Raw genomic sequence first — 115,343 nt, 5'->3', positions numbered from 1 at the left:
TAAATTTTAAATCAATTTATAATTCAACATTTAAAATTTAACATTATTAATTACGTAATGGTTTCCCAGTCTTCAACATATGCTGAATACGCTCTAAGGTTTTACGTTCTGTACATAAGCTTAAGAACGCTTCACGCTCTAGGTCTAATAAGTAATCTTCACTTACGAGTGTTGGTTCAGATAAATCACCACCAGCCATTACGTAAGCAAGTTTGTTGGCAATTTTATGATCGTGTTCACTGATGTAGTTACTTGCTTCCATAGCGTCCGTTCCTACTAAGAACATACCTAATGCTTGTTTTCCAAGAACTTTTACATCTTTTCTTCGAACTGGTTGTGTGTATCCAGATTCTGCCATCAATTTAGCGTGTGCTTTTGCTGTTGCGATTTGACGATCTTTGTTGACAACAACTATATCTTTTCCTTTTTGTAAGATTCCCATATCAAAAGCTTCATAAGCAGACGTTGCTACTTTCGCCATTCCGATAGTAAGGAAGTTTTCTTGTAATACGTTTAGTTCGATATCTCCTTTCTTGAAAGTATCAGCAGCACGTAATGCCATTTCCTTAGAACCTCCACCGCCAGGAATTACTCCAACGCCAAATTCAACTAAACCAATGTACGTTTCTGCAGCAGCGACAACTTTATCAGCATGCATAGAAAGCTCGCATCCACCACCAAGTGTCATTCCGTGAGGCGCAACAACTACAGGAATAGAAGAGTAACGTGCGCGCATCATTGTGTTTTGGAACATTTTGATTGCCATGTTCAATTCGTCATATTCTTGCTCAACAGCCATCATGAAAATCATTCCAATATTAGCTCCAACAGAGAAGTTTGCTGCTTGATTTCCAATTACTAAACCTTGAAAGTCTTTTTCAGCTAAATCAATTGCTTTATTGATTCCTTGTAAAACACCACCACCAATCGTATTCATTTTTGATTGGAATTCTAAGTTGATGATTCCATCACCTAAGTCTTCAATAACTGCTTCACTGTTTTTCCAAACTTCATTCGATTTACGAATATTATCTAGAATAATGAATGCATCTTGCCCAGGTTTTTTAGTTTGCGCTTTCGCTGGAATGTCATAATAATAGGTTGCTCCATCTTTTACTGTGTAGAATTTCGTTTCTCCAGCAGCAATCATTTCAGTTACCCAAGCAGCAGGTGCTAAACCTTCTGCTTTCATTAATTCAACTCCTTTTTCAATACCAACAGCATCCCAAATTTCGAAAGGACCATTTTCCCATCCAAAACCAGCTTTCATTGCATCATCAATTCGGTATAATTCATCAGAGATTTCAGGAATTCTGTTTTGAACGTACGCAAACATAGCTGCGAAGTTTTTACGGTAGAATTCGCCCGCTTTATCTTTTCCACCAACTAATACTTTGAAACGATCAATTGGTTTGTCAATAGTTTTTGTTAATTCGAGCGTCGCAAACTTGGCTCTTTTTTTTGAACGATATTCTAACGTATCTAAGTCTAAAGAAAGGATTTCTTTTTTTCCTTCTGCATTTACTGTTTTCTTATAGAAACCTTGTTTTGTTTTGCTACCTAACCATTTGTTTTCCATCATTTTTTCGATGAAATCTGGTAGTTTAAACAAGTCGTGAGCTTCGTCGTCTGGACAGTTTTTGTAGATTCCGTTCGCTACGTGTACCAACGTATCTAATCCGACAACATCAACCGTTCTGAAGGTAGCAGATTTTGGACGACCGATTACTGGACCAGTTAATTTATCAACTTCTTCAATAGTTAATCCAAGTTCTTTTACTTGGTGGAACAGACTTTGAATTCCGAAGATTCCAATTCTATTTCCGATAAATGCAGGTGTATCTTTTGCTAATACAGATGTTTTTCCAAGGAACTTTTCTCCATACATCATTAAGAAGTCTGTTACTTCTTGCTTACAATCTGGTCCTGGAACAACTTCAAATAGTCGTAAATATCTTGGAGGATTGAAGAAGTGCGTTACTGCGAAGTGTTTTTGGAAATCTTCGCTACGACCTTCGTTCATAAATTGAATAGGAATACCAGAAGTGTTCGATGTGATTAGTGTTCCTGGTTTTCTGTGTTTTTCAATTTGTTCAAATACTTTTTGTTTGATGTCTAATCGTTCAACAACAACCTCAATAATCCAATCGACATCTTTAATTTTATGGATATCATCTTCTAAGTTTCCTGTAGAAATTCTGTTTGCGAATTTCTGAGAATATATAGGAGATGGTTTTGACTTAAGTGACGCTTTTAGATTATCATTTACCAATCTGTTACGTACAACTTTATCTTCACGTGTCAAGCCTTTTGCTTGTTCTTTTTCGTTAAGTTCAAAAGGTACTATATCTAATAGTAATACCTCGACTCCGATATTTGCAAAATGACAGGCAATTCCAGAACCCATTATCCCAGAACCGATTACTGCTATTTTGTTAATTGGTCGCTTCATCTTTTTTTCAATTTTTAATGTGTTAATCAAAATGTACTCTTAAGTAGATTTCAAGTATGTTTTTTGGTTATTTATTAGTTTCTATGCTAACTTCCATTTCGGAATTATAGATTTTTTTATTGCTAATTAATTCCAGAATAACTTCTGAAACTTCATAGAAATTTTTTAGTTTTTCTTCAGTTATATTAGCTCTAATGGCGTCATTAAAGCGTAATACGGTAGTTTTAGAAACATCTCGCATTTCTTTTCCGAATTCTGTTAAACAGATTAATACGCTACGTCCATCTTTAGGATTCTTTTTTCTGTAGATGAGCCCTTTTTCTTCCATACCTTTTAAAGTACGTGATAGGCTAGTAGCTTCCATTCCCATTTTTGGGCCTAGTGCTGTGGATGGTGTTCCTTCTTCTTGATCAATACTTAGTAATGTAAAACCAGTGGCCATGGTACTACCATATTTTCCTGCCTCCTCATTATACATTTTAGAGATGGCTTGCCAAGTGGCTCTCATTACATGATCTATTGTTTTTTCTTTCATTATAGTTGTTTGTGCTTCAAATATATGAAAAAAATACTATGCATGCATAGTAAAATGGAAAATAATTTTATGAATTTGCTAAAATATTAGCAAGATGAATAGGAGTATTGTAGAAAAATGGCTCTTTATAGAAGGTTTTATATTTTTCTGATGTAGAAATATACAAAAAAAACCGCTCAAAAAATTGAGCGGTTTTAATTTTATGCACGATCGTAGATACGTTCGCAACAATCTTTATAAAGTTCTTTGATGACTTTTCGTTTCATTTTCATGGTAGGCGTTAATTCGCCACCATCAATAGACCACACTTTTGGAATAAGTTCAAAACGTTTGATTTGTTCCCACTTACCAAAATTACTATTGGCTTCATCAACTTCTTTTTGAATACGGGTAATAATTTCTTCAGAAGCACAGATTTCTTTTTCTGTTTTTCCAATATTTTTCCCTTTCTTTTCTATCCAATCTTTAATGAATTCAAAATTTGGTTGAATTAATGCAGCTGGCATTTTTTCACCTTCTCCAATTACCATAATTTGCTCAATAAAGCGTGATTGCTTGAATCTGTTTTCTAATAATGCAGGAATTACATATTTTCCACCAGATGTTTTGAACATGTCTTTTTTACGGTCTGTAATTTTTAAGAAACCTTCATTACAAACTTCTCCAATATCTCCTGTATGGAAATACCCATTAGACATTACGCTTGCTGTTTTTTCAGGATCTTTATAATAACCTTGCATTACGTTTGGTCCTTTTACAAGAATTTCTCCGTCTTCAGCAATTTTTACTTCTACATTATCTATGACACGCCCTACAGTTCCAATTCTGAAACCTCCATTTCGTTGATCGTTTACAGATACTACAGGCGATGTTTCTGTCAATCCATATCCTTCCATTATAGGAATTCCTGCTGCGGCAAATACACGTGTTAAACGTGCTTGTAATGGCGCACTACCAGAAACCATTAATTCTAAGTTACCACCTAAACCTTCTTGCCATTTGCTAAAGATAAGTTTACGTGCAATTTTTAATTGGAATTCATACCACCAACCATTTTGTCCGTATGGTTCGTATTTTAATCCAAGCTCAATCGCCCAGAAGAATAATTTCTTTTTAATACCTGTTAAGTCAGCTCCTTTTGCATATATTTTGTCATACACTTTTTCATACAAACGCGGAACAGCTGTCATGACATGTGGTTTGACTTCTTTTAAGTTATCACTAATTTTTTCAATTGATTCAGCAAACACAATTTCAATTCCACAATATTGGTATAGATATAAAATCATACGTTCAAATACGTGACATACAGGTAAGAAGCTCAATGCTTTTGCTTGTCCATTGTGTAACGGAACTCTTTTTTCACTATCTAAAACGTTTGAAACTAAGTTGTTGTGAGATAACATTACACCTTTTGGTTTTCCTGTAGTTCCAGATGTATATATTAAGGTTGCTAAATTTTCAGGAGTAACAGCATCTTTTCGTGCTTGTAATTCATCATCATTGCTTGTGTCTTCTCCTAGTTTTAAAACTTCTGACCAATTTGTTTCACCAGTAATTTGATCAAAAGTATATATACCTTTTAGTTTGGTATTCCCTTTGATGGCATTGAGTTTTTCAATGATTTCACTATCAGAAACAAAACAATAAGTAGATTCTGAGTGATTTAAAATATATTCGTAATCTTCTTTTGCAATTGTTGGATAAATTGGGACATTTTGTGCACCAGTTTGTAAAATACCGATGTCCATAATGTTCCATTCCGTTCTATTTGTTGTAGATATTACTGCAATTTTATCATTTGGTTGTATGCCTAAACGTAATAAACCTCTACTGATGGCATTTGCTTTATCTATATATTCTTGTGTTGAAGTTGAAATCCATTGCCCTTCACTAAAAGAAGTTAAGGATTTCGCTAAGGGATAGTTTGCTAATTGGTAGTAAGGAAAATCAAATAGTCGCGTTACATTAGTCATTCTCGTGATTTGGTTTTGTATGAAATTGCAAATTATGAAATTTGTCAACCATTTTCAAAAGTAATGTTAAAAAAGCATGGGATTTTATGATAATTATATAATTACAATAACAATATACTTGTGGATTTGTTAAATTTTTGTACGGTATCATTTTTTAGTTAATAGATTCAAGTACAAATACTTGTTTCTAAAATCGGCGTATTTCACGTAGAAAAATACTATTTCTTTTTGTGTTATTTGATTGTAGGTGTTTATGGTATTTTTATTCATACACATCTAAAAAATAATATTAACCTTTTTAAACTTTTACATTATGGGAATACAAATGCTTTACGGAGTAGGTATTAGAGAAGCCATTGCCTCTAACAGCTTAGAGAAAATGAAAGCTGTAGCTGCACAAGCAGAAGTGACATTGAAAGCACAAGGAGATATAGGCGCAGCTTATGTTGAATTGAGAAATGCTATTGATGCACTTGAAGGCAAGTAGAAAAACAAGTTTTTGAAAGTTTGAGAAGAATTTTCCTTCTCAAACTTTTTTTAATCCCAAAAAAAGAAAATTATGGAAGCATTAAGCTCAAAAAGATATCGTGTTCGTGATGATTTTAAAACGGCACGTCCTGTATATGTAGTTTGGGAAATTACATTAGCCTGTAATTTAAAATGTACGCATTGTGGATCAAGAGCTGGGAAAGTTCGCCCTGGTGAATTGACAACAGACCAGTGTTTTGAAGTAGTTGATAGTTTAAAGAAACTTGGAACTCGAGAAATTTCTATTATTGGTGGCGAAGCATTTTTACGAAAAGATTGGTTAGATATTATTAGAAGAATCGACAATCAAGGGATGGAATGCTCTATGCAAACTGGCGCGTACAATCTTACCGAAAAACGAATTACTGATGCCAAAGAAGCAGGAATTAAAAATATAGGTGTTTCTATAGACGGTCTGCCCGATGTACATAATGAAATTCGTGGACGAAAAGATTCTTTTGAACAAGCAATTAGATGTTTAGGGTTGTTAAAGAAGCATGATATAGTTTCTAGTGTAAATACAACGATTACAAAGAAAAATAAAGATCAACTCAATGAATTGTTAGATATTTTAATTGAAAATGGTGTCAAAAATTGGCAAGTTCAGTTGGTAGTAGCTATGGGAAATGCGGTTGATCATTCTGATGAATTGATTATTCAACCTTATGAATTGATTGAATTTTATGATAATTTAATTCAAATTTATAGAAAGGCCTTAGCAAATAATGTTTTAGTACAAGCTGGAAATAATATTGGATATTTTGGTCCGTATGAGCATATTTGGAGACAAGGAACAGTTGGTTATTACTCAGGTTGCGGTGCAGGACATACCGCTTTAGGTATTGAAGCCGATGGCGTTGTAAAAGGTTGTCCTTCCTTACCAACAACAGACTATACAGGTGGAAATATTAAAAATATGAGTATTGAAGATATCTGGAACTACAGTGAAGAAATGTTCTTTTCTAGGTATCGAAATAAAAACGAAATGTGGGGCGGATGCAAAGGTTGTTACTACGAAACTTCTTGTTTAGCTGGTTGCAGTTGGACGAGTCATGTACTGTTTGGAAAACGTGGAAACAATCCGTTTTGTCATCACAGAGCATTAGAATTACACAAAAAAGGACAAAAAGAGCGTATCCGTAAAATAAAAGATGCCGAAGGAACTTCGTTTGATTATGGTTTGTATGAAGTTGTTGTGGAAGATTTTAATGGAAATATCATTGAAGTGCAAACGCCAACATCAACACCAACTATTGTAAATGACTATACAACCAGAATTCCAAGAGATCCAGAACCGTTGAAGTTATGTCAGTCGTGTAAAAATCATATATATGAATCTTCAGATGATTGTGATTTTTGCGGTGAAAATTTTGAAGTATCTACCGCTAGGTATGAAAAAAAATTGGCTGAAGCTAAAAATGTGCTAGAACGACTAGAAAGTTTAATTAGTGCACAAGAAATGATTGATAAATAATATAAAAATCATGCAATAGACATTTTCTAATAAAGAGAATTATGTTTTCTATAACTTCCCAATGAATACTAATTTATTGCTATACAAAAACCTGTTTTATGGCAGGTTTTTTTTATATATAAACATTTCAAATAGAATTACTTATTCTTTACTTCAATTCGCAATTAAGTATCTGCAAATCCTTCAAGCAATGGAGAGATTTTACTTTTCCTTTATGCTGTGTAATTTGCTTAATACGAATTAAATAATAGAAAGGGATAAGCTAAATTTTTGTTTTTCAGTTGTTTATAAAGTTTATTTAAATTTAATCTAAATAAACTTTGATATTAAGATCTAGTCAAATACATTTGTGCTTTAATTAAGATTAAATCTAAATAAGAATAATAATGAGAAAACTAGGCAAACTAACCTTGCTATTAACGTTGGCTTTTACATTGTTTAACTGTTCAAGCGATGATAATACAATTACAACCTCAACAACTGCAATTACCAAAAGACAAGTAATTGATGTATATGCTAATATTGTATATGAAAATTATGCAAAAGCGTTGACAGACGCACAAACATTCCAAACAGCAGTAACTACTTTCACAACAACACCAAACGAAGCAAACTTTACAGCTACTAAAAATGCATGGCTTTCTGCAAGAGAATCGTATGGAACTACAGAAGCTTTTAGAGAGTGTAATGGACCTGTTGATACAGATCAAAGCGCTTCAACTCCTTGGGGAATTGGAAATGAAGGACAAATGAACGCATGGCCAATTGACGAAAGTTATATTGATTATGTTGCTGCAGGAACTGAACCATACGCAGGAACTTACGGAGCAGGAAGTATTATAAATGATACAAGTATTACAATTGATGTTGCAACTTTGACTGATCCAAATACTTTTGGAGGAAACGAATCTCAAAATGATAAATCAATCAGTACAGGCTGGCATGCTATTGAGTTCTTATTATGGGGACAAGATAATTCTGCGCCAGCAGATGATATGACAGGACAACGTCTATTTACAGATTATACAACTGCTACAAATGCAGATAGAAGAAGACAATATTTAAATGTTGCAACACAATTACTAATAAATGATTTACAAGCATTAGTAAATACATGGAATACTGGCGGAACATATGCTAGCGTTTTTGCAAATTTAGATGAAGATGTTGCTTTGCGTCAATTAATAAATGGTGCATTTTTTATTGCTGGAGATGAATTAAGTTCTGAGCGTATTATAGCGCCTGTTGATTCAACAGATGGTGTTGATGGTTCTGGACAAGAAGATGAGCATTCTTGTTTTTCGGATAATACACACAGAGATATTTTTGCAAATGCAAAAGGAGTTTACAATGTTGTTTTTGGAGAATACGGATCAATTTCGGGAGCTTCTTTTTATGATTTAGTAAAGCAAGTTGATGAAACACAAGCGCAAAAATTGAAAGATGCAGCCGATGAAGCTATGTTAAAAGTAAATGCAGTAGCAAACAATGCACAGCCTTTTGATTATTTGATAACACAAGAAAGTTCAACAGATGCAACATTAGGAGTTGTGATGCAAAGTGTAAAAGCATTACAAGATTGGGCTGATGAAATTAGCGCATCTGCAACTGTAATAGGAATCAATTTACAATAAAAACTATTTCTAAACGCACTTCTGCAAGGTCTTTGTGAAGGTTTAGCATGTGATTTATAGAGAAAGATAAGTGCATTTTTAATCTCGATTATCGAGTGAAATAGTAAATAACAAAACTTCAAATCTTGGATATTTTATATTCAAGATTTGTTGTTGTTTATAGATATGAGACAAAAAATAATATTATTTTCATTAGGGACATTCTTATTTTTCAGCAGTTGTTCCAAAGACGATGAAGTATACGTAGACATTCCGACCTATGAAGTAGGGGAAGAGTTTTTAACTGGAAATTTAGGTGTGTTTTCTACAAGTGGAAATGCTTTTGGTTTTGAAATTCCAAATTTATCATTTCAAGAACAAGCCAAATTTGCTTCAGGAAACTCCTTATTTAATCAATCTTGGGTTTCTGCTCCAGCCTCTACAACTGCCAGAGATGGATTAGGTCCAACCTTTAATGCAAGAGCTTGTGCTAATTGTCATTTTAAAGATGGTAGAGGTCGTCCATTAGTTACAGGTGAAAATTCAGGTGGATTTTTAATGCGTGTTAGTTTACCAACAACATCAACTACAGAAGCTCCAATTGCAGTACCAGGTTATGGAACGCAAATTCAAGACAGAAGTAATCCTACAATTCCTTTTGAAGCCAAAGTAGAAGTGACATATCAAACAATTACTGGAGCTTATGCAGATGGAACTTCCTATGAGTTACAAAAACCTATTTATACTATTACAAATGAACAATTCGGTTCGCTAGCCAATGTGCAAACTTCACCAAGAGTTGGACAGCAAACCATAGGTTTAGGGTTTGTTAGTGCATTGCCAACTAGTGAAATTTTACAGTTTGAAGATGAATTTGATATGGATAGTGATGGCATTTCTGGAAGAGCTAATTATGTATTTAATGAAGAAACACAACAGTTAGAAGTTGGAAGATATGGTTGGAAAGCAAATACACCAACATTGAAACAGCAAATTGCAGGCGCATTTCATGGCGATATGGGATTGACTACTTCTATGTTTTCAGAAAACGATTGTCCGTTACCACAATTAGATTGTCAAAATGCTCCAAATGGAGGTGATCCAGAAGTGACCGATGTTCAATTGGATAGAGTATTGTTTTATCAAACAACATTGTCTGTTCCTAATAGAAGAAATGTACAAGAAGAATCTGTATTACGAGGAAAAGAATTATTCAATACAATGAACTGTATCGGCTGCCATCAAATTAATCAAACTACAGGGAGTTTTTCATATTTACCAGCTTTAGAAAACATTACCATCAAACCCTATTCAGATTTTTTATTACATGATATGGGAGATGATTTAGCAGATAATCGATCTGATTTTAAGGCCAATGGAAATGAATGGCGAACACAACCTTTATGGGGATTGGGATTGATCTCTACCGTAAATAATCATACATTTTTATTACATGACGGAAGAGCTAGAAATATTGAAGAAGCAATTTTATGGCATGGAGGAGAGGCAGCAAACAGTAAAGATCAATTTATAAACCTTTCCGCAGCAGCGAGACAACAAGTACTAGACTTTTTAAATTCATTATAATGAAAAACATATACAAAATTGGAACTGTATTTATTGTCTTGATGATTTGGGCATGTGCAAGTGATGATAATTCAGCAACAACTGAAATGCTTGATTTTCAAGTAGAAACTTTATTGAGAGATGTGACGAATAATCATATCATAACAAATGTTGCTAGATTCTCAAATCAAGTAAATATTTTAGAGTTGGAAATTAACAATTATGTTGCAAACCCTACAGAAAGTCAATTAACAGCTGTTAGAAATCAATGGAAATTAGCAGCACAAGCGTATGGAAAAATATATGCTTTTAATATAGGACAAGTACGCGATCAGTTTATGCATCAAGCTTTATACAATTGGCCAATTACAACAACGGCTGTAGAAAATTTTATTTCTGATCCAGTTGAAATTACGGAAGCGTATGTGGAAAATTTGAGTCCGCAAGCAAAAACGTTGTCTGCGTTAGAATATTTACTTTTCAAAACAACAGATGTAGCAACTACTAATATTGAATATATAAATTCTGAAAATAGAAGAAAATATTTAGAATTTACAAGCAAAGAACTCAAAACGCAAGCAACACGTTTAGTTAATATTTGGAGTGTATCGGGTGATAATTATAGTACTACTTTTATAAATAATACCAATACAGGAATTCAAGGTTCGTTCAATTTATTATACAATGGTTTGTATAACTTAATTGATACAGGAAAAGTGACCAAAATTGGAAAGCCTGCTGGTTTGGAAAATTCTCAAAATACAAATCCTGAACTCACACAAGCATATTTTAGTAATACTTCACTAGCTATTTTAATGAAAAACATTGAAAGTGTAGAAGAAGTATATTTTAATACACAAGGATTGAGTATTGCTAATTATGTATCGCATGTAGCTGATAATGAAATTTTAAATACAGCTGTTCAAACCAAAATTAATGAAGTTAAAACAGCAATTAACACGATTCAAATTCCGTTGTTTGATGCTATAACCTCAAATCATGATCAAGTAACAACGTTGTATGAAAAATTAAATGAATTAGGAATATTGTTTAGTGTAGATGTGCGTAGTGTATTATCAATTACGATTACGTCTACCGATAATGATGGTGATTAACTGGAAGTTAGTTAGTTTCAGTTGTTTTAATGGTCAATCGAAAAAGACCTGCTTTTCGGCAGGTCTTTTTTATATAATTATTTTTATTAGAAACTACTTATTCTTTGCTTCAATCCACAATCTAGCATTCACAAATGCTTCTAGCCAAGGCGAAACTTCATCTTTTCTTCCTGTTGGATAGTTTGCCCAATTCCATTGGAATGTAGAACGTTCAATATGTGGCATTGTTACCAAATGTCTTCCTGTTGCATCACATAACATGGCAGTATTAAAATCGGAACCATTTGGGTTTGAAGGATAACCTTCATAACCGTATTTGGCAACAATATCATATTTACTCTCTTCATACGGAAGCTTAAATTTTCCTTCTCCATGCGAAATCCAAACACCTAAAGTTGTTCCTGCCAAGGTTGATAACATTACTGAATTATTCTCTTCAATTTTTACAGAAGTAAATGCACTTTCGTGTTTTTGAGAATCGTTATACGTCATTTTTCCATGTTCGTCATGATCAGGATTAATCACTTCTAATTCCATAAATAATTGACAACCATTACAGATTCCAATGGATAAAGTATCTTCTCGTTTAAAGAAATTTTTCAATGCTGTGTTAGCTTTTTCATTGTATAAAAATGCACCAGCCCAACCTTTTGCCGAACCTAATACATCTGAGTTTGAAAATCCTCCAACAGCTCCAATAAATTGAATGTCTTCTAATGTTTCACGACCAGAAATTAAATCGGTCATATGCACATCTTTTACATCAAAACCAGCTAAGTACATTGCGTTAGCCATTTCACGTTCACTGTTACTTCCTTTTTCTCGGATAATAGCGGCTTTTGGCTTCTCGACTGCGCTCGAAGTGAAATCTTTTAATTTGCCAGTAAAGTGACTTGGGAATGTATATTGTAAAGGTTGAACTGCATAATTATCATAACGATCTTGTGCTAATCCATTTGCCGTTTGCTTTTGATCGAGTAGGAAAGAGGTTTTATACCAAGTATCTCTTTTTTGAGCAACATCAAAAGTAAAGTTATCTTCATGATTTTTGATAGTTACCGTTGCCGTATTCGTTACATTTCCAATATTGAAAAACTCGATATTATTCGCGCCAAGCGTATCTTCAATGCTAGCGTCTGCTTGGAAAACAATTCCTGCATTTTCTGCAAATAATACTTTTAATGAATCTTCTTCTCCTAAATTTGAAATGTTTAGGTCTGCGCCTAAATTAACATCAGCAAAACACATTTCAAGCAACGTTGTAATCAATCCGCCTGAAGCGACGTCATGACCCGCTACAATTTTATCTTCTTTAATTAAATTTTGAATCGTATTGAAAACAGTTTTTACATAGACTGCATCTGTAACGTTTGGTGCTTCATTCCCTATTGTATTTAATGTTTGGTTGAATGAACTTCCTCCTAATTTGAAATCATCTTGAGAAATATTAATATAATAAATATTTCCACCATTTTGCTGTAAAACTGGTTCTACAACTTTACTAATTGCATTGCAATTTGCTGCTGCAGAAATGACAACAGTTCCTGGAGAAATTACTTCATCATCAGCATATTTCTGTTTCATTGATAACGAGTCTTTACCAGTAGGAACATTAATTCCTAAATCAATAGAAAACTCAGAAATTGCTTTTACGGCTTCATACAAACGTGCATCTTCACCTTCATTTTTACAAGGCCACATCCAGTTAGCAGATAAAGAAATACTTTGTAAATTATCTTTTAATGGCGCCCAAATTATATTAGTTAACGCTTCTGTAATGGAATTACGACTTCCAGCTACTGGGTTTATCAAACCAGAAATAGGCGAATGTCCAATAGACGTAGCAATTCCTTCTTTTCCTTTGTAATCCAGCGCCATCACGCCAACGTTGTTTAATGGAATTTGTAACGGACCAACACATTGTTGTTTGGCAACTTTTCCACCAACACAACGGTCTACTTTATTTGTTAGCCAGTCTTTACAAGCAACCGCTTCTAATTGCAATACTTGATCAAAATAGATTTGTATATTTTTAGTCTTATATCTTGGGTTCTTATATTTTCTTTCAATAGTAGCATCGGTCATGATGGTTTTTGGAGAACTTCCAAACATATCACTTAATGCCAAATCCATTGGTTTGTCACCTTTTGTTGCTGATTCAAATGTAAAACGGTCGTCGCCAGTTACATTTCCAACAGTATACATTGGAGAGCGTTCACGTTCTGCAATTTTATTCAAGGTTTCAATATGTTCATCGGCAATAACAAGTCCCATACGTTCTTGCGATTCGTTTCCGATGATTTCTTTAGCAGAAAGTGTAGGATCGCCCACAGGCAATTTATCCAAATCAATTTTCCCACCAGTTTCTTCTACCAATTCAGATAAACAATTTAAATGTCCACCAGCTCCATGATCGTGAATAGAAACGATGTAGTTTTCATCACTTTCTACCATTCCACGGATGGCATTTGCTGCACGTTTTTGCATTTCAGGATTTGAACGTTGTACTGCATTTAATTCAATTCCTGTAGAGAAAGCACCAGTATCTGCAGACGAAACTGCCGCCCCGCCCATTCCGATTCTATAATTTTCTCCTCCAAGAATTACAACTTTATCTCCAGTTTTTGGAGTATCTTTTATAGCTTGAGAAGCTTTTCCATAGCCAATTCCACCAGCTTGCATGATTACTTTGTCATACCCAAGTTTTCTTGCTTTCGCAGTACTTGATGATGAATTTTCTTCGTGTTCAAATGTTAAGACAGAACCACAAATTAACGGTTGTCCAAATTTGTTTCCAAAGTCAGAAGCTCCATTAGAAGCTTTGATCAAGATATCCATTGGTGTTTGATATAACCATTTTCTGGCATCGAATTTTTCTTCCCAATATCTACCTTTTTCTAAACGTGAATATGAAGTCATATACACAGCAGTTCCTGCTAGTGGTAATGAACCTTGTCCACCAGCCAATCGGTCTCTAATTTCTCCTCCCGAACCAGTTGCAGCTCCATTAAAAGGTTCTACTGTTGTAGGGAAGTTATGTGTTTCCGCCTTTAGCGAGATTACAGATTCAAATTCTTGCGTTTCGTAAAAGTCTGGCTTATCTGCTGTTTTTGGAGCAAATTGTTCCACTTTTGGGCCTTTTATAAAAGCAACATTATCTTTATATGCTGAGACAATATCGTTCGGATTTTGTTTTGAAGTTTCTTTGATCAGTTTGAAAAGTGACGTAGGTTTTTCTTCACCATCAATTACAAATGTGCCATTGAATATTTTATGTCTACAGTGTTCTGAATTTACTTGTGAGAATCCGAAAACTTCTGAATCTGTTAGCTTTCTTCCTAATTTTTTAGCAAGTTCTTCTAAGTATTCAATTTCTTCTGCACTCAGTGCTAAACCTTCTTGTTCATTGTATGCAGCAATATCATCAATATCTAAAATTGCTTCAGGCTCAATGTCAATGGTAAATGTATCTTGGTGTAAACCACTAAACTTTTGAGAAATCATCGGATCAAACTTTGAGAAATCTTCAGCGACAGCTTTAAATTCTTCAATTCTGATAATCCCTTCAATGCCCATATTTTGGGTAATTTCTACGGCATTTGTACTCCAAGGTGTAATCATTGCGGCTCTAGGACCAACAAAAAAAGCATCCAATGATGCTTGTTCTATTTTAGACGTGTTGCCAAAAAGCCAGTTTAGTTTTGCAACGTTTTCTGTTGATAATTCTTTTACTGTTTGTACAGCAAATACTTTGCTGTGTGCGTTTCCAAAGAAATGAATCATTATGTAGTTTTTGTGTGTTGTTGTTTTAAAAATGCAAATTTAATGTATTTGCTGGTAATTTAACTCAAATTTTACACTATAATTTTGGAGTTATTCACTAGGTTTTGAACAGAGAAGAATGTGAAGCGTTTTGTATCGTTTTGCTCTTAGTTTGTTGTTTTTTTGTTAATTCGTCTATTTTCAGAATTATTCATATCCAAGACCTAAAACCAAAACCGAATAACAGTTTTGAATCTTCAATTTTTCAATTGAGTGAAGCAATTTATCCAGCTGCTTCATAGGCTTCTTTGAGCCAAGATTTTACATTTTCAGAAATCTCTTCAATATTCGTTAAACGAATTCTGTGTGAACACATCGCATTAAAGCTTCCTGAGTTTTCTAAAATATCTTCAGCTTCTTTCCCTTTTAAATTTAGCCCTAAATCTAAACGTGTTTTAGTTGATGGTTGAATGATGGCAAATTGTTTTTTTCTACGAACACTTACATACGCTTTCTTAGGTGCAAATTCAACATCACTACCAAATGTTTTTATGTAGGATGTAAGTATATCGTAAATAGGTTTTAAGTCTTGCTTTTTTTCATATTGAATAGCAATTAAGTCTACTGTTTTTGTTTTGTCTTCTTTTGATAAATGCACAATTGTATTTGCAAAACCATGTGTTACATCATATTCTTTTTTTAGAAAATTTACCGCTTCAGAATGTTTTGTAAATGTTTCTTTTTTCAGAATGATAAGCCATTCTTCAAGAGATTTTCCTGTCTTTTCAGGCATATTACCAATCATTGTTTCTAAAGCTTTGTCCATGATGAGAAGTTTTTCATAATTAAACAAGAAAGATATTAATTCTTATCAAAATTAGAAAACAATAGTTTGAATGCTTTTTGTATCTTTCTAACATAACTTTCAAATCAACTTATGTATACAAGACGAATATTTCCCATTGCGGGCGTTTTAAAATGGACGCGTCGTCATATTTTATTTTTCTTAATTCTTGCTACAATTCCAGTAATTTTATTTGATGTTTTAGGCATGAAATGGTTTCGAGTACCTTGGTTGCCACTAGGAGTATTAGGTACAGCCGTTGCTTTTATTGTTAGTTTTAAGAATAACGCTTCCTATGATCGCTTATGGGAAGCTCGAAAAATTTGGGGAGGTATTGTAAATTCATCGCGTTCATGGACAATAATGGTGAAAGATTATATTACAAATGATTTTGCTTCTAATAAATTAGTCGAAAATGAATTACATACTATTAAGCGCGAATTGGTGCATAGACATGTAGCTTGGTTGACAGCGTTGCGTTATCAGTTACGAAAAGATAAACCTTGGGAAATGCACTTAAAAAAGAAACGATCTAATAAAGAGTTTCGTTCCAAACAATACAGAGTTTGTGAGGATGTAGAAGCAATTTCAGATGTCATCAAACCTTATATTTCGCAAGAGGAATACGATGAAATATTTGCAAAAGGAAATCAGGCTTCTCAGTTAATTGGAATTCAATCTAAACGATTAAAAGAGCTGAAAACAAAAGGGTTGATTGATGATTTTCGTCATATGGAAATGACCAATATGTTGGTAGAGTTTTATACACTACAAGGAAAAAGCGAACGTATCAAGAACTTTCCATATCCACGTCAGTTTGCAACATTGAATTATATTTTCGTGTGGATTTTTATCATCCTATTACCATTTGGAATAATGGATGGTTTTGAAAGTATTGGCGATCATATACTAACAGACTTAGCTTCGCATACTTCAAGTTCGTCCACAATTCATCAAATTCAAGAATTTATAGCGAGTCATTTTGAATGGTTTTCCATACCATTTAGTACCTTGTTAGCTTGGGTTTTTCATACAATGGAAGCTATTGGAGAAAATACTGAAAACCCTTTTGAAGGTGGTCCAAATGATGTGCCAATTACCGACATGAGTCGTGGAATAGAAATTGACATCAGACAATTAATTGACGATACTGATATTCCTGCTCCATACGAGTGGAAAAATGATATTGTGATGTAGGTTATGCTTTGTGGATTTGTTTTTAACCCCAAAATCCTATTTACTTCCACTCCGTGTTTTCCTTCATTTATACCGTAAAAATACGTGTTTATGTCACATTTTTCTTTTAGGGATGTTTTTTTTAACTACATTGATTTAGAATAAAAAACTACCTAAAACAAATATATTATGTCTAGCAAGAAAGAAAGTGAAAAAAAGAAATGTTGGGGAGATTCGAGTTTCCATGATGATCCAAAAATGATTTTGAAGCGTTTAAAAGACGGAAATAAACGGTTTGTTACAAATAATCTAGAACGTCCAAACCAATCAACGCAACGTAGAGCATGTACTGCAAATAATGGACAACGCCCCTATGTTATTGTATTGAGTTGTGCTGATAGTAGAGTGCCGCCAGAATTAATTTTTGACACAGGAATTGCTGATATATTTGTAGTGCGTGTGGCTGGAAATATAGCAAATACTTCTTCTATAGCAAGTATTGAATTTGCAGTAGCTGTTTTAGGATGTCAGTTTATTCTAGTTTTAGGACATGAAGGTTGTGGTGCGGTTGCTACTGCTATAAAAGGAGGAGAAGCGCCTAGTGAAAGTTTAAGACATTTACTTGAAGAAATAAAACCAGCAGTAAAGAAGTGTAAATGTGGCAATGGAATTGATGAGAAAAAAAAGAAAAAGAAATGGAAAACACTAAAAGATGAATGTAAAAATGAAGCTTTGTCAGCAGAAGATACGAATGCTGGTTGTTTGACAAAAGTAACTATTGAAAACGCGCATCATGCAGCAAAACAGCTTGTTAAGAAATCAAATATTTTAAAAGAAGCAGCGGCGTCTACCGATATTGCAAAGAAGCTTACAATTCACACAGGATTTTATCATTTAGCAAGCGGAAAAGTAGATTTTGATATAAAATCTGGTTGTAACTAATTTTTATAACATATTAAAAATAAAAAAACCGTACTAAAATTCTTAGTACGGTTTTTTAATATATGTTAGTTAGAAACAATTATTTCATTGCTCCAACCATATTTTCTGGTTTTACCCATTCGTCATATTCTTCTGGAGTTACATAGCCTAAATTTACAGCTTCTTCACGCAACGTAGTTCCGTTTTGATGTGCTGTATTTGCTATTTCAGCCGCTTTGTAATAACCAATTTTTGTGTTTAAAGCAGTTACTAGCATTAATGAGTTGTTTACCAATTCAGTAATTCTTGAATGGTTTGGCTCAATTCCTGCCACACAGTTTACATCAAAGCTCACACATGCATCTCCAATCAATTGTGCTGATTGTAATACGTTTGCAATCATCATTGGTTTGAAAACATTTAGCTCGTAATGTCCTTGTGTTCCTCCAACAGTTACCGCAACATCATTCCCCATAACTTGTGCACAAACCATAGTAATAGCTTCACACTGTGTAGGGTTTACTTTTCCGGGCATAATAGAACTTCCTGGCTCGTTAGCTGGGATGATTAGTTCTCCAATTCCTGAACGTGGTCCTGAAGCCATTAAACGAATATCATTTGCTATTTTATTAATAGAAACCGCTAATTGTTTTAATGCTCCATGTGTTTCCACCATAGCATCATGTGCAGCCAACGCTTCAAACTTGTTTTCAGCAGTAATAAATGGCAATTCTGTAAAACGTGCGATAAATTCAGAAACACGTTTAGCATATCCTTTTGGAGTATTTAATCCTGTTCCAACAGCTGTTCCACCAAGTGCAATTTCACTTAAATGTGGTAATGTGTTTTCTAAGGCTTTTAAACCGTGATTTAATTGAGAAACATATCCAGAAAATTCTTGTCCTAATGTTAATGGTGTTGCATCCATTAAGTGTGTTCTACCAATTTTTACAACATTTTTGAACTCCTCTGATTTCTTCTTTAAAGTATCACGTAATTGTTCAACGCCAGGAATTGTATTCTCAACAATTTTCTTGTAGGCAGCAATGTGCATTCCAGTTGGAAAAGTATCATTTGATGATTGTGATTTATTTACATCATCATTTGGCTGAATTGTTTTTTCACCTTCACCAATCTTTTTTCCAGCTAACTGATGTGCTCTGTTTGCAATCACTTCATTTACATTCATGTTTGATTGCGTTCCAGAACCTGTTTGCCAAATAACTAATGGAAACTGATCGTCGTGTTTTCCTGCTAAGATTTCATCGCAAACAGTAGCAATTAAATCTCTTTTTTCAATTGGTAATACACCTAATTCACAGTTTGTAAAAGCAGCGGCTTTTTTTAAATAAGCAAAACCGTATACTACTTCTAGTGGCATACTTGCCGGTGCACCAATTTTAAAATTATTTCTAGAGCGTTCTGTTTGTGCTCCCCAGATTTTGTCTGCAGGCACTTTTACTTCGCCCATGGTATCTTTCTCAATTCTATATTCCATGTGGATTGATTTTTTAGCAGTGCAAAATTAAATATTTTACATGGAGTAACGTAGTTTTTTTGTCTTTTTTATGATTAATTATACACATAAAACCATCATTCTTATTACTAGAATAGTAGCTGCTTATACGTCAGATAAACAATTTGTTGCATATAAATCACGTGAAAGTACTTGTATTTGTTTGAATGTGTTTTTAGTATCTTGTGCATTAAATACGTAACCAATTAAATTTACAAAAAATGAAAACTATCTTTTTGTATGCTTTACTTCTAAGTCTATTGTTTTTTGGGTGTAAAGGAAAGTCAGATACTAAAAACGATCCAACTTCAGATACAAATGTGGAAGCAAAAGCTGGAGCAGCTGTAGAAATAGCTAAGACATCAACAACTGCTACATTTTTGTCATTGTCAGATGTGCATGTAGATGTAGATTTAAAAGAAACTACTTTCGGTTCTTCTAGTATAAGTGTAACAAGTGATGTTTTGTGGAATAAAACAAAAACAAAGATTGAAAGTGTTGTAAAGACTGAAGAGCCACAGTTTATGGTATACTTAGGCGATTTGCCAGGTTATGATGATAATGAAAGAAGAGAGAATACACATTCAATGCTTGAAAATTTAAGAAGCTTGCAAGTAGGAATTCCTATTTTATATTTACCTGGAAATAATGATTCATTAGAAGGAGATTACCATTCTTTTACAAATGCTAATGGAAATAGTGTTTTGACTAAAGATGCAGACCCAAGCAATCCATGGCCAATTCTTAATGGTAGTTCTACAGTGACACGACCAACAAATTTAGATTTTAATAAAGAGTTTGGATATTATTCAGTAGACTTAGTAAATAACGGAAAAACATTAAAAGTAATCGCATTAAACACTGTAATTTTTTCAAATAGCGGAAGTCATCCGTATGTTGGAGATGATGGAGTTTCACAGCAAAAAGCGACACAAGATCAAATGCATTGGTTTGAAACTACGATGAAGAATTTAGCTGCTAATGATCGTGTTATGATTATGATGCATATTCCTATTGGAATAGATGGTTATGGAGGATCGCCAATGTGGAAACCGTCACTTACGTATACGGATCTTTCAGGAACTTCACATACATTAAATAATGGGTTTATAGATATTCTTGAAAAACATCAAAAAAATATCACAGGCTTGTTAAATGGACATACACATACAGATGGTTTGCGACGTATTTACAAATCGCATACGTCTGATAAAGTTGCAGATATGATTTCATATTCCATTTCAACGCCAGGAATAGCAGTAAATCATGGAAACAATCCAGCATTTAAGGTATTTACATACAATACTGTAAATTTTGATTTGCTAGATTTTAAAACGTATTACGCAGCTCCAACGAATAGTGCAAAGAATGGAGATTTTCAATATAATAGTAATCAGACATATACATTCAAAAACGTTTATAAAGCTCTAACTGTAGGAGAAACTATTTTTACTACGTTATCAAATGACTCACAAACAGAAGTCGTACAGTATGTAAATGAAACCTTAGGAACAAAAAGTAATCAAGGTGTAAAATTGAATTTTGATAACGCTGTAGATGTTCACAAAAACTAATAGGAAATTGTTAATAATTCTCAATGTTTCTATATGAATATTGAATTTATTACAATATCTTTGCTGCTGAATTCGATAAATTCCGGAAAATATGTTTGAATTTCAACAATATTTAGGCTTTTTAGCTTTCCTTACAATCTTAACCATTGGGTTTTGGTTGATGATACTTTTATTAACATTTATAGTACCTTATTGGGTAACTGGAGCGTTAAAAGAGCGTTTTGACGAATGGAGAGCAGCAAAGAAAGAATCCTAAATACGAAAAGGACAAAGACAAAAAGGGAACTCATTATGAGCTCCCTTTTTTTGTACTATAAATTTATAATTCTCTATTTCAGTTTTTCTAGTAGCAATTCAGCTACCTTTTCAGAAGATGCAGGATTTTGCCCTGTAATTAATAAACCATCTTCTATAGCATACGCATTCCAGTCTTCTCCTCGTGAAAATATGCCACCATTTTCTTTTAGCATATCTTCAACTAAAAACGGTACAATTGCTGTCAATTCCACAGCTTCTTCTTCCGTATTAGTAAAACCTGTTACCTTTTTACCATTAACTAGCGGAGTTCCATCAGTATTTTTTACATTTTTAAATACTGCTGGAGCGTGGCAAACAGCAGCTACAGGTTTGTTATTGTTGTAAAATGCTTCAATAAGTTTGATAGAATTTGGATCTTCTGATAAATCCCATAATGGTCCATGTCCACCAGGATAAAAAACAGCATCATAATCCGCTTCTTTTACGTTTGCCAATTGTAATGAATTGGCTAAAAGCTTTTGTGTTTCTTTGTCTTCATTAAAACGCTTGTTAGCAGGTGTTTGAAAATCTTCACTTTCACTTTTTGGGTCAATTGGTGGTTGTCCACCTTTAGGAGAAGCAATTGTAATTTCAACACCTTTATCTTTTAAAGCATAATATGGAGCTGCAAATTCTTCAATCCAAAACCCCGTTTTTTCACCAGTTTTACCAAGTTCATCATGACTTGTGAGTACAAATAGTACTTTTTTCATTTTTATATTTTTTGTTTCGTTAATTCCTGTATTATTGGGAGGTTCTTTACTTTTCATATTGCACGCAGTTACTAAAACGATTACTGCTAATGCACTCATTATATATTTCATAAGGGGAGAGATTGTTTTAAGAAAACAAAACTATAATATGTTTCAGAGAAAAAAATTGATGTATGTTAAGAACTACTTTTTGCAATTTCTTTTCGAATACGGCTTAAACTTTCTGTTGTAATTCCAAGGTAAGATGCTATATGATAGTTTTTTACGTATTGTTCAATGTTTGGGTAATCCTGTGTGAAGTTGAGGTAACGCTCTTTGGCAGATTGTGATAAATTGGCAAGAATCCGCTTCTGGAAACTTACAAACGAACGTTCTAGTTTTTTACGAATATAACTTTCTGTTTTAGGAATCTTTGTATAAATTTCTTCCATATCATTTCGTGAAATTTTATACAAAACGGCATGTTCAATACATTCAATATTTAACACAGATTTTGATTGTGAAAAGTATCCTATATAATCACTAATCCACCAATCTTTAATGGCAAATTGAATCGTGTGTTCTTTTCCAGATTTTGCAATAAGATACGTGCGTAAACAACCTTCGGATACAAAATATTGATATTTTACATGTTCATTGGCACGGAGAATTATAGTGCCTTTCTCAAAGAGAACACGTTCATATTTTTGTTCAATAAAGGAAATCTCTTCTTGTGTAAAGGAGAGTTTTTTTGAGAAAATTTCGTGAACAATGGAATTAGATTCCTTCATGTAAAAATAGTGTAAGTTTAAATTTACGTATTTTAAAACTAAATTTCTTAAGTATTTTATATTTTTGAATGATTCTATACTAATATATAAAGCAAAAATACCAATGCAGACTTATTGTCTACATTGGTTTTGAAGTTTGTTTATAAGATATTCAAGTTGTTTTATATGCATACTAAAAAGTATAGCCTATATGTACAGTTACAAACATCGTAATAGGAGCAATGTCATATTCTGAAGTTCCAAGTGTATTACTTCCAGATAGCTTCGTTGTATATCCAATTCCCGCCCAAGGTTTTATGTACAACTTATTTTTAAAGGGTTTTAGTGTATATCCAGCATATACCATCGCTAACAAATTTGTGAACTTTTCATTGCCCAAAATTGTGCCATTTTCAAGTGTAAATTCTTGAATTCCAATTTGTGTACCAACAAACCACTTTTCATTGACTTTCGTAAAATGGTGTTCACCAAAAACACTGTATCCTTGATTGATGCTAATATTCCAACCTTTATCTTTATTCTTACTATTAAAATTTACCAAAGCATCTGGAAAATCTAACGCATAGGTTCCAAAACCAGCTAGTAAGTGATTACAGCCTTTTGGTTGTATTCTCATATGAAAACTATATCCGTTAAATGCAAAAGTTGCCGGATCAATTTCTATACTAAACTTTGTTGTTTCATTTTTTGTGTTAGAATCGTCAGTTTGAGCAGAAACATAATGACTCATTCCTAAACTGATGATTAAAGTGATGATTCCTTTTTTGATTTTTTTCATTAATTACATTTTAAATGATTATACTATATATTTATTATATATAGTTAAAAATAAAAAAATATCAATCGTTCATTTCAATCAATATTTCTTCTATTGTTTTTTGATGCAATACAGCTTTCATTTGTTGCTCTGCATCGGTTAATAATTTAGAAATAGACTTTTGCGCGTTATCAGGTCTTTTTCCTTCTGCTAAAATATTGAATGTAGTTTGAAACAATGGTTTACCGGTTTCCAATGCATTTAAAATATCCAAAATTGTAATCTGCGACGGTTTTTTCAACAATCTAATTCCACCTTGTTTTCCTTCTTTAGTTTCAATAATTCCATGTATGGAAAGGCCTTGTAAAATTTTCACCAAAGTTGGTCTAGGAATATTTAATATTTCCGAAATAGATTTTGTAGATAAAAATTCAAACTGTCCTTGCCGTATTTTATCTGAAATAAAAATAACAACCAAAACAGCTTTCGAAAATGATAATGGATAACTCAAACTATATATTCTTTATATTTAGTATGCAAATATATTTATAATTTTAAGAAATCCAAATAAGAGCGTGTAGAATAGAAAAAGCAGGCAATCTAAAAAAATGATTACCTGCTACATGAAACACTGTAATTGTACTATTCTTTTCGTGTGCTAATTCCGAAAATGCTATATAAGGGGCAAAAATTAATGAAACTTGTTAAAAGTAAAATAGCTGCAATAGTTATCAATACAATTCCTAAAGTTCCAGAAATAACATTAGTAAAGTGAAGTATTGTTACAATGATCGTGATTAGTATTCTGATAATGCGGTCAGCATTTGCCATGTTTTTTTTCATCTTTGAAATCTTTAAAATGATATAAAAACAAAGATCAAGACTTCTAAAAAGCTATGCAGTGACTAAAGTCACAAGGAGTGAATTTTAATACCATCTGACGTTTGTGAAATTTTACCTTCGGCTTCTAATTTTTTCATGACACGACTAATAACTTCTCTGGCAGTCCCAAGCTCATTGGCAATTTCACCATGTGTGATTTTAAAAGATTGTTGTTGCGTAACTTTCGATTTTTGGAGTAAGTAGTCATATAAACGCTTGTCCATTCTATTAATCAAAACATGTTGAATAGTATCAAGCAATTCTGAATAGCGTAAATCGTATTGTTGGTAAAATAAAGCATTAAATTTCGGGTATGATTTTAACCATATCGAAATGTTGGTAGCTGGAATTAGCAATATTTTTGAATCTTCTTCTGTAATTGCAAATACCTTACTTGGTTGTTGATTTAAACAAGAAGAAAAGGACATTACACAACTTTGAACAGGTTGAATGTAATAGAGTAGGAGTTCTTTTTCGTTAAAACGAGAAAACACTTTTACAGAACCCTCCAATACAACTGGCAATACCTTTATATATTGCGCTTCTCTCAAAATTTGGGTTCCTTTTGAAAACTTTTGAATACTGGAAGTTGTAATAATTTCTGAAACCAATTCAGGTTCTAAAAAAGCTAACTGTTGCTGTATTGTTTGCATTTTGAAAAGTATCTGTATCAGATCATAAAAATAAATGAAATCTATTAGATATAAATAGTAAAAAAGATAAAAGTTATGTGCTTTTTCTTAATTTCGCAATCTGAAAAAATAACACATGATTACAGTAGATAATATTGCCGTAGAGTTTAGTGGAACAACTTTATTTAGTGATGTAAATTTTGTCATCAATGAAAATGATAAAATTGCTTTAATGGGAAAGAATGGGGCTGGGAAATCCACAATGATGAAAATTGTGGCAGGCGTTCAGAATGCTACACGCGGAAAAATTAGCGCACCAAAAGATACTGTAATCGCGTATTTACCACAGCATTTACTGACGGAAGATAATTGTACCGTTTTTGAAGAAGCATCTAAAGCATTTGCACATATTTTTACTATGCGCGATCAAATGGACGCGTTAAATAAAGAACTGGAAACACGTACTGATTATGAAAGTGATGCGTATATGAAAATCATTGAGCAAGTTTCTGAATTAGGAGAACAATTCTACGCTTTAGAAGAAATAAACTATGATGCAGAAGTTGAAAAAGCACTAAAAGGACTTGGATTTAAACAAGACGATTTTCAACGAATGACTAGTGAATTCAGTGGTGGATGGCGTATGCGAATTGAATTGGCTAAAATATTACTTCAAAAGCCTGATTTAATTTTGTTAGATGAGCCAACTAATCATATTGATATCGAATCTGTAATTTGGTTGGAAGATTTCTTAGTAAACAAAGCAAATGCCGTAATGGTAATTTCGCATGATAGAGCGTTTATTGACAACATAACAAATCGTACGATAGAAGTTACAATGGGACGTATTTACGATTACAAAGCAAACTATTCACATTATCTAGAATTACGAAAAGATCGTAGAGCGCATCAAATAAAAGCTTACCAAGAACAACAAAAATATATTGCAGACAATCAGGCATTTATCGATCGTTTTAAAGGAACATTTTCTAAAACTAATCAAGTTGCTTCTCGTGTGCGAATGTTGGAAAAACTACAAATTATTGAAATAGACGAAGTTGACAATTCTGCTCTAAAGCTAAAATTTCCACCTGCGCCACGTTCTGGAGATTATCCAGTTATTGTGGAAGATTTGACAAAGAAGTATGACGCGCATATCGTATTTCAAGATGCTAGTTTTTCTATTGCACGTGGTGAAAAAGTATCGTTTGTTGGACGAAATGGAGAAGGGAAATCTACCATGATTAAATCTATTTTGGGAGAAATAGAACATGAAGGAAATTGCAAACTAGGACATAATGTAAAAGTGGGATATTTTGCGCAAAACCAAGCATCTTTATTAGATCAGGACTTGACAATTTTTCAAACAGTAGATGAAGTTGCAAAAGGCGATATTCGTACACAAATCAAAAATATATTAGGTCAATTCATGTTTAAAGGAGATGATATTGATAAAAAAGTTAGTGTGCTCTCTGGAGGAGAAAAAACACGTTTGGCAATGGTGAAACTACTATTGGAACCCGTAAATCTATTGATTCTGGATGAACCTACAAACCATTTAGATTTACGTTCCAAAGATGTTTTAAAAGATGCACTAAAAGCTTTTGATGGTACATTAATTTTAGTTTCTCACGATCGTGATTTCCTGCAAGGATTATCTCAAAAAGTATTTGAATTCAAAGAAAAGCGTGTTATAGAACATTTTGAAACGATTGATGCTTTCTTAGAGCGTAATCGAATTAAAAGTATCAAAGAAATTGATTTAAAAGCTTAATCTTTCATTTCAAAAATTGGCGTACTCGCTTTCGAATCTGAAATCAAAATTGCATAATCTAAAAAGTCAGTGGTAGACATGCCTTTTACCCTTTCACTATTCGATTTCTCATCTTGCATGATCACATCAATCAAATCTGGCATATTGTCGGAATATGGTGTGTTTTTTCCATTGATTTGAAATAATGTTTGATCCGATATTTTGGTTTGTTTCAAATTGTCAATTCCTCTAAAATATTCCTTTTCATAATCACCAATTCCAAAACCAGCTTCTGTTGTAAAACCTTTGTATTTGCCATCATCATCATATAATTCATCCCAAACTACTTCACTATTTGTTAAGTAACCAATCACTGTAACAATATCTTTTTTTGTATAAATATTATTTTCAATTAAGCGTGTAAAAAAGTATGGATACCCTTTTTCTCCTTCTCTAGATTTTTCAAGGTGAGAAAAGCCCATACGTAGAAATTGTGCTTTATTTTCAAAATCGTAACGTTTGCTTAGATCTAGATAGTTTTGATAAATTGTAGGCTCACGTAAACGACTAAAATCAGTAAACGAAACTTTGATGTTCTTCACAATATGATTCCAACTAACAGTATCCTTAATTACGTTATTATAATCAGTAGTATGTGTTTCGACATCTTTTAAAAATCGTTTCAAAACACCTTTTGAATAACTGTCATAACGCGGTGAATAATCAGTAGTATCTAATTGTATCATTTGCTTCAGTTCGGCTAATGCTTTAGATTTAATTTGATTGGTGTCTAACAATTCAAGTAAATGTTTTGAAGTATATTTATAAGTCGTCAATAAATCAATTCCGACAACTTTAAATTTTTTACTATCAGGTAATTGATCATTTATTTTTTTTAATTCTTTCCACTTTTTGTATACTGAAATGGTACGTTCTTGCGGAACATTAGTTCCGTAATGAATAACCAAATCTTTCAATAAAATTGTATCTCCACTTTTTAAAAATTTATCAAAATAATGCGCAATGCTATAATCAGTTTCTGGTAAATAATAAGAAATTGTGGTGGTTCTGAGTAACGAACGTAAAAGATTTAAAGAGGTAGCTTCAGTTTTTACACTTCCGTGATAAGCGCCAAATCCAATAATTTTAAACTCTTTTTGAGGAAATTGAAAAGTTTCATTGTGTAAATCAAATCGATGTTGTTGTAAGTATTCTTTTTTTGATTGTGCAGAAATACTAAGTGAAATTAGGAATAAACAAATAAGAATACTTTTTTTCATGAGTGTTATTTTTGTTTAAAAGAGCATAGAATTTTAGTTCTGTTACACTTTGAATAAAAAAATATTATTCCATAAAAATTTTACTGTCACTATCAATATTCGTTTTCTTGTTGAATTTAAATTCATAGAAATCGGCTTCTCCTTTTTTAGCAGTAATGATTTCCTGGGTTCTTCCCATTTCTAAATCATTGTTATCAAAAACTTTCAAATATAAAGTATCATTAAAATCGAGGTCAAAAATTAGATATACATTCAACATATTATCACGGCCGCCAGCTGTACTTCCAAGTGTTATTTTTCCAAAGGAAACTCCTTTGTTTTTTATGTTTTCGTTTGTGTTAATTTTGATTTGAAATGTTTCTTCAACACCTTCAGTAACACCTTTGCTAAATTCTCCAACGGATTCTCCTACAATTTTTCCACCTTCTTTGATGGCGCTTTTAGTTTTTTCTTTGACTTTTCCGCAAGAGAAACAAAGAAAAAGTAGTAAAAATATCGATAGAATTGGTTTCATGAAGAATGATTTTAATTAAAAAACTAGATATGAAAAATACAGATAATTTCTGAGCTTTTTAAGTTTTATAGATATGATTTTTTTGAATCATTAAATATGCTTTTTATTAAAATATACAAGCCTATAATTCGATAATTATTGTTTTGAGAGTTTGTCTTTAATTTATTGATTATTAGTGGTTTGAAATTTTTGTTTTTGCGTTTCTTAAAGCATTTTTTTAAAATTAAGTCTTTAACCTTGAATTCGATAATACAGGTTTACATAATTATTTTCTTTGCTTTTTTTGAAGTTAGTTTGCCCTGTAAATCATTAACAATTTTAAACTATTAGATATGAAAAAAAAGAGTATTAAAACATTAAAGTTAAACAAAGAATTAATTTCTAATGTACAATCAGATGTTGTTGGAGGAAAAAAAGAAGCATTTTCATTTTTTTGTACTGTCTCATTAATAACAAGAGCTTGTTTTACACAAGTCGGACATTCATGCGACCTTGGATGTTATTCAAACCCTTGTGAAGTATAAATATGATATGTTAAAAAGCAGACAAAGATATTTGTCTGCTTTTTAAGTTTATATAAGTTTTTATACATTCACCCAAGAAAAATGCTTGGTAGTAATAGTTTCTTTTTCGATTTTTAGATATTCAATAAATGCGCTTGCAACAGGTGAAAGCGATTTGTTCTTTAACCATACAATATTCCATTGTGTATTAATAGGTAATCCTGGATAATCAATCACTTTAATAGCGCCAATATCCACTGCATTTTTAATTCCAATCATAGGCATAATAGAATAGCCTAAACCAGCAATCACAGCTTGTTTTAAGGCTTCATTTGATGTTAGTTCAATTTTTTTTGTCACAGAAACATTTCGTCCATCAATAAAGGCTTCCATAGCATTTCGAGTTGCCGAACCTTTTTCACGATAAAGTAGTGGCTCATTTTGAAATATTTCTGAAATTTTACCTTCATTATGTAATTCTCGTGTTGTCCCACCAACAAGATGTAAACTATTTTTTAATAACGGAATCGTTTCTAATGATAAGTGTTTGGGCAAAACCGACACCAATGCAAAATCAATTTTATTTTGTTCTAAATCACGTACTACATTTTGTTTATTGGTAACATCAATAGAAAAATCAACGCCCGAATGTTGGTTTACAAAGTCAGAAATATAATAGGGCATCACATATTTTCCTGTTGATACACACGATATTTTGAGTTTTCCAGCTAATTTTCCTTGGTATACTTTTGTTTTATGATCAATAGTAGCGACTTCATCTAAAATTTTTTGAGCCGTTATTGCGATTTCTCTACCAAAATCTGTGACATATAATTTTCGTCCAATTACTTCTGTAAGTGGCAACGGAAACTGATCTTGAAACTTCTTTAACTGAATGGAAACTGCTGGTTGTGTTAGGAAAAGCGCTCCTGCAGCTTTTGTAATACTTTCTTTGGTAACAATCTCAACAAAGACTTTTAATTGATGTAATGTATAGTTCATAAATGTTATTTATGTTTTTGATAATAAATATAAATAAAAATATATGAATATTAAGTCTAATCTTTGCATTGTTAAAAAATTACAATTCAATAGTATGACAACAACAGAAGTAACGCACAAAGTACAATTAGTAGACGGGAAATTTACAGCTATGGAAGCTTTAGACGTAATCAATTCCTTATTAGATGAAAAGATAAATTTTCATAAAATTCACAGGTTAGCTATGTGTGAAGGTAATATAGATAGTGATACTGGTTTTGATGATAGTCGTATGGCACAATTATTAAGAGAAAAAGAAAATTTTAGTGCGATGTATCAAGAAGCAAAACGTGCTGGAAAGCAGTTTAGAATTAATGGAATCTTAGAAGTAGAAATCATTGACTAATTAGTGTCTTATTTAAAATTTAGAAATGGATTTACATTTACTCTTTGATAATTTAACAAATCCTGCTTTATTATTTTTTGGTTTGGGAATTATTGCAGCTCAAGTCAAAAGTGATTTAGAAATTCCAAAAAATTCTTCCAAATTCATTTCTTTATATCTCTTGCTTGCCATCGGGTTCAAAGGCGGGCAAGAGCTTTCCCATAGCGAATACACAGCTGATATTGGTTGGTCTATTGTATTCGGAATTATTATGGCAACGGTTGTACCTTTATATACCTATTTCATTTTACGATTGAAATTTTCAGTAGAAAATGCAGGTGCTATTGCTGCTGCATACGGATCGGTGAGTGCGGTAACTTTTGTAACAGCAGTGAGTTTTTTAGAAATGAAAAACATTGAATTTGGCGGGCATATGGTTGCAGTAATGGCATTAATGGAAGCGCCTTCCATTATTATTGGTGTATTACTAATGCGAATTTATTCGAATGGAAAAAAATCGTATAAAGAAATATTTGGACTAGTAAAGCATGGAATAACCAACGGAAGTGTTTTATTAATTTTGGGAAGCTTGGTTATTGGTTTTATGGCGAGTGATGCACAAGCAGCAGGAATTAAGCCATTTACAACTGATATTTTTAAAGGATTTTTGGCAGTTTTCTTATTAGATATGGGAATTACCAGCGGGAAGAAAATAGGAACCTTGGTAAAGAAAGGTTGGTTTGCTTTAGCTTTCGCGATTTTAATTCCGTTAGCAAATGGAATTACGGTTGCATATTCATCAATACATATATTATCAAGTGATGGAGATCGATTATTGTTAGCAATTTTAGCAGCAAGTGCTTCGTATATTGCAGTTCCAGCGGCGATGCGAATTGCTGCACCAAAAGCGAATCCAAGTTTATATTTGCCAATGGCATTAGCCATTACATTTCCACTAAATATAACACTAGGAATGCCAATTTACATGTGGTTTATTCAAGGTTCATAACATACATTATACACATATAAAAGGCGTTACTTTTAATAAAGTAACGTCTTTGTCATTATTTGTTAAATAGTTTACTAGTTAGGTACTACTAGTTGTGAATCCTAATAAAAATATCCGTAAAGTTCTTGAGTATAACCATCATCTGCCGTTGTATAAAGAGCTATATATACATAAAAATTTTCTGTTCCACACCTCTAGCTATTCTTTAACCATAACTGATAAAATTTTGTTTTATATGTAATGGTGGAATGCCGTTTGGTGTATTTGGATTAGATTGGACAGCTCTATTTCTTTCAAGAATATTAGCCCTAAATGTACTAAAAACGGTGTCTCCATCTCAGTCTTAATTCCATACAGAATTACTGCATCATCCGAATTCTACTGAATAGACGTAGCTCTAAATGCTACATTATCACCAATATTAGCTCGAAACTAAGGTCAGCTGTTCCTTGTACACTAACAATACCTCTTAGACTATAACAAATCGTATATTGACTATCATGATTTATACCAACTGGAGAACCTTCTTTTGGATTTTCTTGTTTTGAATATCTACTTTTAATATACTCTGTGTCTATTACAAAGAGTACATCAATTTGTTCAGTTGATGTACTAAAATTAATATCATTACTCATAATTTTTATTGGAACCCGATTTTAATAAGAAACAAACAGATATGATAACTATAGAAAAGTGTCTTTAGATTTACTTTCTATATATGAACATGCTACTTTCTTAATAAGTATTAAGAAGAGTTTCTTACAGAAACCTTATTTTTACACTTCTAGATCAAGTCAAATGCATCAAAATTTAGTAGCATATATACATAGATATGTAGAAATGTCCGATACGGAAATTGAAGTGTTCAATCGTTATTTAATAAAGCGGAAAATCTCTAAAAGAGAACATCTTATTGAAGCTCAAAAAGAAACATGTACAGCTCGATATTATATTGTAAAAGGATGTGTTCGTTTATATTATTTTGATGAAAAAGGCAATGAACAAATTATACATTTTGGAATTGATAATTGGTGGATTAGTGATTATGAAAGCCTTGTAAATCAATTACCAGCAAAACTTCATATACAAGCAATAGAAGATACAGAACTTCTAGAATTAACAACAGAAGCATTTGAACAATTATCTAAAAAACTACCCAAAGTTGAGCGTTTATTTAGGATAATTATGGAAAAAACAACGGTAGCTTTTCATAATAGAATTGCTTATATGTTGAGTTCATCTGGAGAAGAATTATACACTACATTCATCAATGCAAATCCTGGGTTCTGTCAACGAGTCCCGCAATACATGATTGCATCTTATCTAGGAATGACACCCGAATTTGTAAGCAAAGTACGTTCGCGAACTAAAAATAACTCATAATAGCTACCAAGTTTTTATAAATAAACTTCTTAATCATGATTAAGGAGTATTGCTTTTTAGAGTTATAATTTTGTTCATATCATATAAAATAAAACAGAAATGGACACAAATTGTAAAGTGTTATTGACTTCACAAGTCAATGAAAATGTATCAGCTGAACTCATGGTATTTCTAAAAGAAAACTTACCCAAAGTTAGAAACTTTAATGGTTGTATCAGCGTAGAAATACTATTCAATGTGGAAACTAACAACATGGTATTTCATGAAGTATGGAAAAGCAAAGTACATCATGTAAAATATATTGAATTTATAACAGCGAATGGAATCATGAATTCGCTTGCAAATTTCTTAGTTGCAAGTCCTGAGATTCAATACTATACTATAGAAAATATATAACATTATGAAAAACATACTATTGAGTTGTATAACAGTATTAATACTATTGAGTTGTATAACAGTATTAATACTAATGAGTTGTGCAGAAAAGGAAGAACATACAAAAACTGATACAAAAATAAATACGAAAGAAACAATAATGACACATAAACACTTTAACACCGATTTACCAACAATAGGAATTTTACTATTTGAAGGTGTAATTGTAAATGAAGTAACCGCGCCTTTAGATGTATTTTCAAATACGAACGCTGAAGGAAAAGAATTATTTAATGTAATTACTATTGCCAAGGAAAACAAAACCTATGCAACTGCACATGGACTTAAAATACAACCAGATTTTATCATAGGAGAAGTTCCAGAATTAACAGTATTAGTCGTTCCGAGCTCATACACGCCAGAAAAACAAACAACTGATAAAGTGTTAGTAAATTTTATAAAAGAACAATACAGCCAAACAGAATACATAGCTAGTCATTGTGCAGGAGCATTTTTATTAGGAGAATCAGGAATTGCAGATAACAATGAAATCGTAACCTATGTCACAGGAGGAGAAGTATTACAAGCGTCATATCCAAACTTGAAAGTTGCAGACGATAGTAAAATTTCTGTTGTATATGATGGAAAAATAATTTCATCCAACGGAAGCTTGGTAAGCTATATAGCTTCTTTTGATTTGTTAGAAAGAATGACAGATGAATCGCATAGATCATATGTAGAAGAAGCTATATTATTCAATAGATTAAAAGAATAATTGTACATCAAAAAAGTAAAATCAAAAAAATAATATCATAATTAAAATTGTGTTTTCCCAAAAAGTTTTTACATTTGTAGACGACTGGTCTAATTTTTAACGATGAAAAAACAAACAGTAGACAATATTTTAGCGATTGGAACGGAATTGGTTTTAAAAAAAGGATATAATAACCTAGGTATTCAAGAAGTCCTTACAACAGCCAAGATTCCCAAAGGATCTTTTTACTATTACTTTAAAAGTAAAGAGGATTTTGGTGTGCAATTGATAAAATATTATTCTGAATATTCATTAAAAATTTTAAACCGTTACCTAAAAGATGAAGCTAAAAATCCAAGAAAACGAATACTAACATTCTTCAATGATATGAAAAATGTGTATTCTGCAAATGGATTTAAAGAAGGTTGCCTTTTAGGAAACTGTAGTTTAGAATTATCGGATCTTTCAGATACGTTTAGCAATGTTATTGCTTCTGAGTTAGATAAATGGCAAAACTGTTTTGAAGAATGTATAGTAGAAGGACAAACTTCTGGAGACATTCGTTCAGATAAAGAAGCTACAACTATCGCAAACTTTCTATTATCGGGATGGGAAGGCGCAATTTTAAGAATGAAATCTTCAAAGAATGACGATTCAATAGAAGTATACATTCAATTTGTTGCCGAATACATCATCTAATTTTTTTTAAATAGTTTGTAGTTGACTGGTCTAATATTAATTTAATTTAAATCAAAAAAAATGAAAAACGTAGTAATTACAGGAAGTAGTAGTGGGTTTGGATACTTAGCTTCCTTAACATTGGCTCGAAAAGGATATAAAGTATGGGCAACAATGCGAAATTCTGAAAGTAAAAATTTAGAAAAAAAGAAAGAACTATTACAAATTGCCCAACAAGAAAATTTACATATCGCTGTGGTTGATATGGATGTAAATTCAGATACATCTGTAGCAGCTGCCATTCAAACTATTGTAGATGTTGATGGAAAAGTAGATCACTTGGTAAATAATGCAGGATACATGTTTGTTGGTATTACGGAAGCATATAGCATTCAGCAAGCAAAAGATCAGTTTGAAACTAATTTCTTTGGGATTTTAAGAACTACAAAGGCAGTAGCACCACATATGCGTGCTCAAAAAGAAGGATTGATCATTAATGTAACTTCATTAGCAGGTCGTTTGTCGTTTCCATATTTCGGAATCTATTGCGCTAGTAAACATGCCGTTGAAGCATATTCGCAAGCTTTACGTTATGAATTGGCACCTTTTGGAGTAGAAGTAAGTGTTGTAGAACCAGGTCCATTTGGAACGAACTTATTATTTACAGGACCTAAAGAAGCTGATCAACAAGTATTTGAAGCGTATGGCGATTATAAAGAAACGCCGCACGCTATGTTGAAAAACTTTGAAGGATTCTATGAATCTGAAAATGCGCTAGATCCACAGTTGGTTGCGGATGATATTACACAATTAATTGAAGCTGCACACGGAACTCGTACAGAAAGAGTTGTTTCAGGAATTGATTATGGTTTAAAAGAACTCAATGAAAAAGTAGCACCAATTCAAAATGCATTAATCAAAGATGCTTTGCAAATGGAACATCTTTTAAAAGTTGCAAATCATAGTAATTAACATAATTATAAGAACAGCATAGTAATAACTTTTGTTGCTATGCTGTAACTTTATTGCTCATAATATTTGTTTTACAAACTATAAAAACATGAAAATAAAAGATTCAAAAATTTTAATTACAGGCGGAAGTTCAGGAATAGGAAAAGAAACCGCAAAATTGTTAATTGAAAAAGGCGCTACCGTAATTATTACGGGTAGAAGCAAAGAAAGGCTTGAAAAATCAGCAACAGAAATTGGAGCTATTCCATGTGTGTTTGATATTTCTGATTTATCAAACTTTAAAGAAAATACAGAAAAGTGTATCTCATTATTAGATGGAAAAGTGGATGCGTTGATCAATAATGCAGGAATTGGTGTTTTTCCTAAAATGGGAGAAATTACATTGGAAAATTTTCAATCTATATATGCTACAAATGTTTTTGGATTAGCGTTGCTTACGCAAGAAATAGCTCGAATTTTCATCAAACAAAATTACGGAAGTATTATCAACATTGGCTCCACAGCAAGTCAAAAAGGTTTTGTTGGCGGAACAGTATATGCTTCTTCAAAATTTGCGGTTCGAGGCATGACACAATCTTGGCAAGCCGAATTGAGAAAGCATAACATTCGTGTTTCATTAGTTAATCCAAGTGAAGTTACAACTGCTTTTGCCGATGAAAATAGGGTAGAACGTACTGATGTAGCAAACAAACTTTCAGCTACGGAAGTTGCACACACTATTGTGTCTACATTAGAAATGAATGATAAAGGTTTTGTACCAGAAGTAACGCTTTGGGCAACAAATCCATTTTAAAGAAATTGCATGATTTTAGCACATGAAACTCTATCCTTATATGATAAAATGCTTTTTGAAAAGGCAGTAGTACAAGCACCTTTTCAAAAAGCAAATCCAATGACAAATGAAGCGTGTTTTTTATATATTTTAGAAGGCGAAAATAAAACATATTCAGAATTAGAACGTACGCACATAAAAGTTGGAGAATCAGTATTGATGAAGTGTGGAAATTTCATGTCAACACTACTTCCAGATAAAAATGCGGGAACCTATGAAGCTATTGCGGTTCATTTTTATCCCGAAATTCTAAAAAAAGCTTACGGAAATAATTTGCCTTCTTTTTTACAACGTCACGCAATTCAACATTCATCTAGTTTAGTAAAATTAGAAGCCATAACACTAATTCAAAAATATATTGAAAGTATACTTTTTTACTTTAAAAACCCAAGTTTAGTCAATGAGGATTTATTAATATTAAAACTTAAAGAGATCATTCTACTTTTATTACAAACAGACAATTGTAATAAGATAAAAAAAGTATTAGCCAATCTGTTTACAGAGCAAATATTCGATTTTAAAGAAATTATAGAAGCGCATTTGTTTTCTTCTATATCAGTTTCAGTTTTGGCCGAATTGACAAATAATAGTCTATCATCTTTCAAACGAAAGTTTAAAAAAATATACAACGATTCGCCTAATAATTATATTAAAAATAGACGTTTGCAAAAAGCTTCAAACTTACTTGTTGTTACAGAGTTGAGTATTTCTCACATTGCGTATGATTGTGGATTCAATGATATTGCACATTTTTCAAAATCTTTCAAACAGAAATTCTCCGTTTCACCTTCTAATTTCCGATTGAACCAAAAACACAAAACTTTGAGCCAATCGTAAAAAGTATTCTTCGCGTACTGTTTCATCTTTGCATCATTAATAAACATAAAAATAGGTGTATGAAACAACTCAGGAGATTAACAGGGTTAGTCATTATAGGCATCGTAATGTCTTGTAATACTAATAAAACCAATTCAAAAACGATTGCATTAAACGAAGAAACAACAAAAACAACAGCAATAACAATGACAACAGGAAGTGAAGAAATAGTAAATGTAGCACTTGTGTATTTGAAAGATGGACAAGAAGCAAAATTTGAAGAATATAAAAAAAGAGGTGGCGCTTTGTTAGAAAAATACGGAGGGAAGATTGAGCGAATTATCAAGCCAAAAATGTTAGCTAAAGGAAATATAGCCTTGCCTGATGAAATCCATTTTGCAAGCTATCCAAGCATTGAAGTATTTAATAAATTTAATGAAGACAAAGAATTTCAGAAGATTCGAGAAGAATACGCAATGCCAGCAATAAAAGATATTTCAATTTTTACGAGTAAGAATACCGATTTTAAATTTACCAGAGAAACTGGTGATAAAACGAAAACTTACGGTGTTGCCTTGGTATATTTTAAAGAAGGTGAAAAGTATGAAAAACAATTTGCAGAGTATCATGATGATGCCTGTAAAATTATTCCAGAATTCGGTGCGCATTTCGAACGTTTTATAGCGCCATTTCAAGCAAAAGGAACTTTGGCACAACCGAATGAGATTCACCGTTTTTATTTCGATTCACCTGAAGGTATGAAACAAATGGGAATAGATAAGCGTATGCAAGCGTTGTTTCCAAAAAGAGATGAATCACTACGTAATTTAATCTTCATTTTAGGAGAAGCAATACAGTGATTTCACAGCGCGTGAGCGTAATTATTTCATCAGATTTTTTTAAGTTTATCAATGATCAGAACATCTAAGAAGGTTCTGATCATTGTCTTTTTTTTATGTATCACAAGTAACGTCGTCCCAATCTTGATCCATGTAATGAATAAGCCAGTTAAGTGCATAATGACGTTCGTATACAGCGCCCGGAATCATAGCTTCCATATGTTCACCTTTTACACGTGCATCCACACAAGCCCAATCCATTCGATAATATAAATCATTCATGTCTAAAATTTCTGAGGCATTACGCGCTTCTGTAGTTTCAGTAATAAAAACTTTCGGGTCAGTATATGGATAATTTCCTTCTGGAATATTGACAAAATCAATCATCTCATTAGGAAACGGAATTGAATCTACTTTTTTTAACGCCCATAATAAAACCCAAATACCTTCACATTTCCAAGATTCTTGATTTTTTCCTTCGTCTGTAGGGTTTTCAAGCAAGTGTTTTTCTTTTGGAGTCGTGGCTTCCCAAAGATCAAGTTTTTTTAAGATTGTAATTGTATCTTCACCAGATAAAGCGTTTAGCGTAAACCCATTTATATACGCCATAACCGTAACACGTTGCGCAATTTCTTTGGCAGAACGAATGTTAGCTTCTGATGTCGACTCAACACATGGAAGATTTTTATTGACCTTTATATTATGTTGCGCTAACACAGTTTCATTTTTCGCTTTACGATCTTTTTGTTCATCTAAAACTTCTACTTGATCGTTATCAAAATATTTTGGATCAATGTTCACCTCTAAAGAATCAATCTCTGAGTTTCCTTCACGGTCTACTATCAATTGTAATGAATTGTTTAAAAAGTGTTGTCCATGTGCTTTTGAAATGATGGTTCCATCTTGAACAAATAAGATAGCATCAAATGCTGCCGCCAAATCCTTAATAATAGCTGGAATTTCTTTTATTGTACCTTTTTCTTCAATAATAGAAAATTCAGCATTTAGTGAATGTATTTTGTGTAAAAAACGATCTCTTAAGTTATCATTATCAATAGGTAATGAATTTGCAAAACCGTATAAACCTTGTAAATTCATATTTAAAGGACAGTTTTCATCTTCTGTAATTTGATAATCTGGATTGATACGTTCTCTATATGGAATTTTTAAAACTTTTTTTGAAGAGAAAAAACCACCTTTAATTTCAACTCTTAAAATTTTAAATTCATCTTCTTTGTCTAGAAATATATCTGATGTTGGAAAATATTTTCTTAAAATAGGGGAAATTTTTGTATAACCAATTTCATGCGAATACAGTGTGCAAATCATGTATGTGTTGTTTTTGTTGATGAGAGTAGATTTTATAATAAAATCCGTTGTGAATATACTCTTTTCTTCAATAAAAAACGACAATAAAAAACCATTGTTTTATGTATATAAAACCTATTTCTTAAGTAGAGAATTGGGTTTTGTGAATATGCTAAGATGCTAATTTTACAAATAAGGAAATTAAAGTTATGATAAGTGCTATAATTCGAATAATAGTCCATACAGTAACTTTAGGAGGTTTTCCATATTTACCATATTCTTCTTGGTGAATTTTATTTAATTCCCTGTTTTTAACAACACGATCTACTGCGGTTTTATCTCCAGAAAAATCATTACAAGAACTATAAAATCGTGCAATTTCGTTTGTTAAATCACAAACAATTCCTTTTTGTGAATCAAATTTTTGATGATCACATCTTTTACAGAAAGTCAATCTATGTTCCCTATCCATGTTTTTTCTAGATATCACTTTGCTTGATGATATTTCGAATCCAATCATTTGGAATCATATCAATAGTTAAATTCACACGTTCTTCACTTCCATTATTGATAACTCTATGTGGATCTGTTAAACGTAAGTACCAACATTCTCCAGGTTGCATAGGAACTTCTGTATTGTTTAAGAAAAACTGAACTCCATCTTTGTTTAAAATAGGAACCGTTAAACGAATCACAGATTTATGCACTTCCAGTCCAAGCGTAGGATCTGTATGTTGTTGCACTACAGAGTTTGGTGCTAAGCGTAATAAACGAACTAAGGTTACTTTGGTATTTTCTTTAAATGTATTCACTATACTTTGTAAATACGGAGAACCTTCCAAATAATCAGTATCTAACCAATCACACCAAGAACCATCTGCATAATCATCAGCTGGTGGCGGCATAGGAATAGAAGTATCAACCGTATGTGCAGGAGCGCGCAAAGGAATTACATTGTAATATTCAAAGTTTTGAAGTTTTAATGCTTCAAACTCAGCGAGCATTTTTTCTGCATCAAAAGTAAAAGGTAATTTAATTCTATCGGTACTTTCTGTTTTAGGAGCTGCGTGTGCCATGGTAAATTTGTTTATAGATTTCTAAAGTACTAAAAAAGTAGAAAACTGTCAGCAATAAAATAATAAGAAGCTTCAAAATAGTGAAATTCACGTAAGTTAAATTTTATAAAAAAAGCTGTAACAATTATTGCTACAGCTTTTTGTATATGAATTTATAAAATATGTTTACGGTGCAGCACTAAACCCACCTTCATCATTAAAGTTTTGCCCACCGTTTCCACGTTGTCTTTTCTTTTTCTGATTGAATCTGTATGTGAACGATAAATTAAATGTACGTTCTCTCCACTGAAATTCTCCTTCACTATTAAATGTATCCGTAAATGATTCAGATTGACGTTTTCTTGAATTAAACACATCACTTACGTTAAACGCAATAGAAGCTTTGTCTTTAAATAAGTCTTTACTAAAGGCTAAGTTTGCAGAAAAAAGTCCTTTTCTAATGTTTTGAGCATCTTCACTTGGACCTCTATAAAATAAGCGTGTTTGCCAGTCAATTCCAGCAGGAAGCGTTACTTTATTATTGATTCGAACAAACCAGCTTAAATTTTCAGCGTCAAAATTTGTACCATTAAAATCTCCTCTGTTGATTGATTGAAATAAATTAAAGTTTCCGTTTACACGCCATTTTCTTGAAGGATTATATGTTAGTGTAAATTCAAAACCATAACGGTCGTTTCTAGCTAAATTAATAGGCGTTCTACGAATAATTGGCACTTCTTCACCATTTAATATCGTAGTTTGTCCTGTATCTTCGCTAATAAAATTAAATACATCGGTAGCACGTTGAAAGTAGATGGAAGTATTTAACGTAAGTTTTCCAAAACGATTTAAATAACCTAAGTCAATTCCGTTAGAATAACTTGGGTCAATGTCTGGATTTCCTTGAAATACATTGGTAATACTTGAACGTGAAGGAAATGGATTGATAAATCGAGAACGTGGTCTACGAATTCTTCTATTATATCCTAGCGTAATACTTTGATTTTCTGTGATTTCATATCCAAGATTTATCGTAGGGAAGAGTCCAACATAATTTTTCTTGTCCAAACTTCCACTTGTCAATTGGTCCACTGTAATTCGTGTACTTTCCATACGTAATCCTAACAAGAATGAAAATTTGTCCACTTTGTTTCCGTATTGTGAGTAAAAAGCATTTACATATTCACGATAGTTTAAAACGTTACTCAAATTTGTGTCAGAAACAAAATCATCACCTTCTAAAAAGGCAACTAAATAATCGGTGTTTAAATCGAGGAAATTTCCACGATATCCAAATTCAAATTGTGCAGTTTCGCTCAGCGGAACCGTATAGTCTGTTTGTAATAAAATACGATCTTGATCTTCTACTGTAGCTACTTGTTCTGCTAAGATATTGTCAACAGAAATAAATGAATTTTCAGCTTCACTACTACTTTCATATTGAAAATCGACAGTAAGTTTATGACCGCTTTTTTTGAAATTTTTATCAAAATTTAAAGCGTATTGAATTGTTTTATCATCTTCTGTTTCTGGATCAAATCGTGAGCTTTGATTTGTAATATTTAAACCTGAATCAAATTGTGTAAGCGTATTTACAGTGCTACTTTCATTATCACTATTCCTATACACTAATGAAGCTGTTAACGAAGTTGATTTGTTTATATACCATTCTACACCAAAGTTAGAGTTGAATCCTTTTCGGATACGATCAAACGTTCGATCTTCTCCTAAAAATGTATTTGGATCATCTCCATTGAAATATTCAGTGAATGTATTTGAGTTTCCAGGAACTTCTCTGTGATTATATCCGGAAGTGGTAAAAAAGTTAAAATCGCCAGTACGATAGTTAATATTTCCAGAAACACCATATCCTTTTGGATATGAAACATTTGTAGTAATAGCTCCGTTGATTCCTTGTAGTTTGCTACGACGAAGAATAATATTTAAAATTCCTGCAGTTCCTTCGGCATCATAACGCGCGGAAGGCGAGGTGATAATTTCTACTTTTTCAATAGCTTCGGCAGGTAATTGACGTAAGGCATCTGTAGAGTTCAATCCGACCAATCCAGAAGGTTTTCCGTTAATTAAAATACGCACATTTTCATTTCCTCTTAATGAAACATTTCCTTCTACATCCACAGAAACCGACGGAACATTGTCAAGTACATCACTTACTGTTCCTCCACGAACCGTTAAATCTTTTCCAACATTATAAATTTTCTTGTCAAGCTTTATTTCAACAGTTGTTTTTTCAGCAATTACTTCAACAGCTTTAAGGCTTTCTAAATCTTCCGTAAGGAAAAAACTCCCTAATGAAGTATCTTTTAAAAGTGGTTTTCCTTTAATTTCTTGTGTCTTAAATGAAATGAATTCTACTTTAATATTATATGTATCTGCATTTACTACAATGCTAAATTCGCCTTTACCGTTTGTAATTCCTCCTGTAACAGGTTTCTTTTTGGCAACATCTTGAAAAATAATAGTCGCATATTCAAGTGGTTGATTCGTTGTTTTGTCGAATACTTTTCCAGTTATTGTGACCTTTTTTACAGTGTTTCCTTTTTGTGCAAATACAATTGGAATTGTTCCTATGAAGAATAGGAGGAATAATAATTTTTTCATTTCAGTATATAATTTCTTTTTGGCTTTTGATTTTCTTTTGACTGCAAAGAAAACGCATGGTTTAACGGCAAATGGTTAAAGTTCTGTTAAAAGAAAAACCCAGCAAATTTTTGCTGGGTTTGTACTATTGAAATGATTTTATATGATCGTTAAAATATTTTCTGGAGGTCTTCCTATTACTGCTTTTTGATTGTTTACAACTATTGGACGTTCCATCAATTTTGGGTTTGAAAGCATGAGTTTGATAATGTGTGCTTTAGAAATCCTTTTGTCTTTGTAATTTTCTTTCCAGAAAGCTTCATTCTTACGAACTAAATCTATAGGTTCTATGTCAAGTAGTTCAATAATTTTTGTGAGTTCGGCCAAAGAAAGTCTATTCTCTAAGTACTTAACAATAATAAACTCTTTTCCTGAGTCTTTTAGAATAGCCAATCCTTCTCTGGATTTGCTACATCTTGGATTGTGATATATTTTGATCATTTTGTTTATTTATAAATTTCTACAAGTTCTTCTTTTTCATACAAATCATTAATGTCAGCCTGTAAAATATAATCCGTTGTTTCCGCATAGAAATCACTAACAGTATCGGTTTTTGAATTAAATTCAGATTTTGTTGGAGCACTATAACCGCCTTCATATGAGTATTGACCTAATTTTATAAAAATGGAGTCGTTTTTAACTTCAGTAACTTTTGCAAAAGAATATTCTTTAGAACCTTTTCTAAATACCATAATGTCATTGGCTTCTATATGTGTTACATGTTCTGCCATTTCTTTATCATGCTGATTTGAGGCGTAGAAACCGTATCCAATTAATAATGCAATAATAATTAAACCAGAAAATAAGTAAAAAGGAGTCTTAAAATGATGTTTTTCAAGTGCTAATTTATCTTTCAGTTTTTGTGGCATTTCTTTTCCCTCAAGAACTTGTCCTGTACCTTCACAAGTTGTAAAATACTTTTTTGAATAAGGAAAAAGCGGAATCCAAAATATATGTGCATACTTAACAACTGCAGTTGCATAGATATCTGACGATTCGCAATTTGGACTTTTTACTCCTTGTAATTTTCTTGTTCCTAGATCTTTAGAGCTAGTTCCATATACTATCATTCTTTATATGTTTATTAGTTATTTCAGTTACAATAATACAGAAATTTAGAAATAAACAACCGAATTATAGACTATCTTCCTCTTTTTTCTGTCCCATGGACATTAAATATGCTTTTAAGAATTCATCGATGTTACCATTCATGACAGCATCTACGTTTCCTGTTTCATGAGCTGTACGAACATCTTTGACTAATTTATATGGATGCATTACATAGTTTCTAATTTGCGATCCCCATTCTATCTTCATTTTTCCAGCTTCAATATCATCACGCGCTTCCAATTGTTTTTTCAATTCAATTTCATACAATTGTGACTTTAACATTTGCATGGCACGCGTTCTGTTATCTTGTTGTGAACGTGTCTCTGAGCAAGAAATCTGAATTCCTGAAGGTTTATGTTTTAGTTGTACTTTGGTTTCAACCTTATTTACATTTTGTCCACCAGCACCGCTAGAACGAGAAGTAATAATTTCAATATCAGCAGGATTAATGTCAATTTCAATAGTATCATCAATCAATGGATACACATATACAGATGCAAAAGATGTATGACGTTTTGCATTGCTGTCAAATGGAGAAATGCGTACCAAACGATGGACACCATTTTCACCTTTTAACCAACCAAAAGCAAAATCACCATCAAACTCTAAGGTTACTGTTTTAATTCCGGCAACATCACCTTCTTGATAATTCAGTTCTTTTATTTTATATCCTTGTCGTTCCGCAAACATTAAATACATACGCATGAGCATATTTGCCCAATCGCAGCTTTCCGTTCCGCCAGCACCAGCCGTAATTTGTAATACAGCGCTCATACTATCACCTTCATCTGACAGCATATTTCGGAATTCTAAGTCTTCAATTCTAGTTTTTGTAGTTTCATATTGTGTTTCTACTTCTTCAGCAGTAGTATCACCTTCTTTGTAAAATTCATACAATACTTCCAAGTCTCCAATTAAATCAGCAACTGCATTATAATCGCTAACCCATTTTTTTTCTCCTCGAAGCTTTTTCATAAGGATTTCTGCTTCTTTAGGATTGTCCCAAAAGTTAGGAGCATAGGTTTTCTCCTCTTCGTTTGCAATTTCTATAAGCTTGGCATCTATGTCAAAGATACCTCCTTAACGCACCAAGGCGATTGATAAGATCTTTAATATGATCTGATGTTATCATGTTTGTTCTTTTTATACTTACAAAAATAAGATGTTTTATGTATATTCATAGCGTAAAACAGAAAAACCGAGAGAATCAAAAATGCGTTTGATTTTTTAGAGTTGAATTTGAAAAAACAATATTCCAATGAAGAAATGTACATTGTTGATTATCATTTTCTTATGTGCTTCATTTAGCTTTTCGCAAGAAAAAAAGAAAACGAAAAATTATCCAAAAGAATATTATAAAGGTTTTTTTGATTTCTCATATGAAGAAAAAAGAGATAAAATTTTCCTTGATGTTAAAAACCTAAATGAAGATTTTTTATATGTATATTCATTGGCAAGTGGTGTAGGTTCTAATGATATTGGTTTAGATAGAGGTCAAATAGGTGATGGTGTTGTTGTTCAGTTCCAGAAAATGGGCAATAAACTCATGTTAGTACAACCCAATTTGCGTTACAGAGCAAATACGACAAATGACTTAGAACGAAAAAGTGTAGAACAAGCTTTTGCAAAATCGGTTTTATTTGGTTTTCCTATTGTTTCATCAAAAAATGGAGTGCATACAATTGATTTGACCCCTTTTTTAATGCAAGATGCACATGGAGTCATAGGAAGTTTGGCAAATAACAAACAAGGTGTATACAAATTAGATATTACTAAAAGCGCACTGTCATTGCCAAGAACAAAAGCTTTTCCTAAAAATGTAGAGTTTGAAGCTTTACTAACCTTTAAAGGAAAGGCAAAAGGAAATTATATACAAAGCGTTACACCAAATGCTTCTCTAGTAAGTGTTACACAACACCATTCATTCGTAGCATTACCAGACGATAATTATAAACCAAGAGTTTTTGATCCACGAAGTGGTGCTATCTATGTTTCTTATTACGATTATGCAACACCAATTCAAGAACCTATGCAGAAGCGTTTTATTACAAGACATCGTTTGGAGAAGAAAAATCCTAATGCTGCAGTTAGTGAAGCTAAAGAACCAATCATTTATTATTTAGATCCAGGAACACCTGAACCTGTACGTTCAGCTTTGTTAGACGGTGCACGTTGGTGGAATCAAGCATATGAATCAATTGGTTTTAAAGATGCTTTTCAAGTAAAAATGTTACCAAAAGATGCTGATCCAATGGATGTTCGTTATAATGTAATTCAATGGGTACATCGTTCTACACGTGGTTGGAGTTACGGTGCAAGTGTAGTTGATCCGAGAACAGGAGAAATTATAAAAGGACATGTAAGTTTGGGAAGCTTACGAATTCGGCAAGATTTTTTAATAGCGCAAGCATTGCTAAACAAGCCATTTGCTACTAATGATGATAATTATCAACCTATGCTATCTATGGCGTTGGCACGAATTCGTCAATTATCAGCTCATGAGGTTGGACATACGATTGGATTTGCACATAATTTTGCAGCAAGTACAAACGATAGAAGTTCCGTGATGGATTATCCACATCCGACGGTAAAAATAACCGATGGAAAAATAGATTTATCTAATGCGTATGCAACTGGAATTGGTTCTTGGGATAAAGTAACGGTGGCATATTCGTATTCAGAGTATAATTCAGCGAAAGCGGAAAAAGAAGGGTTAAAAACTATATTAAATAAGGCATATAAAAATGGACATCGTTTTATTTCTGATGCTGATGCGCGACCAGCGGGTGGCGCACATGCCAATGCACATTTGTGGGATAATGGAAAAAGTGCTTCTGAGGAGTTAGAAAATGTATTAAATGTTCGTGAACTTGCGATCAAAAATTTCTCAAAAGATAATATTCGTAGTAATGAATCTTATACCATTTTAGAAGATGTTTTTGTACCGTTGTATTTCTTTCATAGATATCAAACAGAAGCAACTTCCAAACTTATTGGTGGATTGGATTATAATTATGCAACTAAAGATGATGGACAGTTAATTACAGAAGTTGTGTCATCAAAAATACAAAGAGAAGCGTTAAAATCGATTCTAAAAACATTAGATGCAAGAACATTAAAAATTCCTGAGGATAAATTAGCGTTATTTCCACCAAGAGCTTATTCGTACTGGCGATCAAGAGAATCGTTTAAAGGAAATACTGGTGTTGGTTTTGACGCTATTGCACCAGCTTCTACGGCAAGTGACATGACTTTGTCATTTTTATTTCATCCAGACCGTGCAGCGCGTTTAATTCAACAAAAAAGTTTAGATAAAAGGCGATTAGGATTTATAGAAATGATTAATGAAGTATTGAAAAACACATTGTATAAAACTTATAAAGATGTCCATGAATATGAAATTGGACATGCTATTAATATAAATGTGTTGAAACATTTAATGAACTTAACGAATCACCCAAATGCGTCGCCTTCAGTAAAAGCGCAAAGTCAATACGTATTAAACGAGATTTCTCAAAAAGTAAGATCGAAGAAGTACAAAGAAACTGAAAAACCGTATCAATCGTACTATTTAGATATGATAGATCAATTCAAAAAATATCCAGAAAAGTTTAAAGCCAAGGCTTCACCTAAAATTCCAGATGGATCTCCAATAGGAACAGATGCGTGTAGATTTTAAAAGAAAAGAGACAAAAATAAATCAACGAATTGGCAGATAACCAAACACCCAAAACCTATTCAAGAAAAATGCGAATTAATTTAATAAGCGATACGGTAACCAAACCGACTCCACAAATGCTCAAAGCAATGTTTGAAGCTAAAGTAGGAGATGATGTTTTTAAGAAAGATGAATCTATTAATCATTTGGAGCAAAAAGTAGCTGAAATGTTTGGCAAGGAAGCTGCGTTGTTTTTCCCAAGTGGAACAATGGCAAATCAGACAGCTATTAAAATACATACAAACCCAGGTGATCAAGTAATTTGTGATAAAGACGCACACATTTATAATTATGAAGGTGGCGGCGTTAGTTTTAATAGTGGCGCATCGTGTAAATTGATTGATGGACACCGCGGAATGTTTACAGCTGCACAAGCAAAAGCAGTAATAAATCCACCAGATTTTTATCACAGTCCATTAACTTCTTTAATAGCATTAGAGAATACGGCAAATAGAGGAGGAGGCGCTTGTTGGGATTTTAATGAGATTGAAAAAATTCATGCTGTTGCCCGCGAACATGATTTAGGTTTTCATTTAGATGGCGCTCGCTTGTGGAATGCATTAGTAGAAAAGGGAGAGACACCTGAACAGTATGGGAAACTCTTTGATACTATTTCTGTTTGTTTGTCAAAAGGATTGGGTTGTCCTGTAGGATCTGTGTTAGTTGCAGATGCAGAAACGATTCATAAAGCCTTACGAATTCGTAAAATTTTGGGTGGTGGAATGCGTCAAGCAGGATATTTAGCTGCAGCCGGAACATATGCTTTAGATAATCATGTGGATCGTTTGGCGGAAGATCATGCAAAAGCAAAAGAAATAGGAAAAACTTTAGAAGGTTTAGCTATTATCAAAAGTGTTGAACCTATTGATACTAATATCATTATTTTTTATCTACAAGATGATATTGATGAACAAAATTTCTTAAATAAATTAGAAAAATTAGGAATTGATTTAATTGGAATGGGAAGTGGGAAGCTGCGTATAGTTACACATTTAGATTATACCACTGAGATGCATCAAGAATTTTTAAAAATAATTCAAAACGTATTATAAAGCATAAAAAAAGCAACTCAATTGAGTTGCTTTTTTTATATGTTCTGTGTGTTGTCTACTCTGTTAAGTCTTTTACTTCAGCACTTCCAGCATTCTTTTTAACTGATTCAATTCCATTTTCCATTCCTGCTTCACTAGCATACATTTGACTGCTACCTATAATTTGACCGTTTCCTGCTTTTAAATTAAAATGAAATTTTCCATTTTTAGCAGTTTTACGTTCAAATTTCCCATCGTCGGTAGAGTTCTTTTTGCAAGATTCTACACCATTTTTAGCACCACTTTTATCAGCATATCCTTGACTTGACATGATAATTTGTCCATTTTTTGCTTTTAGATTGAAGTAAAACTTACTGTTGTTTTCACTTTGAAATATTTCAAACATAGTTATTAGAGATTTAGTTATATGTAGTAAATATATCAAAAAATTATTGGAAAAGAAATGCTATTTGAAGCAATTCAAAATGGATACACAGGAATTTTCCTGAAAAAATGCACTTAATCGATAATTAGAGGTATTTAAACTAAATATTATGTGTGCATAACATTGTAATAACAGATTCGTTTTACAAATCAATAAATTTGTATCTTGTAAGAAATAATAACAACAATTAATAATTAATCATTAAAAACATGAGAAAAAAACTATTATTTGGCTTAGCTTTAGCCTTTGGTTCTTTTGCTTTTGGTCAAGACTTACCAACAAATCCCGAGCCTGGAAAATGTTATGTTCGCTGTGTTACTCCTGATGTGTACGAAAATCAAGAAGTACAAGTTATGGTATCACCAGCTTACAAGAAATTAAAAGCTGTTCCTGCAAAGTACAGATCAGATAAAGAAACAGTTATTTCTAAAGTATCAGGTCAGAAACTTGCAGTAGTTCCTGCAGAGTACGGAACAGAATCTTTTGAAGTAGTTACTAAAGAAGCTTCTCAACGCTTAGTAAAAGTCCCATCTCAATCAAGCAGAGATACTGAAACAGTAGTGGTAAAGGAAGCTAGTTACAGATTAAACATTGTTCCAGCGGTTTACGAAACTAGAACATTTGATGTAGTAACAAGACCTGCATACCAAAAAGTGGAAATTATTCCAGCAGTGTATGAAACAAGAGATGTAGTTATTACAACTAAAGAAGCATCACAACGTTTAGAAGTTGTTCCTGCAGAATGGGGAACTGAGACGGTAACGTACAAGAAAAGAGAGTATGGATCTACTGTATCTGTTGTCCCAGCATCATTTACAAGTGATTTTGAAACTGTTGAGGTAAAGCCAGCTGCTGCACAATGGCAAATGAGTGAAATTCCTCCAGCTGACTGTAATTCTTCTAATCCTGATGATTGTAGATATTGGTGTTACAAAGCTATTCCAGCACAGAATGTAACGATTCCTGTAAAACGTTTAGCTGCTGACGCATCGTCTACGGCAACTCCTGATTGTGACCCAAGTAACAATGGTGGAAAACCATGTGGTGAAGCAACATATACAAGAACAATTATGGTAACGCCACCTACTACAAGAGTAATTTCTATTCCTGCTGAAACAAAAACTGTTAAGAAAACAGTAATGGTAACACCTCCAACTACAAGAGTTATTGATGTGCCAGAAGTTAGAAAAACAATGAAGAGAAGAGTAATGGTAACACCTCCAACTACGGAACGTGTTGAAATTCCTGCGGTTACTGAAACTGTTAAGAAAACGATCATTACTAATGAGTCTACTCGTGTAGAAGACATTCCTTCTGTAAGCAAAACTTACAAGAAAACAGTAATGACAACGCCTCCAACAACAAGAACAATTGATGTTGCTCAAAAACAAACTACATTAAAAACTACAAAGTTAGTTGAAGATGCTAGTGTTGTAACAACTGAAGTTCCTGCTGTATTTAAAACAGTTACTAAAGAAGTGTTAACTAAGAAAGGTGGATTAACTACTTGGAAAGAAGTTGATTGTAAACTATTAACTTACAACAACCTTAACATTAACTGGAACTTAGGTAGTGCAACGTTAACTGCAGCTGCTAAGCGTGAAATTGATCAGAAATTATTACCTGTATTACAGAGTGGAGTTTCTGTAGAGATCGCTTCTCACACAGATTCAAGAGGAACAGCTTCTAGTAACGAGGCTTTATCTCAAAGAAGAGCACAAGCAGTAACAAACTACTTAATCTCTAAAGGAATCAATGCTAGTAAAATTGTTTCTAACGGATACGGTGAAAGAAGATTATTAAACAGATGTAAAGATGGTGTTTCTTGTACAGAAAGAGAGCACTTGGCAAACAGAAGAACACAATTTAGAGTTTTAGATCAAAAGAACTAAGCTTTTAAATTAAGATAAATTCATAGAAAAGGGAAGCCAATTGGCTTCCCTTTTTTTATGTTAAACGAAGTTTATTTTTTTAACAAAATAATGTTTCGCAAGGTACGTTTAAAGATTCACATCCTTTCGCTAGCGTGTTGTTTGGACAATCTTTAACATCTGCAGTAATTGGTAATGGACCATCTGATACAATTGATGTCGTAAATGGATCAGCTCCAGCTGTTGTTTTAGTGTCTGAAGAACATGCATCTCCACCAAAAATTGCAGATTGGATATTTGAAATTGATTCTTTGTTCAATGCTAAATTTTTGATACTTCTTTTTTTCATAATAAATAATTTTACTGTTAATGATTTCTTTGTCGACAGATTAAACTTAAGATCATTTATAACAACAGTTTTGTGTTACTTTCTGAAAAGGAGATTTCAATTTCTGAAATAAAAAAAGATGATTAAAAAACACTTTCAATCATCTTACGATACTTTTATTAACTAAAAATAATTAAACGAACTACTTAACATGTAACATATAAAGTAGGGCAGTTTTGTTTTGTTGGAGGTTCACAGCCTATAGATGCAGACACATATCAGTTTCTAAAGACGCAGGACACAGAGCATGTCTTGCATTAATAGAAGCACAAGTTACTGCAATGAATTCCACCAAGTCGGTCTTCTACCAACAAGTGTACTTGATTTAAGACTAGGAATTACGTGTTTGTGAAGTTGTAATTTTTGAGGAAATTTTGTTTTTTCATAATTAAAATTTTGAAATAATTTAGTTATTTGTCTAAATGTACAGGCTCAATCCTTCAAAATAGTTATAAAGTTTTCGAGGACACTATTTTTATTTCCCAAACAAAAAAAGAGCTACTTTTTACAGTAACTCTTTCTTTGAAAATGATATGTTTTTATACTTACGAAAACATGTCCATACCAGGGATATTTGGCATACCATCTTTGGCTACTGCAGAAACTTCAGTTTCATGAACTTCTCCAGCACGTGTAATTGCTTTATTTAATGTTAAAATTAAATAGTCTTCCAATTGCTCTTTATCTTCTAATAATTCGTCAGCAATTGTAATAGATTTAATAGCTCTATTTGCAGTAACTGTCACATTTAGAAGGTTATCCGAGCTTTTCTCGTCAATCAAAACTGAATGTAATCGTTGTTTCGTTTCTTCTACTTTCTTTTGGGTTTCTTTAAGTTTCCCCATCATTCCCATTAAATCTCCAAACATTTATAAATAATTAAAAGGTTAATTTTTACAAAATTATTAAATTGTAGACTTTTAACATACCTTTCTGATGAAAAAAAATACAATTATACTGTTATTCAGTATAATACTCATAAATTCCTGCAAACAGAATATACAAGAAATGAAAAATAGCTTATCAGTACCTACAGTTGCCAAGAAACCTACAAAACTTGAAAAACATGGAGACGTAAGAATTGACGATTATTATTGGTTAAATGATAGAGAAAATCCTGAGGTAATTTCATACCTAGAAGCTGAAAATGTTTATAATGATGAAATGACAGCACATACCAAGGATTTTCAGAAAAATTTATTTGAAGAATTAAAGGGAAGAATCAAAGAAGATGATGCTTCAGTTCCTTACAAATTAAACGGATATTGGTATGTACGCAAATATGAAGAAGGCAAAGATTATCCAATTCATACACGAAGAAAAGAAACATTAGACGCGCCAGAAGAAATTTTATTTGATGTAAATGAAATGGCAGAAGGACATTCTTATTACAAGTTAACAGGAATCAATATTAGTCCAGATAACAAACTTGCAGCTTTTGGAGTGGATACAGTGAGTAGACGACAATATACCATTCATATCAAAAACCTTGAAACTGGAGAAATTTATAAAGAACGTATAGAAAACACTACAGGAAGTTCTACTTGGGCAGCAGATAATAAAACATTATTTTATGCAAACAAAGACGAACAAACGCTTCGTTCTGAAAAAATATTCAAGCACAAAATTGGAGAGAATGTTGCGAATGATGAAGTTATATTTCATGAAAAAGATGAAACCTATATAACATTTGTATACAAATCAAAATCTAGAAAATATCTTGTTATTGGTTCTTACAGTACATTATCTTCTGAATACAGAGTATTAGAAGCTGACAATCCTGATGGAGAGTTTAGAATATTTCAAGAGCGTGTTCGTGGTTTAGAATATAGTATAGCGCATTATAAAGATCATTTTTACATATTAAGTAATAAAGACCAAGCTACAAACTTTAAACTCTCAAAAACGCTTGAAAACAAAACAGGAATGGACAATTGGGAAGATATCATAAAACATCGTCCAGAAGTTTTGATAGAAGATGTAGATATCTTTAAAGATTTTCTTGTAGTAAGCGAGCGTGATAATGGTTTAAACAAAATTCGAATCATTCGCTGGGACGGAAAAGATGATTATTACTTACCATTTGATAATGAAACATACACAGCAAATCCAAATATAAATGTAGATTTTGATACCGAAATCTTACGATATTCATACAATTCAATGACGACACCAGCTTCTGTCATTGATTTTAATATGGTTACAAAAGCCAAAGAAGTCAAAAAAGAACAAGAAGTATTAGGAGGAAAATTTGATAAAGATAACTATACTTCTGAACGTTTATGGGCTACTGCTGCAGATGGAATAAAAGTGCCAATGTCAGTAATCTACCGAAAAGGAATCAAAAAAGATGGTAGTAATCCAGTATTACAATATGCGTATGGTTCATATGGTTCCACAATAGATCCTTATTTTTCTTCAGCAAGATTAAGTCTACTCGATAGAGGATTTATTTTTGTAATTGCACATGTTCGTGGCGGAGAATACTTAGGTAGAAATTGGTATGATGATGGAAAATTAATGGCTAAGAAAAATACATTTACAGATTTTATTGATTGTTCAAAATATCTAATCGAACAAAAATATACATCTCCGGAACATTTATATGCTTCTGGCGGAAGCGCAGGAGGATTACTAATGGGCGCTATTGTAAACATGAATCCGGAATTATACAATGGAGTCATTGCATCAGTTCCGTTTGTTGATGTAGTAACCACGATGTTAGATGATAGCATTCCGCTTACTACTGGAGAGTATGATGAATGGGGAAATCCTAACGAAAAAGAATCTTACGATTACATGAAATCATATTCACCTTATGATAATGTTGCAGCAGCTGCATATCCGAATATGTTAGTAACTACTGGTTTACACGATTCGCAAGTGCAATATTGGGAACCTGCAAAGTGGGTTGCAAAGCTTAGAGAATTAAAAACTGATGATAATATTTTGCTCTTGCATACAAACATGGATGCAGGTCATGGAGGCGCATCTGGACGCTTTGAAGCACTCAAAGAAGTGGCCGAAGAATACGCATTTTTGCTAGACTTAGAAAATATAAAAGAGTAATTAAAAAATTTAACTTAAATTTGCAAGGTTTTGTGTTTTTTCAAAACTTACATAAATAAAACCCTGTCAACATAATAGTCTTTATGGAACAACAAATTAATGCTTTTGATAATGTCCTCGAACTTATTGGGAATACACCTTTGATAAAGTTGAATCACATCACAAAAAACATCAAAGGAAATTTCTATGCAAAAGTAGAGGCATTCAATCCGGGACATTCAACCAAAGATAGAATTGCTTTATATATAATTGAAGAAGCTGAAAGGCAAGGTATCATCAAACCAGGTGATACAATTATTGAAACAACTTCAGGTAATACAGGATTTAGTATTGCAATGGTAAGTATCATTAAAGGATACGAATGTATTTTAGCAGTAAGTTCTAAATCATCAAAAGATAAAATTGACATGTTGCGTTCTATGGGCGCTAAAGTCTATGTATGCCCAGCGCATGTAAGTGCAGACGATCCACGTTCGTACTATCAAGTTGCAAAACGTATGCATGAAGAAACAAAAGGTTCTGTATACATTAATCAATACTTTAATCAATTAAATATTGATGCGCATTACAAAACAACAGGTCCTGAAATTTGGAAACAAACAAACGGACAAATCACGCACTTTGTAGCATGTAGCGGAACAGGAGGAACCATCTCAGGAACAGCAAAATACTTAAAAGAGCAAAATCCAAATATTCGTGTTTTAGGAGTTGATGCTTATGGATCAGTATTGAAAAAATATCATGAAACACGCGAATTTGATTCAAATGAAATCTATCCATACAGAATAGAAGGATTAGGGAAAAACTTAATTCCAACTGCGACAGATTTTGATGTTATTGATAAATTTGTCAAAGTAAAAGATGAAGAAAGCGCACACAAAGCACGTGAAATTTCAAAAACAGAAGGACTTTTCGTAGGATATACAAGTGGAGCAGCAATGCAAGCCATAGAACATCTAGCAGAAGAAGGGGAATTTGATGAAAATAGTAATGTCATTGTAATCTTTCCAGATCATGGTTCAAGATACATGAGTAAAGTATATAGTGACGAATGGATGAGCTCACAAGGATTTTTTGACAGTAAAAATTTAGAAGAAGCACAAAAAATTGAATACATAAAATAAACATATTTCAAAATTATAACATATTAAAAAGCAGCATATTAGCAAATATGTTGCTTTTTGTTTTCATATACAGAAATATCTTCAAAATATATCATAAAATACTATCAACTCAACATAAAAGTATAATAATTATGATTGCCACGTAAAAATATTTATTTTTGCCGTTGAAGTTTTCGGAAAACTTCTTAAATTACTACAATAACCCGAATTGATTCATAAAGAAAAACTTAGATAGAATGAAGGATTTATTTGCTAAAATATACAGAGATAAAGGACCACTAGGAAAATGGGCTTCACAAGCAGAAGGATACTTTGTATTCCCAAAATTAGAAGGTGAAATCTCTAATCGAATGAAGTTCCAAGGAAAAGACGTGATCACTTGGAGTATCAATGATTATTTAGGATTAGCAAATCATCCAGAAGTTCGTAAAGTAGATGCGGAAGCTGCTGCTGCATATGGTTCTGCATATCCTATGGGAGCTCGTATGATGTCTGGACATACAGATTTACACGAGCAACTTCAAAATGAATTAGCAGAATTTGTTGGAAAAGAAGCAACATACTTATTAAACTTTGGATATCAAGGAATGGTGTCTACAGTAGATGCGTTAGTTTCAAAAGATGATATTATTGTGTATGATGTAGATTCACATGCATGTATTATTGATGGTGTACGCTTACACATGGGAAAACGTTTCACGTTTAAGCATAATGATATTGAAAGTTTAGAAAAAAACTTAGTAAGAGCTACGAAGATGGCTGAACAAACAGGTGGAGGAATCTTAGTGATCTCTGAAGGTGTATTTGGAATGCGTGGAGAACAAGGAAAATTAAAAGAAATAGTAGCTTTAAAGAAAAAATATAACTTCCGTTTGTTTGTAGACGATGCACACGGTTTTGGTACGCTTGGCGCGACAGGTGCCGGAGCAGGACAAGAACAAGGTGTTCAAGATGAAATAGACGTATACTTTGCAACTTTCGCAAAATCAATGGCAAGTACTGGAGCATTCATTGCAGCTGATAAAGAAATCATTGATTACTTAAAATACAACTTACGTTCACAAATGTTTGCAAAATCATTGCAAATGCAATTGGTTGTAGGTGCGTTAAAACGTTTAGATATGTTGCGCACAATGCCTGAGTTAAAACAAAACCTTTGGAAAATAGTTAATGCATTACAAAGTGGGTTAAAAGAAAGAGGTTTTGATATTGGAACTACTAAAAGTTGTGTAACTCCTGTATACTTAAAAGGAAGTATTCCGGAAGCAATGGCGTTAGTAAAAGATTTGCGTGAAAATCACGGAATCTTCTGTTCAATTGTGGTATATCCAGTAATTCCTAAAGGATTAATCTTATTAAGAATGATTCCTACAGCATCACATACATTACAAGATGTTGAAGAGACGTTAGTAGCATTCTCGGCTATTCGTAAGCGTTTAGAAGATGGAACATACAAACGAGTTTCCGCAAAATTAATGGAACTTATGGGAGAGTAGGTTCTCTTAGAAAAATATATAATTATAAAAATCTCAAAGCTATTCAGTTTTGGGATTTTTAGTTTTTTAAGGACTTTTTTCTTCTGAATTTTCGGTATCACCAATTTTAGGAACGATTTGAATAATAAAGCGTTGATTTTTTCGCTCATCATATTCATTACGACCAACGCCGCCCCAACCATTTCCTGATATTTGTAGATCTATTAATTCTTTATATTGTTTAGTTTCAAAATCAATTCCGATATTTTTCCAGTATTTCCATAAATTAAATGCTCTGCTGTAACTCAACGCGTAATCTGACTGTTCATTACCTATTTTTAAGTGCGAAGCATAGCCTGAAATAATTAATAAATACGAGACATCTTTTAAATCTTTACTTTGATTTTTTTTCTCGGATAATTGTCGAATGACTTTTTGTAACTCATAGCCAACATTTCGAATTTTGTTTCGAGTTTTATTAAAATTTTCCAGATCGTATCTATTAATGCCATTTCTACTAGTTTTAAAGTTTACATCAAAAGCGAGTGTAAATCGTTTGTATTTTTTTTCATATTTGAATAAGCTTGAATTACTCTTAAGCGGTTTTAAATTTTCTTCTACTAAATCAAAAACCTTGAGAACTTGTTTAAGGCTATCATTACTAATTTTTAGTTTTTCTTCGCTTTTAAGGGCTTTTTCTGTCATTTCTATATTCTTAGCTCTTTCACTTTGTAAACTCAGTAAATTATCTTCTAAAGTGCGTTCTTTCTTTTTTAAAATTACAAATGTTAGCACATACAAAACCAATACAATAAAAAACAGGCTAGTCATGAGGTCGGCGAAGCTTATCCAAAAAAGGTTTTTATTGGATTTTTTCATTTTTCTATAATATAGTTTTTGGAATTATATGAAAATATAAATAATGGAATAATAAACAAACTAATTAATATAACAATGAGTTTAATTTTTAATTCTTGAATAGCAAATAAATTGGAAAAGCTATCTATTAAACTTGTTTTAAATAAAAAGAAAATTAAAAAAAATAATGGTATAATGATGAATACTTTAAAACCATTATTTTTTTTAGCGGTTGTACAATAACTTACAATCATAATTGTTATATAATAGATACTTATAGTTATTAATAAAGAATTTGCTAGAAAATATAAACAAATCAAATATATACAAGAGGTTTTTGGTAGTACAGGTCTCAATAATATTTGTTTTCTTATAATCTTTGTTTTCTCTGGTGAGTTAAGTTCTAAAAAAATATTTTTATTACTCTTTCCGTTGTATGTAAAATGAATTTCATAGGTTTCATCTGAATCAATTTTTGTAGCTTGAAAAGGATAAATTTTTCTGTAATTATTTTTATTTTTTATTTTTAAATAATTGTATTCACCAACATAATTATTAGGTTTTATTCTGTTTCCATAATTTAGTATAACTGATTTTGAATATAAATTTTCAATCTTAATCTGACCTGCATAGTCATATTTATAGCTTTCATTGTTAAAAGAATGATACAAAATCAAAGGTTCAGTATCGTCAATTGTAGAGCTAAACATTCTATTAATTTGTTCATGATTGGGGATTTCAGAATTTAAATATTCTTCAAACTCATAAAAATATAAATCGTTAAATGTCTTTCTAAAGATATTTTTAGTTTTTTTTGCGATTCCAATTTTGTCTATATTTGGAGGATTAAATGAAACTAGATTTACTTGATTAACCAAATTATTAATTTTCCCTAAATGTTGAACCACTTCGTAAAAATAAGCTCCTGATTCTTCTTCATGTACAAAATCACTAAGAATGATAAGACTTTTATGATTGTAATTTTTGTATTTGTATCTGTTTAGGAAAATTTCATGGCTTAATACTTCGGCTAAATCGGAGAAATTAGTATCTCTCCCAGCAATAATAGTTTTTTGTTTGTTTATTATTCTTAATTCTTTAATAATATCTTTAAAAACAGTTAGCAAAGGAACTTCATTTATATCTAGATGTTTTATTGGTATCTCATAAAATGTTCCAGATTCTTTTTTACTTTTTTCCAAATCAAATCCAGTATATATAACAACTTGTACAATAGTTTTTTCAAAACTCGTTGCATCATCGCTTATTTTACTTAAAGCAGTTAAAAGAAATAGATCTTCAACCTTTAAGAATTTAGTGTCATTAAAACATTTTTTTTCTACTTTCATATACAGGATTTGTAATAATTTCTCTTTTAAATTTCTCCTGTATTGTGTTTTTTTTTCTTTTTTAATCAAAGACCCAGTTCTATCTAAAATAATTGTAACTTTCCTTGTCTTTTTATCTTTAAATTCTTTATTCAAGTTTAAAATGGTCTTAGGGTAGTTGTTATCAATATTGATTTCATACTGATCGTATGGAAAGTTTATTACATTAGATATGTTAAACCAATCATATTGTGGTTTAGAATTAGTATTATGTTTGTCATAGCTAGAGAAAACATCGGCATGTATACTAAATATTATGGCAATCAAAGCTATAAAAATTACTAAAAAACTTCCTAAAACTTTAGGTAGAATATCTTTTGTGGTAATCACTATTAAATTAAATTTTTGTTTCAAAAAGCTATAAATTAATAGTAATAATAAAGTTATAATCAATGATATGTACGAAATGTTATCTAATATTAAATCAATCATCTTTTCTAAACCACCATTTTTTAAATTGTGTAAAAATATTCTTATCAACTACTTTATTCTTATCACTTTTTTCGTTTTTAGTACCTTCTGTACCTTCTGTAGCTTTGTTATTGTTTATTTTTTTATTTTGTGAATAATTTTTTTTCAACTCCTCCAAAATAGCTTCCAAAACCTTCTCATTTCGTTCAAGTTTATTTGATAACTCAATTCTCAAATCTTCTGATTGTTTTTTGAAATTTTCAGTAAGTGATTCTATATTATTTTCATCTTTAGTATCATTAGTTTTTTTCAACTCCACCAAAATGGTTTCTAATACTTTTTCATTATTTTCAAGTTTAGTAGCGAATGTATTTTTTAGTTCATCCGATTTCTCTGTTAGATCATTTAGCAATGGTAAGTAAGATAGTTCACTACTATACTGTTCAAAAGACTTGGCTAACAAATCTTCTTCTTTTTTTATGACTGTTTTAATGGATTCGATACTTTCTTCCGTATATTTTCGTAATGCTACCAATGATTTGACTAACATATCATCATAATCTTTGACAGCATCGTCTAAAATTTCCCCACGTTGTTCTATGACTGTAAAATGGTTCTGTAAAAAATGCCCTAGTTCGTTACTTTTTTGAACTCCTTGATCTAGTTTTTCGGCGAGTGCTTCGAAATTATTCGTTTTTTGTAAGAGTGCATTGAATGCGAACGTAAGTTCTGTAGTTCCTTGTATAGAAGTGTTTAACGTTTTTACATTTGAATTTAGTTGCTGAAATTCAGTTGCACCTTCTTTGAGTTCTCTAAAAATGATTGCGTTCGCTTCCGCAAATTTATAAATGTCTACTTTTTCTAGTTTAGATAAGATTTCATCCTGCGCAATGACGGCATCATAATTTTTCAATAAGATTTTTCCAAGATTCTCAATGTTTGTTGAAAAATTAGTATTGAAATCAGTAATACTATTATGTATTGTGATGACATCAGCAGAAACTTTTTGGTCTTCTTGTGAAAGCAGTTTAATTTGAATAAAATTATAAAACTGATTTTTCGCTTTGTCAAACTTTATACGTGCTTTTTTATATACGTAATTTGAATTAAATACAGTAACTGCCAATCCAATTAAACTTGCGCACATGGCAATGGCAACACCTATTAAGAAACCTTGTATTTCGAAATCATTTTCACTATTAGAAACAAAAAATAAATTTGCCAAACCAAAAATAATTCCGAGAATAGTTCCCATTAATCCCAAATAGAGTGGAATACTCAAAGTTTGTTGAATGGCTTCGTCTTCGGTTTCTAAATGACGTTCGGTAATATCTTTTAGACTGTCAAAATCAGTAGCAACTTCATGATGTTTTCTTAAATAAGAATTAATATCATTTAGTATTTCTTTAAAAACTGGATTACTACTTGTTGTAGAATTTAGTTGACTGATATTAATGCTAGCTGAATCTTCATTTTTTAAAATAGAAAGTTGTTTTACCGAGAGGGAATTCTTCGCTGGAATCAGTTTGGAAAAACCGTTGATTTTTTTACGCACACGATAGGCTTCCACTAATTGGTAGAAAATAATACCTACAATTAAGACAGTTTCAAATATGGTGATATAGTTGATGCCACTACTATTCATATTTAATCTCAGCTTTTTTATCTAAAACCCAGTTGTCACCTCTTTTTATAAGAATACCTTTTTCTGATGTATAGATCTTTTTTGCGTTAGAATTTATACTGCCTTTAACTTTACATAATGGTTTGATAATCATTTCATATGAACTAGCAGCAACTCTTACAGCTCTCTCTGTATTCAAGAATTCAAACTTAGCTGTTTTACTATTTTCAAAAAGATATAGCTTATAAAAGCTTTTAGATGGATTTTCAGTTTCTACTACCACAGAAGCATCAAAACTTCCATCTTTATTGGGACTAGGAGCATAGAGAATATCTTGACTTACATTTATAGATGTATTAAAGCTGTCGGTTTTAGTTTCATTATCTCTAATAGTTTTCTTTGGACTATCTGAATCTTTTACTTCGTTATTGTAATCATGCTCTGTTTTTACTGATTTTTTAGTTTCTATTATATTTTTTAATTTTTCCTCAAGATCCAATAATTTTTTTTCTGTAATCATTGAAATTCGTTCTTCAAGTTTTAAATTAATCTCTTCTTCCGATAGTTGATTAGTAGTTAATTTACTCAAACTAGTTTTTTTATTTTTTATCTTTTTCCTCATTCTATAAAGTAGAAAAGATAAAATGAATGATGTTAAGAGAAAAATTAAGGTAGTGAAAAAAAATATTTGATTGCAGGATTCCATGTTTTGCTGCTTTTTACCTAGTTCTTTAATTGATTTTTCTAGGGTGTATAGCTTGTCATTTATTAGATTGATAATACTATCATTATTTTTAGTTGGTATAGAAGTTGTCTTAATTTCAAAATCTTTTAGAATATCATTTAAGAAACTATCTTTTTTTAGAGTATTTAGAATTTGATTTTTAACAGGCTTTCTTCGATTATTTGCATTAAAAAAAAGGGAAAATAGATTTTCAGTTTTTGGATTTAAATATTTATTAAATATCAACAGTATTATATCATCTCTAGATTGATCAATATGCTCAACATTTTTTTTAATATCATTTGTAATTTTTACAATCTTAGGAAGACCTCTTGGAAACCCTTTACCATCAGTATCAACTATTAAAGATTTTAAATTTGGAATAGGATTATTTTTGCAAATTTCTCCTTTATTGAAATTTGTAAAAATTTCTTTTTCATTTTCAGTAGCGTCAGTCTTTTCTGCATATAATGAAACATATTTATAAGTTATCATACATTCGCAGTAATCTATAGCTTTTTCAAACGCAACTTCCTTCTTGTCCTGAGCTATTAATAATTTGCTAAAAAAAATGAGAAGTATAACAACTATATATCTGAATTTTTTTGTTTTAATTTTCATCATATTGAGAAATTTTATATGCAAGTTTATTTATTGCTCCTACTAAAGGATAAAAGAAAAGCGATTCTTCAATATCAATTTTAGTGTTTCCTTGAAGTTCATCAATCTTACTTTGTATTCCTTCTTTTAGGTATCCCATAAGATCATCTTTTAGAATTTCTTTATAGTCATCTATATGTCTAGCATTTATTCCAAAGTTTTTAGAAAAATTAAAATCCTCATGAATTTCAAATAGAATATTTATAAAGTTGTTAACTTCTTTAACTACATTATCAAGTTTTGGATGATTTTCGATTTCTGAATATTTAAAAGATTCTCTTGGAACTAAAGTATTTTCATTATCTCCTAAAAGAACAGTCTTAATATCCTCTACATCTTCAATATCAACATCAATAAGCAAGCCTCCTTTACAAGTTATTTCTTTAGGGTTTTTGTCTTGTTCGATTACTATTTTGCTGATTTCATCATGTTTGTAAACTTTTTTAAAGATTAATTCAGTAAGTTTTTTTAATTTATTATGATCTACACTACCGTCAGCAAGGGACAACATTTTAGAACCTGTACCACTGAAAATTATGTTTTTTGGAATTATAAGGTCATTAGCCTTCATAAGCTTGGCAACATGATACATAATGGAAGCGAAGAAAGTAAGAAAAACTATTTTCAATTCATCGTCTTTAACCAATTTTTGGTTATACGAAATAGGTATATTATTTTCTAAAATGGATTTATTGTTTTCTAGCGAAAATAAGTAGGTACTTATATCTTCAGATTTTTCTTTGTGACTAATTTGTTCAAGTACTGCACATAGGTCGTTTAATTCATTTGTTTCAAGTAGATTGTAAAAGAGTTCTTTGAACTTCAATACAAATCCATTAGTTTCAGGGGAATTACCATATGCATCACCAAATACGGTATTAGCGGCAAAACGCACAGAGGATAATAAAATAGGTTTCTTCCCTTGATAAATTACAATATCACTAGTGCCACCGCCTATATCAATACCAACTACAGGTTTATTAGCTGCAGATATCCCTCTTTTTTTCATGTAAAAATAATATGGAGCAATAGATTCTGATAGACCAGTCGGTATATTATCTTCTGAAATATATTTTTTGAATAATTCATTCCATAATTTCCCTAAATCATCTCGTCTTGTGGATGACATGCTAGATGGATAAAACCAAGTTAATTTTGTTTTACTAAGCTTACCGTTATTGCGCAAAATCTTTGTTCTAATTAGAAATAATAAGTTTTCAAAATATCGTTCTATCCTAATTAAATTCTCATCATCATTGGACCATTTGAGATTTGTCGAAATTTCAGAATTATCTTTTGATACATACTTTTCATAGTCAAAAGGAATATTGAAATCTGCTAATGAGTAAGTTGATTTTTGGATATTAAGTTTTTTACTTTCATTTAGAACAGTTCTTGTTGGAAAATTAAATTCGGATTCACTATTAATTAAACTTGGAAATAATTCATGTCTAATAAATTCAGACATATTATTAGCTTCAAAAAATCTACTATCACCTAATATTTCAGAAGAAAACATTGTAGCATATTGAACATCTTTTATGTTAATATCTAAAGGTTTTATATTTTTTTCACTATTTATTTTATATTCAATATGTGTATTAGTTGTTCCAAAATCTATAGCAAATGAGAACGAATCTGTACCTTGACTGACTTGAATTAATAATGGAATTATTATTCCATAAGAATTTTCATTTCCTACTTCTATATAGTCAAACTTATTTTCTAATACGTAAAAATCAGTCTGTATATAGATGTCAGATTTTTCACTTCTATTCTTTTTATCTTTGAGTTTAATTGGATTATTACCTTGATTATTATAGAAAGCCAAATTATAGTTTAAATCCTTTTTGTTGTGACTAATATCATTATCTAAGAACATAATCCTATAAAATGATTTTTCTTCATCATTTACTTTAATGAATGGATAGACAACTAAAGAGATAGAATTTTCAGTAACACTTCCTTTATTCTTAGTAATATCAGATTTTTTAGTCACAAACGTTCCATCGTCTTTTGCCGTAGGATTATCATAAGTTCGCCAAAAAGTAATATAATTAACAGACACATTTCCTCTTATAGGAATTCTTATATAAACTTCCACAGAGTTTGGATATACAACCATTTCAAACATTGGTTTTCCGTCGTGCATGGAACGTTGTAAATCGGAAGTATTAAAATAATTAAAGAATTCATTTTTTAATGGAAGTATAAAACTTTTTGTTTGGTCGCCACCTTCATAGCGAACATTTCCATCAAAGTATTTTTCTTTATTAATAGGGTAATTTAATCGAATCAAATTCGGTTGTAGAAAATCACTTACTGTTAAATACGGATACTTATCAATTTGTTCGGGTAAAGTTCGCTCATCCATTGATCGTTCGTCATGATACGGAACTTTCCAATTGCTATTCCACAACACATTGATATCTGTGTAAACAAGCGAATCAGAAAAGTTATTTTGTAAGACTAATGGTTTTAGTGCAGATTTGTTTGAATTGATGACAAATTCACTATTTTCTTCAATTAAAATTTTCCGATCTGCTATTTTTACTTTTTTAAGTGGATTTCCTAAAACTTCTAATTTTGAACCTTGTGCGCCTGTATCAAGTGCATCATACGTATTATTAAGTATTGTGATGAGTTCTCTTGCATCTGTAGCTTCATAATCGGTAATTTCTTTATACAAAGCATTATTCGTGTTGTCAAGTATTTTTAAATTATCTGCTAGATAACTTGAAAAATCTCGCATCGAAGTTGCTAATTCAGGATATGCAGAAAACAAAAGATATAAATATTTCTGAAATTCTAAATCTCGTTGATAGAGCGGCGTCAATTTTTTATCAAACAAAACAGTATTGCCATTATCAATACTGGCGAAACTTAAATCATTAGCAGAACTAAAGAATAGTGTAGTAGGCGATGTTCCACCAACAATTTTGTTATCGTAAATAACGAAATATAATTTCTTTAATTTGTCAAAATTATTAGATTGTGCATCTTGTTTTAGAAATAAATCAAGCGTTTCTCCATATAATCGATGTTTTGGATTATTAGATTCAAGTAGTTTGTTTAAATCAATTTCTTTATCCCAAGAAAGTATTTGCGCTCTGTCGCCTAGTTTATCAACATTGAAAAATAATTCGGCAACATCTAAACAGTCAGAAACTAATTTGTGATAAATGGTAGTTCCATTAAAATCTTTACTATCTACAACATATTTGAAAGCTGCACGTGCTAAATCAATTCGAGCAAACGGACTTGGAACAGAAGTAGGGTCATTTTTAGAATAATCACCATCGGGGTTTTTAATATCTTCAATAATTGATGGTCCATACGCTTCGCCTCTGTCTTCCCAATCTTGTAAATCTCTGTCTTTGAATAATCTGAATACTTTTGCCATGATTATAGTAATTTTTTATCAACTAATGTTTTTATTCCTTGTGAAAAGACACCCATAAATCGTTTTGGAGTGTTAGGTGCATTTCCTAATTTGTGTGAAGCTTTGTTTAAATGATCTACGAATAATTCATAATTGTTTTGTGCAAACGGATTTATGCCTTTGCGTTCAGGAATATTTCGTACTAATGTAAAAATGCTTTTAGTGTTTACTTTGAAATCAGTCACTTCGTTGTATTGATTGATTACTGGCTCAATTTCAAACGGAGTAAATGATACTTGATTTCGTTGTAATTGTGCCAACCAAATTCTGTATTCCAAATTGAAATTAGAAAGTGTTTTGTAAAATGATTGATGTGTAAAATTTGAGTCAATCTTGGCAGTAGCATCTTCGGTAAAAGGATACGATTTTGATATTGCCCAATTGAGTTTTTCTTTTAAGAATAAATTGAAATAAAAATAGGATGTTAAATTTGATAGTAAAATTTCCCTAGTACTTTCATATAAAGTATTTAAGTTAATTTGTCCATCTGCCATAACTCCAAATTCTTTATAAACAGGGTATGTAGCTGTTTCTTTAATGGTTTCTAATTGTGTGTCATCAATACTAGCAAAGTCAATTACAGACAAGGCAGAAGCTACTTCAATAAAATGCGCATCATTTTTTTGTTTCGTTCCACCTTCGATATTTTCGTACGGATTATCAACAGTATCTCCAATATAATACAAAGCATTGATAGATTTGTTCCCTGTAATGTTTCTGGAATAATAATGCAAAGCCGCCTTTGTTTTTGTAATAAAACTATGGCTGTCTATTTCTGAACTTTCATCTTGTTTGACTTTAAAATATGGTTGAATACTAATAGCTCCGATTCTAGCATCTTTTAGATGTGCATAATGTTTCCCTCCAACAATTCCTTTACGAATATTTTTTAATAAAAGTGGAAATCCTGCGGCTCCTGTTCCACCAAAAATAGAACTGATGATAAAAATCCGATCTTCTTCTTGAAAACTATCTGCGAACGATTGAAAAACTTCTGATTTTGAAAACTGATTTAAAACAACACTTCCAATATTTGGGTGTCCTTTAAAGCCTACTTCCAATTCTGCGTCTAAATTCTTTTCTGAAAAAAGTAACTTAGTCAAGTTCTTATTATTCTGATCCAGAGAATTAAAATCTATAAAATCTTTAAACCTATAATTTTGTACGCCATCTAACTCAAAGCGAAAACCATCTACTACTTTCACACTACTACCTTTTTCAACAACAACATCAGTGAGCGTTGAAATTTTATTCTTAAAGAACAAATTTGGTTCATATTCTTCAGTTTGTTTTTGAATATTTTGATAATCGCGTAATAATTTTATTGTTTTATTTAAATCTCCACTTGCACTATCAGGATCTATAAGAATTGGTACAATATCATAATTTGTAGTAACTCCCGTAGCGAGTAGCATTGTTAATGATTTAATCACTCTAGCTCCAGTTCCTCCAATTCCAAATACGTAAAGTTTTGCCATAGTTTTTTATGTTTTTAGTTGAATGTATTGTTTAAAATTTCCCAAAAAATAATTTTGGAGTTCCTTTTGCGTTCGATTTCCACCATTTAAAGCAGTATGTCCATATAATGAAATAGATAGTTACTATGATAGCGTTCTTAAATCCAAATGTGATATACTTTGAAGTTTCATACTCAATTCCTAGGCCATCAAATGTGTTCAAAGGAAGGAGTAGACCAATTAAAAATGCAATTAAGAAATTCACTAAAAGAATTATCAACCAGTGTTGCCAGCGAGAAAATTTTGGTCTGTTGATAATAAAATAAAATATAAGTACCAAAGCTAAACTTACGAATACGCCAAGTAAGCCAATAATCGGATACAATTGTTCTTGATAGAGGTCTTGAGAAAATGTGCCAGCATATCCTAGAATCTCAAATATTTCTGAGAAAATATTATTTAAATCCATTTTTTTATTTTTTTATATTAATGTCTATATTGAAATATGATGTATTGTTTGAGCTGTTTTTTTCATTATAAGCGTCAGTCACTCCATTAATCAAATATGATAACCCAAAAGTTTTATTGAGTTCTCTTTTTATATTTCTATCATCAACACTACTACTTTCTGCTACCCAAGACGGGATTTTATTTAAGAGCTCTAATTGAAGATTACGAATGGAATATTTATTTGTGGTTGATACGGTAATGATGTGCGTAGCTGTTGTCTTTTCAACGGTTAAGAAATCTCTACGAGTAATTTTATCACGATTGACAGTTTCTATTGATTTTATAAAGAAGCCTTCATTAATTTTATAGTTTTCTTTATTTTCTAAATAATTCCTGTCAACAGGAACTTTGCTAAGATCAATAGCTATTGAAAATTGAAGTACACCTTTTTCATACTTGACACCATCAATACTTTTTATATTTCTTGATGTCCGGTCACCTTGTTTAAAATCACCTAGCTTATTAGTCTCCTTCAAGACAGTGAAAAATGGTTGTTTTTTAGAATTAATATTTGCAATGAAATAACTGTTTTCATAACCGATAAAGTCTTTAAAGTTAATTTTTTCTACGAAAGAATCGACACGTTTATTATCTCCTAAAATCCATATATAATAAGGTCGTTTTTGACCATCAAGTATAACATAGTTTTTCTCTGATCCTTTGTATGTGTAAGGAAAATATTTCCCATTAAAATCTGAGTTAATTTTATATATTGCTGTAACTATATTTAAGTCTTTCTTTTCTCTAAATTTCTCTAGATAAGCTGCCATAGTTCCATTCTGTTGATAGCCTAATGCACCTTTAGCATCTTTTGAATATCCTAATGAATAAATACAGTCAGAAACAAAAATAGAAATCGAATTTTCGTTAGTATTGTCCAAAATCTTTTTTAAAATATCATTAAGTACGCTTGTTTTTCGATCACTATATGATCCACCTAATTTATAATAAGGAGAAGTATTAATTGGTTCTAATGATTCAGCAAATTCAATTAAATCTTGAGTTTCTGGAATTGGATGTATTTCTGAATTGATAAAATTGATATGAATCTTATTCTCTGAAGCGTAATTTTTTGATAGGACTAATAATTTTCCAAGGTTTACTTCAAAGTCAGTAATTCCTCTTACATAGCCATTCATGCTACCAGAGTTTTCTATATAGAAATTTATTTTAGTATCAATAGCTTTTTCATCTTCTTTAATCTTATTTGGATTATATATTTCAATGTTTTGACTGTTACTTCTTTTATTGACTCTTTCAACAATAAGATCCTGTAAGGTTTCAATATTGATTTCATTTTTATCATCAATTAATTCAGGGAAATTCTCCTCGTTTTCTTTTATATGATTAGTGAAATCGTCCCATTCTTGTTTATCTACTTTGTCATCATTTCTTATAGCGATATTTATCTTTTTTTGTAATTCTTGCTCAGGGCTCGAACCGCACGAAAAGAAAAAAGAAGCAAGCACTAATGAAAATATAAAAAGTATACAATGAGATGTATAGAGAGAAGTATTTTTAGTCATAGGTGTCTATAGTTTAAAAATTTACTAAGATGTTTTATTAATAGGAATAAGGCTTTGTAAGCATGTGTCAAGTATACTTTTTATTTAAAGAAATATCTTACGGAAAACCGTATTTCAAATAAATTTTTCATGATTAGTAAAAAATAAAAGAATCTATTTCTTCGAAAATTTGATGTCGTATTTTTTTAAATAATTGATAATAAGCATTTTAGTATGTTATTTTTAATTTAACTAAGATTAAATCTAAATAAGCTTTGTCAATTCAAAAACCCATAATATATTTGCCAAAAAAATAACAACATCTATAAAAACAGTCATAATGAAAAAAGTAATAGTTGGATTATTAGCAATTTCAAATATTGTATTTGTATCATGCTCAAGTGATGATGATGCACCAGCTCCAGTAGACCCGCAAGTTGTAGCACCAGCTACTTATGCATTTAGTAGAGATGGAAATTCTACAGTAAGTTACAGTGGACAAACTACTAGAATTGAAATGGGAGAAGAGCTAATTTCAGCATTAAAAGATAATACGAGAACCGAAGCAATGCTTGACGGAATGTTTGCACATGCAGAAGGTAACAATGACTTTAATGATACAGATTTAAATGCTTCTGGAAAAAGTATTCGCAGTAAAACAGCTGCTTCTTCAGATTACTTCTCAGCAAACACAACAGATGCGAACGCAATAAAAGCGGACTTTGATTCATGGATTGAAAACCAAGTAAACAATGTGTTTCCAAACTGGGGAACAACTGCAACTGCAGGAAATGCAGGAAACTTACAAGAAGCTGGTGGAGGTTCTACACGTTACATTAACGGTAAAGGATTAGAGTATAATCAAGCAGTAAACAAAGCATTAATTGGTGCATTAATGGCGGATCAAATGTTAAATAATTACTTAAGTACTTCAGTTTTAGATGCAGGAGATAACAGAGTTAATAATGATGCAGGAACAGTTGAAGAAGGTAAAACTTATACAACAATGGAGCACAAATGGGATGAAGCTTTTGGATACCTTTACGGAACAGACAATGCAACTGCACCAATCTTAAATGAAGATAGTTTCTTAAACAAATATTTAGCAAGAGTTGAAGGTGATACAGATTTTGCAGGAATTGCATCTGATGTATATGAAGCATTTAAACTAGGAAGAGCTGCAATTGTTGCAAAAAATTACACAGTTCGTGATGAACAAGCAGAAATTATTAGAGAGAAAATATCAACAGTAATTGGTGTAAGAGCAGTATACTATCTACAACAAGGAAAAAATAATTTAGGAACTGATTATGCAAGTGCATTTCACGATTTATCTGAAGGATTCGGATTTATCTATAGCCTACAGTTTACACGTAAACCAGGAACAAATGTACCTTACTTTACAAAAGCACAAGTTGATGGATTCATTTCTCAATTAATGACTGGAAACGGATTCTGGGATGTAACTCCTGCAACTTTAGATGAAATTTCTGATACAATCTCGGCAGAATTCAACTTTACAACAACTCAAGCTGGAAGCTAGAAAATATTATTTAGAATTAGTATAAAAAAGTAGTCAAACTGTTAGGATAACATTGGCTACTTTTTTACTTTTGCAACGTTTATTTAGAATAAATAGAAATAAGATGATAAAGAAAATCTTTCCAGTAGTACTATTAGCAATTTTTATTGCAGCCTGTAGTTCAAGTGATGACAATGTAGTATCTGATACACCAGGTACAACTCCATTTAATAGAGGCGCATTACTTAGTAATTTTGCAGACAATTTAATTATTCCTGCATATGAAGAATTAAATAATAATTTAGCTGCGTTGGTAACTTCAAAAGATGATTTCGTTGCAATTTCAAATCAGGCTAACTTAGATAGATTACGTGCTAGTTGGTTAACAGCTTACAAAACATGGCAACATGTAGAAGCTTTCAATATTGGAAAAGCAGAAGAAATTCTATATCACTTCCAAATGAATATCTATCCAACAAATACAATAGATATTCATAACAATATTACAAATAGCAATTACGATTTAACAGCTGTTAATAATAATGACGCAGTTGGTTTTCCTGCGGTAGATTATATGATATACGGAATTGGAGCTTCAGATACTGAAATTCTAGAGAAATATACAACAGATGCTGAATCTGCTAAAAATCAAACATATCTTTCAGATTTAATCAATCAAATGAAAACCTTAACACAGGACGTGTTAAACGATTGGAATACTTCATACAGAGCTACCTTTATTGCAAGTACTACAAATACAGCATCAAGTGCTGCTAACAAAATCGTAAATGATTATATCTTCTATTACGAAAAAGGATTAAGAGCAAATAAATTTGGAATTCCAGCAGGAAACTTTTCAGCAACTCCACTACCTGAAAAAGTAGAAGGATTTTACAACCAAGAAGTCTCTAAAGAATTAGCCTTAGAAGCATTAACTGCTGTTCAAAATATATTCAACGGAACACATTTTGGAGCAAGTACTTCAGGAATTGGTTTCAAAGGATATCTTGACAATTTAGATAGAACTGACTTAGCAACTATGATTAACGGACAGTTTGGAACTGCTCGTGAAAAAATACAAGCATTAAACGCTAACTTTTATACTCAAATCAATACGGATAATACAAAAATGACACAAGCGTATGACGCACTTCAAGCAGCAGTTGTATTACTAAAAGTTGATATGCTTCAAACATTCAATATTAGTGTTGATTACGTAGATGCAGATGGTGATTAATACAAACTAAAACAAAATATAAAAGGTTGTCTGTAATTCAAAGGCAACCTTTTTTTGTGTAAAATGATGAATCGTTTTCAAACATATCTTACCCAAAAAACCAATGCTTCACCCTTGGCGGTATTTCGTATTGGTTTTGGTTTAATGATGTGTTACAGTATCATTCGTTTTTGGTTAAAAGGTTGGATAGAATCTATTTATCTCGAACCTGCATTTCACTTTTCTTATTATGGTTTTGAATGGATAAAACCCTTAGGTAGTTTTACATATATCATATTCATTATCTGTGGATTATCTGCATTTTTTGTAGCGTTAGGATTTAAATATCGATTGGCAATCATCACGTTTTTTCTTAGTTTTACATATATCGAACTTATGGAGAAAACAACCTATTTAAATCATTACTATTTCATAAGTATTCTTAGTTTTTTGCTCATCTTTCTTCCCGCAAATGCTACATTTTCAATAGATAATATCTTTCGAAAAAGAAGTTTTGAGGAAATTCCAAATTGGTGTATAGATGCGATAAAATTATTATTAGGAATTGTCTACTTCTATGCGGGTCTAGCCAAAATAAATTCAGATTGGTTATTCAAAGCTATGCCACTTAAAATTTGGTTGCCTTCCAAGTACGATTTGCCAATTATTGGAGAAACATTGATGCAACAAGATTGGTTTCACTATGCAATGAGTTGGTCAGGAATGTTATACGATTTATTCATTCCATTCTTATTACTTTACAAACGTACACGTTGGTTTGCATTTGCGTTGGTAGTTTTCTTTCACATATTCACGCGTGTATTATTTCCAATAGGAATGTTCCCGTATGTTATGATTGTTGGATCATTAATTTTCTTTGAAGCTGATTTCCACAAAAAAATCATTGCATTCATCAAAAAAGTAATACAAAAAGTAATTCAAATCAAATCAAAAACTATAGAAATCATACCTGAATACAAGCTAAAATTCAAATCAGTAATTATTCCTGTAGTCATGCTGTTTTTTATGATTCAAATCATATTTCCTTTCAGATTTCTGTTGTATAATGGCAATCTATTTTGGACAGAACAAGGCTATCGTTTTTCATGGCGCGTAATGTTGATGGAAAAAATGGGAAGTACAACATTTAAAATTGTAGATGGAGAAACTAATAACTTTTTCTATGTAAATAACAGTGACTTTCTCACGCCTTTACAGGAAAAACAAATGAGTTTTCAACCTGATTTTATTTTAGAATATGCACACTATTTAGGGGACCATTTTACGAATCAAGGTCATAAAAATGTGCAAGTATTTGTTGAAAGTTATGTGGCACTCAACGGACATTTGAGTCAACTATTTATAGATAAAACGGTAGATTTGTACCAAGAAGAAGAATCATTCAAACCTAAAACGTGGATTTTACCCTTTAACGATGATAAACATTAAGAATTTTAGCGTACTTATTGCATTTTGTTTGTGTAGCATTTCCCTAATTGCACAGCAAAAAATTTCTGGAACTGTAACTGCATCAGCAACCAATTCACCAATTGCAAATGTTGATATTTATGACAAAGCTTCTGGAAAAGTTGCAACAACAAATGCGCAAGGTTATTACGAATTTGAGACAGAAAAAGAAAACATCATTTTAGTGTTTTTCTCGTTTGAATATGAAGTAACCGAGAAAAAAGTAGTTGTAAATAAAGATGTGGTTTTGAATATTGGTTTAAAAGAACTCGGAGAACAATTATCAGAAGTACAGTTAAATGTACGTAAGAATAAAGTTTTTACACTAAAACGCTTAAAAGACGTAGAAGAAACAGCTATCTATGCTGGAAAAAAGACAGAAGTTGTATTAGTAGATCAATCGATGGCAAACTTAGCTTCCAATAATGCACGTCAAATATACAGTCAGGTTGTTGGTTTAAATATTTATCAAAATGACGATGCAGGTTTGCAACTTAATATTGGTGGACGTGGTTTAGATCCAAACCGAACAGCAAATTTTAATACACGTCAAAATGGTTATGACATTAGCGCTGATGTGTTAGGATATCCAGAAAGTTACTATTCGCCACCTGCAGAAGGTACCAAAGAAATTCAAATCATTCGTGGAGCAGCTTCGTTACAATATGGAACACAATTTGGTGGTTTGGTGAACTTCGTAATGAAAGAACCAAATAAAACAAAACCATTCGAGTTTATTACGCGAAACACGATAGGAAGCAATAATTTATATACAAACTTTACAAGTGTAAGCGGAACAACTGGAAAGTTTAGTTACTATTCGTTTTTCAACTATAAAAAAGGAGATGGATTCCGTCCAAATTCTGAGTTTGAATCTAAAAATGCTTATGTGCATCTTGGGTATCAATTCAATGAAAATACAAAAATAGAAGGAGAGCTTACCTACTTACGATATTTAGCCAAACAAGCTGGTGGATTAACAGATGAAATGTTTGCAGAAAATCCTTTTCAAAGTAATAGAGCACGAAATTGGTTTCAAATTGATTGGTTATTGTATAATGTAAAGTTTGCGCATAAATTCTCTGAAAAGACAAATTTCACTTTCAATGCGTTTGGTTTACAAGCATCTAGAAATGCTCTAGGTTTCCGTACAAATAGAGTGAATCAGATTGATCCAGTTGAAGAACGTGATTTAATTAAAGGTGATTTTAAAAACTTTGGCTTTGAAGCACGTTTGTTGAGTGAATATGAAGTATTTGGAAAAAAGGCGACATACTTAGTTGGTTCAAAATTTTACAAAGCAGACAATACAAGTCAGCAAGGTCCTGGTTCTACAGGAAACGATCCAAACTTTGATTTTCAATTAGACGATTTTCCAAACTATCAAAATCAATCAGCATATGATTATCCAAACTTAAACATTGCTGTTTTTGGAGAAAATATATTTTATATAAATGATAAACTGTCTATTACACCAGGTTTCCGATTTGAACATATCAAAACCGAAAGTGACGGATTTTTCAAGCGAATCAACACCGATGCCGCTGGAAATGTAATTTTAAACGAAACAGTTGACAATAGCGAAGTGCGTGAACGTTCATTTGTATTGTTCGGATTAGGAGCAAGTTATAAGCCTTCGGATGCATTAGAAATCTATGGAAATATATCACAAAACTATCGTTCGGTAACATTTACTGATATCAGTATAATCAATCCTGCTTTTGCGATTAGTCCTGATATTGATGATGAAAAAGGAATGACAATTGATTTCGGATTACGAGGAAATTACAAGAATATTGTTTCGTATGATATTGGTGCTTTTGGATTGTTTTACAATGATAGAATTGGTTTTGTACAACAAGGTTTTCCTGATGGAAGTGTAAAAACTGTCCGTGCAAATATTGGAGATGCTGTAATGTATGGAGTAGAATCATTATTAGATTTTAATTTGAATGAAATTTTCATCAAAAACAACGATTATAGTTTCAATTACTTCATAAATGCTTCAATTATGAACTCAGAATATACCAAAACAGAGGAAAATGGAGTAGAAGGAAACAAGGTGGAATTTGTACCAAACGTAAACCTAAAAACAGGAATTCGATTTGGCTATAAAAACTTCTTGTCAAACATTCAATATACGTATTTAGCAAAGCAATTTACGGATGCATCTAATGCAGTAGAAAGTAACTTAAGTGGTGTGATTGGTGAAATTCCTGCCTATGATATTTTAGATGTTTCATTGTCATATACGTACAAAAACTTTAAGCTTGAAGCTGGAATCAATAATCTATTAGATAACGAATATTTTACACGACGTGCTACAGGTTATCCAGGTCCAGGAATCATTCCATCAAACAATCGTAATTTTTATACGACGTTGCAGGTGAAGTTTTAATGAAACTCAGTTTTGAGAAGTACACAGTACACACTCAAAAATGTTAGTTGAATTAAATCCCGTTGTAGAACGGATCACATTGTCATTCCTGCGTGTCACATTGAACGCAGTCGAAGTAAAGGCAGGAATCTATTTAGAATACTAGTGGATTCCGCAATACATACGGAATGACAAATTAAGCATTCAGTTTTAATGAAATTGGCTTTGTCACTTCGAGTGATTTTCGAAATAGAATGAAGAAAATTGTATAGAGAAACGTTTGTTACTACTAAATAGATCTTGATACAAAATTCAAGGAATTTTACTCAATCTGACGAGTAAATAACATAATTCAAAAATCTACAATCTTAATTCAGAATTAAAAAAAGCAGTTCCAAACTGATAGAGAAGAAACTGCTTTGCTTTTAAAAAATGGTAGGTTGGTTTTGGGTTTTAGCTATAAAACTCAGAAGATGGTTGTGGTTTGTCACTTCCCCAAACAGAAACAGAAGCTACCGCTTCGTTTACTTCTCCGTTTACAGTTGTACTCTTAAAGCGTAAAATTGTATTTCCTTTATCGTTATCAATAGCAGCTGTACATAATTCTGCAACAACTTCAACATCTCCAGAAATTTGTGTAGGATCAATAACTAACTGAGAAAAAGCTGTAGCTTCTACGTTATTATATTTGTAATTTGCCATTAAACCAAATTTGTTTGCATTATTTCCATCATTATTCCAAACATATGGGTTTTGTCCATCTGGTGTTGTACTCCAATTTTGCCCCGTTTTTGGGTCAACCATATTTCCAGCTTCTAATGCTGTTACGTTAGCTGTGTATGCTGTAGCTCCTTCTGCTTTGAATGTAATTGTGATTGTTTGTGCGCTCATGATATAAAATTTTAAAATTAAAAACGATTCCTACTCTTTTATGGTTTTTCGGATTGCACCAGAAAAAAATTACTTGCAATTAAGCATGGTAGATTAGTTAATTAATTTCATGTCAAAGAACTCACTTTTCACTGTTGAATTTCTATGTGAATTTTACGGTTTTGATAAGTTGCGTAAAATTACTTGATGTTGTGTGTTTATACATCTGTGCCGTTGTTGAAAAGTTCATAAACTAAAAAACGGTTTCCTAGATGTAGAAAACCGTCATCAATTACTGAATAGGGTACACCTTCACCAAATTTATAAACGGCTACGTGCTTTTAATACTATTATAATGTTTTCCCATCTTACAAGTTCAGGAACCGACAATTAAATTTTATGAAGCTAAATAACAATAATTTAGGTTACTATAAAACTTCTAAATATGACCTTTTATAAAGGGTCACTAAAACTATTGGGGTTAATTTATAAGTAATTGTTTGATCTTTAATTGACTATGATGTTACTTTATGAGTAATTACAATTGCTATTTTTAAATAAGATAAAATATTGAATTTAAAAAAAGGGTAACAAATACAAGGTTTGTGAACTACAAAGTATATTAATCATAAAATTTTCTAATTATGAAAAAAAGAAATTTAAAAAATTTGTCATTAAACAAAAGGTCAATTTCTAATTTTAATGCTGAACAATTACATGCAAATTTAATGGGAGGAATCTCTGGAAGTAGATGTGATTGTTCTAATGATTGTCCGTCTGGTCCACCAGATGAGCCTTATGAGCCATATACAAGTAGAAGTTTTACGAACGGTTTTCCAACTGAATGTGAATCATCTAATTAGATAGAATGAGCGAACTTCGGTTCGTTCTTTTTATAAGGCATATAAGATGAAAGCTTATAAAAGATAAAAACGACTTCCTGATATCGGAAGTCGTTTTGTTGAAGTATAAATTTAGTGTATTGGTTATTTTCGAATAAGTTTTAAAGTTTTCAATAAATTATTATTGTCATATACTTTTACAAAGTAAATTCCAGAAGCTAAGCTTTCAATATTTATAGCAAAAGAAGAATTTCCTAGTTTATGAATATCTAGTTGATATTTTTTTGTAGACATATCATATATTTCTACCTTAATATTATCATAGACATGTTGTTTATCTATGTATAAATTAGCATAGGTGTCAGCAGGATTCGGATAGAGGTAAATTTCCTCTGGTGTTGCGTTTTCTTTTTTCGGTTTAACAAATAATACATTTTGATTGTTAGTTGTACGTTCAGCAACCATTGGATCAAGTTTATTTGCTTTGTAAGTACTACTATTACAAAAAGTATTTATTTGTGCATTGTTGGCATGTATCATTGGATTGGAAAGATTGAATGGTGAATCAATCCACAATGATATTTCAGGCGAAATAATAGATTCTGGAGCAGTTTCAATCTGATTTCCTGCAATAATATTTACCGTATATCCTCCAGTTGTACTTAAATTTCCACTGATATCAATATTATTCCAAGCACGACAATTGTATTCTGTACCCGAAAGCGAACAATCTTTTACATCACTTCCATCAAAAACAATATTTTCGAAACCTAAATTTTCATTGAATAATTTTACATCATATTGGTTGTGAAGATTTTCATCAATTAGATTGTATATATATGGTTCATGACTGTACTGAATCTGATCACCTTTAATATCAAATGTTAAGATTTGTGTACTTGTATTGTTTTTTCCGTATTCATTTTTAGTGTCATACTCAATATCCACCATTAATACCAGTTCGATATCATAAAATTCGAAACGAAATCCTTGTGACACTTCATTAGGAAAGTTAGGACCTTCATAAAATGGACAACCAATACAGCCGAATTCAAAGAATTCTTGTTTGAGACCAAGACCGACTGTAAAATTTTTCAATGCATCAAGTGGTACAAAGGATGTCTGAAAGTTTCCATCTTTATCTCCATACTCACCTCCATATCCAGTCCAGTTATTTTGAACACTATTTGTAAATGGTGTGCCGCTTGGGTTAATCCAAGGATCATAGATATCTACCTCATATGTTTTAGAATCTACATTGGTTGTATATTTAGGATCTAAAAACACATTGTAATATACTTGTCCATTTAGGGCGACATCTGTTTTTGCTTTGAATCGAAATGCAGCTTTAATTTCATGGTTCTTAACATCTAAAGCTTTGTTTAACGCATACACTAAATCATTGCTAATTTTAAGTTGATATTCCCTAGTCCACGCTTTATAATACACAGTATTTGCATATTGAGTCATCCAATAATCATTTTCAAAAACGGTTTCCGGTACGTAACGATTAGCAATAGTGATTTTTGGAGTGTTTAGTAAGGCAAAAGTTCCTAACACTTCATTATACACTGGATATTCATACATGGTTTGTAGAATAGGGTCTGTTAAGTTACTTGTACCAGGAGTTATGACTTGTGTTGCAGCGGTTCCATAAGTTCCTGGCGTATAAAATGTAGGTCCGCCTTTTACTTGTGAATCAGAGATTGTTCCTTCGAAATGCATTTCGGTAAAGGTGACACTTGGTACCTTATTTTTATCTGGCTCTGTTGGTAAGGGGACTTTTTCATAATTCTGCTCAATGTATGTTTTAACATCAGAACCTAATACTTTTTTTGCTATTTTTAGGATGTTATCGGTTTTCAGTTTATCTGCTTTTTTGATAAAAGGGCCATATGTTTTTTTCAGATTTTTAAACCAGTCTTCACCCTGTATAGGGCCAGTACTTATGGCAGAAGGATTTGTCCCAAGCGTAAATACAGCAGTTAAAGTATATTTTAATCCTTCTAATACATTTAAATTATGATCTACAACTTTGTTTTGTTTGTTAGCATTTGTTAGATCTTCTTTATATTTTTCATAGCGACGAATATAATCATCTACTAGGTTTTGTAACCCTTTATAGATTAAAATCCCACCTTTTTCAGCATCGTTTCCAGAAGCATCAAATCCGGAAAGAAATGTCATAGGATCAATTTGTAAATTATTATCAATTAAATTGTCATCTACAGATAAGCTTCTACCATGCAACATAATGTTTTCCTGTGTAATTTGATTAAAACTGAGTTGAATTTTTGAAGGATAAAAACAGGTACATGGATCGTATGCAATTTGGAAATCGGTTGAAAACCATTGGCGTTGAGTACTGGTAGCTTTGGCTATTGATTTCATGGTAGTTACTTTAGAATTTTGATCTAAGGCTAAATCTTTTCCATTGTACAAACGTGCTAATCCTGTAGAACCGGAATTGTCATTGTTGAGTACAAAACTCATGACAACTTCTACCGCATCAGGTCCGTCACCAACCAATTGATCTAAACCAAAATTAGCAAATACACGAACAATTCCCGAATATCGATTGTAAATTATAATATATGGTAATGCCTGAAATGTTTCGTTATTATCTAAAGTGTCTACATAGTTAGGATAGCGTCCAATATTAATTAATAATAATTCCCAACCATTTTTTGGTGTAGGTCTTGGAGATGCATTGATGTAATTATAATAGGGGATTGATAAGGACCAAATGTTATCCATTTCCTCTAAAGGAGTCCCTGACCAAAACATATTTGCTAAGTCATAATCTTCTAAGCTACCGCCAGCAGTTAATGGAAACCATTCTGTTCCGTTTAGATAGCGTTCATCACCATTCGGATTGAGTAAATCTTTTGGAAGTGCATTATTTGTCGGGTTTGTCGGATCTGTACTTACATCATTATCACATTGTGCGTGTGCAGTAGCAATTCCAAGAAACAATATAACACACCCAAGATATATTTTTTTAAATATTCTCATAGTTATGGATGTTTATTTTTGTTCTTCAATTTTCTTTAAGCGTGCTTCCAACTGTAGTATATATAAAGTTAATTCTTCAACTTTTTCAACAAGGATACGATTCATTTCTCCTAAATCAGCTCCATTGGTTTCTACAATTTTTGCAGAAGGAACATTAGGTAGGTGTTTGTTGAGATTTATGTAATTGCGTAACTCATCAAAAGATAATAATTGGTAATCGTCTTCAAATACATAATCAGGGAAAGGGTTTAAAGTAGTTACATATTTTCTTGCATATACTTCTCCTGTTGGTTTTACAGTAAAGTTTACATCATTTCCATTGGTACTTACTACCTGAATCGCGTTTTGAGAATCTTTATCTACATGTACACTTATACCATATTTATCGGCTAAATTACTTCGTGTACGAATATATAACCCGTTATCTTGAGTCGTAGTAATGTTAGTTGATGCAAAATTAGTACTTGTAGATGGTGTGTAATAGCTTTGTGATCCCATCCAAATGCGTTTATTCTCTCCGTTAAATACCAAGCCGACAGCGCCTGAAGCAATGAATAAACTTTTACGTTCTAGATTTGAGATATAAAAATTTAATTTCGACATTCTAAAGACAGCTCCATCATTAGATGTAGCTCCTGTATCGGTATTTGTAATTCCAATTCTTGCTGTTTTTCCAACATTTAAACCATTTTGGGTACTTCTTTCTGTGGATCTTAATTGTACAGGAGAATTTGGTGCTTGTTGATGACGAATAATGTAGTCTGTAATTCCGTGTACTTGGAAATTGAAATTCACATTATTTTGATTGACTCCTGTTCCAATTCCTACATTTCCATTGTTTGGATAAGGAAAAGTATTATCGGCCTGACCAAAAGAAAAACCGCATGAGATGATTGCTAATAGTGTAAATAATTTTTTTTTCATGATTATGTAATATTTGTGATTAGTAGCACAAATTAACTGTATGAAATAGTTTAAAAAAAGCTTCATTATTGACGATTCATGATTCATCAATAGTTATTATTATGCGGTATTACAGTAGGCAGTGAACTAAAACAAAAAAAGCGAACTATTACAGTTCGCTTTTTCCCTTTGAGTTATTTTTTAAGTAAGCTAAGCTACTTTTTTCTGTGTCGATTGTATGATGGTTGCAATTATAATTACGAGTACACAACCAAATAAATTTAACCATAAATACGGCATTAAATCAATCCACCAAACAACTACAACAGCAATTTGAGTTATTAATGCGGCAACAAATACAGCATTCCCTTTTATCTTTTTAAAGAAGAATGCTAATAAGAAAATTCCTAGTACATTTCCATAGAAAATAGAACCAATAATATTAACCAATTGGATTAAGTTTTCAGCCAAACTAGCAAAACATGCAATGATAATGGCTAAAATTCCCCATCCTAATGTGAACATTTTTGTAGCGTTTACATAATGAGCATCGTCTTTTTCTTCTTTTACATTTCGTTTGTATAAATCCATAGAAGTAATGGTTGCCAATGCATTAATTTCAGAAGCAGTTGACGACATTGCTGCCGAAAGAATTACCGCTAACAATAGTCCGATTAAACCATTTGGAAGGTGTTTTAAGATAAACGAAATAAACATATAATCTCGATCATTGGTTTCGCTATCTTTTGCTGCATCTTTATATAGCTGTGTTAACTCAGCACTTTTTTCCTCATAGTTTGGATTATTTGGATTTCCTTTCATCTTAGATATTTCCTGTGAAAGTTGATCAAACTGTTCAGCATATTCAGGATCAATGGCACGTTTGATTAAGTACTTAGCTTCTGCTCGGTATGTTTTTTCAATACTATCTAATCGTAATAAATTTTGCTTATCAGCTTCATTATAGGATTGCGCCAATTGTAAACTCACAGCTTTTTTCTCATTAAATAATATCTTTTGCTTTTTGTCTAAAGCATCATATTCTTCACTATATTCAGAAGCCTTTACTTTCTCTGTAGAAGATTCAATAAAGTTTAACGGTGCAGGATTAAATTGATAAAATACAAATACCATGATACCAACCAACAATATGAAAAATTGCATTGGTACTTTTAGTAATCCGTTAAACATCATTCCCCAACGCATTTCTTTCACAGATTTTCCAGAAAGATACCGTTGTACCTGACTTTGATCAGTACCAAAGTAGGAGAGAGCCAAAAAACTTCCTCCAATAAGGCCTGTCCAAATTGTGTATCTATTTTCTAAATCGAAAGAAAAATCTAAAACGTTCATTTTTCCACTTGCGCCAGCAATATCAAGCGCTTTGGTAAATCCGATATTTTCCGGAATTAAATTAAGCGTAATAAAAAATGCAGCAAACATTCCAGCAAATATGATAAACATCTGTTGCTTTTGTGTAACACTTACAGCTTTTGTTCCACCAGAAACCGTATAAATAATAACTAATACACCAATAATAATATTGAGAGTTACTAAGTTCCAACCTAATACAACTGATAAGATGATTGCTGGTGCAAAAATGGTAATTCCTGCAGCCAATCCACGTTGAATTAAGAATAGAATAGCTGTTAAACTTCTGGTTTTTAGATCAAAACGATTTTCTAGAAATTCATAAGCTGTATATACTTTGAGTTTATGATATAAAGGAATAAATACCATACAAATGATAACCATGGCAATTGGAACACCAAAGTAAAATTGAACAAATCCCATTCCGTCACTAAAGGCTTGCCCTGTAGTAGACAAGAATGTGATAGCACTAGCTTGTGTTGCCATTACTGACAAACCAATTGTCCACCATTTCGAACTGTTTCCTCCTTTAATATAGTCTTCTGCGCTTTTACTTCCGCGCGTTTTCCAGGTTCCATAACCAACAATTGCGGCTAATGTTCCTATTAATACAATCCAGTCTGTTAATTCCATTTGGTCAGTGGGTTAGGAGAAAATATTCATGAGTATATAAAACAATAAGATGTATGCTAAGTTGGCAACTAAGATGATGGTGTACATCTTTTTCCAGACAAATTTTTCAGTATTCATGAATTAGTTTTTTAATTGTGGTTGTTTGATTACTTGTGTTTTTCCAACAGAAATCATGTTGCTAAACAGTTTGTAAGCACCAGGAACTCCTGCAGGTAATTCACGAAAGAAACTCAATCCTGTATAGATATAGTTTCCTTTTCCATATTTGGCAACTAATAAACTTCCTGTTTTTGCAGTTTCATTTTTATCGTTCATAGAAAGGATTGGCGTAAACTCGCTTCCCCAACTATTAGGGAAGTATAATCCACGTTCTTGAACCCAACCATCAAAATCTTTTGCTTCAATTTTGTTAGGAAAGTTTACAATAGAATGATCTTTCGCAATAATTTCTACTGAAGCCGTTTCATCCGTAACACGATCTCTAGATAATGAGAGTTGGTACGGAGCAAGTTCTTCACGTGCTACTTTTAATCGGCGATTTGTGTTATATTGTACAATTACATTTCCACCATTTTTTACATAGTCTAAAATGTATTTTTGCTTAAACTTTAATTGATCAACTGTATTATAAGCTCTTATTCCAACAACAATAGCATCAAATTTTTCAAGTGTTGCGGCATCAATTGTAGCAGGATCAATTACAGTAACGTCGTATCCAATTTGTTGTAAACTTTCAGGAATAGCATCTCCAGCTCCTTGAATATACCCGATGTATTGACCGCTTTTTTGAATGTTTAAACGCACCACTTTTGTTTCTGAAGGTAATAAAACCGATTGTTTTGGAATATGATCGTATTCAATTTCATTTAATGAAAGTGTATATTTTTTATCACCAATAAACACTTCAGGAACTAATGTTCCTTCGCTTTGTGTTGCTGGTGGAACCACAGTAAACATCAAGGTTGCTTCATCTCCTTTTTGAGCAATGGTAACTTTTTGCTTTTTAGGATATACTTCCCAGCTATATGGATGTTTTATAGTTACATACCCATCTAAGTTATCTTTTCCAGCTTTGATGGTTACTGGAATTTCTTTTGCTTTATTGTCTGAAAATATAATTACAGGATCTTTGAATTTAGCCGTTACTTCAGGTAAAATTTCAAATGGTTGATACAATTCGCCTTTGTCTGGTTTTGAATATCTATAGATAACAGGTTTTGTAATTGTAATTGATTTTCCAGCAATTTCAAGATTAAATTTTAAAACAGCCGGTCTTGGTGTTTCTGGCAATCCACGTAAATGTTGGTTTTCCACTTTATACATACCTAGTGAACCTTTTTCGTATAACCAATATGGTGCAGAGTAATCGTCAGTTGTCAAGCTTACATCAAGTGTGAAGTTTTCTCTTTTATTTGGTAAAAGTGCAAGTGTTTTTGTAGTTGTTTTGTTATCAATAGTAGACATGATTGTTTTTAGTTTGATGTCTACAGTACTTCTATTTAATGCTTCTATATTTACTTGAACATTGGCTCTTGGTGTTGCACTTGAAGCTGCAGCAGAAGCTTCTATGTACAATCCGGCGCAAGCCTGAATAATAGCTTCAATTTCAACTAATTTGATTGCTTTCCAATGCTGATCTTCTAAATTTTGAATCATTTCGTACGCTTCCATTAATTTAGGTAAGTGCGCTGCAGGATTTACAAAATTGAAATTAGCTTCTATATTTGTTAAGATGTTTCCAATAGCTTTTCCTCCTTTAACACGATTCCAAGATGTATCAATTCCTGAAAAGATATTGCTTTTATCTGTTGGGAAATCACCTTTTAAAAACTCTACATATTCTTGTTGTGTTCCACGAGTTGTTACACGTCCAAAACCTTGACATAAGTGTTGACTACTTGCAATAGAAGCCAATTCGTTGTTTGATAATCCTTTTAATGGATAGTATACACCTATATCAAAATTCAACATTTTGCTTTTATCTGCTTCTTCAAACTTTTTACGACTTCCGTAAAACCACCATGAGGTATTGAAAAATAAACGTGTCGGTTGCCAAGCTTCGTAATCTGACAATTGAGAAGCATACGCATTTTTATTGCCTGCTAAATCAAAAGCTTCCATACTTAACATAGCAGATGCAGTATGATGTCCGTGTGTTCTTCCTGGTGTTCTATGATCGAAACGATTAATAATTACGTCTGGCTTAAATTTTCTAATAGCCCAAACCACATCGCTTAGTACTTCATCTTTATCCCAAATATCCATAGTTTCATCCGGATGTTTTGAATAACCAAAATCATTGGCACGTGTAAATAGTTGTTGTCCACCATCTACACCACGAGCGGCTAATAATTCTTGTGTACGAATGACACCTAATTGTTCACGAATTTCAGGACCTATTAAGTTTTGTCCACCATCACCACGTGTTAATGATAAATAAGCGGTACGTGCTTTTACATTGTTTGCTAAGTATGCAATAAGTCGTGTGTTTTCATCGTCAGGATGTGCTGCAATGTATAATGCAGAGCCTAAGAAGTTTAACTTTTGTACTTTTTCATAGATTTGGTTGGAGGATAGTTTATCAGGTTTTTGTGCTGTACTTACAGATGTAAATATACATAGCACTAAAATAAACAACATGTGTTTTTTCATTAGGAAATATTTGGTTCAGTAATTTCAAAAATAGGAAAGTTCAACTACAGAAATATAGTTTTTAACGTTCTTTAACTTTCGTCGAAATTTTATACCAAAACCAACAAGAATTTTAATCGCTTTTTTCTTATACAATTTCCCTTACTAATTCTATTTCACTATGTTCAGAATAATGAATCAACATCTCCGTTGCTTCTAGTAATTCTGGGTGTATATGTTTATCAAACTTTTTACTAGGCACAAACATAATTCTATCTGAATATACAATTTGATGCGTGTATCCTTTTTCAAGATTATAATCAGATGTGTTTTCAAGATCAATTTCTATAATTTCTTTGATACGAATACGCTTAATAATCTTCTTTTTGTCTTGTAAATCTTGATAGAAAGAGAAAAATGGAGAATTTATATAGTTATAGGTAATGATTCCAATGAACACCAATAGAACAATAATAAAACCGATAGCTCCTTGACCAATTAATGTTCCAGACATACCTGCATTGCTAGCATTTCTACTAAAAAAATGTACAGGAATTGTACATGCAGCTATCACAAACAATATTGGCCAAATTCCACTAAAGAGAAAGCTTTTTAGGTTCTTTTTGTATTTCATTCTGATTAGTGTCAATTCGTCTTCTGTTAAATTTCGCATGAGTTTAGTTTTTATGTTACGACGAATAGGAGCATTTTTTTAAATTCATTACCCAATAATAACATAAGAAAAAGCGAACCGAAGTTCGCTTCTAAGATAAATTTTAACTTCCAATAGGCGTTGCAATTGAGGTTGCTACATAGCAACAACGAATGAAATTACCTTGTCTGTCAACTAATTTTCCATTAGCTCTACTTTGTGGAATACAAAAACTAGTAACTGGAACACATTTAAATAATGGAAGACCTCCCAAAAGTTTTGCTTGTTCTTTTTTGTTCAATGTTTGAACTCCTTTAGCATTTAAAATCTTTTTTAACATGATAAAAAATTATGGTTAATAATATTTATGTTCTTTAAAGTGTTTATTGTTACCTAGTTTTTGTTATCTTTTTAAGTGAGTATCAAAAAAAGCGAACCGAAGTTCGCTTTGTGTGTAAAAATAAATTGTATAGCTTAACAGCATCTCGTTCTAATACGACTTTCCGGAAACGGACAATCGAGCCAATAACAAGTTCCTACTTGTTCAGAATAACACAATCTATTATTAGAGTTTTGTCCGCCAATAGGAATTGAATCCTGCATTTTCGAAATAGACTTTTTATTGAGCTGTAAGCTTTTTAAATTTCTTTTTTTCATGGTTCTTATTTTACTGATTTGCATAATTTTTTTAGCAACCACCACCGTTTGGCATTGATTCCATACAATCTTCCCAAGCGCAAGAATTGTTAGAACCACAATTGGCTTGTGTTTGGCAGTTGTTTGTGTTGTTACCGCCATTTCCACCAGGGAAAGGACAATAGCAATCGCTCATAAAATCAGGATCTCTAGATGGGCAATCTTGCCAATAGCAAGAACCATTTTGAGATTGGTATCCACCTTTTGTGGATGTTTTTTCTAAGTTTGAAATAGATTTCTTGTTTAACTGTAAACTTTTAAATTCTCTTTTTTTCATATGTGTATATTTAATAAATTAATGATTAGTAGCATGCATAACATTGACCGTTATACCATTGAATTCCCCATCCAAAGCATTGTGATTGTGGCCATCCGATAGGAATTCCTCCTGTTCCTCCACAAAATCTACCTTTTCCACCATTCATAGCTTTTTGTGTGTCTTTGTCTAACTTTTTTACTCCGTTGAGATTTGAAATGTTTTTTAACATGATTATATTTTTTTGGTTAATGATGAAAAATTAAGAAAAAGGATTGAAAGGTTGTTACGGAAACACCGTATTTATAAGTAGATACAGTTATTACAATTTTCGGGTATTCTCAATAATTTGTGTAGCTTTGAGAAGAATCACATTTAACTTAATTATACGCATCCTATTTTTATGAATATTTTAAAGAATACTGCTTTTTTACTGCTTACACTTTTAATAGTAAGTTGTTCAACTACCAAAAAAGAAAAGAAAACTATACCAACGTATGCTAATGATACACATTCATATGCCAAACCTAATGAGGCTGTTGCTAAACACTTACAATTAGATATTAACGTAAATTTTGATAAAAAAAATATTTCAGGAACAGCAACATATACTATAGAAAACTATGTAGGTACTGAAATAGTATTTGATGCGAAGAATTTAAAAATCCAGAAAGCAACAGTTGATGGGAATGAAGTGAAGTATACGCTTGGCGCGAATGATGCCGTATTGGGACAAGCATTAACGATTCCTATTTCAGCAAGTTCGAAAGAAGTAGCCATTACTTACGAAACTACTGATAAAACAGAAGCATTACAGTTTTTAAATCCACAACAAACTGCTGATAAAGAACATCCATTTTTATTAACTCAAGGACAAGCTATTTTAACACGAACTTGGATTCCTATTCAAGATAGTCCGCAAATTCGCTTAACATATAATGCGAATGTACAGGTGCCAAAAGACTTACTTGCAATTATGAGTGCAGAAAATCCAAAAGCTAAAAATGAAAATGGTCAGTATAGTTTTAAAATGAAACAACCTATATCACCATATTTAATTGCTTTAGCAGTTGGTGATTTGGTGTACAAAGAAATCAGCCCGAGAACTGGTGTATATGCCGAAAAATCAATGATAGACAAAGTTCATTACGAATTTGCCGATATGGAAAAAATGGTAAATGCTGCTGAAAGTCTATATGGAGCATATGCTTGGGACCAATTTGATGTTGTAGTATTACCGCCAAGTTTTCCGTTTGGAGGAATGGAAAATCCACGTTTAACCTTTGCAACACCAACAGTTATTGCAGGTGATAGAAGCTTAACAAGTTTGGTAGCACACGAATTGGCACATTCATGGTCTGGAAATTTAGTAACGAATGCTACTTGGAATGATTTCTGGTTGAATGAAGGTTTTACAGTATACTTTGAAATGCGTATCATGGAAGCTTTATATGGAAAAGAATATGCAAACATGCTAGCTTCTATTGGTAGACAAGATTTAGCAGAAGAAATAGAAAACTTCAAAAATCAGCCAGAAGCAACACATTTAAAACTCGATTTGAAAGGGAAAAACCCTGATGACGGAATGAATAGCATTGCCTACGATAAAGGATATTTATTCTTAAGAACCTTAGAGGTAACAGTTGGACGTGCTAAAATGGACGTTTTCTTAAAAGAATATTTTAACAAGAATGCATTTTCTACAATGACTACAGAAAAATTCATTGATTATCTAAATACTGAATTATTACAAAAAAATAATATAGATTTTAATGTAGATAATTGGGTTTACAAAGCAGGAATTCCTAAGAATGCTGTCAAGATACAATCGGATAAATTTCAAAAAGTAGAAGAAGCAATTGAACAATGGGAAAAGGGAACAATTAAGGAAGAAGAATTGTGCAAGAAAAACTGGAACATTCAACAAAAAATTCACTTTATCAGAAATATTCCTGTAGGAATTTCATTAGAAAAATTCACAAAGTTGGATACTGCATGTAATTTTTCAAATGCGACAAATTCTTATATCGCTATGGTTTGGTTTGAACAAGCCATCAATCATGATTATCATGCAAATAATGTTGATACACATATAGATAATTTTTTAATGACAGTTGGTCGTCGCTGGTATGTGTCAACTTTATACAAAGCATTCAAACGTAATAACCGATTGGAAGATGCAAAGCGTATATATGAAAAAGCACGTCCAAACTATCATTCAGTCACTGTAAATACTATCGATGCTATGTTGGAAGTTTACTAAAACATTGAAAAATTTAATGAATGATTAAAAAAGGATCTCGTTCATCAACTGGATTAATTCAAAATTGAGTTTCACAAAAAAAGAAGAAAGGATAAAATAAGGGCATATTTTATCCTTTTCTAAATGAGATATCTAAGCCAAGCAGGTTAAGCGTGGAATATGACTTAAATATGTTTAGTAAATAATTTATCAGATTATTACACTTAAATATCGTGAAATTTTAGCATTTTCAGTTACGGTTTTACCATATAACCGCTATTTGATTGCTATTGACTAAAGGCTTATTTTGTAGGATTTATAAACCTAATTCTTTACGTAAAATGCTGTCTTTAGCACTATTTTTTGACCAATACGGCGTTTTTAACTGTTTGATCTTTGTTGCTTTAGTGGTTAATGTTTTTGCATTAGTTCCATAACCGCTTGTTGAAGTTTCTGTCCATCCTAAAATATCGTATGGAAAGCTATTGTTGAATGAAATTTCTAATTTTCTGTTCAATTTTGAGTAGTTTAACGTATACAAAGAAGCTTTACCAATTTTAGTTAATGTTGCGGTAGCTTCATATGTTTTTAAAGGAATATGTTTCATGCGTAAAACTTCAAATGCAGGAATGATTTGGTTTGTTCCCAGAGGCAATTTTGAAGGGTCAATTCTGAGTTTTGTCCATAATTCATCTTCTAAAATAGCTTTGTCAATTGAAAATTCTTGATCTGATTCACTTTCAAAATAAGAATACGATTGTACTTCAAATTTCGCTCTATTGTTGAGCTGCGTAAAAATATGTCCACACCATTCCTGCATGGACGAAGTTATTTTTATTGCGTGTTTATTATTGCTCACAGGAAAAAATGTACTTGTCATAACACTATATGGATAAATTCCAGTGTAGAATTTTTTAGTATTGTTCAATTTTAAAATGGGAACATTATTTGTGCGATGCTGATCAGCTTTTACTTGTTTTGTAGGATTGAAATCTTCTGTCACATAAATCAATACTGATTTTCCTTTATGAATTTCTCCATAACGGGATTGTTCTAACTCAAAAGAAGTCAATTCAGCAGTTCCGCTATACCAATACTTTTTAAACTCATCAGAAGTTTCTTGTGCAGTACTTTCTTCAGCGGTTGCTTGGATGGCAGTAGGCGTTTTTGTGTCGTTTTTAACATTGGAACAAGCAATAATAGTTCCCACAATGGTAAGTCCAACTAATATAAGATGTCTTGAGATCGCTTTCATGGTTTTTTTATAAAGATATTTAAAAACGATGATACTGCCATATGCTTTAACACAGTATAAAAGATTTGATGGATTTTATAGAGTATCAAAATGATTCCAACTGCTAAGTCTTTATGAGAATTTTCAGATAATTCACGGAATTGAAGTAGTAATTCACTGAATTCCAACAGGCTTTCATTGACATGTGTTGTTTTTGCTTGTTGTTTTGTTTAGGTAGTTAATAAGCATTCAAAACAACTAAAAAACGGGTGTCATCCGAAAAGCCTAAAAAAGAATAGAGTAGGAATTAATATTATAAATTATTTTAATCATGAAACAAATTATTACGATGGTGATATTCCTTTTTTGTATAGGGAATACTAACTATGTTTTTTCTCAGGTAACTGATGATAAAGCAATGGCAGCACACGAAAAAAGAGTTAAAACTTACATTGAAACAAATCTTGCGAAACCTATACCGCAAGCCGAATTAGAAAAGTTCATAAGTAACTTTAATCATGGAGAACATGAATTAGCTTTTGGAAAACTATCTAAAGCAGCACAAGATGTTCATATTCAATCGTATAAAAAAGGATATTTAAGGTATAAATACTTTGTAGAAAATCCAAAAGAACGAGAATTGTACAAAGCAGCACCTGCATCTTTATGTGAAAACGGTGATTTTGAATTAGGAAACTTTGATTTTTATGAAGGAGAATCTGCGTTTGGAAGTTCAGGAGGTTATAAAGTTGGTGAATGTGAAGCAATACCAGTAACTGGTTTTGGAAGTTACAATTGGGTTCCTGATACTATGAGTAATCCAAATGTAGATAACTTTATGATTGTAAGTCAAGGATATGACCCTATTGTGTTACAAAGTGGAGCGCAATTAAATATGGTACACTCAGGAATGTATGCAGCAAGAATTAACAGTCCAAAAAAATTAGTGAATCCAACTTCCCCTATTGGAGCTTGTAGACCAGATCATGGAATTAATAGATTAATAAAAACAGTTACGCTTAGTAAAGCAGGAACACAAACAATCTTATTTACCTATGCTTTGGTATCTGAATTTCCAGATCATCCTGGACAAAATCCATTTTTTATTGCACGTGCTTTGGATGCAAATCAAACTGAGTTTGACAGAATTTGTGTAATCTCAAATCCAAATAATAATCCATTTTTTAATAGAATTAAACCAACTCCTAACGGTTGTAGTAATTTACGTGATGTTTTATGGAAAGATTGGACTTGTGCTGAGTTAGAAGTTTCTGGAAATGTAGGTGATGTAATTACTTTAGAATTTATTATGACTGATTGTGGCGCAGGTGCTCATTATGGATATGCATATGTAGATGATATTTGTATAGAAAGCTGTATTGGAGGACCAGAAGGAAGTATTGATATTAATCCATTAGACCCTTGTCAAGAATTACCTTTTGATGTATGTGGTACATTTGAATTACCTGTGTTTGAAGGCGTGCAAGGAACCGTAAATAGTATTACCTTAGACATTCTTCAAAATGGTTCTGTAGTTAATACTTTAGTAAATCCGACAATAACAGGAAATACATACTGTTTTAATGTAACAGCAAATGATTTCGGTACTCAAACTGGCGGATATGATTTTAGAGCAAATGCGGAATTTAATATAGCTAACGGAATACAGCAAACTAGTGAAACACATACAACGCCAGGAAGTAATAACGATTTTATTTTTGACAATCCTGATTGTTGTAAAATAGAAGCCAATGCTACAAATATTGTGTGTGACGATCAAGGAACTCCAGATCCTAGTGATGATACTTGGTCTTTTGATCTTACAGTAACAAGCTCTACAAACACTGGATTCTGGGTAGCAAATGGCATACTAACTCAGTCTGTGGCTTATGGAAATACGGTAACTGTTCCAATGGGTAATATCTTAAATTATAACGCTTCCGTCGATGTTACTATTTTTGATAAGGAAGATAATGACTGTAAAACTATAATTACTATAAATGTACCTGAAGCTTGTTCTGAACAAGAATGTACATTAGAAGTGTTAACTTCTGTAGGTTCGTGTAATGATAATGGGACTCCTAATGATCCAAGTGACGATTACTATAATATTATATTAGATGTCTTTAACACACAAGGAGAACCATGGATGGTACTTAATAGTAATATGAATGTTATTTATTTTGGAAATGGAGATGAGAATAATGTAGATCTTGGTAATAATTATCTTGTATCTAATCAAGTAGAATGGTTTTGGGTTAAATTAAATAATGATCCTGAATGTTTTGTAGATGTTTCTGTACTAGCGCCAGAATCGTGTAATTTCTCTTGTAATATAAGTGCTAATGTTGTTACAAGTGATTGTAATGATAATGGGACTCCTAATGATCCAAGTGACGATTATTACTATATTACTGTTGACGTATTAGGAACAAATGGAGTGGCTTGGCAATTGATTGGTTATCCAAATTATCAACAAATATCATATACAGGGACAGGAAATACAACAGGTATACAATTTGGGCCAATTAGTATAAATGATCCTTCTTGGGTAATGTATATTTCGCCAACTGGTGTAGTTGATTCAAGTTGTCGTAGGTATGAGACGACTGTTTTTGCACCAAAATGTTCTGAGAGAGATCCTAAAAAGAGAGTGTCTATTACACCAAACCCAAATAAAGGACAAATGAACATTCAGGTAGATACGAATGGTGATTCGCCAATTGAATTAAACATTTATAGAATAGATGGTTTATTAGTGAAAACAATTAAAAAAGAAAAAGTAAATACTAAAGTTTTAGATTTTGATGTATCACTAGATTTGCCAAAAGGTTTCTATCTATTTAATTTTATAACAAATCAAGGAACAATTACAAAAAGAGTTATTATTGAATAAGCAATAATCATTCAAATTTGAAAATACAATATGGTGGGATTAGCTATTTAGATAGTTAATTCCATCTTTTTTATAAAATAATACTATATAGTTATGATGTTCCTTATTGATCTTTTATCTGAAGCCATTCTTCATAGGTAACGACTCGTTTTTCTGAATCAGGTTTAGTTTTGCCAGGTAAAACTCCAATGAATTCAAGTTCATGTCCATCTGGATCACTGAAATATATAGATATTGCTGGCATCCAACAAAACACCATTGGTTGTTCTTTTTCGTTCTGTAAAAAATTCCAACATGTTATATTACGAGACTTTAGAAAATTGACAGATTCATGTAAAATCCATTCAGGCTCACATTCAAAAGCAAAATGACGAATATCAATCTCTTCTTTTGGTTTTTCCCATAAACCGAGCATAAACCGTTTATCTTCTCCAATCCAAAAAAAGGCTGTTCTACGTTCTGCTCCAAAACGACATAGTTTCAATCCGAGTGCCTTTGAATAAAACTCAATTGAGCGTTCAAGGTCTTCAACAAATAAATGAGTTTCATAAAGTCCTTTAATCATATCTGTTTTTATTTTTTCAAATTATACGAATTGTTGTTGATTGTTATTTTTCCACTTCTTAATTCCATTTCCAAGAATTAGGAAAACGATGCCAATGAAGAAACCTTTTACCAACGCATTGATTTGCCTATTATTTAGTATAAAATCTGTGTAGCTACTATTATAATAATCTCTATGAAAACTAGCTACAGCTATAACAAGATATTCAAAAATCCAACCTACGTTCATAAATAAGGTGATAAAAAATACAATATAAATTCTCTTTCCAATGTTTTTACTCAGAAGTATCAATGGAAAAACACAATTTAATAGAAGCATTAACCCATATGCCCAAGCATATGGACCTGTAGCTCTTTCCAGAAATGCATATTTTTCTGAATATGGAAATATGAGTAAGAGTAGCCAACTAATACAAGTTATAACACAGTAAATAATTACAATCCATCGTATAAGTTCTAAGGATATTTTAGTTTCTATTTTTTCTTTAAAAATGAGTCTTACTAGAATAATTAATGCAATACCTATAAAAATATTTCCGATAATATTTTTCCCAATAAACATTGGTACTTCTGCGATTTGATCAATCATTTGGTTTTGATTTACGGTATAATGTGTAAGTTTCTAGTTATGTTGACTAAAAGCTAAATTAATAAATAAAACCAGAGTTTTGAAGAACTTGTAGTATTTCTCCAATAGTCACAAAGCAAACAACAAATTATAGATGTTGTTAGAAGTGATTTTTAATTTTTAGATTTATTTCGTTTAAGAGTTAAAATAACTTCAATGTATTGGTTTTAATTCTTCTAACGACAATAATTGCAATGATAATAGCTACTAATAAAGACATTACAATAATGAAAGATGTGCATGAATTTTCCATAAGAATAGGTGTTGGATCGCCATGTAATACAAAACCAGCCCAATAGAATGGAAGCTGAAAATTGGCGTCAGTTGTTGTTTTAAGATACTTTAGCTTTGCGTTTCGTAATGCCATTGATTTTGATTGCCCATCTTTTAAATTTTGATAGAAATCAACCATGATTTTTTGTGTTACATTATCAGGAACTTCCCATAAACTCGCTAAAGTGGACGGAACACCTGCCAAGGTAAATGCTCTGTTTAATGAAACCATACCTTTGGACGAATCTAAGATGCCTTTTCCTGTATTACAAGCACTTAAAACTGCTAAATCAGCATTTAAATGCAATCCGTATAATTCTTCCAAATACATTTTAGAATCGATGCCATTTTCATTGAATACTAAGTGACTCAATTCTGGAATTTCGTTATTGATATTGGCATGCATGGCAAGATGAATAATTTTTGCTTCACGCGAATAGGTAATGAAATTGTCTTTGGTAGCTAAAACAGATTCAAACAATCGACTAGGAAAGATAGCAGCCAACGATTTGGATTCATTTTCTGCTCCAAGTAAGCGGTAATTCTGATCTCGGAAAGCAATTCCTTCCGCAGTTGTTACTTCAGTTTCATATGTTGGCGTAAATACAATGATTTCGTCATTTTTAATGCCTTGATTGGCGTGTTTTGTATGGTTTACAAATACTAAATGTGTCGCATAATTGATCATTGCTTCTTCAATTAAATACGATTCTTGATTTGTAATTAAGGTTTCAAAAGGTAAATAATGTAGGGCTTGATCAGGAATGATTGTAAGTTCCGAGAACTGATTGATATCAAAAGGAAATAGAGTCGTAAACAAGCTGTTTGCCATTGTTTTATTTTCTCCTTGTTCACTAATTTGATTATAATAGGTTTCTACCGCAGTCAATATGTTTTTTGAAGCATCTAATTCATAAAAACGAATATCACCTTTCGTGATTTTAAATACAAATAGCCGTTTTCCAATCTTTTTATACTTTACAATTACTTTATGGATTGGCATGCTTTTTTGAATAGCCTTGATGTCAAAACGATCAAAAGCAAAGTTTGCAATCTCTGGAAACTCTTGTTTTAGTGTTTCCAATTGTTGTGCTAACTTTTTATTGTAGTCAAAAATGGTAGTAGTATCTTTCCTGCGTTTAGCAGCGACCAATGCTTTTCTAATAGTTTGTTCTTGTTGCAATATATCATCAGAAACCTTGGAACCATTCAACAATCTGCTTTGACGAAATTTCTTCCAAGCCAATCTGTTTTCGATCATTTCCATGCTGTTCAATAATGCATCTAGTTTAAATTCATGGTGACCATAACCTAATTTTTTGAGTTTTAATATTCCACCAATTGCAGTTTGGTAATACTTTGTGAGTTTGTCATTAAACAATTCTTCACGATAACAGTTTTCAAACTGTATTAAACCTAATCTATACATTTTCGCGCCAAGAGAAAGTACAGTTGCATCTTTAGGATATTTTTTAATGATTTTATCTGCCATTTCTACTAACAAACCAGTTTCATTTAGATCGTAACTTGGGACAAAATTAGAAAAATCTGGTTTTAAAATATCCTCTCCATGATGAATTGCCGCAATTGACTTCTTTAAAGTTTGAACAGCTTCTTCTTTTCGATCCAACGCAAGTAAAACAGAAGTTTTCTCAGCTTCAAAATAGGAGTGAAATTCATCTTTCTCAGCGATACTTCCTAATAAGGAGTTTAATAAGGTTAAGGCTTTTTGCGGCTTGTTTTGGAAGGTAAACGCTTTCACCTGATTAAATTTGAATTGAAACAAATGCGTTTTATATTTCTGTTGATTTAAGTTTTGTAGTGCTTTGTTTAGGTAGTAATGCGCCATATCGCAATCGCTAGCAGTAACAGTATCTTTTCGTAAATAAAAATCGCCTAACATATTTAAACTAACAGCGTACATGCGTTTTTCTGGAGTATTGAGTCGTTTTTGACTTAGTCGTTGAATTTTCTCAGTGGCATACGAGATATCTTTTGCTGTCAAAACAGATTTCTTATTGATAATTTCAATCGCTTTGTAATGAAAAAGCACCGGTTTAGAAACTTCTTTCGGATCGCTTACCATGTTATTTTTATGCTCTTTATATAATGATTCCGCTTTGGCAAGATGATTTTTTGCTTCATCAATAAAGCCCAAACGTGCAACTGAACCTGCAATATCTGCATATATTGAAATTAAGTAATCGTAATTCGGGTTTACGACACTTTCCATTAATAATGCTGCTTTTTTAGAGCTTTCGTATGATGTTATGTATGCGCTTAATTCATATTCTGAAAAAGCACGTTCATAATACAATTCGGCTTTAAAATTGAGTCCTTTATCAGAAGATGGACATAAAGAAATTGCTTTGTTGTAAGAAGCAATCGACACATCAAAACGTTTTATATAATATTCGGAAGCGCCTTTGTAAAAGTAAAGTTGTGCACTAGACATACTATCTAATTGTGTTACATCTTTAGCAAGTGTATCAATAGCTTTTTCAGCGTAAGCTAACGATTCTTTATACTGACCTGCATTGTATACTTCTTTGGTCGTATTGAGCATCGTTTTTACGGTTTCTTGCGCATACAGAATTTGCGACGAAGAAAAGAAACATGAAATAATAATACAGAGTATAATTTTTTTCACTTACTGAGTTATTTTAGGGAATCTCATCCAATTTACATAAAGTTACCTGAACCACATGCAATTTATTTGTGAGATTGCACTTTTGATGTATGAATGGCGTTAAATTTTATATGAACGGTAAATGAATCGTATGTGTTTGATTCACAACCGTCCATAAGTATAACAATTCGAAACGTAAAAATCCGACATTGCTAGTTTTTAATAATAGGAACTGTTTTATACTATAATTTAGTTTTCAGGTAATTGTTCTTGTATTTGATAGGTGCTAAAGTTTAGAAAATTTCCTGGATGCGCTAATATGTTTTGAAGAATTAAAGGAGAATCTGGTTCGGTTCCTGTGTATTGTGTTTTACCATCCATATTAATATCATGAATGTTATATCCGTTCACGACATATGTTGGGAAATTGAGGAAATTACCTGAGTCATTTAATACTTCTGATAAAATGCTAGGAACATCTGGATTAGTCCCAGAATATTGTATAATGTCATCTCCATTTACATTTCCTGTCCAAAGTGCCATAACATTATTTGCTAGTTGTACTTGTGCATTAGATCCAAAAGTTGAGAACATGCTATCTGTAAAATTGACTATAGTTGTGGTAGCTTCGGAAAGTGTAATTGGATTCGCAGACATTACACTCAAATGATTACGATGTTTCATAACTACATGGTGATTGCCAGGTGCTACATTTAATACCAATGTAGAGCTGCCGTCTAATGCTACGACATCTCCATCACGTTGTAATAATGCTGATCTTGATGTTACTATTTTTAAAGTATCATTTTCTTGTCTTAACTCTATCCAAACCCAATCTACAATAGCATTGCTGCCTGTCACGGTAAATACGGAAGCATCTACAGTAGCATTATCTGCATAAGGACTTGTAGTTGGGATGTAATTATTTGAGCGCAAAGCATCATTCATTAAACCAGCACTACTTGGGTTTACTAAAGGGCCTTGTAAAAAAACAATTGGGCTTATTTTAATTTTAAAATTTGGAGTTATGAAACCTTCAGAAACTTGAAAGCTTCCAGAGCGTTCCTGAATGTTAGTTTCACCAATACTATAGATTAGTTGTAAATTAGAAACTGTACTTGATGCGCCTCCAGAATCTAAGGAACTTCGTTCTAAAATTTGACTAAAACCAATACTACTGCACAATAAAACGATGAATTTTAAATATTTCATAATCTTGTTTTTAATATGTGTAATGTATTCTAACTTGTTGAATGGCTGTGTCGGAGGTTCCAGACCAAGAACCGCCTGAAACGGGTTTAATACGGACATAATACGCTCTATACGTACTAGAATTAAATCCTGAGATAGGAAAATTTACATTGTTTGCTGTAGCAATTCGGTTTGCAGGACTGTAACTGTCAGTATTTAATTGAGTTCCAGCCACAAAAAAGGATTGTGTACTATTGTTAGAAGCATTAAATTGTTGAAATCCGATACTAAATTCTAATGCGGTTCCTGTAGTTGTATTTGAGTCTGTATAAATAAATTCTACAGTAGTTATGGTAGCATCTTTTGGAAATTGTATAGGAGCGTAAATTTCTGATACATCACCTGGTACGTCAATATAAGCACCATCAATTCTATGTCTAGTCATGGTAATACCACCAACTATATTTTCTTTATTAAAATCAAAAGGGCTAATGACTAAAATTTCACTTTTTTCGGTAGTTGTTGCTAAAAGATTTCCACTTGCATCAACACTAACATTACGTGTACCTGTTCCTGTTAAATTATCAATATTCACGACTCCAGAGTTCATTATTTTAAAGGCTGTATTTCTATTAGAAAGACTACCATTTCCAACCATAAACTTTGCGTTGCTATCATCTACATTAAAGGAACCTAGCGCAGTTGAACCCGTACCTGAGGCTATTGTGTCATCACCAAGAGCAGTGGAAGCTACGCCAGAAGCAGTAGTATCCCAACCAAGTGCAGTTGCGTAGCTTCCAGATGCTTCGCTATCTAATCCCATTGCTGTCGAAATTAAACCTGTAGCTTGTGTATCATGACCAGATGCAAAAGATCTATTACCAGAAGCCCTTGTATTAAGTCCAAAAGCAGCTGCGTAATTCCCTGAAGTACCAAGTACAGTTGATGATATAGTACTAGTAGAAAAATCAACAGCATTAAAACCAATATTTCCATAATTGTTTGCATCTTGTCCAATCAATCGCCAACCATTTCCATTACCTTCATCGAGTTGTTCTAATCCAGTACTAACAGTTCCTGAGTTGGCATCTACATAAGCTTTTGTGACTAAAGCATTAGGTTGTGTAATGTCAGCCACAGCTAAATCATTTGCAATGATATTTCCGTCAGATTTTACACTCAATATATTTTTCCTTGTTGCATCATTGCTACCGTTTCCAATGATAAGCAATGCGTCGGTTTCAACTTCATTCCATTTTCCTAATACCGTTTGCGCATTAATTTGATTGCTAGATATATTTCCAGAACCAGCAACTAAAGAGTTAGAACCATTGACTGTATTTTGACTTCCCAAAACTAAAGCGTTTGAACCAGCAACTTGATTATTTACACCAAAAGCAGTCGAAGCAACTCCATTTGCCGTATTGTTTCTTCCGCCTGCAAATGAATATAATCCGCGATTTGCATCATTCCATTGTGTTCCATCAACTGCGCCAGCTCTAAATGCCACTTTCGTTTTATCGAAAAATAAGCGACTGTCTAAATTGATATTGTTTTCATCTTCAGTACTTGTGCTTCCTACTACAAAATCTGCATTTGTATTTGCTGCTGTAATTCTATTTGATGCGGATTCTGAAAAAGGACTCACATCTCCTGTCGGACTTACCGTTTCTGCATGTAATGCGTACGGAACTGTTTTGAATTCGGTTGTCCCAAAATCAACAAAACCACTTCCCGTATCAATTTCTGTTTTTACAAAATGTGTGTCAAATCCCCAATTTATGGTTTGAAAATCTCCTGAAATATTTACACCTTCACCAATATTTACAATTACAATTCCGTTTGCATTTGTTGTGGTTGTGTGCGACTCTTTATAAACTTCATTTATAGCCATATTGCCTTCCAGTATAGTAAACTGAACTAGGATTGCTTGGTTTGCTAATGGAGTTCCGTTATTGTTCGTAATGACAGCCTTATAGTTGATGCCACGTGTTTGTGAAAAGCTAGTTCCAGTAGAAAAAATCATTAGAAAGAGCAATAAATATCTTGTTTTCATTTGTGAGTTCATGTTAATGATTGTTATTCTTTAATGATTTTTTTAGTGATTACTTTATTCTCAGTCTGTATATTCAAAATGTAAACGCCTTTAGCAAGATCTCTAACATCAATTATATTGTTCTGTTTGTCAAAATTGAAAGTCATTTTTTGCCCTCTTACATTGTATAGTTTTACCGATTTTATAGTATGGTCATTAGAAAAATTAATTTTTAATGTTGAAGATGTTGGGTTTGGGTAGATAGAAATTTTTTCCTCCTCTATAATTTCAATACTCAATGTGTTGTCTGATATTTTCCATAATTCAGATCCTTTAGCTACGTTGTTAATTTCAAAAGAAGCGCTTATATATAAGCTTTCATTAAAGATAATAGGCCTAAGAAAATCAGTACCTACATCTGTTGCCGTTGTGTTTGGTGGTGAAATTTTTATTGGAGTGTTCATCAAGTCATATACATATAGGTTTCCTAATGTTGCATTACTAAAATCATTCGTAGTAAAGAAAATCTTGTTATTGTGACCAATAAAATAGTTGTATTGATTCATAGAGTTTCCAGAAGTATTTAAATCGCTAATCATATTAGTACCAGAAGCCGTTCCATCACTCTCCCAAGGTTCTATGTTGTCTGCAATATTTCCTCCGTTAAAACTGTCAGTAGCTTTAAAGTATAATTTGTTCTGGAATACATAAAAAGTTTGTTGTGTACCATCTCCTATGGGAATAGACCATTGGTTTCCTGTTGAATTTATATCTAAAAGCATTTCAGTACCTAACTCAGTTCCATCTGTAAGCCAGATTTCTCTGCCATGAATGCCATCGTCTGCTAAAAAATATAACCTACTGTTAAATTCAGTGAATTTTGCATGGCTTCCAATGCCTCCTGAAGCTCCAGGGTTGATATCTTTTACAAGTATAGTTCCAGCCAGTGTACCATCGGTTTGCCAGAGTTCATCACCATGTGTATTATCTTCTACATGAAAATACACAATGTTATTAAAAACTGTCATTTCTCTTGGAAACGAATTGGAAGAACCAGGATTAATATCTTTAACTAATGTTGTACCAGCTTGTGTACCGTCTGTTTTCCATAATTCTCTCCCTAAATTAGCTCCATTTGAGTTTCTACCTTCAAAGATTAAAGAATTATTATAGATACATATATCAGATTCTATCTGAGAACTAAACCACATTTGAGCTAATGTTGAAATGGGTTTTGTACCAGTATAGGTTCCATCAGATTCATACAGATACGTATTAGAAGTTCCAGGTTCATCTGCTATAAATACAATTTTATTGTTAAAGATTGTAAAAGGTTGGTAGCCTGAAACTACTCCATCTCCAACACCAGTTAAAATGTCTTTAACTATTACTGTACCTGCTTCAGTACCATCTGTTTTCCATAACTCTCTACCTTCAGCACTGGTTTTGGCAGTAAAAAACAATTCACCATTTAACACAGTTAATCGCCTAGGATCTCCACTATTTTGCTGAAAAAAACTTGTGCCTGTATATAGGTCTTTAACTAATGTTGTACCAGCTTGTGTACCGTCTGTTTTCCATAATTCTCTACCAGAATTATCATTAAAGGCATTAAAGTAAATTTCTCCATTAAATTCTACAAAACTATGTGGAGAAGAGTCTCCATTGGAATTAGGGTTTATTTCTAATTCTTCAAAGTCATATTGTGCATTTACAATATAACCTGTTAGACAAAAGATTAGAAAGAGTAGTGTTTTTTTCATAGTGTTTAATTTTTAAGGCGTTATTTTCTTCTAGATTGGTTTACCGTAAATTCAACTTTTACGTTTGTTGTAATTGTTTTTTTAGATCCATCATCCATACGAATTCTGAGTGTAGCAGTGTCTTCAAAATTACCTGAAACGGTTCTTCTTTTTTTGACAATTCCTTCTTTCCAATCACTCACTTTTGTAATATTTGTAGTTGTACAACCCGTAAAATCGCCATCAATACGTTTGTAACTTTTACTATTATTCAGGTCAATGAAATTAATGCTTCCACAACCTGAAGTGCTTGATTTTGGTTGGTGCTTCCCATTAGTGGCTTCTCCCAAAAAATAGCGATTGATATAGTGAATTTGAAAACCGTCTGTTGTCATTAACTTGGAAGCGTTTACATTGCATGTGCCTTCAAAAAACTCAATGTTAGCCTGACTTGCATAATTTCCTTTTTCAGGATAAAATGTATGCGTGCCTTTTAATGGGCCATCGCTAAATGTTACTGTAATGAAGTGTTTTTTTTCTGTGGTAAAACAGAATGCAGTTAGAATGCATATGAATAAGAATAGTTTTTTCATGAGTTTGTTTTTACATTGACGTATAAGCGTTTGCGTCTATTTTTATATTCGTATTTGTATCTAGTTTAATGACTTTCATGGAACTCTTCTCGTTGTTGCCTTCAAACTGTAACTCCATCACAAATCCTTCAAACGGACCATTTTCTTTCATGCCTAAAATTGGAATGAATTTCCCTTGTATTGGAAAATCTGTAGTAACCCAAGCATGTACTTTTCCACCTTCATTCTCATAGAAATATTCGTAACAGGTATAGCCAAGAATCTTTTTTGTTTTTCCAGTTTTGACCAAATCACTTTTTTGTGGCACTTTTGAGGTATAATCAATGCTTCCCATTTCTTCTTTAGAAACTTTTTTCTTGATTTTCATGCCAGGCATACTCATAAACATTGTACTTGAGTTTGGTGTAATTACGGCATATACTTCTCCAGCAGAAGCATCTTCTTCTGTATTTAATTTCATGCACATGAGATTTGAATTTTTACTATCAAACAGAAAATCAAGTTGAGCTTTTTCATTTCCTTTAGTTTCAATTTCTACCGTTATGCTTTGATTGAAGGTGTATGAATCGTTACTTTTTTTTGCGTTTTTTTGTTCCTTCTTCTTGTTGCCTAACATATTGTCAAGCATTTTATCAGCCGCTTTTTCAGCTTCTTCCATTGCTTTTTGTTCTGCTTTGTTTTCTACTTTTTCCTGAATGCGTTTTAATAGTTGTGCATGACTTGTTTGACACGCAAAAAACAGAGCAATACACAGACTTATTTTAAAAATTGTTTTCATCGTTATTAGGTTTCATTTCCTCTTTATATATTTACGTTGGAAAAGGTTAACACGGAAGTGAAATAAAATTTTAAATCATAGTGTTAACCTTTTGTTTTGAGTTCAGACTAAATGGAAAAACAACAAGTAGATTTACAAACCCGACTGCGCAATGATGATAAAAAAGCGTTGGAAGAAGTGTATCTCAATTATAAAGATGCTTTTGTGAATTATGGATTGCGTTTTCAGTTAGATCGAGAAGATTTAATTGATGTATATCAAGATAGTGTCATTGCGATGTATCAAAATTTTACCCAAAAACAAACAGAATTAAACGGAAGCAGTTTAAAAACTTATTTGTTTAGTATTGGGAAACATAAAATTTACGATCGTTTAAAAGAGCAAAAACAATTGGTTGGAGCTGTTGTGGTTGAAGATGATTATGAAGAAATAGAGTTGACCGAAAGTATTTTGTCTGAAGAACAACTACAGTTACGAAAATATTTTGGACATTTAGGAGAAAGCTGTCAGCACATTTTACGATTGTTTTATTATCGTGGATTAAGTATTAAAGAGATTGTATCGCAGACACAATATAAAGATGAAAATACAGTAAAGAGTCATAAATCAAGGTGTTTGAAGAAGTTGATAACGCTGATAAAGAAAGATTGATTGATGGAAAAAGATGAATTGATTCAGAAATATATTCACGGACGTTTAAACGAAACTGAAAAGGGAAAATTTGATGCTTTGCTAAAAAATGATCCTGAGTTTGTAAAAGCTGTGGCTGAATTTAAAAACGTTCAAGCTGCTATTAGTTCCCATGAAAAGGACGAACTCAAATCACAATTGCAACAACTTGAAGCTATACAGGAAAATACAACTATTACAGTAAAACCTTCTCGAAACTACAAACGTTTGGCAATTGCGATAGGTTTAATTTTATTTTTCGGATTGATAGGAAATTATTTTATTCAACTAGGAAATAGTAATGAAACCTTATATGCTACATATTTTGAACCGTATCCAAATGCATTGGCACCTGTAAAACGAAGTAACGATGTTTCCAGTACGTTAACGGATGCTTTGTATGCGTATGAAATAGAAGATTACACGCTAGCAATAGAAAAATTTGAAGAGGTTTCAGATATAAATGAAATACAAAAAACAGAAATTTCATTTTACAAAGCCATGAGTTTCTTGAATTTAGGAAATGAAGAAGAAGCAATTTCTATATTGAGAAGCATCAAACATGATACAACAAGATTTTCTCCACAAATTTATTGGTATGGCGCATTAATTCATATAAAACTTAATGAAAACGAGAAAGCCTTAAAAGCCTTGAAATATATGGACAATCAGAATATGTCGTTTAAAAGTAAAGAACGAGAGATTTTGAAAGAAAAAATAGGTAAGTAGTATTTATTAAACTTCAATCAAAACAAAGTTTCAATTTCTGAAAATACTTTATATACTAAATGTGTTGGTAAGCCAACTACATTAGCATAAGAACCTTCAATTCGTGCAACTTTTGTATAACCAATCCATTCCTGAATTCCGTACGCGCCAGCTTTATCAAATGGTTTGAAGTTGTTTACATAATACCAAATTTCATCATCTGTCATGTCTTCAAAAGTAACTTTTGTAACTTCATGCACTACTTTTTGAGAAGTTGCCGTTGTAAAGCAAACTGACGTAATTACTTCATGACTTTTTCCGCTCATGACTTTAATCATATCAAATGCTTCTTGCGCATCTTTTGGTTTTGCAAGTGAAACACCTTCGTGCCAAACCACTGTATCTGAAGTAACTAATATTTCGTTTTCTTTTAAATCATTTATAAAAACAGATGCTTTCAATTTTGCTAAATAATCTGAAATTTCATGATGTTGTAAATGATCAGGATATACTTCATCCACCGATTTCAACCTGATTTCAAATGTTAAGCCTAAATCTTTAAAAAACTGTTGCCTTCTTGGCGAACCAGAAGCTAAAATGATATGATATATTGAAGAAAGTTTGTCTAACATAATTTAAAATAAAGGATCAAAATAATAAAATACAAGGACAGATAGTATTCCAAACAGCATGATTATTTTTAATATAAAAGAAAGTATTCTATATTCCCATTTTGTATCTGCTTGCCATACCTTAATGATAAAGTAGAGTAGAGGTAAGAGTAAAGTTAGTAATGCATACACGGTTGTAATGGTTTTTCCTTGCATGTATTCACTAATCACATAGAGAATAAAAATAATGAGCATTCCTGCTAAAACAGCAACAATTTTATTGACTCTATTTCTACCTAAAACAATAGAAAGTGTTTTCATATTAGCATTGTAATCACCATTTACATCTTCATTGTCTTTTACCAATTCACGTATGAGATTGATTAAGAAGGCAAAACTTGCGTAGATAAGTAATACGCTGATTATAAGTTCGTTTCTGAATAAGTTGTTTTTTGTGAAAATTGGAAACGCTAAAATCAAAATACTTGAAGCAACTAAAAGTGATACGACAATATTTCCAATGAGGGCTATCTTTTTTAAGTATTTTGAATATAGAAATAGAAGCGAAGCAATTGCAAAAAAGATGGTAGTATTTTCAGGTAAACTAATCCCACCAACATAGATTGCGAGACCAATTCCCACGAAAGTGAACATAAAATAAAGAAGAAAAGCGTTCTTTTTAGTGATGAAAGTATCAATAAAAACTTTATGAGGTTTATTGATACGATCTGTTTCTACATCATAAATATCGTTGATGATATTTCCGCCTGCGGCAATGCAAACAGTAGCTAAAACTAAACAGAAAAACCTAAGTGAATCTAATGAATAACTTGCATATGGATTGATTAAAAAAAACTTAAATAAATATTGCGTCAAGGCAATCATGACCAAGTTTGGGAAGCGAATAAGTTGTAAAAACTTTGCCATGAATTTTATTGTTTAATCGTACTTAGCATCAAAATTATCATCCCATTTTCCTTGTACTTTCATTACTTGACGAATAACATCACGAGCGGCACCTTTTCCTCCATCAACATGTGAAATGTATTTACAAATTTCCAATACTTCGTACGCGGCATCTTGTGGGCAAGTTGATAAGCCAACACGTTTTAACACAGGAATATCAGGAATATCATCACCCATGTACAACACGTTTTCAAGCTTTACATTTTTCTTTGCAATGTACTCATCTAGTTGCTCTATTTTTTGATGCGCGCCTAAGTAAATATCTGTAATACCTAAACCTTGTAAACGCTTGCGAACACCTTCATTTGTTCCACCGGAAATGATACATACATTATATCCATTTACAACAGCAGATTTTAATGCATATCCATCTTTTATGTTCATGCGACGAAGCATTTCGCCTGAAGAAGTTACGGTAACTGTTCCATCTGTCAATACACCATCAACATCAAAAATAAAGGTGTTAATGTGGTTTAAATATTCTTTATAGCTTTTATCTTCCATACGTTTTTGCAATTGATTGTGTGAGCAAGGTATATATTTCTTTATGAATGTCTTTATCTAATTTTTCTAAATGACTGTCAATCGTTTTCTGATCGCCACGTTTTGCCGGACCAGTTTGTGCCATATATGGCGTTAGTGTATTGATTTTATCTGCTGTTTCTTGAATGAGTGGGCTCAATATTTCAAAAGGAACATTGTTCGTTTCGCAAATTTCATGAGCAATTCTGTATAGATGATTGCTAAAGTTATTTACAAAAACAGCCGAAACATGCAAAGCGCGTCGTTGCTCTGAACTAATTTTGTATGAATTACTTCCAATGGCATCGGCAATAGATTTAAGTGTTTTAAAATCAGCTTTTTCACCACTTTCCAAACAGATTGGAATACCAGAAAAATCAACGTGAACACCTTTTGTAAACGTTTGCAATGGATAAAATACACCGCGTCTGTTCTTTTTGTGTAATTCGTGCATGTGTACACTTCCAGAAGTATGTGCTACCAAACGATCTGTAAACGGTAATTTGTTGGCAATACTTGTAATGGCGTCATCTGCAACGGCAATTATATAAATATCTGCTTCCGCAAGATTTTTCAAACTTGTTGTTGTTGGAACATCGCTAAAGTAAGATAACGCTTTTTTCGATCTGTTATACACTTGAACAACATTTAGCATTTCAGCAGCCTGAAACACATTGTATATATGTTGCGCAATATTTCCAGCGCCTAAAATGACGATTTTTATCATGCTGCTAAAATAGTAACACTTTACGGTTTTTGAAACTTTAACTCGGTACTTTTAGTGCGATTTGAACTAAATAACTCTAGAATTTTATAACAAACTTTCCAAATATGATATATATCATGAAAAAAAATAGTGAGAGTGCGGACATTTGTCAGGAACAAAACCCATAACAAAATGATACTATATACAAAATACTATAACGAGTTTCAAGATAAATACACCATGTATATTCCATTGACAATTATTCTACAAAGTTGCATCGGAGGAATTGCAGCGATGTATATTTTAATGAATGGATTAGACACTGTTTCAGGGTTAATACAATTATTCTTATGTACAATACTTACTTCGTTTTACAATGCTGCTATTTTAGCTCAGCTGAAAGAAAAATGGGTGTTTAATATGTTGATTTTGAGTTTGCTAATAAATATTTCGTTTATTGTTTTCAATGCAATGTAATACGTAGTATTACACAAAAGTTCACACCTTAAAACAAGTTCTATAATGTGGAATTTTCTAAAAGCACACAAATACCTAGTCACATTGATTTGGTTAGGAATGGTATTGGCAATAAGTTTTATGGAAGCTCCCTTAAAATTTCAATCTGAATTAGTAGACACGCGTATTGGCGTAAGTATAGGACGAATTATATTCACAACGCTCAATAGAATAGAAATTGTCTTTTTAACTCTATTTACACTATTAACGATGACTTCTGGTAATTTTAAAAGAAGTTATTTATTACATGTTTTAATAGCAATTATTGGAATTCAAACGTTTTTATTACTACCTTTCTTAGATCAGAGAGCATTAGAAATAGTACAAGGACAACCTGTAGAAGATTCAATTTTACATATCAATTATATATTGTTAGAAATCATCAAAGTAATTGTATTATTGTGGATAAGTGTGTACAACATAAAAAAACAAGCAAGCCGCAAATGAAACATGACATTCAAAATAGAGCAGACGTACATGTATTAGTCACCACATTTTATGCTAAAATTAGAAAAGATGAATTATTAGGCCCTATTTTTAATGCAAAAATTAAAGATTGGCCACATCATTTGGAACATCTAACGGATTTTTGGGAAACCAATCTATTCTTTGTAGCTAAATACAAAGGAAATCCTTTAGAAAAGCATGCCGAAGTTGATGCTGCTGAAAATAATTCAATTACAGAACTTCATTTTGGAGTTTGGTTAAATTATTGGATGCAAACGCTAGAAGAACTCTTTGATGGCGAAAAAGCAAACATGGCAAAAAATAGAGCTCGTAAAATGGGAACATTTATGTATATAAAAATATTTCAGGCGAGAAGTATTACACAATAAAACCTGCATACTATTTTCCTAATTCATATAAACAATACTTACAATTTTTTATAACTTGCTTCCCGAATTTAGATAGTAACTATAATGCTATATGGAAGCAAAAATATTAGATGAATTATTAAATTGGTGTAGTAATACAATATCAAAAAAACTTCCTATGAAAGTGCGTTTTGATGCGCTTTTACCCTTATTTACGGATAAAATTACATTCAAAATAATCAAAGTTGCTGGAACCAATGGAAAAGGTTCTACCGCTTCTATGTTAGCTTCTTGTTTACAATATGAAAATACGAATGTTGGATTATTTACGTCACCACATTTAGTCTCAATAACGGAAAGGTTTCGAATAAAAGGAGTACAAGTTTCTCTTGAAGAAATTTTAGATATTGTAACTGAACTCAAACCAATTTTATATGATTTTGTAGCAGAAAAAGGCGCTGAATATACTCCTTCGTTTTTTGAAGTATTAATCCTTATCGGGATAGAACTCTTTCACAAAAAAGGAGTTGAGGTCGCTATTTTTGAAGCTGGTGTTGGTGGTGTTAACGATTCTACAAGTTTATTACCAAATATATTAGCGTTGTTAACATCTGTAGGTTTAGATCATCAAGAAAAACTAGGAGAAACATTAGAAGAAGTTGCTACAAATAAAACAGGAATCGCTAATCCTGAAACCACGTTGATTATCAATTCAAAGATTCCTAATTTCTTACAAGAAATCATCTCTACAACTGCAAAATTGAATCATGTCAAATATTTGACTTCCAATAATTATATAACAAATAGGACTAATGATTTATATGAAAATAAAGTAACTGTACATATAGAAGAAGCGTCTATTAATTTGGAGCCAACCTTAAAAGGTACTTTTCAAAAAGAAAACCTTAATTTGGTTATAGAAGCATGTTTATTTCTTAAAAAAATAGGTGTTTTAAAAAATATTGAAGCGATAAAAGGTGTAAATACGACACAATGGGAAGCCCGATTTGAAGTTGTAGGTAAAAATCCCGTTTGGATTTTAGACGCTGCGCACAATCCACATGCATTGAACGCATTGGTAGAATCGTTAGATGATGTTTCAACGACACAAAACAGAATATTACTTTTTGGAAATAGTGAAGGCAAGGATTTTCAAAAAATGATCGCACTCATTCCTAAAATTTCAAAAACGATTTATATTGTAGATAGTTTTCACAGAGCAATTTCACAAGAAATAATCGCGCAACAAATAGATGATTCTTATGTGTTTAATAAAGGAAATGGAAATATTCAGGATGCTACCGAACATATTATAAGGAATCATTCAGATAAAACAATTGTTGTAGCAGGTTCTATATTTATGGTTGGAGAAGTGAGAAAACAATTAGTTTCAAAACATATAATTGCATAGTATGGATAATCTGACACAGAAATTGATCAACATTCCGAAGTTTGGTTCTGGTGTAGGATTACATCGAATGAATATTTTATGTAAAGATGTTTTAGCATCAGATTGGGCAACCAAAGTAGATCCTATAAATGTTGTCGGAACTAATGGGAAAGGAAGTACAACAGTAATCATTAGCCATATTTTAAGAGCGTTAGAGTTAAATGTTGGACAATATATTTCTCCTCATCTCTTTGAATTTTCTGAAAGAATAAGCATTAATAATAAAAAAATTACGCAAACTGATTTAGCTAAAATTTTTGATGAGGTTCATCTTAAAAAAAATAAAATTACAGAAGAATTACAAGAAGAAGTTGGCGCTTTTGAAGTATTTACAAGTATTGCATTGTCTTATTTTTTAGAGAAAAAACCAGATACCGTTATCTTAGAAGCTGGAATTGGTGGTAGACACGATTCTACACGTGTTTTTACAGGAAATTTTGTTGCCTTTACTTCTGTAGAGTTAGAACATACAAATGTTTTAGGAGCTACAGAAGAATTGATCGCTTTTGATAAAATAGATATGGCAAATGAAGGAGCTACAGTTATTTTAGGCGATGTTAGTGCTCATATATTGCAAAAATTACAAAACTATGCTACTGAGAAAGGAATACGAATATGTCCAATAAAAGAGCATACAAGTATTCAAAATATATCGTATGACGATGACAGAATGATTGTAGATATTACAGTTGATGACTATGAATTTAAAGAATTGACATCTAATTTAATCGGCGATCATCAAGTGAGTAATATTTTAGTAGCGATTTTATTGACTAAAAAATGGCTTGAAAAAAATTATCCAACAATTGGAAAAGAAACTTTCATGACTGCTGTATATCAAGCATTACCAAATATTCATTGGAAAGGTCGATTAGAAAAAATTCATACCAATCCTACAATACAGATAGATGTTGGACATACAATTGCGGCTGTGACTTCATTAGTGAATACGTATACAAAACTCAAAAAGAAACCCTGTATACTGATCACAGGTGTTTCGTATGATAAAGAAGTGGAAAGTATTGTACGTATCTTGACAACTGTTGCGGATGCTGTTGTCTGTACACGTGCTTATCACAAAGGAGCTGAGGTTGATAAAATTGCAAAAACAGTCACAGGAATATATCCAAATAAAGATGCTGTTTTTAAATTTGAAACAATTGAAGAAAGTATTGATTTTAGCAAAAGCTATGCTAAGCAACATGATATGGAAATCTTAATTGCTGGTGGATTATTTTTATCTATTGAAGCATATCATTATATAAATGGGAATATTCCTTCTAACTTACATTTTTTTTAAATGTATCACTAAATCTAGAAGTATTAGAAACGCTATCAAACTCGTTCATACTATCATAAGATTCAACCACAATAGAGATGACTTTAATATCTTTTGTATTACAATTTATTCATTCTTTTAATATGCCGGATTTTAGATATTTTGGTTATGAATAGATATTATTTGTTAATATGTTGATTTTCAATAAAAATAAATAGACTAAAAATTGCGAACCAAAAAAAAGCTAATATGACTAATCTATAAAAAACATATGTAGATAATACTGACTAAAAAAAGCAATCCTACGCATTCTGAAAAGATAAAACAGGGCACAACATAGAATATTCCAAAATAAGTAGAATTTGAGTGTTAAATAGACATTAAATTATGTAAAATACCGTATTTTTGCATATTGAAATTTTGATCTAAACGATAACGCTACATAATGGGTAATATCATCAAGAATATTCTCTTTTCTACACGATTAATGGCAGTCCTCTTTTTTGCTTTCGCTTTTGCCATGGGAATAGGAACTTTTGTTGAAAGCGAATACAGTACAATAACAGCTAGAATATATGTTTACAACGCATGGTGGTTTGAATTAATCATGTTGTTATTCATGGTAAACTTCTTTGGAAATATCTTCCGATACCGTTTACATCGTAAAGAAAAATGGGCAACATTACTCATTCACTTATCATTCATATTTATCATTCTAGGAGCTTTCATTACACGGTATGTAAGTTATGAAGGTGTAATGCCAATTAGGGAAGGTGCTACTGAAAATACATTTCTTTCCGAAAAAACATACATTTCAGCTTTTGTAGATGGCGAAATAAATGGCGAGCCAAAACGAAAAGTTTTAAAAGGAGATTATTTAATTTCTCCTGAAGGAATTGCTCCAGGTTCTTGGCTTCAAGGAAACTTTCCTTGGAAAAATGATTTTAACGGACAAGAATTTACGATTGCTTACAAAGGCTATATTAAAGGTGCTGAAGAAGGAATTATTGAAGATGAAAACGGAATTGAATACCTTAAAATTGTAGAATCTGGCGGAGGAAATCGTCACAATCACTTCTTAGAATCTGGTAAAACGGCAAGTATTCACAATATATTGGTCTCTTTCAATAAAAAAGAAGAAGATTCATTAGAAGTAAAACCAATCATTAGTATCCGATCTACAGAAAACGGATATACAATTCACAGTCCGTTTGAAGGTGATTATATGATTATGGCTTTACAACAAGGAGGAAAAGTTGTCAAAGATAGTCTGCAAGCTTTTCAATTACGATCATTATATAACTTAGGTGGATTGCAATTTGTAATTCCAGATCCTGCTAAAAAAGGAAAAATTGGAGTTGTTGAAACTCCTGAAAAACTAAAAGATCAGGCAGATGCAATCATTCTAGAAGTGACAACCAATGGAGAAACTGAAGAAGTACGCTTAATTGGAGGAAAAGGAACGGTAAATCCTCCAATAAAAACGAGTATTGGCGGATTAGATTTTTGGTTAAACTATGGAGCTGATCGTATGAAACTTCCATTCAGTATCAAACTGAACGATTTCATTGCGGAACGTTACCCCGGAACTGTTGGACAAGGTGGTTATAAATCGTTTATGAGTAGAGTAACACTCGTAGACGAACCTTCGTTTGATTATGATATTTATATGAATCATATTATGGATCATAAAGGATATCGTTTCTTCCAAGCACAATTTGATAGAGATGAAAAAGGAACAATTCTTTCTGTAAGTCATGACTATTGGGGGACAAATATTACTTATTTAGGATACTTCTTATTATACCTAGCGTTAATGGTTATATTATTTGAT

General features: G+C 32.0%; 99 protein-coding genes (1 of these 99 only partly in view). 42 read left to right on the top strand and 57 right to left on the bottom strand.

The window, feature by feature from the left end; translation table 11 throughout:
* Window positions 1-46 precede the first annotated feature (46 nt).
* The 3 genes from Q0828_RS16810 to Q0828_RS16800 form a co-directional block, all read right to left on the bottom strand.
* Complete coding sequence (locus Q0828_RS16810; protein ID WP_298423695.1) at window positions 47-2,452, bottom strand: 3-hydroxyacyl-CoA dehydrogenase/enoyl-CoA hydratase family protein; 2,406 nt, start codon at window positions 2,450-2,452, stop codon at window positions 47-49.
* Window positions 2,453-2,519: 67 nt separating this feature from the next.
* A complete protein-coding gene (locus tag Q0828_RS16805) occupies window positions 2,520-2,987 on the bottom strand; it encodes a MarR family transcriptional regulator (RefSeq protein WP_298423692.1) in 468 nt (155 codons plus the stop codon).
* Between the two features lie 200 nt (window positions 2,988-3,187).
* Window positions 3,188-4,963: a long-chain fatty acid--CoA ligase gene (locus tag Q0828_RS16800; protein WP_298423687.1), complete on the bottom strand. Its 1,776-nt coding sequence runs from the start codon at window positions 4,961-4,963 to the stop codon at window positions 3,188-3,190.
* Between the two features lie 313 nt (window positions 4,964-5,276).
* Between Q0828_RS16800 and Q0828_RS16795 the strand changes: the two genes are divergently transcribed.
* From Q0828_RS16795 to Q0828_RS16775, 5 genes are all read left to right on the top strand, one after another.
* A complete protein-coding gene (locus Q0828_RS16795; RefSeq protein ID WP_298423684.1) occupies window positions 5,277-5,450 on the top strand; it encodes a DUF1843 domain-containing protein in 174 nt (57 codons plus the stop codon).
* A 72-nt stretch (window positions 5,451-5,522) separates the two neighbouring features.
* The gene (locus Q0828_RS16790; RefSeq protein ID WP_298423681.1) at window positions 5,523-6,965 is read left to right on the top strand and encodes a radical SAM protein; all 1,443 of its coding nucleotides are present in this window, start codon (window positions 5,523-5,525) and stop codon (window positions 6,963-6,965) included.
* Between the two features lie 386 nt (window positions 6,966-7,351).
* Window positions 7,352-8,599: an imelysin family protein gene (locus tag Q0828_RS16785; protein WP_298423678.1), complete on the top strand. Its 1,248-nt coding sequence runs from the start codon at window positions 7,352-7,354 to the stop codon at window positions 8,597-8,599.
* 165 nt (window positions 8,600-8,764) lie between these two features.
* Window positions 8,765-10,165 (top strand): di-heme oxidoredictase family protein, encoded by a 1,401-nt coding sequence (locus Q0828_RS16780; protein ID WP_298423675.1) that lies wholly within the window; start codon window positions 8,765-8,767, stop codon window positions 10,163-10,165.
* Entirely contained in the window at window positions 10,165-11,259 is a 1,095-nt protein-coding gene (locus Q0828_RS16775) for an imelysin family protein (RefSeq protein ID WP_298423672.1), read from the top strand. The genes Q0828_RS16780 and Q0828_RS16775 overlap by 1 nt, the downstream gene beginning before the upstream one ends.
* Before the next feature lie 93 nt (window positions 11,260-11,352).
* Here Q0828_RS16775 and purL read toward each other — a convergent pair whose 3' ends face one another.
* Window positions 11,353-15,042, bottom strand: a complete 3,690-nt coding sequence (gene purL / locus Q0828_RS16770; protein WP_298423670.1) for a phosphoribosylformylglycinamidine synthase — start codon at window positions 15,040-15,042, stop codon at window positions 11,353-11,355.
* 262 nt (window positions 15,043-15,304) lie between these two features.
* Entirely contained in the window at window positions 15,305-15,847 is a 543-nt protein-coding gene (locus tag Q0828_RS16765) for a DUF4287 domain-containing protein (protein ID WP_298423667.1), read from the bottom strand.
* A gap of 111 nt (window positions 15,848-15,958) precedes the next feature.
* Between Q0828_RS16765 and Q0828_RS16760 the strand changes: the two genes are divergently transcribed.
* Both Q0828_RS16760 and Q0828_RS16755 read left to right on the top strand, forming a co-directional pair.
* On the top strand, window positions 15,959-17,062 hold the full coding sequence (locus Q0828_RS16760) for a bestrophin family ion channel (protein ID WP_298423664.1): 1,104 nt from the start codon (window positions 15,959-15,961) through the stop codon (window positions 17,060-17,062).
* A 168-nt stretch (window positions 17,063-17,230) separates the two neighbouring features.
* Window positions 17,231-17,983, top strand: a complete 753-nt coding sequence (locus Q0828_RS16755; RefSeq protein ID WP_298423661.1) for a carbonic anhydrase — start codon at window positions 17,231-17,233, stop codon at window positions 17,981-17,983.
* Window positions 17,984-18,062: 79 nt separating this feature from the next.
* Here the strand turns inward: Q0828_RS16755 and fumC are convergent, their stop codons facing one another.
* Complete coding sequence (gene fumC / locus Q0828_RS16750) at window positions 18,063-19,460, bottom strand: class II fumarate hydratase (RefSeq protein WP_298423658.1); 1,398 nt, start codon at window positions 19,458-19,460, stop codon at window positions 18,063-18,065.
* 239 nt (window positions 19,461-19,699) lie between these two features.
* On the opposite strand from fumC, the gene Q0828_RS16745 reads away from it, so the two are divergent.
* On the top strand, window positions 19,700-21,052 hold the full coding sequence (locus tag Q0828_RS16745) for a metallophosphoesterase (protein WP_298423655.1): 1,353 nt from the start codon (window positions 19,700-19,702) through the stop codon (window positions 21,050-21,052).
* A gap of 91 nt (window positions 21,053-21,143) precedes the next feature.
* On the top strand, window positions 21,144-21,308 hold the full coding sequence (locus Q0828_RS16740; RefSeq protein WP_298423652.1) for a hypothetical protein: 165 nt from the start codon (window positions 21,144-21,146) through the stop codon (window positions 21,306-21,308).
* A gap of 73 nt (window positions 21,309-21,381) precedes the next feature.
* Here Q0828_RS16740 and Q0828_RS16735 read toward each other — a convergent pair whose 3' ends face one another.
* From Q0828_RS16735 to Q0828_RS16710, 6 genes are all read right to left on the bottom strand, one after another.
* Entirely contained in the window at window positions 21,382-22,173 is a 792-nt protein-coding gene (locus Q0828_RS16735) for a type 1 glutamine amidotransferase domain-containing protein (protein WP_298423649.1), read from the bottom strand.
* Between the two features lie 65 nt (window positions 22,174-22,238).
* Window positions 22,239-22,832 (bottom strand): Crp/Fnr family transcriptional regulator, encoded by a 594-nt coding sequence (locus tag Q0828_RS16730; protein WP_298423646.1) that lies wholly within the window; start codon window positions 22,830-22,832, stop codon window positions 22,239-22,241.
* 172 nt (window positions 22,833-23,004) lie between these two features.
* Window positions 23,005-23,610, bottom strand: a complete 606-nt coding sequence (locus Q0828_RS16725; RefSeq protein WP_298423643.1) for a hypothetical protein — start codon at window positions 23,608-23,610, stop codon at window positions 23,005-23,007.
* A 61-nt stretch (window positions 23,611-23,671) separates the two neighbouring features.
* Window positions 23,672-24,100: an Rrf2 family transcriptional regulator gene (locus Q0828_RS16720; RefSeq protein WP_298423640.1), complete on the bottom strand. Its 429-nt coding sequence runs from the start codon at window positions 24,098-24,100 to the stop codon at window positions 23,672-23,674.
* Window positions 24,101-24,231: 131 nt separating this feature from the next.
* Entirely contained in the window at window positions 24,232-24,432 is a 201-nt protein-coding gene (locus Q0828_RS16715; RefSeq protein WP_298423637.1) for a DUF2892 domain-containing protein, read from the bottom strand.
* Window positions 24,433-24,500: 68 nt separating this feature from the next.
* On the bottom strand, window positions 24,501-25,124 hold the full coding sequence (locus Q0828_RS16710) for a Crp/Fnr family transcriptional regulator (protein WP_298423634.1): 624 nt from the start codon (window positions 25,122-25,124) through the stop codon (window positions 24,501-24,503).
* 115 nt (window positions 25,125-25,239) lie between these two features.
* Between Q0828_RS16710 and Q0828_RS16705 the strand changes: the two genes are divergently transcribed.
* Window positions 25,240-26,877, top strand: coding sequence for an ABC-F family ATP-binding cassette domain-containing protein (locus Q0828_RS16705; RefSeq protein ID WP_298423631.1), 1,638 nt, complete (start codon window positions 25,240-25,242; stop codon window positions 26,875-26,877).
* On the opposite strand, the gene Q0828_RS16700 is transcribed toward Q0828_RS16705, so the two are convergent.
* Together Q0828_RS16700 and Q0828_RS16695 are read right to left on the bottom strand one after the other, a co-directional pair.
* Window positions 26,874-28,136, bottom strand: a complete 1,263-nt coding sequence (locus Q0828_RS16700; RefSeq protein WP_298423628.1) for a hypothetical protein — start codon at window positions 28,134-28,136, stop codon at window positions 26,874-26,876. The two genes, Q0828_RS16705 and Q0828_RS16700, sit on opposite strands and share 4 nt — an antisense overlap.
* Window positions 28,137-28,200: 64 nt before the next feature.
* Window positions 28,201-28,650, bottom strand: coding sequence for a hypothetical protein (locus Q0828_RS16695; RefSeq protein ID WP_298423625.1), 450 nt, complete (start codon window positions 28,648-28,650; stop codon window positions 28,201-28,203).
* Window positions 28,651-28,982: 332 nt separating this feature from the next.
* Between Q0828_RS16695 and Q0828_RS16690 the strand changes: the two genes are divergently transcribed.
* A complete protein-coding gene (locus Q0828_RS16690; protein WP_298423623.1) occupies window positions 28,983-29,174 on the top strand; it encodes a hypothetical protein in 192 nt (63 codons plus the stop codon).
* A gap of 60 nt (window positions 29,175-29,234) precedes the next feature.
* Here Q0828_RS16690 and Q0828_RS16685 read toward each other — a convergent pair whose 3' ends face one another.
* Window positions 29,235-30,155, bottom strand: a complete 921-nt coding sequence (locus Q0828_RS16685; protein ID WP_298423620.1) for a LysR family transcriptional regulator — start codon at window positions 30,153-30,155, stop codon at window positions 29,235-29,237.
* A gap of 94 nt (window positions 30,156-30,249) precedes the next feature.
* Between Q0828_RS16685 and Q0828_RS16680 the strand changes: the two genes are divergently transcribed.
* Both Q0828_RS16680 and Q0828_RS16675 read left to right on the top strand, forming a co-directional pair.
* On the top strand, window positions 30,250-30,540 hold the full coding sequence (locus Q0828_RS16680) for a hypothetical protein (RefSeq protein ID WP_298423617.1): 291 nt from the start codon (window positions 30,250-30,252) through the stop codon (window positions 30,538-30,540).
* 25 nt (window positions 30,541-30,565) lie between these two features.
* Window positions 30,566-31,528 (top strand): sodium-dependent bicarbonate transport family permease, encoded by a 963-nt coding sequence (locus Q0828_RS16675; RefSeq protein WP_298423614.1) that lies wholly within the window; start codon window positions 30,566-30,568, stop codon window positions 31,526-31,528.
* Between the two features lie 404 nt (window positions 31,529-31,932).
* On the opposite strand, the gene Q0828_RS16670 is transcribed toward Q0828_RS16675, so the two are convergent.
* Window positions 31,933-32,163: an AidA/PixA family protein gene (locus Q0828_RS16670; RefSeq protein WP_298423612.1), complete on the bottom strand. Its 231-nt coding sequence runs from the start codon at window positions 32,161-32,163 to the stop codon at window positions 31,933-31,935.
* 58 nt (window positions 32,164-32,221) lie between these two features.
* Here Q0828_RS16670 and Q0828_RS16665 point away from each other — a divergent pair, with 58 nt between their 5' ends.
* From Q0828_RS16665 to Q0828_RS16630, 8 genes are all read left to right on the top strand, one after another.
* A complete protein-coding gene (locus tag Q0828_RS16665; protein ID WP_298423609.1) occupies window positions 32,222-32,911 on the top strand; it encodes a Crp/Fnr family transcriptional regulator in 690 nt (229 codons plus the stop codon).
* A 99-nt stretch (window positions 32,912-33,010) separates the two neighbouring features.
* A complete protein-coding gene (locus Q0828_RS16660) occupies window positions 33,011-33,307 on the top strand; it encodes a hypothetical protein (RefSeq protein WP_298423606.1) in 297 nt (98 codons plus the stop codon).
* A 4-nt stretch (window positions 33,308-33,311) separates the two neighbouring features.
* Window positions 33,312-34,061: a DJ-1/PfpI family protein gene (locus Q0828_RS16655; protein WP_298423603.1), complete on the top strand. Its 750-nt coding sequence runs from the start codon at window positions 33,312-33,314 to the stop codon at window positions 34,059-34,061.
* A 102-nt stretch (window positions 34,062-34,163) separates the two neighbouring features.
* A complete protein-coding gene (locus tag Q0828_RS16650) occupies window positions 34,164-34,739 on the top strand; it encodes a TetR/AcrR family transcriptional regulator (protein WP_298423600.1) in 576 nt (191 codons plus the stop codon).
* A 60-nt stretch (window positions 34,740-34,799) separates the two neighbouring features.
* Window positions 34,800-35,690 (top strand): SDR family oxidoreductase, encoded by an 891-nt coding sequence (locus Q0828_RS16645; protein ID WP_298423597.1) that lies wholly within the window; start codon window positions 34,800-34,802, stop codon window positions 35,688-35,690.
* Between the two features lie 88 nt (window positions 35,691-35,778).
* Window positions 35,779-36,483: an SDR family oxidoreductase gene (locus tag Q0828_RS16640; protein ID WP_298423594.1), complete on the top strand. Its 705-nt coding sequence runs from the start codon at window positions 35,779-35,781 to the stop codon at window positions 36,481-36,483.
* 9 nt (window positions 36,484-36,492) lie between these two features.
* A complete protein-coding gene (locus Q0828_RS16635; protein ID WP_298423592.1) occupies window positions 36,493-37,359 on the top strand; it encodes an AraC family transcriptional regulator in 867 nt (288 codons plus the stop codon).
* Window positions 37,360-37,418: 59 nt separating this feature from the next.
* Window positions 37,419-38,198: a hypothetical protein gene (locus Q0828_RS16630; RefSeq protein WP_298423590.1), complete on the top strand. Its 780-nt coding sequence runs from the start codon at window positions 37,419-37,421 to the stop codon at window positions 38,196-38,198.
* 93 nt (window positions 38,199-38,291) lie between these two features.
* Here Q0828_RS16630 and Q0828_RS16625 read toward each other — a convergent pair whose 3' ends face one another.
* The 7 genes from Q0828_RS16625 to prfB form a co-directional block, all read right to left on the bottom strand.
* Window positions 38,292-39,506, bottom strand: coding sequence for a DUF4272 domain-containing protein (locus Q0828_RS16625; protein WP_298423587.1), 1,215 nt, complete (start codon window positions 39,504-39,506; stop codon window positions 38,292-38,294).
* 151 nt (window positions 39,507-39,657) lie between these two features.
* Entirely contained in the window at window positions 39,658-39,957 is a 300-nt protein-coding gene (locus Q0828_RS16620; RefSeq protein ID WP_298423584.1) for a hypothetical protein, read from the bottom strand.
* A 7-nt stretch (window positions 39,958-39,964) separates the two neighbouring features.
* Window positions 39,965-40,561 (bottom strand): aspartyl/asparaginyl beta-hydroxylase domain-containing protein, encoded by a 597-nt coding sequence (locus tag Q0828_RS16615; protein WP_298423581.1) that lies wholly within the window; start codon window positions 40,559-40,561, stop codon window positions 39,965-39,967.
* 165 nt (window positions 40,562-40,726) lie between these two features.
* The gene (locus Q0828_RS16610) at window positions 40,727-43,162 is read right to left on the bottom strand and encodes an outer membrane beta-barrel family protein (protein WP_298423578.1); all 2,436 of its coding nucleotides are present in this window, start codon (window positions 43,160-43,162) and stop codon (window positions 40,727-40,729) included.
* A gap of 138 nt (window positions 43,163-43,300) precedes the next feature.
* On the bottom strand, window positions 43,301-43,642 hold the full coding sequence (gene arsC / locus Q0828_RS16605) for an arsenate reductase (glutaredoxin) (RefSeq protein ID WP_298423576.1): 342 nt from the start codon (window positions 43,640-43,642) through the stop codon (window positions 43,301-43,303).
* Between the two features lie 5 nt (window positions 43,643-43,647).
* Entirely contained in the window at window positions 43,648-44,271 is a 624-nt protein-coding gene (locus tag Q0828_RS16600; RefSeq protein WP_298423573.1) for a hypothetical protein, read from the bottom strand.
* Between the two features lie 64 nt (window positions 44,272-44,335).
* A protein-coding gene (gene prfB, locus Q0828_RS16595) for a peptide chain release factor 2 (protein ID WP_298423570.1) occupies window positions 44,336-45,443 on the bottom strand; the annotation gives its coding sequence in 2 pieces (ribosomal slippage) (window positions 44,336-45,379 and window positions 45,381-45,443; 1,107 coding nt in all).
* A 126-nt stretch (window positions 45,444-45,569) separates the two neighbouring features.
* Here prfB and Q0828_RS16590 point away from each other — a divergent pair.
* Both Q0828_RS16590 and Q0828_RS16585 read left to right on the top strand, forming a co-directional pair.
* A complete protein-coding gene (locus Q0828_RS16590) occupies window positions 45,570-47,990 on the top strand; it encodes a zinc-dependent metalloprotease (protein ID WP_298423567.1) in 2,421 nt (806 codons plus the stop codon).
* A 68-nt stretch (window positions 47,991-48,058) separates the two neighbouring features.
* Window positions 48,059-49,081 (top strand): GntG family PLP-dependent aldolase, encoded by a 1,023-nt coding sequence (locus Q0828_RS16585; protein WP_298423563.1) that lies wholly within the window; start codon window positions 48,059-48,061, stop codon window positions 49,079-49,081.
* A 55-nt stretch (window positions 49,082-49,136) separates the two neighbouring features.
* Here Q0828_RS16585 and Q0828_RS16580 read toward each other — a convergent pair whose 3' ends face one another.
* Window positions 49,137-49,466, bottom strand: coding sequence for a YegP family protein (locus Q0828_RS16580; protein ID WP_298423560.1), 330 nt, complete (start codon window positions 49,464-49,466; stop codon window positions 49,137-49,139).
* A 248-nt stretch (window positions 49,467-49,714) separates the two neighbouring features.
* On the opposite strand from Q0828_RS16580, the gene Q0828_RS16575 reads away from it, so the two are divergent.
* On the top strand, window positions 49,715-51,397 hold the full coding sequence (locus tag Q0828_RS16575; protein ID WP_298423558.1) for an OmpA family protein: 1,683 nt from the start codon (window positions 49,715-49,717) through the stop codon (window positions 51,395-51,397).
* Window positions 51,398-51,476: 79 nt separating this feature from the next.
* Here Q0828_RS16575 and Q0828_RS16570 read toward each other — a convergent pair whose 3' ends face one another.
* Both Q0828_RS16570 and Q0828_RS16565 read right to left on the bottom strand, forming a co-directional pair.
* Complete coding sequence (locus tag Q0828_RS16570) at window positions 51,477-51,725, bottom strand: hypothetical protein (protein ID WP_298423556.1); 249 nt, start codon at window positions 51,723-51,725, stop codon at window positions 51,477-51,479.
* Window positions 51,726-52,309: 584 nt separating this feature from the next.
* Window positions 52,310-52,633, bottom strand: a complete 324-nt coding sequence (locus Q0828_RS16565; RefSeq protein ID WP_298423553.1) for a YbaB/EbfC family nucleoid-associated protein — start codon at window positions 52,631-52,633, stop codon at window positions 52,310-52,312.
* 139 nt (window positions 52,634-52,772) lie between these two features.
* On the opposite strand from Q0828_RS16565, the gene Q0828_RS16560 reads away from it, so the two are divergent.
* The 3 genes from Q0828_RS16560 (at window position 52,773) to Q0828_RS16550 (ending at window position 57,453) form a co-directional block, all read left to right on the top strand.
* Window positions 52,773-54,833 carry a S9 family peptidase gene (locus Q0828_RS16560; protein ID WP_298423551.1) on the top strand — a complete coding sequence of 687 codons (2,061 nt, stop codon included), beginning with the start codon at window positions 52,773-52,775 and terminating at the stop codon, window positions 54,831-54,833.
* A gap of 83 nt (window positions 54,834-54,916) precedes the next feature.
* Window positions 54,917-55,957 (top strand): cysteine synthase family protein, encoded by a 1,041-nt coding sequence (locus Q0828_RS16555; protein ID WP_298423548.1) that lies wholly within the window; start codon window positions 54,917-54,919, stop codon window positions 55,955-55,957.
* 236 nt (window positions 55,958-56,193) lie between these two features.
* Window positions 56,194-57,453 carry an aminotransferase class I/II-fold pyridoxal phosphate-dependent enzyme gene (locus Q0828_RS16550; RefSeq protein WP_298423545.1) on the top strand — a complete coding sequence of 420 codons (1,260 nt, stop codon included), beginning with the start codon at window positions 56,194-56,196 and terminating at the stop codon, window positions 57,451-57,453.
* A gap of 66 nt (window positions 57,454-57,519) precedes the next feature.
* Here the strand turns inward: Q0828_RS16550 and Q0828_RS16545 are convergent, their stop codons facing one another.
* The 8 genes from Q0828_RS16545 to Q0828_RS16510 form a co-directional block, all read right to left on the bottom strand.
* The gene (locus tag Q0828_RS16545; protein ID WP_298423542.1) at window positions 57,520-58,263 is read right to left on the bottom strand and encodes a hypothetical protein; all 744 of its coding nucleotides are present in this window, start codon (window positions 58,261-58,263) and stop codon (window positions 57,520-57,522) included.
* A gap of 44 nt (window positions 58,264-58,307) precedes the next feature.
* On the bottom strand, window positions 58,308-60,032 hold the full coding sequence (locus Q0828_RS16540) for a hypothetical protein (RefSeq protein WP_298423539.1): 1,725 nt from the start codon (window positions 60,030-60,032) through the stop codon (window positions 58,308-58,310).
* A gap of 70 nt (window positions 60,033-60,102) precedes the next feature.
* On the bottom strand, window positions 60,103-61,734 hold the full coding sequence (locus Q0828_RS16535) for a MotA/TolQ/ExbB proton channel family protein (protein WP_298423536.1): 1,632 nt from the start codon (window positions 61,732-61,734) through the stop codon (window positions 60,103-60,105).
* Window positions 61,727-63,061: a hypothetical protein gene (locus tag Q0828_RS16530; RefSeq protein ID WP_298423533.1), complete on the bottom strand. Its 1,335-nt coding sequence runs from the start codon at window positions 63,059-63,061 to the stop codon at window positions 61,727-61,729. Before Q0828_RS16530 ends, Q0828_RS16535 begins: the two co-directional genes overlap by 8 nt.
* Window positions 63,048-66,500, bottom strand: a complete 3,453-nt coding sequence (locus Q0828_RS16525; protein ID WP_298423530.1) for a cell division protein FtsA — start codon at window positions 66,498-66,500, stop codon at window positions 63,048-63,050. Before Q0828_RS16525 ends, Q0828_RS16530 begins: the two co-directional genes overlap by 14 nt.
* 2 nt (window positions 66,501-66,502) lie before the next feature.
* Window positions 66,503-68,017: a hypothetical protein gene (locus tag Q0828_RS16520; protein WP_298423527.1), complete on the bottom strand. Its 1,515-nt coding sequence runs from the start codon at window positions 68,015-68,017 to the stop codon at window positions 66,503-66,505.
* Window positions 68,018-68,048: 31 nt separating this feature from the next.
* Window positions 68,049-68,465, bottom strand: a complete 417-nt coding sequence (locus tag Q0828_RS16515; protein WP_298423524.1) for a hypothetical protein — start codon at window positions 68,463-68,465, stop codon at window positions 68,049-68,051.
* 4 nt (window positions 68,466-68,469) lie between these two features.
* Window positions 68,470-70,032: a hypothetical protein gene (locus Q0828_RS16510; protein ID WP_298423521.1), complete on the bottom strand. Its 1,563-nt coding sequence runs from the start codon at window positions 70,030-70,032 to the stop codon at window positions 68,470-68,472.
* Between the two features lie 319 nt (window positions 70,033-70,351).
* Here Q0828_RS16510 and Q0828_RS16505 point away from each other — a divergent pair, with 319 nt between their 5' ends.
* From Q0828_RS16505 to Q0828_RS16490, 4 genes are all read left to right on the top strand, one after another.
* On the top strand, window positions 70,352-71,554 hold the full coding sequence (locus Q0828_RS16505) for a DUF4856 domain-containing protein (protein WP_298423518.1): 1,203 nt from the start codon (window positions 70,352-70,354) through the stop codon (window positions 71,552-71,554).
* Between the two features lie 103 nt (window positions 71,555-71,657).
* On the top strand, window positions 71,658-72,770 hold the full coding sequence (locus Q0828_RS16500) for an imelysin family protein (RefSeq protein ID WP_298423512.1): 1,113 nt from the start codon (window positions 71,658-71,660) through the stop codon (window positions 72,768-72,770).
* Window positions 72,771-72,833: 63 nt separating this feature from the next.
* The gene (locus tag Q0828_RS16495; RefSeq protein WP_298423509.1) at window positions 72,834-74,198 is read left to right on the top strand and encodes an HTTM domain-containing protein; all 1,365 of its coding nucleotides are present in this window, start codon (window positions 72,834-72,836) and stop codon (window positions 74,196-74,198) included.
* Complete coding sequence (locus Q0828_RS16490) at window positions 74,185-76,614, top strand: TonB-dependent receptor (protein ID WP_298423507.1); 2,430 nt, start codon at window positions 74,185-74,187, stop codon at window positions 76,612-76,614. Before Q0828_RS16495 ends, Q0828_RS16490 begins: the two co-directional genes overlap by 14 nt.
* A 432-nt stretch (window positions 76,615-77,046) precedes the next feature.
* Here the strand turns inward: Q0828_RS16490 and Q0828_RS16485 are convergent, their stop codons facing one another.
* The gene (locus tag Q0828_RS16485) at window positions 77,047-77,484 is read right to left on the bottom strand and encodes a hypothetical protein (RefSeq protein WP_298423504.1); all 438 of its coding nucleotides are present in this window, start codon (window positions 77,482-77,484) and stop codon (window positions 77,047-77,049) included.
* A 623-nt stretch (window positions 77,485-78,107) separates the two neighbouring features.
* Here Q0828_RS16485 and Q0828_RS16480 point away from each other — a divergent pair.
* A complete protein-coding gene (locus Q0828_RS16480; RefSeq protein WP_298423501.1) occupies window positions 78,108-78,326 on the top strand; it encodes a class I lanthipeptide in 219 nt (72 codons plus the stop codon).
* 123 nt (window positions 78,327-78,449) lie between these two features.
* Here the strand turns inward: Q0828_RS16480 and Q0828_RS16475 are convergent, their stop codons facing one another.
* From Q0828_RS16475 to Q0828_RS16435, 9 genes are all read right to left on the bottom strand, one after another.
* A complete protein-coding gene (locus Q0828_RS16475) occupies window positions 78,450-81,320 on the bottom strand; it encodes a T9SS type A sorting domain-containing protein (RefSeq protein WP_298423498.1) in 2,871 nt (956 codons plus the stop codon).
* Window positions 81,321-81,332: 12 nt separating this feature from the next.
* The gene (locus tag Q0828_RS16470) at window positions 81,333-82,244 is read right to left on the bottom strand and encodes a hypothetical protein (protein ID WP_298423495.1); all 912 of its coding nucleotides are present in this window, start codon (window positions 82,242-82,244) and stop codon (window positions 81,333-81,335) included.
* 189 nt (window positions 82,245-82,433) lie between these two features.
* Window positions 82,434-84,227 carry a sodium:solute symporter gene (locus tag Q0828_RS16465; protein ID WP_298423492.1) on the bottom strand — a complete coding sequence of 598 codons (1,794 nt, stop codon included), beginning with the start codon at window positions 84,225-84,227 and terminating at the stop codon, window positions 82,434-82,436.
* A gap of 120 nt (window positions 84,228-84,347) precedes the next feature.
* Window positions 84,348-86,879: a PIG-L family deacetylase gene (locus Q0828_RS16460; protein ID WP_298423489.1), complete on the bottom strand. Its 2,532-nt coding sequence runs from the start codon at window positions 86,877-86,879 to the stop codon at window positions 84,348-84,350.
* A gap of 127 nt (window positions 86,880-87,006) precedes the next feature.
* Window positions 87,007-87,531 (bottom strand): hypothetical protein, encoded by a 525-nt coding sequence (locus Q0828_RS16455; protein WP_298423486.1) that lies wholly within the window; start codon window positions 87,529-87,531, stop codon window positions 87,007-87,009.
* A 103-nt stretch (window positions 87,532-87,634) separates the two neighbouring features.
* Window positions 87,635-87,850, bottom strand: a complete 216-nt coding sequence (locus Q0828_RS16450; protein WP_298423483.1) for a hypothetical protein — start codon at window positions 87,848-87,850, stop codon at window positions 87,635-87,637.
* A gap of 134 nt (window positions 87,851-87,984) precedes the next feature.
* Entirely contained in the window at window positions 87,985-88,167 is a 183-nt protein-coding gene (locus Q0828_RS16445; protein WP_298423480.1) for a hypothetical protein, read from the bottom strand.
* Window positions 88,168-88,198: 31 nt separating this feature from the next.
* Window positions 88,199-88,483, bottom strand: coding sequence for a hypothetical protein (locus tag Q0828_RS16440; RefSeq protein ID WP_298423477.1), 285 nt, complete (start codon window positions 88,481-88,483; stop codon window positions 88,199-88,201).
* A gap of 25 nt (window positions 88,484-88,508) precedes the next feature.
* The gene (locus Q0828_RS16435; protein WP_298423474.1) at window positions 88,509-88,694 is read right to left on the bottom strand and encodes a hypothetical protein; all 186 of its coding nucleotides are present in this window, start codon (window positions 88,692-88,694) and stop codon (window positions 88,509-88,511) included.
* 171 nt (window positions 88,695-88,865) lie between these two features.
* On the opposite strand from Q0828_RS16435, the gene Q0828_RS16430 reads away from it, so the two are divergent.
* On the top strand, window positions 88,866-90,725 hold the full coding sequence (locus Q0828_RS16430) for a hydrolase/aminopeptidase (RefSeq protein WP_298423471.1): 1,860 nt from the start codon (window positions 88,866-88,868) through the stop codon (window positions 90,723-90,725).
* A 295-nt stretch (window positions 90,726-91,020) separates the two neighbouring features.
* On the opposite strand, the gene Q0828_RS16425 is transcribed toward Q0828_RS16430, so the two are convergent.
* The gene (locus Q0828_RS16425) at window positions 91,021-91,959 is read right to left on the bottom strand and encodes a septum formation inhibitor Maf (protein WP_298423469.1); all 939 of its coding nucleotides are present in this window, start codon (window positions 91,957-91,959) and stop codon (window positions 91,021-91,023) included.
* 310 nt (window positions 91,960-92,269) lie between these two features.
* Between Q0828_RS16425 and Q0828_RS16420 the strand changes: the two genes are divergently transcribed.
* Window positions 92,270-94,834 (top strand): T9SS type A sorting domain-containing protein, encoded by a 2,565-nt coding sequence (locus Q0828_RS16420; protein WP_298423467.1) that lies wholly within the window; start codon window positions 92,270-92,272, stop codon window positions 94,832-94,834.
* A gap of 103 nt (window positions 94,835-94,937) precedes the next feature.
* On the opposite strand, the gene Q0828_RS16415 is transcribed toward Q0828_RS16420, so the two are convergent.
* The 8 genes from Q0828_RS16415 to Q0828_RS16380 form a co-directional block, all read right to left on the bottom strand.
* Window positions 94,938-95,399, bottom strand: coding sequence for a VOC family protein (locus tag Q0828_RS16415; RefSeq protein WP_298423465.1), 462 nt, complete (start codon window positions 95,397-95,399; stop codon window positions 94,938-94,940).
* A 21-nt stretch (window positions 95,400-95,420) separates the two neighbouring features.
* On the bottom strand, window positions 95,421-95,987 hold the full coding sequence (locus tag Q0828_RS16410; protein ID WP_298423463.1) for a hypothetical protein: 567 nt from the start codon (window positions 95,985-95,987) through the stop codon (window positions 95,421-95,423).
* A 181-nt stretch (window positions 95,988-96,168) separates the two neighbouring features.
* Window positions 96,169-98,949 carry a CHAT domain-containing protein gene (locus Q0828_RS16405; protein WP_298423461.1) on the bottom strand — a complete coding sequence of 927 codons (2,781 nt, stop codon included), beginning with the start codon at window positions 98,947-98,949 and terminating at the stop codon, window positions 96,169-96,171.
* Between the two features lie 228 nt (window positions 98,950-99,177).
* Window positions 99,178-100,140 (bottom strand): hemagglutinin protein, encoded by a 963-nt coding sequence (locus Q0828_RS16400; protein ID WP_298423459.1) that lies wholly within the window; start codon window positions 100,138-100,140, stop codon window positions 99,178-99,180.
* Window positions 100,141-100,150: 10 nt separating this feature from the next.
* On the bottom strand, window positions 100,151-102,175 hold the full coding sequence (locus Q0828_RS16395; protein ID WP_298423457.1) for a hypothetical protein: 2,025 nt from the start codon (window positions 102,173-102,175) through the stop codon (window positions 100,151-100,153).
* Between the two features lie 23 nt (window positions 102,176-102,198).
* Window positions 102,199-103,917: a T9SS type A sorting domain-containing protein gene (locus tag Q0828_RS16390; RefSeq protein ID WP_298423455.1), complete on the bottom strand. Its 1,719-nt coding sequence runs from the start codon at window positions 103,915-103,917 to the stop codon at window positions 102,199-102,201.
* A gap of 20 nt (window positions 103,918-103,937) precedes the next feature.
* On the bottom strand, window positions 103,938-104,489 hold the full coding sequence (locus Q0828_RS16385; protein WP_298423453.1) for a hypothetical protein: 552 nt from the start codon (window positions 104,487-104,489) through the stop codon (window positions 103,938-103,940).
* Window positions 104,490-104,499: 10 nt separating this feature from the next.
* Window positions 104,500-105,267 (bottom strand): DUF4412 domain-containing protein, encoded by a 768-nt coding sequence (locus Q0828_RS16380; RefSeq protein ID WP_298423451.1) that lies wholly within the window; start codon window positions 105,265-105,267, stop codon window positions 104,500-104,502.
* Window positions 105,268-105,378: 111 nt separating this feature from the next.
* On the opposite strand from Q0828_RS16380, the gene Q0828_RS16375 reads away from it, so the two are divergent.
* Both Q0828_RS16375 and Q0828_RS16370 read left to right on the top strand, forming a co-directional pair.
* On the top strand, window positions 105,379-105,918 hold the full coding sequence (locus tag Q0828_RS16375) for a sigma-70 family RNA polymerase sigma factor (protein WP_298423449.1): 540 nt from the start codon (window positions 105,379-105,381) through the stop codon (window positions 105,916-105,918).
* 3 nt (window positions 105,919-105,921) lie between these two features.
* Complete coding sequence (locus tag Q0828_RS16370; protein ID WP_298423447.1) at window positions 105,922-106,665, top strand: hypothetical protein; 744 nt, start codon at window positions 105,922-105,924, stop codon at window positions 106,663-106,665.
* Window positions 106,666-106,682: 17 nt separating this feature from the next.
* Here Q0828_RS16370 and Q0828_RS16365 read toward each other — a convergent pair whose 3' ends face one another.
* Genes Q0828_RS16365 through Q0828_RS16350 form a run of 4 tightly spaced genes read right to left on the bottom strand, consistent with a single transcriptional unit; the run spans window position 106,683 to window position 109,470 of the window.
* On the bottom strand, window positions 106,683-107,276 hold the full coding sequence (locus tag Q0828_RS16365; protein ID WP_298423445.1) for a Maf family nucleotide pyrophosphatase: 594 nt from the start codon (window positions 107,274-107,276) through the stop codon (window positions 106,683-106,685).
* Between the two features lie 3 nt (window positions 107,277-107,279).
* Window positions 107,280-108,182, bottom strand: coding sequence for a geranylgeranylglycerol-phosphate geranylgeranyltransferase (locus tag Q0828_RS16360; RefSeq protein ID WP_298423444.1), 903 nt, complete (start codon window positions 108,180-108,182; stop codon window positions 107,280-107,282).
* A gap of 12 nt (window positions 108,183-108,194) precedes the next feature.
* On the bottom strand, window positions 108,195-108,725 hold the full coding sequence (locus Q0828_RS16355) for an HAD hydrolase family protein (protein WP_298423443.1): 531 nt from the start codon (window positions 108,723-108,725) through the stop codon (window positions 108,195-108,197).
* Window positions 108,715-109,470: a Rossmann-like and DUF2520 domain-containing protein gene (locus tag Q0828_RS16350; RefSeq protein WP_298423442.1), complete on the bottom strand. Its 756-nt coding sequence runs from the start codon at window positions 109,468-109,470 to the stop codon at window positions 108,715-108,717. Before Q0828_RS16350 ends, Q0828_RS16355 begins: the two co-directional genes overlap by 11 nt.
* A gap of 171 nt (window positions 109,471-109,641) precedes the next feature.
* Between Q0828_RS16350 and Q0828_RS16345 the strand changes: the two genes are divergently transcribed.
* The 6 genes from Q0828_RS16345 to ccsA form a co-directional block, all read left to right on the top strand.
* A complete protein-coding gene (locus Q0828_RS16345; RefSeq protein ID WP_298423441.1) occupies window positions 109,642-109,926 on the top strand; it encodes a hypothetical protein in 285 nt (94 codons plus the stop codon).
* Between the two features lie 45 nt (window positions 109,927-109,971).
* Complete coding sequence (locus Q0828_RS16340) at window positions 109,972-110,412, top strand: hypothetical protein (RefSeq protein WP_298423440.1); 441 nt, start codon at window positions 109,972-109,974, stop codon at window positions 110,410-110,412.
* On the top strand, window positions 110,409-110,801 hold the full coding sequence (locus Q0828_RS16335) for a group III truncated hemoglobin (RefSeq protein ID WP_298423439.1): 393 nt from the start codon (window positions 110,409-110,411) through the stop codon (window positions 110,799-110,801). The genes Q0828_RS16340 and Q0828_RS16335 overlap by 4 nt, the downstream gene beginning before the upstream one ends.
* Before the next feature lie 91 nt (window positions 110,802-110,892).
* Window positions 110,893-112,191 (top strand): cyanophycin synthetase, encoded by a 1,299-nt coding sequence (locus tag Q0828_RS16330; RefSeq protein ID WP_298423438.1) that lies wholly within the window; start codon window positions 110,893-110,895, stop codon window positions 112,189-112,191.
* A 1-nt stretch (window position 112,192) separates the two neighbouring features.
* Entirely contained in the window at window positions 112,193-113,530 is a 1,338-nt protein-coding gene (locus Q0828_RS16325) for a Mur ligase family protein (protein ID WP_298423437.1), read from the top strand.
* Window positions 113,531-113,954: 424 nt separating this feature from the next.
* Window positions 113,955-115,343, top strand: partial view of a cytochrome c biogenesis protein CcsA gene (gene ccsA / locus Q0828_RS16320; RefSeq protein ID WP_298423436.1) — the 5' end (the start) only. Its footprint extends 1,911 nt past the window's final position; only the first 1,389 of its 3,300 coding nucleotides appear in the window; the start codon lies at window positions 113,955-113,957; its stop codon lies beyond the right edge, outside the window.

Origin of the sequence: uncultured Kordia sp. (assembly GCF_947496985.1) — a bacterium.
In the GTDB taxonomy this organism is placed as follows: Bacteria; Bacteroidota; Bacteroidia; order Flavobacteriales; family Flavobacteriaceae; genus Kordia.
The sequence above is the reverse complement of the archived record's forward strand: the minus strand, read 5'-3'. Positions and strand labels throughout refer to the sequence as shown.

What these genes read in the sequence shown, in the direction of transcription:
- Q0828_RS16810 (WP_298423695.1), bottom strand. Translation starts at nt 2,452, where the DNA reads ATGAAGCGACCAATTAACAAAATAGCAGTAATCGGTTCTGGGATAATG.
- Q0828_RS16805 (WP_298423692.1), bottom strand. Translation starts at nt 2,987, where the DNA reads ATGAAAGAAAAAACAATAGATCATGTAATGAGAGCCACTTGGCAAGCC.
- Q0828_RS16800 (WP_298423687.1), bottom strand. Translation starts at nt 4,963, where the DNA reads ATGACTAATGTAACGCGACTATTTGATTTTCCTTACTACCAATTAGCA.
- Q0828_RS16795 (WP_298423684.1), top strand. Translation starts at nt 5,277, where the DNA reads ATGGGAATACAAATGCTTTACGGAGTAGGTATTAGAGAAGCCATTGCC.
- Q0828_RS16790 (WP_298423681.1), top strand. Translation starts at nt 5,523, where the DNA reads ATGGAAGCATTAAGCTCAAAAAGATATCGTGTTCGTGATGATTTTAAA.
- Q0828_RS16785 (WP_298423678.1), top strand. Translation starts at nt 7,352, where the DNA reads ATGAGAAAACTAGGCAAACTAACCTTGCTATTAACGTTGGCTTTTACA.
- Q0828_RS16780 (WP_298423675.1), top strand. Translation starts at nt 8,765, where the DNA reads ATGAGACAAAAAATAATATTATTTTCATTAGGGACATTCTTATTTTTC.
- Q0828_RS16775 (WP_298423672.1), top strand. Translation starts at nt 10,165, where the DNA reads ATGAAAAACATATACAAAATTGGAACTGTATTTATTGTCTTGATGATT.
- purL (WP_298423670.1), bottom strand. Translation starts at nt 15,042, where the DNA reads ATGATTCATTTCTTTGGAAACGCACACAGCAAAGTATTTGCTGTACAA.
- Q0828_RS16765 (WP_298423667.1), bottom strand. Translation starts at nt 15,847, where the DNA reads ATGGACAAAGCTTTAGAAACAATGATTGGTAATATGCCTGAAAAGACA.
- Q0828_RS16760 (WP_298423664.1), top strand. Translation starts at nt 15,959, where the DNA reads ATGTATACAAGACGAATATTTCCCATTGCGGGCGTTTTAAAATGGACG.
- Q0828_RS16755 (WP_298423661.1), top strand. Translation starts at nt 17,231, where the DNA reads ATGTCTAGCAAGAAAGAAAGTGAAAAAAAGAAATGTTGGGGAGATTCG.
- fumC (WP_298423658.1), bottom strand. Translation starts at nt 19,460, where the DNA reads ATGGAATATAGAATTGAGAAAGATACCATGGGCGAAGTAAAAGTGCCT.
- Q0828_RS16745 (WP_298423655.1), top strand. Translation starts at nt 19,700, where the DNA reads ATGAAAACTATCTTTTTGTATGCTTTACTTCTAAGTCTATTGTTTTTT.
- Q0828_RS16740 (WP_298423652.1), top strand. Translation starts at nt 21,144, where the DNA reads ATGTTTGAATTTCAACAATATTTAGGCTTTTTAGCTTTCCTTACAATC.
- Q0828_RS16735 (WP_298423649.1), bottom strand. Translation starts at nt 22,173, where the DNA reads ATGAAATATATAATGAGTGCATTAGCAGTAATCGTTTTAGTAACTGCG.
- Q0828_RS16730 (WP_298423646.1), bottom strand. Translation starts at nt 22,832, where the DNA reads ATGAAGGAATCTAATTCCATTGTTCACGAAATTTTCTCAAAAAAACTC.
- Q0828_RS16725 (WP_298423643.1), bottom strand. Translation starts at nt 23,610, where the DNA reads ATGAAAAAAATCAAAAAAGGAATCATCACTTTAATCATCAGTTTAGGA.
- Q0828_RS16715 (WP_298423637.1), bottom strand. Translation starts at nt 24,432, where the DNA reads ATGAAAAAAAACATGGCAAATGCTGACCGCATTATCAGAATACTAATC.
- Q0828_RS16710 (WP_298423634.1), bottom strand. Translation starts at nt 25,124, where the DNA reads ATGCAAACAATACAGCAACAGTTAGCTTTTTTAGAACCTGAATTGGTT.
- Q0828_RS16705 (WP_298423631.1), top strand. Translation starts at nt 25,240, where the DNA reads ATGATTACAGTAGATAATATTGCCGTAGAGTTTAGTGGAACAACTTTA.
- Q0828_RS16700 (WP_298423628.1), bottom strand. Translation starts at nt 28,136, where the DNA reads ATGAAAAAAAGTATTCTTATTTGTTTATTCCTAATTTCACTTAGTATT.
- Q0828_RS16695 (WP_298423625.1), bottom strand. Translation starts at nt 28,650, where the DNA reads ATGAAACCAATTCTATCGATATTTTTACTACTTTTTCTTTGTTTCTCT.
- Q0828_RS16690 (WP_298423623.1), top strand. Translation starts at nt 28,983, where the DNA reads ATGAAAAAAAAGAGTATTAAAACATTAAAGTTAAACAAAGAATTAATT.
- Q0828_RS16685 (WP_298423620.1), bottom strand. Translation starts at nt 30,155, where the DNA reads ATGAACTATACATTACATCAATTAAAAGTCTTTGTTGAGATTGTTACC.
- Q0828_RS16680 (WP_298423617.1), top strand. Translation starts at nt 30,250, where the DNA reads ATGACAACAACAGAAGTAACGCACAAAGTACAATTAGTAGACGGGAAA.
- Q0828_RS16675 (WP_298423614.1), top strand. Translation starts at nt 30,566, where the DNA reads ATGGATTTACATTTACTCTTTGATAATTTAACAAATCCTGCTTTATTA.
- Q0828_RS16670 (WP_298423612.1), bottom strand. Translation starts at nt 32,163, where the DNA reads ATGAGTAATGATATTAATTTTAGTACATCAACTGAACAAATTGATGTA.
- Q0828_RS16660 (WP_298423606.1), top strand. Translation starts at nt 33,011, where the DNA reads ATGGACACAAATTGTAAAGTGTTATTGACTTCACAAGTCAATGAAAAT.
- Q0828_RS16655 (WP_298423603.1), top strand. Translation starts at nt 33,312, where the DNA reads ATGAAAAACATACTATTGAGTTGTATAACAGTATTAATACTATTGAGT.
- Q0828_RS16650 (WP_298423600.1), top strand. Translation starts at nt 34,164, where the DNA reads ATGAAAAAACAAACAGTAGACAATATTTTAGCGATTGGAACGGAATTG.
- Q0828_RS16645 (WP_298423597.1), top strand. Translation starts at nt 34,800, where the DNA reads ATGAAAAACGTAGTAATTACAGGAAGTAGTAGTGGGTTTGGATACTTA.
- Q0828_RS16640 (WP_298423594.1), top strand. Translation starts at nt 35,779, where the DNA reads ATGAAAATAAAAGATTCAAAAATTTTAATTACAGGCGGAAGTTCAGGA.
- Q0828_RS16635 (WP_298423592.1), top strand. Translation starts at nt 36,493, where the DNA reads ATGATTTTAGCACATGAAACTCTATCCTTATATGATAAAATGCTTTTT.
- Q0828_RS16630 (WP_298423590.1), top strand. Translation starts at nt 37,419, where the DNA reads ATGAAACAACTCAGGAGATTAACAGGGTTAGTCATTATAGGCATCGTA.
- Q0828_RS16625 (WP_298423587.1), bottom strand. Translation starts at nt 39,506, where the DNA reads ATGATTTGCACACTGTATTCGCATGAAATTGGTTATACAAAAATTTCC.
- Q0828_RS16620 (WP_298423584.1), bottom strand. Translation starts at nt 39,957, where the DNA reads ATGGATAGGGAACATAGATTGACTTTCTGTAAAAGATGTGATCATCAA.
- Q0828_RS16615 (WP_298423581.1), bottom strand. Translation starts at nt 40,561, where the DNA reads ATGGCACACGCAGCTCCTAAAACAGAAAGTACCGATAGAATTAAATTA.
- Q0828_RS16610 (WP_298423578.1), bottom strand. Translation starts at nt 43,162, where the DNA reads ATGAAAAAATTATTATTCCTCCTATTCTTCATAGGAACAATTCCAATT.
- arsC (WP_298423576.1), bottom strand. Translation starts at nt 43,642, where the DNA reads ATGATCAAAATATATCACAATCCAAGATGTAGCAAATCCAGAGAAGGA.
- Q0828_RS16600 (WP_298423573.1), bottom strand. Translation starts at nt 44,271, where the DNA reads ATGATAGTATATGGAACTAGCTCTAAAGATCTAGGAACAAGAAAATTA.
- Q0828_RS16590 (WP_298423567.1), top strand. Translation starts at nt 45,570, where the DNA reads ATGAAGAAATGTACATTGTTGATTATCATTTTCTTATGTGCTTCATTT.
- Q0828_RS16585 (WP_298423563.1), top strand. Translation starts at nt 48,059, where the DNA reads ATGCGAATTAATTTAATAAGCGATACGGTAACCAAACCGACTCCACAA.
- Q0828_RS16580 (WP_298423560.1), bottom strand. Translation starts at nt 49,466, where the DNA reads ATGTTTGAAATATTTCAAAGTGAAAACAACAGTAAGTTTTACTTCAAT.
- Q0828_RS16575 (WP_298423558.1), top strand. Translation starts at nt 49,715, where the DNA reads ATGAGAAAAAAACTATTATTTGGCTTAGCTTTAGCCTTTGGTTCTTTT.
- Q0828_RS16570 (WP_298423556.1), bottom strand. Translation starts at nt 51,725, where the DNA reads ATGAAAAAAAGAAGTATCAAAAATTTAGCATTGAACAAAGAATCAATT.
- Q0828_RS16565 (WP_298423553.1), bottom strand. Translation starts at nt 52,633, where the DNA reads ATGTTTGGAGATTTAATGGGAATGATGGGGAAACTTAAAGAAACCCAA.
- Q0828_RS16560 (WP_298423551.1), top strand. Translation starts at nt 52,773, where the DNA reads ATGAAAAATAGCTTATCAGTACCTACAGTTGCCAAGAAACCTACAAAA.
- Q0828_RS16555 (WP_298423548.1), top strand. Translation starts at nt 54,917, where the DNA reads ATGGAACAACAAATTAATGCTTTTGATAATGTCCTCGAACTTATTGGG.
- Q0828_RS16550 (WP_298423545.1), top strand. Translation starts at nt 56,194, where the DNA reads ATGAAGGATTTATTTGCTAAAATATACAGAGATAAAGGACCACTAGGA.
- Q0828_RS16545 (WP_298423542.1), bottom strand. Translation starts at nt 58,263, where the DNA reads ATGACTAGCCTGTTTTTTATTGTATTGGTTTTGTATGTGCTAACATTT.
- Q0828_RS16535 (WP_298423536.1), bottom strand. Translation starts at nt 61,734, where the DNA reads ATGAATAGTAGTGGCATCAACTATATCACCATATTTGAAACTGTCTTA.
- Q0828_RS16530 (WP_298423533.1), bottom strand. Translation starts at nt 63,061, where the DNA reads ATGATGAAAATTAAAACAAAAAAATTCAGATATATAGTTGTTATACTT.
- Q0828_RS16525 (WP_298423530.1), bottom strand. Translation starts at nt 66,500, where the DNA reads ATGGCAAAAGTATTCAGATTATTCAAAGACAGAGATTTACAAGATTGG.
- Q0828_RS16520 (WP_298423527.1), bottom strand. Translation starts at nt 68,017, where the DNA reads ATGGCAAAACTTTACGTATTTGGAATTGGAGGAACTGGAGCTAGAGTG.
- Q0828_RS16515 (WP_298423524.1), bottom strand. Translation starts at nt 68,465, where the DNA reads ATGGATTTAAATAATATTTTCTCAGAAATATTTGAGATTCTAGGATAT.
- Q0828_RS16510 (WP_298423521.1), bottom strand. Translation starts at nt 70,032, where the DNA reads ATGACTAAAAATACTTCTCTCTATACATCTCATTGTATACTTTTTATA.
- Q0828_RS16505 (WP_298423518.1), top strand. Translation starts at nt 70,352, where the DNA reads ATGAAAAAAGTAATAGTTGGATTATTAGCAATTTCAAATATTGTATTT.
- Q0828_RS16500 (WP_298423512.1), top strand. Translation starts at nt 71,658, where the DNA reads ATGATAAAGAAAATCTTTCCAGTAGTACTATTAGCAATTTTTATTGCA.
- Q0828_RS16495 (WP_298423509.1), top strand. Translation starts at nt 72,834, where the DNA reads ATGATGAATCGTTTTCAAACATATCTTACCCAAAAAACCAATGCTTCA.
- Q0828_RS16490 (WP_298423507.1), top strand. Translation starts at nt 74,185, where the DNA reads ATGATAAACATTAAGAATTTTAGCGTACTTATTGCATTTTGTTTGTGT.
- Q0828_RS16485 (WP_298423504.1), bottom strand. Translation starts at nt 77,484, where the DNA reads ATGAGCGCACAAACAATCACAATTACATTCAAAGCAGAAGGAGCTACA.
- Q0828_RS16480 (WP_298423501.1), top strand. Translation starts at nt 78,108, where the DNA reads ATGAAAAAAAGAAATTTAAAAAATTTGTCATTAAACAAAAGGTCAATT.
- Q0828_RS16475 (WP_298423498.1), bottom strand. Translation starts at nt 81,320, where the DNA reads ATGAGAATATTTAAAAAAATATATCTTGGGTGTGTTATATTGTTTCTT.
- Q0828_RS16470 (WP_298423495.1), bottom strand. Translation starts at nt 82,244, where the DNA reads ATGAAAAAAAAATTATTTACACTATTAGCAATCATCTCATGCGGTTTT.
- Q0828_RS16465 (WP_298423492.1), bottom strand. Translation starts at nt 84,227, where the DNA reads ATGGAATTAACAGACTGGATTGTATTAATAGGAACATTAGCCGCAATT.
- Q0828_RS16460 (WP_298423489.1), bottom strand. Translation starts at nt 86,879, where the DNA reads ATGAAAAAACACATGTTGTTTATTTTAGTGCTATGTATATTTACATCT.
- Q0828_RS16455 (WP_298423486.1), bottom strand. Translation starts at nt 87,531, where the DNA reads ATGCGAAATTTAACAGAAGACGAATTGACACTAATCAGAATGAAATAC.
- Q0828_RS16450 (WP_298423483.1), bottom strand. Translation starts at nt 87,850, where the DNA reads ATGTTAAAAAAGATTTTAAATGCTAAAGGAGTTCAAACATTGAACAAA.
- Q0828_RS16445 (WP_298423480.1), bottom strand. Translation starts at nt 88,167, where the DNA reads ATGAAAAAAAGAAATTTAAAAAGCTTACAGCTCAATAAAAAGTCTATT.
- Q0828_RS16440 (WP_298423477.1), bottom strand. Translation starts at nt 88,483, where the DNA reads ATGAAAAAAAGAGAATTTAAAAGTTTACAGTTAAACAAGAAATCTATT.
- Q0828_RS16435 (WP_298423474.1), bottom strand. Translation starts at nt 88,694, where the DNA reads ATGTTAAAAAACATTTCAAATCTCAACGGAGTAAAAAAGTTAGACAAA.
- Q0828_RS16430 (WP_298423471.1), top strand. Translation starts at nt 88,866, where the DNA reads ATGAATATTTTAAAGAATACTGCTTTTTTACTGCTTACACTTTTAATA.
- Q0828_RS16425 (WP_298423469.1), bottom strand. Translation starts at nt 91,959, where the DNA reads ATGAAAGCGATCTCAAGACATCTTATATTAGTTGGACTTACCATTGTG.
- Q0828_RS16420 (WP_298423467.1), top strand. Translation starts at nt 92,270, where the DNA reads ATGAAACAAATTATTACGATGGTGATATTCCTTTTTTGTATAGGGAAT.
- Q0828_RS16415 (WP_298423465.1), bottom strand. Translation starts at nt 95,399, where the DNA reads ATGATTAAAGGACTTTATGAAACTCATTTATTTGTTGAAGACCTTGAA.
- Q0828_RS16410 (WP_298423463.1), bottom strand. Translation starts at nt 95,987, where the DNA reads ATGATTGATCAAATCGCAGAAGTACCAATGTTTATTGGGAAAAATATT.
- Q0828_RS16400 (WP_298423459.1), bottom strand. Translation starts at nt 100,140, where the DNA reads ATGAAATATTTAAAATTCATCGTTTTATTGTGCAGTAGTATTGGTTTT.
- Q0828_RS16395 (WP_298423457.1), bottom strand. Translation starts at nt 102,175, where the DNA reads ATGAAAACAAGATATTTATTGCTCTTTCTAATGATTTTTTCTACTGGA.
- Q0828_RS16390 (WP_298423455.1), bottom strand. Translation starts at nt 103,917, where the DNA reads ATGAAAAAAACACTACTCTTTCTAATCTTTTGTCTAACAGGTTATATT.
- Q0828_RS16385 (WP_298423453.1), bottom strand. Translation starts at nt 104,489, where the DNA reads ATGAAAAAACTATTCTTATTCATATGCATTCTAACTGCATTCTGTTTT.
- Q0828_RS16380 (WP_298423451.1), bottom strand. Translation starts at nt 105,267, where the DNA reads ATGAAAACAATTTTTAAAATAAGTCTGTGTATTGCTCTGTTTTTTGCG.
- Q0828_RS16375 (WP_298423449.1), top strand. Translation starts at nt 105,379, where the DNA reads ATGGAAAAACAACAAGTAGATTTACAAACCCGACTGCGCAATGATGAT.
- Q0828_RS16370 (WP_298423447.1), top strand. Translation starts at nt 105,922, where the DNA reads ATGGAAAAAGATGAATTGATTCAGAAATATATTCACGGACGTTTAAAC.
- Q0828_RS16365 (WP_298423445.1), bottom strand. Translation starts at nt 107,276, where the DNA reads ATGTTAGACAAACTTTCTTCAATATATCATATCATTTTAGCTTCTGGT.
- Q0828_RS16360 (WP_298423444.1), bottom strand. Translation starts at nt 108,182, where the DNA reads ATGGCAAAGTTTTTACAACTTATTCGCTTCCCAAACTTGGTCATGATT.
- Q0828_RS16355 (WP_298423443.1), bottom strand. Translation starts at nt 108,725, where the DNA reads ATGGAAGATAAAAGCTATAAAGAATATTTAAACCACATTAACACCTTT.
- Q0828_RS16350 (WP_298423442.1), bottom strand. Translation starts at nt 109,470, where the DNA reads ATGATAAAAATCGTCATTTTAGGCGCTGGAAATATTGCGCAACATATA.
- Q0828_RS16345 (WP_298423441.1), top strand. Translation starts at nt 109,642, where the DNA reads ATGATACTATATACAAAATACTATAACGAGTTTCAAGATAAATACACC.
- Q0828_RS16340 (WP_298423440.1), top strand. Translation starts at nt 109,972, where the DNA reads ATGTGGAATTTTCTAAAAGCACACAAATACCTAGTCACATTGATTTGG.
- Q0828_RS16335 (WP_298423439.1), top strand. Translation starts at nt 110,409, where the DNA reads ATGAAACATGACATTCAAAATAGAGCAGACGTACATGTATTAGTCACC.
- Q0828_RS16330 (WP_298423438.1), top strand. Translation starts at nt 110,893, where the DNA reads ATGGAAGCAAAAATATTAGATGAATTATTAAATTGGTGTAGTAATACA.
- Q0828_RS16325 (WP_298423437.1), top strand. Translation starts at nt 112,193, where the DNA reads ATGGATAATCTGACACAGAAATTGATCAACATTCCGAAGTTTGGTTCT.